Here is a 111,042-nt window from a genome sequence, read left to right on the forward strand (position 1 = left end):
TTCGGCCGGCGACAGTAGTTGAGCGGCGCGGACCATTGCGCGTTCGGCGACTTGGAGGTCGGCGACCGGGACCATCGCGGTGGTGGGGATTCGTTCCAGAGCGGTGACGATCGCCTCCGCCTGGCCGGGATGCAGCACTAGGTGCCTGGCAACAGCAGAGCCTGGGGTCACGGCCTCGGGCGTGAGGGAGGCATCGGCGGGGTCCGCCGGATCAGTGGTGCTCGGTGCGGTTACCTGGAGGGCCGCCTCGACCTCGGGGTACTTCGGCAATGCGGTGGCCAGGCGGAGGTCGCGGCGGACCTCGGTGGGATCCAGGCGGTGCCGTAGCGCGATGAGCTGGACGGTGTCTCGGGCACCCACATCGGCGGCGTGACCGTTGGCGTCCAGGGCAGCCAGGAGCTGCAGGCGGTAGGTCTGCAGGTGGGCGATCTGGGCTTGGACAGCGTCGAGCGCCGACAGCATCTCGCTGCCGCTCATCGACCAGATCGGTCGCTCGTCGCAAAGGCCCATGGAGAACAGTCTCCAGGAGAGCACCGACAGTTCCGGGCCGGAAAGCGCTTATCTATAAGAGAAATCGGGTCGATGTCCGGAAGCGGTCAGCTGGCCTTGGTTCGTGTTTCGCCAGCTCGTCCGGCGCAGTACTGCCGTGGCACTGGTGGGTCTTGGTGACGCCCGGAACCGTGCTGAAAAACATTCGGCCGCACCGCCCAAGCGGCCCGTTCTGGAGGAGCGCGGTATGCGATCTTTCGTCGAGCGTCCCCGCGCGTTCGCCGTACTGGTGGCTGGTACGGCGCTCGCGTTCAGTCCGCTCGGTGTCAGGCCAGCGCGAAGTTGCCGGGTCGCGGCCAAGCGGGCGCGTGGGCTGGCTCCGGCGCCCGGCACGCTGGCCGCGGCGAGTGTGCCGGTCTACATCCACGTCATGCGCAGCAGCACGGTGCCGGTGACGTGACGGCCACGCAGATCAGCCAGCAGATCGCCGAGCTGAACCAGAACCTCGCCGGTGGCGAGTCCAGTGCGGCGGCGAACACCGGGTCACCTCGGCATCGCCACGTTCCCCTGGGACTGTGCGAGCAACCCGAGCATCGACGGGATCCGGGTGCAGTACAGCTCGCTGCCCGGCGGCTCGTCGACGAACTTCAACCTCGGCAAGACCGCGACCCACGAGGCCGGGCACTGGTTCGGGCTGTACCACACCTTCCAGGGCGGCTGCACGAGCACGAACGACTCCGTCGCCGACACTCCCGCTCAGGGCAGCGCGAGCAGCGGCTGCCCGACCGGCCGGGACTCCTGCTCGCTGCCCGGCCTGGACCCGATCCACAACTACATGGACTACTCCTACGACTCCTGCTACAACCAGTTCACGCCGGGCCAGAGCACCCGGATCAGCAACCTGTGGACGGCGTACCGGGCCTGACGAAATCCAGTCCCCGGGCTGGCAGGGAGTGGCCGCGGCCGGAAGTGCGCGTGACTCCGGGACCGAGTTGTGTCTAGAGTGCCGCCGATGCGTGTGCTCCTGACGGCGTGCGCGACCACCGTGATGCTGGTGGCCGGGCCGCTCACAGCGACCGCCGCCGATCTGGACTCGCGGAGTCCGGTCGGCGGTGTCCGCATGACCGCGGACTCGACGGTCGTCGCCGCCGGGGCGACACCGCCGGCGGTGCAGGCCGCCGCCTTCGTCGTCGCGGACATCGACACCGGCACGGTGCTGGCCGCCAAGGCTCCGCACGCGAAGCTGCGGCCGGCGAGCACGTTGAAGACGCTCACCGCGCTGGTCCTGCTGCCGCGGCTGAACAAGAAGGACATCGTCGTCGGGTCGGACCGGGACGCCGGCATCATCGGCAGCAAGGTCGGCGTGTACCCGGGCCTGCGGTACTCGGTGGACCTGCTGTTCCAGGGCATGTTCCTGGCCTCGGGCAACGACGCCGTGCACGCCCTGGCCGAGCACGACCAGGGCGGCATCCCCGCGACCATCGACCGGATGAACAAGTTGGCCGCGGAGATCGGCGCGCTCGACACGCACGTGACGGATCCGACCGGGCTCGACGCGGACGGGCAGGTGTCCAGCGCGTACGACCTGGCGCTGTTCGCGCGGGCGGGGCTGGCCCGGCCGGACTTCGCGAAGTACGCGGCGACGAAGTACACGAACTTCCCGCTCGCGAAGGCGGGCACGTACCAGGTCGCGAACCAGAACAAACTGCTGTTCAACTACGACGGCGCGCTCGGGATCAAGACCGGCTACACGACCTTGGCCCGCAACACGTTCATCGGCGCCGCGCGCCGCAACGGCCACACGCTGGTCGTCACGCTGATGAATTCCCCCCACGGCATCACCGAGGACGCCACCAAGCTGCTCGACTGGTCCTTCCGCAACTACACGGCGCTCACCCCGGTCGGCACCCTGGTCAAACCGGCCGTGACCAAGACCGGGCCCAACGTGTCGAAGAAGTCAGCCGCCGGTACGCCGCTGCCGAAGCGCAGCCGCACCGTGCTGGCGCCCGGCCAGGCCGTCCAGTCCCTGGTCTTCCGGATCCCCGCCTGGGCGTACGCCGCGCCGCTGTTCCTGCTGCTGGCGCTGTTCCTGCGCCGCCCCAGAGCGCTGCGCGTGCACAGCCGCAAGAACAGCAGCCGGGCCAGACGCCACTGACGAGGCCCAACCGCCGGACGTCAACGGCGCAGCGAACGGGTCGCCCGGCTCAGCTGCACGGCGATGGCTGTCGCCGTCACGCTAGCGGCGCAGCGACCGCGCGGCTCGGCCCAGCTGCACGGCGATGGCTGTCGCCGTCACGCTAGCGGCGCAGCGACCGCGCGGCTCGGCCCAACTGGACCGTGATGGCCGTCGCGGTGACGCCGAGCAGCGCGCCCGCGGCCACGGCGACCGTGTCGGCCTTCCGCGCCGGGATCGGCACGACCTTGAACTTCTTACCGGGCGGACCGGGCAGCAGACCGTTCTCGTCGGGCTCGGGGTTGGTCGAGCCGTTGCTCCGGCGGCGGTACACCGGCTGCTCGGTCTCGAACGGCATCGCGGCCCGCGCGGCTTCCTCGGCCTCGCCGGTGTGCCAGCGGTAGTCGAGCGTGGCTTCCTTGGTCCAGGCCGCGATCAGCATGATCACCCGGGTCATCAGGTAGATCCAGACCAGCAACGCCAGCGGCAGCGCCAGTGCGCCGTACGCCGCGTTGCTGCCGATCACGTTGTTGACGTACACGCTGCCGAGCTGCTGGGCGGCGTAGAAGACGATGCCTCCGGCCAGCGCCGCGATCAGCGCGACCTTGCGGGGCAGGATGATCCGCGGCATCGCGGTCTGCAGGTACAGGAACAGCACCGCGCCGGCCGCGATGCCGACCACGACGCCGATCGCGTCCAGGCCCCAGTTCGCCAGCCAGGTGCCGTCCAGGTCGACCCAGCCGACGATGTTCTCCGACAGGCTGGTCAGCAACGAGGAGGCGGCGGTGGCCAGGACGCCGATCAGGCCGAGGCCGATCAGCGCGCCCAGGTCGATCAGCTTCAGCTTCACCGCGTTGCCTGGCTGATCGTCCAGCTCGTGCATCGACCGGATCGAGGCGCGCAACGAGTCGATCCAGCCCAGGCCGGTGAGCAGCAGCGAGACCGCGGAAATCAGTCCGATGGTGCCGGCGTTCGCGATCAGCGCGTCGATGTCGATCTTGTCGCCGATGCCGGGCAGGTTCGTCGCGAGCGCCTTTTTCATCACGTCGATCGCCGACGGCGGCAGCAACGCGCCGACGACGGCCGCGGCCAGCACGATCAGCGGGAACATCGACAGGAAGCCGAAAAAGCTCGTTGCCCCGGCCAACCGGTTGCCGCGCCGGTCGCCGTACCGTTTCCAGGCTCGCCACAGCTGCGTGCGGCTGAACCGCGCCCAGATCGCCTTGCCCCGTTCCTTCACGCCCATGGCTCTCCTGTACCCCGACCGCGAGCTCGTAGCGCCCGCCCGAGGCATCAGCCTGGCAGGTGGATCAGCCCTTCAGCGGGAAGGCGCGCTGCGGACGCCAGACACCGTCGGCGCCGTGCTCGTACCGGCTGAACGCGGAGACGTCGAAGGAGCAGTCGTAGTCCGCGAGCGTGTCGTAGGCGCGGTCCAGGGACTCCTTGTCGAGGTCGTGCGCCACCGTGACGTGCGGGTGGTAGGGGAACCGCAGCTGGACGTCCAGCGGACCGGAGCGGACCTGTGACTGCAGCACCTCACACGACGAGATGCCCTCGGCCAGCGTGACGAACACCACCGGCGAGATCGGCCGGAACGTCGCGGTGCCGCGCAGGCGGATCCGGAAGCTCGGGAACCGCGCGGCCAGCTCGAGCAGGTGCTCGTCGATCCGCGGCAGGTCCTCGTCGGCCACCTCGGTCGGCGGCAGCAGCGTCACGTGCGTCGGGATCGAGGAGGCCATCGGGTCGCCGAAGTCGGCCCGGTACTTCTGCAGCTCCGAGCCGTAGGGTTCGGCGATCGGAATCGCGACACCGATCGTCGCCATCCGCGCCTACCGTCCCGGCGCCGGGACGGTCCGGTACGCCGGGGCACCGGGCAGGCGAACCTGCGGGAACGACCCGGCCGGGCACCCCGAGGGGCCACCTGCCGGCACACGGGTGAGGTCGAGGACGGCTGCTGACATACCCCGATTCTGCCAGCGACCCCGACCGGTTCCGCACCCGGGACGGTGTCGGATTGCTCATAGGAACAAAACTATGACCCCGTGGAGCCTGGCCGGGAGCAGGCCGGTCCGGAGCCCTGCGGCGTCGTAGGGTCGCGGGTATGACTTCTCGGCACGCTGTGATCGTCCCTGGTGGGGAGTACGGGCCGCAGGCTCCGTTGCTGATGTTCGCGGGCCAAGCCGCTGAGCGGCGAGGAGCAGCCGTACGGCCGGTGGACTGGCAGCGGCGGGAGGACGCCGTGGCGTTGTCCGAGGCGGAGCTCGAGGCCTGGGTGATCGGACAGGTGTCGCCGCATCTCCCGGTGGGAGTGGCAGGGTCGGGACTGTTGTTCGTGGGGAAGTCGCTGGGCACCCACGCGGCGGCGCTGGCGGCCGAGCGGGGACATCCGGCGGTGTGGCTGACGCCGTTGCTGCAGTACCGGCAGGTCGTCGAGGCGCTGGAGCGATCCCGCGCGCCGTTCCTGCTAGTGGGCGGGACCGAAGACCGGCTGTGGGACGGCGACGTCGCGCGGCGGTTGACGCCGCACGTGCTGGAGGTGGAGGGAGCCGACCACGGGATGTTCGTCCCGGGCCGGCTCGCCGCGTCCGCCGCGGTGCTGGGTCAGGTCGCTACCGCTGTCGAGAACTTTCTCGACGAGGTCGTCTGGGTCTAGGCCGTGGTGGCGGGGTCGCCGTCGACGGCGGCCTTCAGCTTCGGGACCAGCTGGTCCAGCACGATCGGCAGGCTGAGCACCGAGACGAAGCTGGTGGCGCCGTACAGCGGGTCGTCGTAGTTCTCCTCGACGAAGACGTCGCGGCCCTGGGTGCGCACCGGCAGGTTCTTGTAGAGCGGATCGTTCTGAAGCTTGCTGGTGCCGCCCTTGGTGGGGAACCAGACCAGCGCCTGCTGGTCGAGCAGCTTGATCCGCTCCGCGCTGATGTTGGCGCCGAACTTGTCGCCGATCTGGGCGTCCAGGCCGCTGGGCAGGCTGAAGCCCAGATCGGTCAGCAGCCGCGAGCGCGGGTCCTGGCTGCCGTAGACGAAGTAGCCCTCGTACGGCGTCGCCATCAGCGCCGGCTTGCCCTGGAACTCCGGGTGCTCGGCGCGGACCGTGGCGAACCGCTGCTCGATGCCCTTCACCAGCTCGTCGGCCTGCTTCGGCTTGCCGACCGCCTGGCCGACCGTGCGGGCGACCTCCTGCCAGCTCACCCCGTAGTCCGGTACGCCGGCCGGCTGCGCCACGGTCGGCGCGATCGCGCTGAGCTTCTGGTAGTCGGCGGCCGTGATGCCGGAGTACAGCCCCACGATCAGGTCCGGCCGCAGCGCGGCGATCTGCTCGAACTGGATCCCGTCCTTGTCCTTCAGCACCGTCGGCAGCGCCCGGTCGCCGAGCTTGTCCTTGGCCCACGGGAACAGCGCGCCGGGCTTCTCCCCGAACCACTCGGTCGTGCCCACCGGTACGACGTCCAGCGCGAGCAGCGCGTCCTGCTCGACCAGGCCGACCGAGACGACGCGCTGCGGCGCCTGCTTGATCTCGGCGGTGCCGAACTTGTTCTCGATCGACACCGGGAACGCCCCGGTCTCGGAGCCGGCCGATCCGCCACCGGCGGCGGGTTCGGTGGAGTCGCCGGAGCCGCAGGCGGTGAGGGCGAACAACGGGACGGCGACCGCCAGTGCGAGCGGCCGGAGGAGGGAGCGCATCGGGACCTCACAGGGAAGGGCAGAGAACTTAGGTTGCCCTTACCTTACGAGGCGGCTCAGTCGCGGTGGTACTTGGTGACCTTCTCGTCCTGCTTGACCCGGTCGGCCGCCGCCTGGATCCGCGCGGTCCACTCGTCCGCCCGGAACGCTCCGGCCAGGAACTGCCCGGTCAGCTGCCCGGCTGCCTTGCCCAGCTCCGGGTACCAGTCCGCGAAGTACCACCCGATCGCCTGGTCCCCCGCCGCGGTCAGCAGGTCCCGCGCCGACCGGAGCGCCGTACCGAGCTCCTGTCCGTCAGCAGCCCCTCGTACGACGGTCAGCCGGTTCGTCTGTCTGGTCACCTGCCCGGCGACCTCCTTGGACAGCATCGCCCGCAGGTACTCGACTCCGCCCGGCTCGTTCGGCCCCTTGGCCGGCACCAGCAGCGGCGCGGTCGGCGTCACGTGCACCCCGCGCGGCAACGCCGGCGACCCGTCCAGCGGCGGCAGCCCGAACATCGTCAGCCCGAAGCCGTCCGGGATCACCGGCTTCATCTCGTTCTCCAGCCAGTTCCCGCACGGCAGCAGCCCGGCCTTGGACTGGATCAGCCGGGTCTGCGAGCCGGTGTGGTCGAGCTCGGCGCTGCCGGTCGCGATCAGCCCGCGCCGCGCCAGTTCCCCGAACGCCGTGATCGCCCGGGTGACGCTCGGGTCCTTCCAGGCGCCGTCCTCGAGATTGTCGATCCGCTTGGCGACGTCGTGCCCGCCGGTTTTCACCGCGAGCGTCATCACCGCCTCGAAGACGTAGTACGGATGCACTCCGGCGTACGTGAACGGGCCGAGGCCGGCCGCCTTCATCTCCGCGCCCAGCGCGAGCAGCTCGGGCCAGGTCCGGGGCACGTCCCAGTCGCGCTGCTGGAAGAGCCGGGCGGAGTACCAGAGGCCGTAGACGTCGACCAGGTAGTTCAGCGAGCGCAGCGTGCCGTCGTACCGGCCGGAGTCGAGCAGGCCGGGCAGGACGACGTCCTTGACGGGTGCGTCCTTGTTCTCCCAGGAGGGGGCGTTGAGCAACGGCCCGAGATCGGTCAGGTGCCCGTCGGCGACCAGCCGGCTCACGGTGAGCGCCTTGGCGCCGGTGTTCAGTACGACGTCCGGCGGGCTGCCCGCGGCGAACCGCGACTGCAGCAGATCGCGCAGTTGCTTCGTCGGCGTCACGGTGACCGCCGCCTGCGCGTGCTTGGCCCGGTACTGCGGGGCGCCGAAGCCGCCGAACTCCTCGGAGACGACGACTTCCAGCGGCCGGTCCGCGACGACGCCGAACGGGTTGTCCTTGGTCCGCGCCGGGCCTGCGGGTTTTTCGTCGTCGGAACAACCGGCAAGCAGGGCGCTCGCCAGAGCGCCCTGCAGAACCGTACGCCGCTTCAGCACGCCCGCAGGCTAGCTGATCGAGGCGGTCGTCACTTCAGCGTCGCGCCGGTCAGGCCCGCCTGGACCTGGCGGTAGAAGATCAGGTAGACGACAACCACCGGCACCATCGCGATGGTCAGCGCCGCGAACAGCGTGCCCCAGTCGTTCTCGTACCGCTGACTGCCGAGCAGTGTCGCGATGCCCTGCGACAGCACCGGCTTCTCCGGGGACAGGAACGACGGCAGCACGAACTGGTTCCACTGGCCGAGCACGTTGAAGATGCCGACGCTGATCAGGCCGGGCTTGGCCATCGGCAGCATCACCCGGAAGAACGTGGTCGCGTGCCCGGCGCCGTCGACCAGCGCGGCCTCGGCGATCGAGGTCGGCAGGGTCCGGAAGAACGCGTGCATGAAAAACACCGTGAACGGCAGCGAGTAGGCGATGTAGACCAGGATCAGGCCCTGGTACGTCGACACCATGCCGAAGCCCTTGACCACGAAGAACAGCGGCACGATCGCCAGGAAGGTCGGGAACATCATCCCGGCCGCGAACAGGTAGTAGATGAACCGGTTGCCCGGGAACTCGTAGCGGGCCAGCACGTAGGCCACCATCGAGCCGAACAGCATGGTGCCGAACACGCCGCCGACGACCACCACACCACTGTTCAGCAGGTAGTCGCCGACGCCCTTGTCCCAGGCCTTGGAGAAGTTGCTGAACAGCAGCTCCTTGGGCAACGCCCACGGGTTGTCACCGAAGATCTCGCCGGTGCTCTTCAGCGACGCGATCAGCGACCAGACGAACGGTACGACGACCAGGATGCTCCAGGCGATCAGCACCGTGTGCGAGAAGACGTTGACCGGGCTGAACGACCGGTCGCTCGACCCGGCCGGCGTGATCTTCGGGGCCGGCTCGGAGCGGGTGCCCTCGACATCGATCTGCAAAGTCATCTCAGGCCCCTCAGTATTCGATCCGGTCGCGGCGGGTGGCCCGCAGCATCACGGCGGCGATCAGCAGCGTCAGGAAGAACAGCACGACACCCATCGCCGAGGCGTAGCCGGCCCGGCCGTACTGGAACCCGTTGTCGGCGATCTGCAGACCCATCACCTGGGTGGAGTTGTCCGGTCCACCCGGCCCGGCCGTCATCACCGCGACCAGGGCGTAGGCGTCCAGCGCCAGGATGGCCAGGTAGACCCAGGCCGTCTGGATGGTGTCCCACAGCAACGGCAGGGTGATCCGGGAGAAGGTCGCGAACCGGCCGGCGCCGTCGATGATCGCGGCCTCGAAGATGTCCTTCGGAATGCCGGACATCGCCGCGTTGAACAGCACCAGGTAGAACCCGACGCTGCCCCAGATCAGCACCCACATCACGCAGTACAGCGCGATCTTGGGACTGGCCAGGTACTGCGAGGTGCCCAGCCCCAGCTTGTTCGTGACGCTGTTCAGCAGGCCGGTGTCGGTCGAGGTCATCACCACCGACCAGATCACCGCGATGACCGGGACCGACAGCACCTGGGGCAGGAAGAAGGCCAGCTTGTAGAAGCCGTTCCCCCGCACCCCCTGCACCCCCGCGCTGTTCGCCTTCCCGCCGACGTTCAGCAGGTAGGCGAAGACCAGCGCGAGGAAGATGGTGAACAGCGGCACGCCGATCAGCAGGATCACGTTGTGCCCGAGCGCCTGGCGGAACACCGCGTCGCGCGCCAGGGTCTGGAAGTTCTCCAGTCCGACGAACTCGAACTTCGGTGAAATGCCGGTCCAGTCGGTCAGCGAGTAGTAGAACGCCTGGACGAACGGTGAGATCACGAAGATCGCATACAACGCCAGTGGCAACGCGAGGAAGCTCGCGACGAAACGATAACTGCCGTGCCGCATCTCTCTCCTTCAGAGCAGGGGGCGGAGGGAACTCGGCTCAGCTGCGAGTCTGCTTCTTGGTCTTGGGGTCCTTGGCGGTGTCGTCGGCGACCTTCTGCGCGCGGTTGCAGAACTCGTCGGCGGTGACCCGGGCGGCCGCCAGCTCGCCATACACGTTACGGATCGGCTTGTCCATCGTCGAGTACCAGGTGGCGAAGTAGGTCACCCAGTTGTTCGTGCCGCCGCTGGTGAGCAGCGCGCTGGCCGAGGCCGCACCGGGGCTGAGCTTCTTGCCCTCGGCCGCGCCCTTGACCACCGTCGGCGACCCGGTCATCTCGGTGAACTTGCCCGCGGCCTCCTTCGACAGCATGATCCGCAGGTACTCCAGACCGCCGGCGCGGTTCTTGGCCTTGCTCGGCACGATGAAGTTCTCACCGGCGCTGATCTCGGTGCAGTCGACCGGCAGCTTCGCGCCGTCCAGCAGCGGGGTGAAGGTCGCGGTGGTCTCGAAGTCCTTCGGCGCCACCGGCTTCTGCTCGTTCTCCAGCCACGAACCGCTGGGGATGAAGGCCGCCTTGCCCTGGTTCCAGGCCGTCTGGGACTGGATGTGGTCCAGGCCCTCGGTGCCCTGCATCATGTAGCCCTTGCCCTTGAGCTCGAGCAGCGCCTCGGCGGCGAGCTTGATCGAGGGGTGCTTCCAGGCGTTCGGCTCGAGCGAGTCGATCGCCTTGATGACTTCCTGGCCACCGTGCTTGACGGCCATGTCCAGCAGGATCTGGCCGATGTAGTACGGGTGCTTGCCCTGGTGGGCCAGCGGCGCGATGCCGGCCTTCTTGATCTCCTCGCACAGCGCGAGGAACTCGGTCCAGGTCTTGGCCGGCTGCCAGCCCTTCTCGGCGAACAGCTTCTTGTTGTACCAGAGCGCATACACGGTCAGGACGTAGTCCAGGACCAGCGGCTTGCCCTCGAGCATCGCGGCCTCGAGCGTGATCGGCTCGACGGTGTCGCGGACCTTCTTGTTCGGGTCGTCGATCGACGGCGCGTCGAACAGCTCGGTCAGGTCGGCCAGCTGGCCGGTGCTGGCCAGCGTCGACATCGGCAGCAGCGAGGCGCCGGAGTTGTCGATCACGTCCGGCGGGTTGCCGCCGTTGAAGCGCGGCTGCAGCTGCGGGGTGATGTCGGTGATACCGGCGTGCTTGATCTCCGCGGCCGGGAACTTCTTCTTGTACAGCTCCTCGTGCGCCTTGGCGTAGTCGTCGCCGTAGCCGCCCTTGAAGATCACGACGTCCAGCGGGTCGGCCTCTTTGACCCCGAACGGGTTCTCGTTCGTCTTTTCCGCGCCGCCGCCGCCGCTGCCCGCGTCGTCCTCGCTACCACCACTGGCGCAGGCCGCCAGCGTGCTGCCGCCGGCCGCCATCAGGGTGCCGACCGCCGCGCGCTGCAGGAACAGCCGCCGCGACAGGTTGTTGGGAGTGGTCATGGTCCCGCCTTCCGAGAGTGTTTCAGGCAGTACGACGGATCCGGCCGGCGTACTTTGCTTCCAGGGCGTGGTTGTGGTCGTCGCCGCCGGGAATGTTCGCGGACAGGTAGACCGGAGGTGTCTGGCCGGCTTCGCTGAACCGGCGCAGAACCTCTGCGACCAGCATCTGCGCGATCAGCGCGGCGGTGATGGACGACACGGCGCAGACTTTGCCGAATCCCGGCATGTCGAGCACCGAGTCGCCGTACGGCGCGTGGTTGTCGAGCACCACGTCGGCGAAGTCGATCAGCTTCTTGCCCGACGGGTGACGGGAGTCGACCCCGGCGGTGTGCTGCAGCGAGGTGATCGCGATCAGCGGGTGGCCGTGCTCCTTGACGACGCTCGCCAGTTCGACGATCGAGCCGTTGACGCCGGAGTTGGACGCGATCACGAACACGTCGTGCTCCTGCGCGGCGCTCAGCTCGTACAGCCGGCGCGAGATCGAGGGGTCGCGCTCGAGCTCTCCACTGCGCAGCAGTTCGACCGGCTCGCCGCCGATCAGCACCAGGTCGCGCAGCGCGAGCCGGTTGGTCGCGATCAGGCCGCCGGCGCGGCCGGCGATCTCCATCGCCAGCGCCTCGGAGTGTCCGGACCCGAAGGCCTGGATCACGCCGTTGTTGCGCAGCGAGGTGACGAACAGTTCGGCGGCGTCCTGGATCGGACCGTCGATCTGCTCGGTGACAGCGGCCAGGATGGGCGTCAGGGTGTGAACATACGACTGCGCACTGACGCCACCGGGGTTCGTTCCACTCCCCGCGTGCGCGCCCGTGCTGCCGTCCGTCGTACTGGCCATCACAGGGCCCACCCCTCGACTAATGTGTTCGCCGCGACACTCCTGGTGCCGACAAGTGCGCAAGTTTGCGGTTTGCTGGACAGAACTTTTCTCACCTGGCAGCTAAAGTCAAGGCTCATTCCACTCTTCCCTCCAGATCGGGACCGTTGCGTGACCTTGCACGTTATTGTCCATTTACGGCTCTGATTGAGCAGTTTGGAGCACCGCCTATGTCCCTCGATCGCGCCCTCGCGGAACCACAGGACGCAGTGGTCCTGCGACCTGACACCACACTGGTCCTGGGCGGCGACCTCGGCGGGACCTCCACCCGGATCGTGATCGCGGACATGGAAGGCAAGGTAGTCGGTCGCGGGGCGGCCGCGGGCGGAAATCCGACCAGCCACCCCGCGAGTGCCGCGGCGAACTTCGGGCAGGCCGTCCGGCAAGCGCTCACCGGACTGGATCCGGCCGCGGTCAGGTCCGCCGTGATCGGCGCGGCCGGCGGGTCGGCGCTGACCAAACCCGAGGTCGCGGCCCAGTTCGACGCCGCCTGGTCGGGTGCCGGACTGATTTGCAAGCCCGGCTACATCGGCGACCTGGAGGTCGCCTTCGCCTCCGGTACGCCGGAGGCGGACGGCGCCGTGCTGATCGCGGGCACCGGGAGCGCGGCCGGCCTGGTCCGCGATCACCGGCTGGTCCGGACCGCCGACGGGCACGGCTGGCTGCTCGGCGACGACGGCTCGGGCTTCTGGCTGGGCCGCGAAGCGATGCGCAGTGTGTTGCGCGCACTCGACCTGGGCGAGCCGATCGGTGGCCTCGGCGAGGCCGTCGTCCAGGCCGTGCTGCCCGATCGCCAGGAAGGTCTTGTCGCCGAGCGTGAGGGCTACGACCGGCTGCGTGACGACCTGATTCGCACCGTGAACTCACGTCCGCCGGTCCTGCTGGCCGAACTGGCCCGGACGGTGGTGGCGGCCTACGACCGCGACGACGAGACGGCGCAGGCGCTGGTGAAACGCGCAGCCGAACTGCTCACAGAAACCGTCGGCCGGCTGCGGACAACGTCGGACAACGGTCCGCTGGTGCTCGCCGGGAGTGTCGCGGGCGAGTCGTCGCCGGTGGGCCGGTTGCTGCGGCAGAGCATCCGGGACCACTTCCACGGTGAGGTGCTGACCGCCCGGGACGGGGTCGGCGGCGCCACCTGGCTCGCGCTCGGCGCCCTCGACCCGGCCCTGGCCACCCGCGACAACCACGCCCGCCTGGTCGCGCCGCCGGTCTGAGCGCCACCTTCCGATGGAATGATGCCGGGCGTGACCGCACTCACCCGCGAGGCGACCCGGGTCGTCCCCCGACGCTGTGCGCAGTGGCTGCTCGACCTGCTGGCCGTGATGGTGGTGTCCGTGCTGGTCGCCGTCGCCACGCTGATCGTGGTCGTCAAGGCGGGCGGCCACGGCCGGTGGGTCCTGTACGTCGCCGTCGGCACCTACATCGGCTCGATCATCGTGCTCCAGGCGGTGAACGAGCTCCTGCTCCCCCGGCGTACCGGCGGCCGGACGCTCGGCATGGCGGCGCTCGGCCTGCGTGTCGTGACGATGGAAGGCACCCTGCCGAGCTGGAAGCAGTTCTTCGTCCGGTACCTGCTCTGGGTCGTGGACGGCCTGTTCTGGGGACTGGCCGGCCTCGTGGTGATGTGCAGTACGCCGTACCGGCAGCGGGTCGGGGACCTGGTGGCGCGAACCGTCGTGGTCCGGGCCCGGCGCGGGTCAGCCGACGAGGCGGTTCTCCCAGGCCCAGACGGCGAGCTCGGTGCGGTTGCGCAGTCCGAGCTTGCGCTGGGCGCTGGCCAGGTGCGACTTGACGGTCGAGAGTGACAGCGTCAGTTCCTCGGTGATCTCGCTGTTCATCCGGCCGCGCGCCACCGCGCGGACGACGTCGGCCTCCCGTTCGGTCAGTGGGTGGGCCGCAGCAGCCACCGGCGCGGCCGCCTGGGTGAACCGTTCGAGCAGCCGGGCGGTGACCGACGGCGAGACCATCGACTCCCCGTCGGCGGCGGCGCGGACCGCCTCGACCAGCAGCCGCGGCCCGGCGTCCTTGACCAGGAATCCGCACGCCCCGGCGCGTAGCGCGGCGTACACGTTCTCGTCGACGTCGTAGGTGGTCACGACGACCACCCGCAGCGGGTCGGCGACGCCGGGACCGGCCAGCAGCCTGGTCGCCTGCAGGCCGTCGATCAGCGGCATCCGGACGTCCATCAGGATGACGTCGGGACGCAGCTCGCGGGCCAGCCGGACGGCTTCCTCGCCGTCGGCGGCCTCGGCGATCACCTCGACGTCGGGCTCGGCGTCGAGGATCAGCCGGAAGCCGGTCCGGACCATCGCCTGGTCGTCGGCCAGCAGGACCCGTACGGGCACGCTCGTCTCCTTCACCGGAACAACTGCTCGGGGGCCGGGTCGACCGGCAGCGTGGCGTGCACCCGCCAGCGGCGGCCGTCGGTGGCACCGGACGACAACGTACCGCCCACGGCCTGCGCCCGTTCGGCCATGCCCACCAGCCCGTACCCGTCGCCGCGGACGGCATCCGCCGCCACGTCGTTGCCGACCTCGAGCTCCAGCGCGGCGGTGAACCCCTTGCGCCGAAGCCGCGCCGACACCGTGATCGGCGTCCCCGGTACGGCGTACCGGCGGGCGTTGGTGACCGCCTCCAGCACGATCCGGTGTGCCGCGACGACCAGGGCCCTGGGCAACGACAGCTGCCCGAGCTCGGCCGGTGCGGTCAGCTCGACCCGCGGATCGTTGCCGCAGGCCTCTTCGAGCTCGGTGAGCAGGGTCAGCTCGGCGAGCAGGCTCGGCTCGGTGCCGGCCGTCTCGCCGGCGTTCTCGGTCCGCAGCATGCCGACGAGGCGCCGCATCGCGCTCAGCGCCTCCCCACCAGCTCGCTCCATCTCGGTGTAGACACCGGCGTCCTCCTCGCGGCGCGCGGCGGCGACCCGAGCACCTTGGGCGAGCACGACGATGCCGGTGACGTGATGGGCGACGAAGTCGTGCAGTTCCCGTGCCAGCGCGAGCCGCTCGGACTCGCGCGCCTTGGCCAGCTGCGCGTCGTACCGGCTGTCGGCGTCGCGCAGGATCAGACCGGTCGCCACGCTGCCACCCCAGAGCAGTGCGGCGGGCACGGCCAGCAGAGCCCAGGACGAGTCGAACCCGAAGCGCAGGGGCGCGGCCACCGTCGTGGCGACGCCGACGAGCACCACCAGCGGTGCGACGGACCGCACCGGACGTTGGTGGCAGACAGCTCCGCACAGAAGAGCCAGTGCGAGCGCCTCCGTCAGCGCTGACTGCGCCTGCACCGGCGTACCGGCGAGTGCGGCCAGTCCGCTCCCTGCGCTGACCACCAGCGACGCTGCGGCGACCACCACGGTCAGCAGCTCGACCCGGCCGAAGCGGCGGCGCAGTACGGCGATGGCTGCGGCACCGATCCCGATCGCGGGTGTGATTCCCGACAGGGGAACGGCCAGCAGGCCGTCCGAGGGCGGCGACGGGTGCAGCAGGGTGATCGTCTGGTCGGCCGCTGTCAGCAGAGCGAGCGCGACGATCTCCGCCACCAGCGGCGCGCGACGGTGGCGCGAGGAGGGCCGCGAAGTCGTCATGGTCCCAGCATGCCAACCCGGCGGCTCCCGCACGTCGGCCCGACGGCTGGTCTTGGCCCCTGGCCAAAAGGACGAGGTGGGGCGAGTGATCCGGCCGTTCGGCCGTGCCGAGGCGGTGACCTGCGCACCTACGTTCGACGTACCGCTCCATTCATCGTGAGGAAAGGCCGAGTATGAAACGCCTTCGAGCAGGACTCGCCGTCGCGACGTCGATCTCGTTGCTCGCCGTAGTGATTCCGCAAATCTCCGCCAGTGCCACCGGACCGGATCTGTCCCGGTACACCGGGCAGAAGCTCGCCTGGGGTGCCTGCCCGTTCGAGGCCGAGGTGCCCACGCAGTGCGCGCAGCTGACGGTTCCCCGGGACTGGGCGCATCCCGAGGCCGGCAAGGACCTGAAGGTGTCGGTCAGCCGGGTGGCCGCGACCGGGCCCAAGGACAAGTACCAGGGCATCGTGCTGACCAACCCGGGTGGGCCGGGCGGTCAGGGCACCGGGCTGGCCGCCGACCTGGCCAAGCTGCAGCCCTCGCTGAACGCCCAGTACGACGTCCTCGGCATGGATCCGCGGGGAACCGGCCAGCAGGGTGCGAAGGGGCAGGCCGGGCTCGGCATCACCTGCCAGGTGCCGACCGGCCGGCTGCCCCAGGGACCGCTCGATGCCCGCGACCGGTCGCGGGCGAGCATCGCCGCGCACCAGCAGGTCCCGAAGGTGGTGGCCGAGGCCTGCCAGAGCGTGGCGGAGGCGCCGTACATCACCACCTGGCAGACCAGCCATGACATGGACCTGCTCCGGCAGTTGCTGGGGGCAACTAAACTGAACTACGTCGGCTACTCCTACGGCACCTGGCTGGGCGCCAAGTACGCCTCGTTGTTCCCGGACAACGCCGGCCGGATGGTGCTCGACTCGAGCGTCGACTTCCAGGGCCGGCTGCAGGCCGACTTCGAGGACTTCCCCCGGATGGGCCAGCGGCACGCCGAGGACGTTTATCTGCCCTGGCTGAATCGCACCCTGCCCGACGTGTTCGGCAGCACGCCGCAGCAGGCCGCGGCGGCGATCGAGGATGGCCGGGGCAAGGCGGTCAAGCTCGGGATCGACCCGGACTCCTACGACTCGCTGCTGATCGGCAACGGCAGCACGCTCAGCTGGGTGGTCGCCGCCCTGGTGCTGTCGATGGTGATCGAGGGCGACCAGGCCGGGACGCAGAAGCTGGCCGCGCTGCCGGCCGGGCTGCGGGCGCAAGCGGATGCGGTGTCGCGGCAACGATTCGGCGTACCGGTGGCGAATCTGACCACCGCCGCGGTGACGAAGGCGAACCTCGGCCAGGCCGAGCCGGACTACGAGCAGCTACCGATCACGCGGTTCGCCGTGGCCTGTGGCGACCAGCCGACGAAGTCGACGCGCTGGTACAAGACGTTGAGCGACCTGCAGGGCCCGAAGTACCCGTTGTTCGGCTGGCAGTATGGCCTCGGCGAGGTCTGCGGGCCGTGGTCGGACGAGCCCGAGCAGACGTTGCCCGAGCTGCCGAAGGCCGTCCGGGACAACATGCTGGTGGTGCAGGGCGAGTTCGACCCGCAGACGTCGTACGAGCAGGCGATGAACGGCGTGCGGAAGGCGCGTGGCGTCGATGTGCTCCGAGTGGACGACGCGGCCTTCCACGGGCAGTACGGAATGCAAGGCAATCCGTGCGTGGACGGTGTGGTCAACACCTATCTGCTGTACGGGTCGAAGAGCGACAACAGCCTGTGCCCGTCGGTGCCGTTGCCGGGTGAGACCAAGGTGTACCCGGTCCGCGGGCCGGTCGACCGGCACCTCGGTGACCACCGGTCCGCCCGGGCCGGCGCTCTGACCTCGGTCGACAACCAGCTGCGGCTCGAGCTGTCCGACCGGATCTCGGTCCTCAACCGCCCGCTCGGCCAGTAGCGGCGAAGCGGGAGCCGGCCCTCAGCGGCCGGCTCCCGCGCTGCCGTCAGTCGTCCACCGCGATCGGGCGCAGCTCGACGGCGAAGAACTGCGCCTCGGGGATGGACGCGGCGATGTCCTCGGCGCGTTCAGGCGTGGCGACGTCGACGACGAAGACACCGGCGAGCTGCTCCTTCGACTCCGAGTACGGGCCGTCCGTCGTGGCCCGGACGCCGTCGCGGACCCGCACGACCTTGGTCCGCGACGGCGCCTCGAGCGGTTCGGCCATCACCAGCTCGCCGCTCGCGGACAGCTCGGCGAGCAGCCCTTCCAGCTGGGCGGTCAGCGCCTTGCGCGCCTTCGCGGACAGCGCGCGGCCTTGCTCGGTGTGCAGGAACGAGGGATGACCCCAGGTGATCGGATTGCTGTGAATGAGCAGCATGTATTTCATGGCCGGTCCTTTCGGTGAACGGATCCTCGCAGCACAGGTCGGAGGCCGTGCACGGACCTCGACATTCCGGCCGAAATGCCGAGCTCGTCGAATCCTCGGCGCGCCGCCGCGGTTCCGCGCCGGTGATCGCCCGGGGTGGCGTCAGGCGTTGTAGCCGCCGTGGGCGTCGAGCACGGCGCCGGTGACGTAGCTCGCGGTGGGGCCGGCGAGGAAGCCGATGGCGGCGGCGATCTCGTCGGGGTGGCCCATGCGCTGAATGGACAGGCTGGCGAGCAGCGGCTTCAGTACCTCGAGATCCGGATTCATGCCGGTCTCCATCAGCCCGGCCTCGACGACGTTCGCGGTGATGCCGCGCGGACCGAGGTCGCGGGCGACGCCGAGGGTGTAGCGCTCGATGCCGGACTTGGTCGCGGCGTAGTCGGCCAGACCGGGGACGCCGACGCGGGAGCCGAGCCCGGAGCTGATGGTGATGATCCGGCCGTTGTCGCGCAGCACCTTGACCGCGGCCCGGACGACGGCGATCACGCCGAGGTAGTTGACCGCGTGCATCCGGTCGAGGGCCGCGGTGTCCACGTCCGGGTCGTCGACGGTCCGGCCCTGTTCGACCCCGATCGCCGCGTTGTTCACCAAGATGTCGAGTCCGCCGTACGCCGCGACGACCTGGTCGATCAGCGCCGGCGCCGAGCTGGTGTCGGCGTGGTCGACCTGGAACGCGACGGCCTTGGCCCCGAGCGCCTGCACCTCGTCGACCACGGTTCGGGCCTGATCCACGGAACGTACGTAGGTGAACGCGACGTCCGCGCCCTGCCCGGCCAGCAACCGGACCGTCGAGGCACCCAGCCCCCGGGATCCTCCGGTGACCAGCGCAACCTTGCCCGCCAATGCCTTGCTCATCGAGACCTCCTCAATCGTAACGATTATGGTTACATCCAGATCAACGTAACACATTTGATTACGACGCCAACTGCCGTAGCCTGGCGACCGTGAGCGCGAACAGCAGGCTGACCATCGCGGCGCACACGCTGGCCTGGATCGGCCTGTACCAGCGCCAGGGCCACGAGGTCGCCACCTCGGAACAGATCGCGGGCAGCGCGAACACGAACCCGGTCGTGATCCGCCGCCTGCTCGGGGAACTGCGCGAGGCCGGGCTGGTCGAGTCACGCCGCGGCGCCGGCGCCGGCTGGTCACTGACCCGCGACCTCGCCTCGATGACCCTGCTCGACGTCTACGACGCGATCGAACCGGGACCGCTGTTCGCCTTGCACCGGGCCAGTCCCGACGAAGGATGCGTGATCGGCCACGGCATCCAGCCCGCATTGCAAGACGTGTACGCCGGCATCGAGTGCACCGTGCGGACCGAGCTGAGCAAAACCACGCTCGAAGACGTCCTGCAGGCGGTGCTCGCGGTCCCCCGCTAACCGGCGACGTGGCCGAACACGACCGGTTCAGGAAGGTTCGATCCAGGATCAGGACCTGGGTCCGAGTTCCCCGCTACGTCAGGCCGTCGTCCACGACGGCTGAGCGGTGGGGTGGATCCACGCGTTCCAGTTCCGTCCAGCCGGTCCAGCCTCGTTGGCGCAGGAGGTCGATCAGGCGGCGGGCGGGTGGGACGGTGTCGAAGGCGAGGGTGTCCATCAGGGTCACCAGGGGCGGGTCGAGGTCGGTGTCGTTGACGTAGTGGTCGCCCTGGGCGTCGGCCAGTTGGGTGAGGTACGCGGACAGGTCGTCGGCCAGCTCGACCAGCTTCGGGTCGTCAGGGCTGCGGTCGAGGGCGTGGCCGAGGATTCGGAAGAAGTCGAGCAGCTGCGGGTCGGCGAGCTGTTGCTGCTTGCGGGCTGCCAATCGCGCGATGTGGTGCGGTAACTGGGCGGCCAGGAGGATCCAGCCGTCGCGCTCGGTCCGGATGATTCGCTCGTCGACGGCGAGCTCCCGCAGGCGGTCCAGATAGTCGACCACCTCCGCCGGCAGCGCGAGGTGGTCGCCGGCGGCCAGGCGGGCGATCTGCTCCCGGTGGCGCTCGCGTTGCTCGATCTCGGCGCGCAGCCGGCGGTCGATGTCCGCCACCGCCGCGGCGAACTCCTCCTCGCCGGCCTGCAGAAGCTCGCGGACCCGCGCCAGCGGGACTCCGGCCTCGGCGAGCGTACGGATCTTGATCAGCTCGATCACCGCCGCGGCGTCGTACCGCCGATAGCCGGAATGGTCGCGTTCCGGCTCCGGCAGCAGGCCCTTGGCGTGATAGTGCCGCACGGCGCGGATCGTCACCCCGGCGTACGACGCCAGCTCACCGATGGTCAGCACCGGACCAGTCTCCTACGGCGTGGACGCTGTGCGGACGAGGTCGGCGATCTGCCGTGCCCGCCGCGAAAGACCGGAATCGCGACGCGATCGTGGCGGATCGTCCAGGTGGTCGTCATGGCCTCATGCTGGATGGTTGACCCAGCGTCAGGGTCAATTTGTACGGCGAATGTCGAGCCGCGGGCCGTCGCTGCGACGTACCGTCCGAAGAGCACCGACATCGGAGGACGTGAAGTGATGGACCAGGCCGACCTGCGGTTGCCCGACGGCCGCACGCTGCGGGTGTACGACACCCACCCGGGCGACGACCGCCGCGTCCCGGTCTTCTGGCATCACGGCACACCCAATCTCGGCCGGCCGCCGGAGCCGTTGTTCGAGGCGTCCGAGTGGCTCGGGCTGCGCTGGATCTCCTTCGACCGTCCCGGGTACGGCGGCTCGACGGCCGCGCCCGGCCGGACGGTCAGCTCGGTCGCGCGGGACGTCGAGTACGTCGCCGACACGCTCGGCCTCGAAGGGTTCACCGTGATGGGCCACTCCGGCGGCGGCACGTACGCGCTCGGCTGCGCGGCCACGCTCGGCGACCGGGTGCAGGCGGTGGTCAGCCTGGCCGGGATCGCGCCGTACGGCGTACCGGGGCTGGACTGGTTCGCCGGGATGATCCCGTCCGGGGTGACCGCGTTGCAGGCGGCCCGAGCCGGGCGCGCGGCGCGGACGGCGCTGGAGCGGTCCGATGTCGAATACGACCCGGAGTTCGCACCGGTCGACCTGAAGCTGTTCGACGGTCCCTGGTCCTGGCTGGGTGAGGTGGCCGGGCCGGTGGCGCTCGAGGCCGGCCCGTACGGGCAGATCGACGACGACGTGTCCTACCTGCTGCCGTGGCGCTGCGATCCCGCCGAGACCACCGCGCCGGCCCTGCTCCTGCACGGCGGTCTGGACCGGATCATCCCGCCGAGCCACGCCCGCTGGCTCGCCGCACACATCCCGGCCGCCGAGCTGACGGAGTACGCCGGGGACAGCCACATCTCCATCCTCGGCCACGCCGAGTCCGCCCTGGACTGGCTGCGCGACCGCGCCGACGGGCCCACGGCGTACCCGATCTGAGCCGCATGTCCTCCAGGCCGGGCGGGTACCGGGTTCCGGATGAGGCGAGACGAGCTGGTGGCGGGGAGATACCGGGTGGGGGATCCGCTCGGTCGCGGCGGCATGGGCGAGGTGTTCCAGGCGACCGACGAACTGCTCGGCCGGCAGGTCGCGCTCAAGCTGCTGCTGCCCACTCGACGTGATCCGGAGATGGCCGCGCGGTTCCACCGGGAGGCCCGGGCCGCGGCGGCGCTGTCCGACCCGCACGTGGTCGCGGCGTACGACTTCGGCTCGTACGACGGCGGCTTCTTCCTGGTGATGGAACTGGTCGCCGGCCGGACCGTCGCGGAGGAGTTGCGGCTGTGCGGCCCGTTCGACGCCGGTCGCGCGCTGTCGGTGATCAAGCAGAGCGCGGCCGGACTGGCTGCCGCGCACGTCAGGGACATCGTGCATCGCGACGTGAAACCGCAGAACCTGCTGATCACACCCGACGGCACCGTCAAGGTCACCGATTTCGGCATCGCCCGATTCCTCACCGACACCACGACCACGGTGACCGCGAACGGCCAGATCCTCGGCACGAGCTACTTCCTCGCGCCGGAACGTGCCCGCGGTGAGCCCGCGGGCAAGGCGTCCGACGTCTACGCGCTGGGCTGCGTGCTCTATCAGCTCGTCACCGGGCATCCGCCGTTCCAGGGCGACCAGCCGGCCGGGGTGATGTACCAGCACGTGACGACCGAGCCCACGCCGCCGAGCGACCTGCGCCCTGAGCTGGGCGGCGAGTTCGAGCGGCTGCTGATGAGCATGCTGGCGAAGAACCCGGCCGACCGGCCGACCGCGGCTCAGATCGCCTCCGGTACGACGATCCAGCCGGTGGTCACCGGTGAGCTGGTCGTTCCGTCGTCGCGCGGGTGGTCGCGGCGCAGACTCGTCGGAGCCGTCGCCGCGCTGGGCATCGTCGCCGCCACGTCGGCCGGCGTCGTACTGAGCAACCGCGACGAGCGCCTCCCGGAGACGAACTACCTGACCCCGCCGACGACCCCGCGCACGACGCCGGTGACACCGCCGCCCTCGTCGATACCCACGCCGACCCGTCCGCCGAGCACCCCGCCGACTGATGACCGGCGGGTCAGCACGACCAGCAAGCCGGTGGCCGAACCGTCCAAGCCGCCCACGAAAACGGCTGGGGAAGGCAAGTCGGTCAAGCCGGGCAGGCCCGACAACCCCGGCGTCCCCGGCAACGGCAAGTCGAAGGGCAAGAGCCCGAACAAGAAGCCCTGACCAATCCCAAGCAACTGCTTGACATCAAGTCGTTTCGCGCTGCATATTCCAAGCATGTCTTTGGAATCTGATCCCCGCCGGCGCCGGTTGCTGGACGAGCCACTGGCCATCCGGGCCCTGGCGCATCCTGTCCGGCTGGACCTCCAGGCTCTGCTCGGCAAGGAAGGGCCGTTGACCGCGGCGGACGCGGCCCGCCGGCTCGGCATCAGCCAGGCGCTCGCGTCGCACCACCTGCGGCAGCTCGCGAAGTACGACTTCGTCGAGCCGGCGCCGGGCAAGGACAACCGCGAGCGGCCGTGGCGACTGGTGTCCACCTCACAGTCGTGGCGCAGCGCGCGGCTGACCAACGAGGGCGCGGCGGCCGCGGACGTGCTCGAGCAACTGATCGCCGAACGCGCGCTGACCAACTTGGCCGACTGGCAGCAGCGCCGCCGCAACGAGCCCGCCGTGCTGGTCGAGAACTCCGGGATCGGGCACACCGCCGTCTACCTCACCGGCGAGGAACTGGCCGAGCTGGAGGAGCAGATCAGCGCGCTGCTGCAGCGGTACGTCGACGAGCGGCCGATCGACGACAAGGCCGCCCGGCCGGCGGGCAGCCGGCTGGTCGACATCACCCGGATCGTCAGCGTGCTGCCGGAGGAGACCGTGCCGCCGCAGCCCGCGCCGCCTGAGACCGGGCCCTCCGAGGACGACCGATGAAGGACTTGTGGGCGGTGCTGGTCAGGCGCCGCGACTACCGGTTGGTGCTGAGCGCCGGACTGATCTCACTGACCGGTGACTGGATCCTGCGCACCGGACTCGCCTTCCACGTCTACACGGTGACGGGTTCGACGCTGGCATCCGGCGGGTTACTGCTGGCGTCGTTCGTGCCCATGGTGGTGCTCGGCTCGCTGGCGGGCGTGTTCGTGGACCGGTGGGACCGGCGGCGGACGATGATCGTGGTCAACCTGCTGCACGCGATCGTGCTGCTGCCGCTGCTCGCCGTCCGGGACGAGAGCGGGCTGTGGCTGATCTACGTGATCGTACTGGCGCAGAGTTGTCTGCAGCAGTTCTTCCGCCCGGCGGAGCAATCACTGGTGCCGCACCTGGTGGATCCGCAGCAACTGATCACCGCGAACGCGTTGAACAGCCAGAGCAACGACATCGCACGACTGGTGGGTGCCGCTCTCGGTGGAGTGCTGGCGGCCACGGGCGGGATGCCCCTGCTGGCCGCGGTCGACGCGGCGACCTACCTGCTGGCGATGGCGCTGCTGCTCGGAGTGAAGCACCGCGCTATGGCCGTGGTGCGTGAGCGGACCAAGGGCGCGGTACGACGGTTGCGCGCCGAATGGATCGACGGGTTGCGGATCTGCGTGGGCGGGCGGGCGATGCGGATCGTGTTCGTGTTCGGACTGGTGACCGGCGTCGGCGAGGGAGCGATGAGCACGTTGTTCGCGCCGTTCGTCAGCGAGGAGCTCGGCGGCGACGCGACGGCGTACGGGTTGATCGTGTCGGCGCAGGCGGTCGGCGGGATCGTCGGCGGCCTGGCCGCCGCCGCGATCGGCGCCCGCTTCGCGGCGGCTCGCCTGTGGGGCGCCGGTGCCGTGCTGTTCGGCCTGATCGATCTCGCGCTGTTCTGTTATCCCTTGGTCTACGACGGTCTGATGCCGGCGTACGTGTTGATGATCGCGGTGGGACTGCCGGGGGCGCTCGTGGTGGCGGGATCGATGACGGTGATCCAGCGGCTGACCGACGACGCGTCCCGCGGGCGGGTCTTCGGCGCGCTGTTCGCCGCCGAAGGCCTCGCCGTCCTGCTCGGCATCGTCGCCGCCGGCCTGCTCGGCGAGGTGGTCGGCATCATCCCGGTCCTCGTCGTGCAGGGCCTCGGCTTCACCGCCGGCGGCCTGGTGGTCCTTGCCCGAAGCAACCTTCTGGAGAAGAACCCGGCCCTGGTCAGCTAGCCGGCGTCTCCTCGGCAGCCACCCGGTGGACCCGGACGCGGGCCACCCGGCGGCCGTCCATCTCGGTGACGGTGATGTTGTAGCCGTCGACGTTGCCCTCGTCGCCGACGGACGGGACCCGGCCGAGCTGGGCGGCCAGGAAGCCCGCGACCGTCTCGTACGGGCCGTCGGGCAGCTCGACGCCGGTCTCGTCGGCGAAGTCGTCGAGGTTGAGCAGGCCGTCGACCTCGACGTCGCCGCTGCGCAGCCGGGTCGTCTCGCCGGCGTCCTCGTCGTACTCGTCCTTGATGTCGCCGATCAGCTCCTCGACCAGGTCCTCGAGCGTGACGATGCCGGCCGTACCGCCGTACTCGTCGAGCACGATCGCCAGGTGGGTCGAGCGCCGGCGCATCTCGGTCAGCGTCGGCAGCAGCTTCGCGGTGTCGGGCAGCATCAGCACCTCGCGCGCCAGGTCGCCGACCCGGACCGACCGCGTCGCGACCGCCGGGTCGAACAGGTCGCGCACGTGCACGAACCCGACGATGTCGTCGGCCGAGCCGTTCATCACCGGGTAGCGCGAGTGCGGCCGCTCGGCGGCGAACTTCACCGCCTTGTACGCCGGCATCTCGGCGTCGACGAAGTCCACCTCGGTGCGCGGCAGCATCAGCTCGCGCAGCTGCCGGCCGCCGGCCTCGAAGACGTCGTCGACGATCCGGCGCTCCTCCTCACCGAGCGACTCGTGGGCGGAGACGAGGTCACGCAGCTCCTCGTCGCTCATCACCTCACGGTTCGCGTTCGGGTCGCCGCCGAGCGCGCGGACGACCAGGTCGGTGGACCTGGACAGCAGCCAGATCACCGGCCGGACCGCGGAGGCGATCCGGTCGACCAGCGGCGCCAGGCCGAGCGCGTACAGCTCTGCCCGCTGCAGCGCGAGCCGCTTGGCCGCGAGCTCGCCGATCACGATCGACACATACGAGATCGCCACGGTGATCAGCACCAGGGCGGCGGTGTCCGCGAGGGACTCCGGCAGGCCGAGGTCCTGCAGGTGCGGCGACAGCCCGTCGGCCAGCGTCGCGCCACCGAAGGCGGCCGACAGGAAGCCCATCAGCGTGACGCCGATCTGCACCGCGGACAGGAAGCGGTTGGGGTTCGCGGCGACCCGGGCGACGGTCTCGCCGCGCCGGCCGCGGGTGGCGATCGACTTCAGCTGGCTCTCCCGCAGGGAGACCAGCGCCATCTCGGCCGCGGCGAACACCCCGCCGATGAGCACGAAGACGAAGATCAGGACGATGTTGAGCAGGGTCTCGTTCATGAGCTGGGAGTTCCTAGCGTCCTCTCCGGCACGGGAGAGGACGCGGAAGTAGGGCGACGTCCATCGATCAAGAGTACCGGCGACGGGTCGTCTCCTGCATGTTCAATTCTGTTGGTTTATGATGATTCGCATGACAACACGTGGCGCGCGGCGGGCGGACACCAAGCTGTCCGACGGCCGGGACCTGATCTACTACGACCCGGCCGACGCGCCGGTCCGCGTTCCGCTGGCCGACACCCGCGGCCTGGCCGCTCCGAAGCCCGCCGTCGACATGCGCACCGATCCGCTCACCGGCGACGTGATCACCTTCGCGACCCACCGCAACACCCGGACCTACCTGCCGCCGGCCGACCAGTGCCCGCTGGACGCCAGTACGCCGGGCAACCCGACCGAGATCCCCGACCACGACTACAACGTCGCGGTCTTCGCGAACCGGTTCCCGTCGTTCGCCGGTCCCGGCCGGACCGAGGTGGTCTGCTTCACCAGCGACCACAACAAGTCGTTCACCGACCTGTCCCAGGGCCAGGCCCGGCTGGTCGTCGAGGCCTGGGCGGACCGGGTCGCCGAGCTGAGCGCCCGGCCGGACGTCGAGTACGTGTTCCCGTTCGAGAACCGCGGCCGCGAGATCGGCGTCACCCTGAGCCACCCGCACGGCCAGATCTACGCCTACCCGTTCGTCCCGCCGCGGATGCGCACGCTGATGGCCCGCGCCCGCGAGCACTTCGAGGCCACCGGCGGCAACCTGTTCGCCGACATCCTGGCCGCCGAGCGTAAGGCGGCCATCCGGGTCGTCGCCGAGAACGAGACCTGGACGGCGTTCGTGCCCGAGGCCGCGCGCTGGCCGGTCGAGGTCCACCTCTACCCGCACCGCCAGGTCGCCGACATCAGCGAGCTGACGGACGCCGAGCGCGACGACTTCGTCCAGCTGTACCTCGACGTACTGCGCCGCTTCGACAGCCTGTACGACGAGCCGCTGCCCTACATCGCCGCCTGGCACGCCGCGCCGGTCCGGACCGACCGCGAGCTCGGCTACCTGCACCTGGAACTGCTGTCGATCCGCCGGGCCGCCGACAAGATCAAGTACCTGGCCGGTTCCGAGTCCGGCATGGGCGCTTTCATCTCCGACACCCGCCCGGAAGACGTAGCCGAAACCCTCCGTAAGGTCACCTCGTGACTACCTTCGAAGAGGTCTTCGGGACGGCACCCGACGGTGCTTGGCGAGCCCCCGGCCGGGTCAACCTGATCGGTGAGCACACCGACTACAACGACGGCCTGGTGCTGCCGATCGCCCTGCCGAACCGGATCGTCGTCACCGCGTCGGCGCGCGACGACGGCATCGTCGCGGTCTCGTCGAACGGGCAGAACGGCGTGATCGAGTTCGCCCTGGACTCCCTCGAGCCGGGCTCGGTCGGCGACTGGGCGACGTACCCGGCGGGCATGGCCTGGGTGCTGCGTGAGGCCGGCTACGAGATCGGCGGCGCGAACCTGCTGGTCGACTCCGATCTGCCGACCGGCGCCGGGCTCTCGTCCTCGGCCGCGCTGCTGTGCGCGACCGGCGTCGCCCTGCTCGGGCTGCGCGACCTCGAGGTCGACCCGGCCGAGGTCGCGCGCCTGGCGCAGAAGGCGGAGAACCAGTACGTCGGAGCGCCGGTCGGACTGATGGACCAGATGGCGTCGATGTGCTGCACCGCGGGTCACGCGCTGTACTTCGACATCCGCGCGATGGCGACCGAGCAGATCCCGTTCGACCCCGAGGCCGACGGGCTAACCCTGCTGGTGATCGACGTGAAGGCGCCGCACCGGCACGTCGACGGCGAGTACGCCGCGCGCCGGAAGAGCTGCGAGCGGGCCGCCGCCGAGCTCGGCGTACCGGCGTTGCGTTCGATCACCATGGACGGTCTGGACGAGGCACTCGCCAAGCTCTCCGACGACGTCGACCGTCGGCGCGTGCGGCACGTGGTGACCGAGATCGACCGGGTCGAGCAGGCTGTCGCGTTGATGCGCGCCGGCCGGCTGCGGGACGTCGGCGCACTGTTCACCGCGTCGCACGTGTCGATGCGCGACGACTTCGAGATCACCGTGCCGGAACTGGACGTCGCCGTCGACACCGCACTGGCCGCGGGCGCGGTCGGCGCGCGGATGACCGGCGGCGGGTTCGGCGGCTGCATCATCGCGCTGGTCGAGACCGCCAAGGCGGACCAGACGTTCGCCGCGATCGAGAGGGCTTTCGGCGAGCACGGCTTCCGCGCCCCGACGTCCCTCGCGGCGACGCCGTCGCCGGGCGCCTCGAAGCTCGACTAGCTCGAAAGACCTGACCGGGCGTCGGCTAGACGCCGGCCAGGACCAGTTCGCAGCCGGTGTCGCGCATCGACTTGCGCGCCGCCGGGGCCAGGCCGGTGTCGGTCACAACGACGTCCAGGTCGCTCCAGGTCGCGAACGTGCTCAGGCCGACCGTGCCCCACTTGGTGTGGTCGGCCACCAGCACGACCTCGCGGCTGGCCGCGATGAACGACCGATTGGTCTCGGCCTCCATCAGGTTCGGCGTACTGAGACCGTGCTCGGCGTCCACGCCGTGCGCGCCGAGGAAGAGCATGTCCAGGTGCAGCGACTGCAGGGCCGCGGTCGCGATCGGGCCGACCAGCGCGTCCGACGGCGTCCGGATGCCGCCGATCAGCACCACAGTGCGGTCGGAGCGCGCGTTGCCGTGGAACACGTCGGCGATCCGGGCCGAGTTCGTCACCACAGTGAGGTTCTCGACGCGGAGCAGTTGCCGGGCCAGCGCGTACGTCGTCGTCCCGGCGCCGATGCCGATCGCGCTGTCGGGCTGGACCCGCCGGGCGGCCTCGGTGGCGATCGCCTGCTTGGCGGCCGATTCCTGGGTGAGCTTGGCGTCGAAGCCGGGCTCGTGCGCGCTGCGCAGACCGACCGACGTCGCGCCGCCGTGCACCTTGTGCAGCAGGCCGCTGGAGTCCAGCGCGTCCAGGTCGCGGCGGATCGTCATGTCCGAGACCCCGAACCGGTCGACCAGCTCGGCGACCGTGACGGCACCCCGGCTGTTGACCTCGGCAACGATCGTGGCCTGCCGCTGGGCAGCCAGCTGACCGCCGCGGCCGCGGGTCGGTTCGGCGTTTCCGGCTGCGTTCACAGGGTCAGACTACGGTCTGTGCCGCCGCCGCGCAGTGCGGAACTGTTGGTTCCCGTGCGTCCAGGGCGAAATCGCGTTGCCGCGTAGTGCTTGCGCGCGTCACGCTTCGGACATGCGATTCCCCGACGACGTCCCGGTGCTCACCGACAGCCTGGTCACCCTGCGCGCGCACACCGCGGCCGACATCGACCCGGCGTACGAGACCTGCCAGGACCCGGAGATGCAGCGCTGGACCACCATCCCGGTGCCCTACCTGCACGAGCACGCGGTCGACTACCTGACCCGGCAGATCCCGGCCCGGTGGCAGGACGGCAGCTCGTTCGCCTGGGCGATCGAGTACGACGGCCGCTACGCCGGCACGGTCGATCTGCGTGACTCCGAGGGCGGCGTCGGCGAGATCGGCTTCGCGGTGTCGCCGTGGGCCCGTGGGCACGGCGTGATGACGCGCGCGGTCAAGCTCGTCGTACGGCACGCCTTCGACGACCTCGGCTGGCGCCGGGTGACCTGGCGCGCGTACGTCGGCAACTGGGCGTCCCGGCGGGTCGCGTGGAAGGCCGGCTTCCGGTCGCTGGTCACGCTGCCCGACGGCGGCCTGCAGCGTGGGGTCCGACGCGACGAGTGGGTCGCGTCGGTTGCCCGCGACGACGAGCTCGAACCGCAGGGCAACTGGTGGACGGTGCCGGTGATCGAGGGCAAGGGCATCCGGCTGCGCGCGTTGGCGGCCAAGGACGCCGAGCGGGTGATGGCGGCGTGCAACGACGCCCGGACGCAGCACTGGCTGGCCGGCCTGCCGTCGCCGTACGGGCTGGAGGACGCGGAAGCGTTCATCGACGGCCGGCTGGAGCTGCTGGCCAGTGGCGAAGGCGTCTCCTGGGCGATCGCCGACGCGGAGACCGACGAACTGCTGGGCAACATCAGCGTCTTCGACCTGAACAACCGGATCGACAAGACGATGGCGGAGGTCGGCTACTGGGCGCACCCCGACGCCCGCGGCCGGGGCGTGATGGCCGCGGCGGCCGGGCTCGCGATCCGGCACGCGTTCACACCGCTCGACGACGCCGGCCTCGGCCGGCGCCGGCTCGTCCTGTACGCCGCGGCCGGCAACACCGCGTCGGCGCGCGTGGCCGAGGTCAACGGCTTCACCCGGACCGGGCTGGACCGCGCCGCCGCCCCGCTGCGCGACGGCGTCTACGACGACCTGGTCTGCTTCGACCTGCTCGCCACGGAGTACACGCCCTAGCCGAAACCGGTGGAAAACGCGGGAAACGGGCGAGTCGTCCACAGTGTGAGGCGGGAATGTTCGAAGGGCGACACCAGTTCCCCTCGCCGTTCGGCCCCGCGGCTGCTTGAATCGACAGGTGAGAGATCGTGAGGAGCTCGTCCGCCGCTGGCAGGCGGGATGGTCGGTGTCGCGGGGCTGGACCAAAGTCGAGGACGACAACGACGGGATCCTGATCGTGCGCGCGGGCGAGGACAACCGCGCCATGGAGTACGTCGTACTGGATGCGGACGACAAACCGGAGCGGGTCGAACGCGCGGCCGAGCTGGCGATGGCGGCCGGTGGTGGCCGGGGAGCCGGCTGGATCACGCTGGCCACCGACGACCGTGAGGCCCGGGTCGAGCAATTCGAGGAGCTCGGGCTGGAGGTGCAGCGCGAGCAGGACTGGTTGATGACCATCCAGCTGTCGGAGCAACCCGCGCTGCAGCTCAACGACCGGTACGCGCTGCACACCGAACTGGAGTCCGACCTGATCGTCACCCGCGCCACGCTGCACGGTGGCGTGGTGTCGAGCGGCCGGATGGCGGTGGTCGGCGAGGACGCGGTCGCCGACCGGATCGAGACCGATCCGGCCCACCGGCGACGCGGGCTCGGCAGCGCCGTGATGGCGTCACTGGTCGAGACCGCGGCCGCGCAGGGCGCCAAACGCGGCATCCTGATCGCCTCGATCGACGGCCTGCGGCTCTACCGCAGCCTGGGCTGGAAGGTCGTCGCGGACATCGTCATCGCGCGCTGCTGATTGTGGACCAGGCCTGAACACCGTTACGTCAAAGGTCTGTGAAGGCCGTTCGACCTTTGTCACAAGGGCTCGTCGGTGCCGGCCATCTCCGCTACGGTCCCTCGGGTGTCCAACACCCAGTACGACGAGAACCCTGGCCACGGTGGCCGTCGCCGCGCGCAACGACGCGGGGTGGCCGGTCCGATCTTCGCGGCCCTGGTGGTTCTGGGCCTGCTCGCGGGTGGCGGTTGGTACCTCACCCGCGATGGCGACAGCGCTGCCCCGGCGAGCCAGGACGCGCCGCTGACCGTCGCGACCGACGACGTCTCGACGCCACCGACCGAGGCGCCGGTGACGACACCCACGCCGGCGCCGACCGTCACTCCGAGCGCGACACCGAAGCCGTCGGCGACCCCGAGCCGTACGCCGTCCAGGACTCCGCGGGCCACGCCGACGCCGACCCGGTCGACCACCGCACCGAGCCGCGGCGCGTCCCGCACCCCGAAGCCGTCGACGAAGCCGTCCCCGAGGCCCAGCCACACCAGTACGCCGAAGCCGACCACGACCGCGCCGCCGCCGAGCGGCGGTTCGATGGAAACGCAGGTGCTGCAGCTCACCAACGCCGAGCGCCAGAAGGCCGGCTGTGGACCGCTGAAGCCGAACAGCGCCCTGACCCGGGCGGCCGAGGCGCACGCCGCGGACATGGTCGACAACCACTACTTCGACCACACCAGCCAGGACGGCCGCAGCCCGTTCGACCGGATGAAGGCGGCCGGTTTCCGCGGCGGCGCGATGGCCGAGAACATCGCCGTCGGCTACCGCTCGGCGGCGGCGGTCGTCGAGGGCTGGATGAACAGCGAAGGCCACCGCAAGAACATGCTCAACTGCGACTACACGATGCTCGGTGTCGGCTACGACAGCGGGCAGGTCAAGCCCGACTGGGGCAACGGCAGCTGGGTGCAGAACTTCGGTGCCTGAATTCCAACCTTCAGGGTGCGTTAAGACCGGACATGTTCCTGTAACAGTGGCCCCGCCGATCGACTAGGGTCGCTGTTCGGCAACCAGGGGGGCCTGGCCACGACGCGGTTCGACGAACGACTCGGTACGAACGAACGAAGAGGATTTCGCCCACCCATGACGGACTCGCCAACCCCTGGGCGACACCGGAGCAGAAGAGCGGCGCGCAAGCGCAGCCGGGGCCTGGTCGGCCCGGTCGTCAGCGCCCTGTCGGTGTTGCTGGCCATCGGCCCCGTGGTGTACCTGATGACGAACCGCGACGGCTCGGACGTCGCCGACGACCGGACCGAGGTCCTGAACGTCTCCGAGGACAACGCCGGTCCGGCCGCGGTCGACGGCACCTCCGCGCCGGCCAAGCCCGGCAAGCCGCTGGTCACCGTCACCAAGACCCTGCCGAACGGCGTCACCACCACGATCAGCCCGACCGGTACGCCGGCGCTGGGTTCGGCCGAGTCGACCAACACCACGACGACGACGGCCGGCACCGCGCCGACCACCGTGTTGACCACCACTCCGGGTGGAGTCACCACTGTGACGGTCCGCCCGAGCCACGTACCGACGGTTGCCGGTGACACCAAAACCGTGAAGCCGAAGCCGTCGACCAGCAAGCCGACCACCACGACCCCGCCGCCGACGACGACCGAACCGACGCCGGACGACCCGCCGCCGCCCCCGGCGGGCGGCGGTGGCACCAGCGCGATCGAGCGCGACGTCCTCGAGCTGACCAACGCGGCCCGGCGCAACCAGGGCTGCCGTGCGCTCCAGCTGGACGACAGCCTGGTCGAGGCAGCCGGCCGGCACGCGTCGGACATGGTGCGCCGGCAGTACATGGACCACACGAACCCCGACGGCCAGGGCCCGGGCGACCGGATCGCGGCGGCCGGCTTCCGCGGCAGCGGCTGGGGCGAGAACATCGCGGCCGGCTACGACTCCGCCCAGCGGGTGTTCAACGCCTGGATGAAAAGCGACGGGCACCGCGCGAACATCCTGAACTGCAAGTTCAACCGGATCGGTATCGGCTACGACCCGGGCCAGGTCAAGTCGCAGTGGGGCCCGGGCAGCTGGGTCCAGGACTTCGGCCGGGTCAGCAGCTGACCCGGCCCGGCTTGTCGAGCGCGACACGCTGTTCCGACTTTGTCAGGACAATGTCTTGTCGCCGCTCCACCGTCGGCCCGGCACAGTTTGTCGGACCACGACAGCCGCCGGCCGGTTCGCCGGTGATCCCACCGGGTAGATCCGTTCTTGCCATCCACTGAGCGCCGCCGTCCCGGCGCCGCGGTGAGACGAATGAGGCACGTCTTTGGGGCGACCGTGAAGGGAACACGCAAGTCAATGTCAGAGCCCGGAGCCACCGCTCGGCGCCGGCGCAGCAGAAGGGCCGCCCCGCAACCGTCGCGGGTACGCCGTCCGCTGATCGCCATCGCATCCGTGATCCTGGTGATCACCCCGATCTCCTGGATCCTGCTGCACGAACCGCAGAGCGACCAGGCCGACGCGTCGGTCCCGTACGTCACCCGCGACGACGACACCTACATCACGGCGTCGACCGAACCAGCCGTCGACACCACCGAAGCCCCGCCGACCGCCGTACCGTCGACGCCGCCGACGCCGGGAGTCACGCCCAGCGCCACTCCGGGCGCGACGACGACACCGACACCCGGCCAGTCGCCGACTCCGGGCCAGTCCCCTGGTACGACGCACCCGACGGTCGCGCCGACCAGCGAGCCGACGGCCACGCCGACGACGACGGCGACGACGCGTACGCCGCCGCCGCAGACGGAGACGCAGCAGCCAAGGCCGAGCCAGACGCCGACGAGGACGCCCACGGGCGAGCCGACTACGACGACGTCGACGCCGCCGCCGGACCCCGGTGACCAGAGCCCCGCCGAAGAAACGCTGTTCAACTACATCAACAACGCACGCCAGGAACGCGGCTGTGCGCCCCTGCGCAACAACAGCAGTCTCGACGACGGCGCCGGCAACGAGGCCGAGCAACGCGCCAAGAGCGGCGACGCCTCAGGGACCGGCCAGTCCAAGGCCGCGGCGGTCGGCGAGGACATGAGCGCCAGGGCTGCCTACGACAGGCTGCGGTCGGACAAGGCGAGCGTCATCTTCAACTGTGGCCTGGAGGAGCTCGGCGTCGGGCGGGGCGACTACGAGTACTGCAGCGTTCAGATCATCGGCTGCCTCGACCGCGACACTCGCGTCGGATGGGTCGTCGACTTCGACTAGTACCGCCCCGGCTACCCACCGCCACCCCCGCGACCGATTCCGGATGTCGAGGCGCTGTCCCGGGTGCGGAGTGGGACGATGGTCACCAGGCGCTCAGGTCCTCGCGGGTCGGCCCGAGCTTCCACCTAGTCAGCGGGAGGCCGGATGTACGGGGAGCGCGACGATCTCGAACCGGCCCGGCCCGCGCTGTTCGGGATTCCGCCGGACGCGCTGGCCGACGAGCGTCCGGACCAGCGTCCCGGTGAGGCCAAGCGGATGGGCCTGAGCCGGCACACCGAAGAAGGCGCCGTACTGGCCTTCGCCTCCTCGCTGGACCGGGCCAAGCCGGGGCATCGGATGGTGGCCTGGCTGCTGCTGGTGATGTTCAGCGCGCCGGCGCTCTACACCCTCATCACGCTGCTGTAGCGATCTGCTTCTGCAGGTTCTCGTCGAGCGCGGCGAGGAACTGCTCGGTGGTCAGCCACTCCTGCTCCGGCCCGATCAACCGCGCCAGATCCTTGGTCATCTGGCCCTGCTCGACGGTCCGCACGCAGACCTGCTCCAGCGTCTCGGCGAAGGCGATCACATCCGGCGTACCGTCGAGCTTGCCGCGGTGCTTCAGCCCACCGGTCCAGGCGAAGATCGACGCGATCGGGTTGGTGGAGGTCGGTTCGCCGCGCTGGTGGCGACGGTAGTGCCGCGTCACCGTGCCGTGGGCCGCCTCGGCCTCGACCGTCTTGCCGTCCGGCGTCATCAGCACCGACGTCATCAGGCCGAGTGAGCCGAAGCCCTGCGCGACCGTGTCGGACTGCACGTCGCCGTCGTAGTTCTTGCACGCCCAGACGTACCCGCCCTCCCACTTCAGCGCCGACGCGACCATGTCGTCGATCAGCCGGTGCTCGTAGGTCAGCCCGCGCCGCTCGAACTCGGCCTGGAACTCGCGCTCGTAGACGGCCTGGAAGATGTCTTTGAAGGCACCGTCGTACGCCTTGAGCACGGTGTTCTTGGTGGACAGGTAGACCGGGTAGTCGCGCTGCAGCCCGTACGCGAACGACGCGCGGGCGAAGTCCTCGATCGACCGGGTGAAGTTGTACATGCCGAGCGCGACGCCGCCGTCGGGGCCGTAGTTCGCGACGACGTGCTGGATCGGCTCGGAGCCGTCGGCGGGCGTGAACGTGATGGTCAGCTCGCCGGCGCCGGGCACGGTGAAGTTGGTCGCCTTGTACTGGTCGCCGTGCGCGTGCCGGCCGATCACGATCGGCTTGGTCCAGCCCGGTACCAGCCGCGGCACGTTGTTGATGATGATCGGTTCGCGGAACACGACTCCGCCCAGGATGTTGCGGATCGTGCCGTTCGGCGAGGCCCACATCCGCCGCAGCCCGAACTCCTCGACGCGCGCCTGATCCGGCGTGATCGTCGCGCACTTCACCCCGGCACCGTGGCGTTTGATCGCCTCGGCGGCGTCGACGGTCACCTGGTCGCCGGTCGCGTCGCGGTGCTCGAGGCCGAGGTCGTAGTACTCGAGTTCGAGCTCCAGGTACGGGTGGATCAGCCGGTCCTTCACGAATCGCCAGATGATCCGGGTCATTTCGTCGCCGTCCAGCTCGACGAGCGGTCCGGCCACCTTGATGCGCGCCATGCGGTGCCCCTCACTGGTATCTTGATGTCAAGACATCTGTCTTGATGTCAAGATAACCTGGTCGCGGCGGGTTGTCACGCGTGGGGCTTCAGGCCGGCGCTGGAGCGAGGTGCTTGGCCGGCGTACCGAAGTCCTGGCGGTGGCGTTGCGGCGTGGTGCCGAGCAGCTGATGGAAGTGGTGGCGCAGCGCCGCGCTGCTACCGAAGCCGCTGGCGGTGGCGACGCGTTCGATCGGGTGATCGGTGGTTTCCAGCAGGAGCCGCGCACGGTCGACCCGCTGGCGGAGCAACCACGCCTGACCGCTCATCCCGGTGCGCGCCCGGAACTGCCGGGTGAACGTGCGCCGGGACAGCGCGACCGCCGCCGCCCACTCGTCCAGCGACACCGGCTGGTCGAGTCGCTCCCTGGCCCACACCATCGCCTTCTCGATCACGTCGTCGCTCGGGTCCGGCGCCACCGGGACGGGGATGTACTGCGCCTGCGAACCGCTGCGGTGCGGCGCGACCACGATCCGCCGCGCGAGCCGCTGGGCAACCTCGACGCCGTGGTGGGAACGGACCAGATGCAGGCAGCAGTCCAGCGACGACGCCGTGCCCGCGGACGTGACGACGTCGCCGTGGTCGGACCAGAGCACGTCCGCGCGGACCCGGATCCCGTCGTGCCGGCTCTGCAGATCGTCGGCCCAGTACCAGTGCGTCACGACCTCCCGGCCGTCGGCGATCCCACTGGCGGCGACGAGGTACGCGCCGAGGCAGAGCCCGACGACGGTGGCGCCGCGCCGGTGCGCCGCGCGGATCGCGTCGAGCAGCTGCTCGGACGCCGGGAGGTGCGGCTCCCAGCTCGGGAGGATCACGACGTCCGCAGTCTCCAGTACGGCGAGATCGCGGTCGACGTGCAGATCGAAGCCGGCGTTGGTCCTGAGCCGGCCGGGGTGCTCGGCGAACACCTGCACGTCGTACCGCCCCTCGCCCCAGTCGGCGAAGACCAGGCAGGGCACGGAGAGGTGGAACGGGCTCATCCCGTCGAAGGCGAGCACCGCGATCGTCCGCATGGCCCGATCTTAAGCAACCATGGCTCGCGGGCCAATGGTGAACCGGGCCGTCCGGGCGCAGGATCGGGACATGAAGCTCACCCACATCGGCGGTCCGACCGCCGTTCTCGACCTCGGCGGCCTGCGCCTGCTCACCGACCCGGCGTTCGACTCACCGCGCGACTACCAGCTCCCCGGCCGGGTGATGACCAAGCTCACCGGCCCCGCACTCCAGCCCGAGGACCTCGGCCCGATCGACGCCGTCCTGCTTTCGCACGACCAGCACAAGGACAATCTGGACGACGCCGGCCGCGCCCTGCTCACGTCGATCCCGGTCACGCTGTCGACCCCCGACGCCGCCGAACGCATCCCCGGCGTACATGGCCTGGCGCCTTGGGAGTCCACCGAACTGCCGCGCCCAGACGGCAACACCCTCACCGTCACCGCCCTCCCCGCCCAGCACGGCCCCGAAGGCTGCGAGCCGGTCACCGGCGTCGTCACCGGTTTCCTGTTGTCGGCCGACGATCTCCCCACCGTCTACATCTCCGGCGACAACGCCTCGGTCGCCCTGGTCGCCGACATCGCCCACCGCACCACCACCGGCACCATCCCCGGCATCAAGGCCCGACCCATCGACATCGCCCTCCTCTTCGCCGGCGCCGCCCGCACTCCCCTGTTCGACGGCCAGCCCCTCACCCTCACCTCCGAGTCCGCCGCCGAAGCCACCCGCCTGCTCACCCCCGCCACCATCGTCCCCGTGCACACCGAAGGCTGGGCCCACTTCACCGAAGGCCCCGACCACCTCGCCAAAACCTTCACCACCGAAGGCCTGGCCGACCGCCTCCGCCTGCCCACCCACGGCGTACCTCTTGAGCTGTAGACCCTGCGATCGCCCAGAATGCGCGGGTGGAACGGTCCGTCGAAGAATCCTGGAACCTCATCACCGGTTGGCTCGAGCAGCATCTGCCGGCCGCCCACCAAGCGCTCGAGCCGCCTGCCTCGCCGGCCGCCGTCGAGGCGGTCCGCGAGGCGGTGGGTCGCCCGCTACCGCCCGATCTGCTGGCCTGGCTCAACCTCAGCGACGGCATCAAGCAAGCGACCGTCTTCGGCAATCTGCTCCCGCCGTTCTACAGTCCGCTCGCCTGCGAGCACATGCTCAGTCGGTACCGGATGATGCGCCACGTCTACGCGGACATGCCGGCCGAGGACGCCGACAAGCCGGCCGGTTCCTACTCCTTCGTCTGGCTCGACTCGTTCGTGCCGCTGGCTGCGTCCGGCACCGATGTGGACCTCTTCGTCGATCTGCGCGACGGCGACCTCCACGGTTGCATTGACGAGCTCGACGCGACCGAGGGCAGCTCCGGACCGCTCTGGCCGAGTACGGCGGTGATGCTGTCGCAGGTCGCCGACGCGTTCGTGCTCGGGAAGCCGATCGAGCAGGTGTACCGCTCGGGCGACACCGACGAGTACCTGCCGTGCGTCGAGGACGGGCGGCTCAGCTGGCAACCACCGGCAGATCGTTGCCTCTAGCAACAGCTGGTGGCGCGACCGAGGCTACCGACTCACAGGGGCCGGGTCAGGCCCTTCGGGCAACCATTCAGCCACCGTGAAAGAGTCGCCGACCGCGACGACCCCAGGCTCCAGCACCGCCGCCTTCATTCCGAAGCTGACGCCGCCGCCGTAATCGGGCTGGCGCCGATAGGTCGCCAGCGTGCGGGTCGGTTCCGGGCCGCTCTTCTCGCCGGTTGCCTGGTTCACGGTCGGCACCGCGCAGCGGATCGCTCGCGCGGCGTACCCGATCCGCACCGCACCGGCCGCAGCGCGCAGGACCCGGTCCTCGGTGTGCGGCTCGGTCCAGCCCGACACGACGAGGTTCGGCCGGAAGCGGTTCATCGGGATCGCCTCGCCACCGTTCTCCAAGATCCGCGCGTTCAGCTCGTCGAGCGACGCCAGCGACGTGATCAGCAGCGCGTGCGCGTCCCCGAACCCGGTCTGCCCGGGATGCACGCCCCACCCCGGCCGCTCGTGCTCCGGCGTGACCCGGACCAGCGAGGCCGGTCGTCCGAGCCGCTCGGTGAACCACGCGTCCGCCGCCGGGTCCTGCACCACCGCGTCGCCGAACCACTTGCCGAACAGGCTCACGTCGCGGCGCTTCCCGTCGTACGCGACCTCGATCTCCAGCGTCTCGGACCCGCCGTCGGACAGCCGCAGGCCGTCGCCGTCGAGCACCTCGACCCGCAGCGGCGCCATCGCCGGCAGGCTGCGCTGGCTGTAGAACGCGCCGTCGGGACCGACGAGCATGAAGCTCCGGTCGTGCTTCAACCCGGTCGCGCCCACCTCGGCACGGTCGACCGACACTCCGGCCAGGCCCTTCACCGGGTAGTACGTCAGTGCGGAAACTTTTGCATCGGCCACCCGCGCAACACTAGCTGGACCGGTGACGCGGCCTGCCGGTTTCACGGTCAACCTGACGCCGAATTGTTCACTTCCCGAAGGTTCCCGACGGCGCCGCGGGCGACACGAACGACTCCTCGTCGGTGAGCGGTTCGGCCTTGCCGGCCAGCTCCCGCAGCGCCAGCACCTCGTACGGCGGTTGCGCCTGCCGGCCGACCGCGGTGAGATCCGGCACGGGCTGCCGCGAGGCCACCAGGACGACGTTGCCGAACGCTTTGCCGCGCAGCACTTTGCGCTCCGCCAGCACCACGCCCTCGCCGAACGCCTCCCGCGCCGTCGCCGCCACGCGCCGGACGAAGCCCAGCCCCGCCGACCCGTCGATCAGGTTCTGCACGAGCACCCCGCCGGGCCGCAGCACCCGCGCGCACTCGGCCGCGAACTCCCGGGTGACCAGGTTCTCCGGGACCGCCTCGCGCACGAACGCGTCGACGATCAGCAAGTCGACCGAGTCGTCGTACACGGCGTCGATCCCGGCCCGGCCGGTGACCGGGCGGACCTTGATCCCGGACCGTTTCGGCAGCGGCAGCGTCTCCCGGACGAACTCGGTCAGGTCCTCGTCCGGCTCCAGCACGATCTGCCGCGACCGCGGCCGGGTCACCGCGACGTACCGGGCCAGCGAGAGCCCGGCGCCGCCGACGTGCAGCACCGACACCGGCTGCCGCCGCGGCGCGACCGCGTCGACGACGTCGCCGATCCGGCGCATGTACTCGAACCCGAGCCGCGTCGGGTCGGCCAGATCCACCTGCGACTGCAGCGACCCGTCCACCCGCAGCACGAACGTCCCGTCCGCCGCGGCCTCGACGGTCGCCGTCCCGGACCCGACCTTGCGCTCCATCCCGACATCCTTGCACTGCCGGGACGGAGCGAACTTCCACCACTCACCAACCAGCTGCGACCGGCGCAGTGCGCGCTCGAACACGTCGCCGCGGCGACCGCACCCAGGGATTGGTGAGTGGTGCAGGTCCGGCCGGCATCAGGCCAGGCCGGTGGGTCAGCGCGACTCGGCCGCCGCGGCCACCGCGATGTCGGCGTTGTCGGAGAACAACCCGTCGATCCCGGCCTTACGGAACGCCGCGATCTCGCCGAACAGGTCACCGGAGTCGGCCGCCACGGCCGAGCTGCGGAAGTTCACCGGCAGGAAGGAGTTCTCCACCCGGAACGTGTACGGGTGCACCACCAACCCGGCCCGGTGCGCGTCGCGGACCAGCGCGGTCGGCGTGCCCAGCTTGCCCGTCGCGTCGACCGGGATGACCTGGTCCTTGGCCGGCCCGACACCGTCGGCGTACGTGGCGACCTCCTGCAGTCCCCGCGCGCTGACCACGTCGGCGTAGGTGCGCTTGTCCCCCGCCGCGACGAAGTCGTACGGCGCGCCCGAGGAACTGGTCAGCTGGACCAGCGGGACGCGCAGCTGCTTGTCGAGCGCCTTCAGGTTCGCCACCTCGAACGACTGCACGTAGACCTTGGCGCCGGCCTGGTTCAGCCCGTTGCGGTTCAGCACCTTGACCAGCTCCGGCTCCAGCGCCAGGCCCTGCCGCTGGAAGTACGTCGGGTGCTTGGTCTCCGGGTAGATCCCGATCGGCCGGTTCAGCTCGCGCGACAGCCGCTTGGTCAGGTCGATGACCTCCTGCAGCGTGGGGACCTGGTACCGGCCGTTGAACACCGTGTTGTGCTGCCGGACGGCGGGAATCCGCTCGGTCGCCCGCAGCGTCTTCAGCTCCTGCAGCGTGAAGTCCTCGGTGAACCAGCCGGTCACCGCGACGCCGTCCAGGGACTTGGTCTTCTTCCGGTTCGCGAACTCCGGGTGCTGGGCGACGTCCGTCGTCCCGCCGATCTCCGGCTCGTGCCGGGTGACCAGCACGTGGTCCTTGGTGGTGACCAAGTCCGGCTCGACGAAGTCGGCGCCCATCCGCGCCGCCAGCTCGTACGCCGCCAGCGTGTGCTCGGGCCGGTAGCCCGACGCGCCCCGGTGCCCGACCACGACGAAGTCGTCGCGCCGCCGCGCGTCGGAGCCCGGCACCGCCGCGGACTTCGACGCGGACTCGACGACGGCGGACGGCGTACCGGCCTCGGCGGACCGATCGACCGAAGGGCCGCCACTGATCTGCGGCGCGACCAGCGCCGCACCGACGGTCAGCGCCGAGGCGCCGACCGCGACGAACTGCCGGGACAGCTTCATACGGGTTCTCCTCACGAGTCAGGGACTGCGCACACCATCGAGCCGCCCGGAAACGTCCGGGCGGCTCTGCCGGGTCCGGCCGGCGTCCACCGGGTGAACGCCTCGCCGGACAGAGGTGGCAGGAATCACCGGCCCCACCGTCGCCAGCGGGCGCGGGGGTTGCTAGCGTCCGAAGTAGTCAGCCAGTCGAGTTCTCCAAGGAGCGTGTCGTGAGCACTACCCCCGTGAAGGTGGCCGTCACCGGCGCCGCCGGCCAGATCGGTTACAGCCTGCTGTTCCGGATCGCGAGCGGTGCGCTGCTGGGCCCGGACACCCCGGTCGAGCTGCGGCTGCTGGAGATCACCCCGGCGCTGAAGGCGCTCGAGGGGGTCGTGATGGAACTCGAGGACAGTGCGTTCCCGACGCTGGCCGGCGTCGAGATCGGCGACGACCCGAACGCCATCTTCGACGGCGCGAACGTCGCCCTGCTGGTCGGCGCCCGGCCGCGGACCAAGGGCATGGAGCGCGGCGACCTGCTCGAGGCCAACGGCGCGATCTTCACCGGCCAGGGCAAGGCGCTCAACGACCACGCCGCCGACGACATCCGGATCACCGTCACCGGCAACCCGGCCAACACCAACGCGCTGATCGCCAAGTCGAACGCGCCGGACATCCCGGCCGAGCGGTTCTCCGCGCTGACCCGGCTGGACCACAACCGGGCGCTCGCGCAGCTGGCCAAGAAGACCGGCACGCACGTGAACGACCTGAAGAAGCTGACCATCTGGGGCAACCACTCGGCCACCCAGTACCCGGACATCTTCCACGCCGAGGTGGCCGGCAAGAACGCGGCCGAGGTCGTCAACGACCAGGCCTGGCTGGAGAACGACTTCATCCCGACCGTGCAGAAGCGCGGCGCGGCGATCATCGAGGCCCGCGGCGCCTCCTCGGCCGCCTCGGCCGCGGCCGCCACGATCGACCACACCCGCGACTGGCTGCGCGGCTCGGCCGACGGCGACTGGCTGTCGATGGCGGTCGTGTCCGACGGTTCGTACGGCGTACCGGAGGGCCTGATCTCGTCGTTCCCGGTGACCACCAAGGACGGCAACTGGGAGATCGTCCAGGGCCTGGAGATCAACGACTTCTCCCGCGCCCGGATCGACGCCAGCACCACCGAGCTCGGCGAGGAGCGCGACGCGGTCAAGGCCCTCGGCCTGATCGGCTGACGCACCGCCTTTCGTTCGCGTCCGAAGAACCGTGCGCTGTAGCGCACGGTTCTTCGGACGCACGTGTTTTCAGCGCAGGCGGTAGGCGTTCAGCACGGTCTGGGTGGCGGTGTTGCCGTCCTGGTCGACGACCCGGGACTTCAGCGAGACCAGCTTCGCCCCGGCCGGCGTCGTGAAGACCACCTTGTACTTGTTCTTCCCGGCCGGCAGCACACTCGCCCGCTGCCAGGTCTTGCCGCCGTCACCCGACACCTGGACGACGACCGACTCAACCCGGGTGACCTTCGCGCCAGGCGCGCTCGTGACGGTGAGGTCCAGGACGCTGATCGGCAGCCGCTTGACCGCGTTCCACTCGTCCACTCGCGGCGTGAACCGCACGGTCTTCAACGGCAGCAGCTCCTTGTCCTCACCGGTGTCCTGCGAGCTGAAGGTCCAGACGCCTTCCATCCGGTTCGCGAGCTGCAGCATCGGCCGGGTCTGCACGATCTCCAACCGGTACGCCGCCTTGGCGGCCGGCACATTCTCCAGCCAGAGCTGACCGGGCACGGTCGACTGGTCGAGCAGCTTGCCGTCCCGGAAGACCTTCGTGCCGCTGCCTGGCCCGACTTCGTCCGACTGGCCGTCGTGGCCGTCGCCGTCACCGTTCGGGAACAGGAAGAAGTCCATCGAGTTGCCCTGGCGGTAGACGCCGCCACCGCCCGCGTCCATCGTGGCGACCGCCGCGCCCCAGCGTTCGCCGTACGGCAAACCCGGCCGGAACGTTTTGCCGGTGTACGACAGCGAGAGCGGGAAGAGGTAGTACTCACCGTCGGCGACGAACGTGTTCACCTGTGCGGCCCAGGTGACGTCCTTGGCGTCGACGAAGTGCGTGACCCGGCGCGGTACGTCGTACGAGATCGGCCGGCCCGACGAGCTCGCGTACATCGACGCAAAGGTGCCGAAGCGCTCGTCGAACACTTTCTGACCGGCGTGGTCGGCGACGTACTGCGTCGTCAGCTTCGCGAGCTCGTGGTCGTGCACTGTCCGCTGGTAGCCGGTGAAGTAGCTGCCGGTCCGGCCCTGGAGCAGGTCGTAGGTGTACGGCGTGTTGTGGAAGTCGCCGTTGCGGCCCGGCACACCCCAGCGGGAGCTGACGAACGACGCCATCTCACCCTTGGCCACCGACGGTCCCATCGAGGCGACGAAGATCCGGTCGAGCGCGTCGGCGGAGGTGGAGTTGCCGTGGACGTACTCGCCGATCGGCCGCTCATAACCCACGTCGACCCGGGCCAGGCGCGCGTCGGACCGCGGCACGGTGATCCGCAGCGGACCGGCCTTTCGCGCGTCGACCGCGACGGTTGTCGCACGGTCGACCACCAGCTTCGGCCAGACCAGCTGGTACACGCGTTGCCCGGCGGCCGTCAGGTTGCCGTCGACGAAGTACTCGCCCTTCGGCAGCCGCAACCGCGCGGTGCCCTGGGCGTCGGTCAGCACCTCGACGAATCGGTTGCCGGTGAGGCCGACCATCGTCGTGTAGTTCGCGCCGGTGCCCTTGCCGTCCGGGCCGAGGTGCTTGACGGTGACGTCGTAGCTCTCGACCTCCTTCTCGGCGGCCAGCGGGACGCTCAGGCTGCTGCCTGCGCCGGTCGCGACCAGGCGGCCGGCGTACTGGCCGTCGGTGCCCTGGTGACGGGTGTCGGAGGTGACAGCGACGGAGGCGGTGCCACCGGCGGGCACCGTGACGCTCTGCGCGCCGAGCTTCATCGCGGTCGCGGGGGCCGGCTTGCCGTCCGGACCGGTTGCGGTGAGCCGCAACTGGAGGGTGACGGCCGTCTTGCCGAGGTTGCGGAAGGTGACCTGCTCGGTGACCGGCTTGTCGTCGGCGTGCGGCCACAGCGCCGTGCCGAACGAGACGCTTCCCGGTGTTGCCATGAGCAACTGAGTGATGCCCTTGGCGATGTCGACCCGTCCCGCACCCTGCTGCTGGACGGTCTGTCCGTCGACGATCTTCGCCGAGGCCATCACTGCGGGCTTGAGTTCCCTGGCCTTCCAGCCCGGGTGCTGCTGAGCGAGCAGCGCGGCGGCGCCCGCGACGTGCGGCGTCGCCATCGACGTACCGGACAGCGTCAGGTACTGCGGGCCGACGGGATCACCGATCACGGCGTCCTTCGCCTTGGCCGCCACGATGTCCACGCCGGGCCCGGTGACGTCGGGCTTGATCGCGCCGTCGCCGACGCGTGGGCCGCGGCTCGAGAACTCGGCGAGCTGGTCGGACTTGTCCACCGCGCCGACGGTCAGCGCCGCATCCGCGCTGCCCGGCGAGGAGATCGACCCGTCGCCCGGACCTTCATTGCCGGCAGCAACGACGAAGAGTGTGCCGGTCTGCGCGGTGAGCCGGTTGATCGCCGCCTCGATCGGGTCGACCTCCGGGGTGTCCGGACCGCCGATGCTGAAGTTGACCACCGCGGCCTTCTGCTCCACCGCGGCCCACTGCAGCCCGGCGAGCATCGCCGAGTCCGGGCAACCGCCGCCACGGTCGCAGACCTTGCCGTCGAGCAGCGTCGCGTCCGGTGCGACGCCCTTGTACTTGCCGCCGGACGCGGCGCCCGAGCCGGCCACCGTCGACGCGACGTGCGTGCCGTGGCCGAACTGATCGCCCGCCGGGTCGGTGGTGAAGTTCTTCGTCGCCCCGATCCGGCCCTTGACGTCAGGGTGGAACGGGTCGATCCCGGTGTCCAGTACGGCGATCTTGACGCCTTTGCCGGTGAAGCCCGCCTGCCAGGCCTTCGGTGCACCGATCTGCGGAACCGACTTGTCCAGCAGCACCTTGCGCTTGCCGTCCAGCCAGACCTGGTCGATCCCCGCCGCGTCGCGGCTCGTGCGCAGGAACTGCCCGGCCGCCTTCTTGTCCACCGTGACGGCGGTCGCGCCGATCGCCGGCAGCTGACGCCGGACCGTTGCGCCCGGCAACGGTGTTGTCGTCGCGCGCCCCTTGGCCGAGACGATCAGCGGGATCGTCGCCGACCGCTGGTCGTCGTACCCCAGCTCCAGCAGGCCGCTCACGTCGAACAACCGCCGGTCGAGCTTGCCCGACGTCACCGCCGAGCTGACGTCGAGCGGAAGCACCGACAGCCGGCCGTGCGACCGCTGCAGCTTGAACACCACCTTGTCCCGGCCGGGCCCCGGGTCGACCGTCACCCGCTTGAGGTCCCCGCCGTGCAGCACCACCTTGTCGCCGGTCACCAGCGTGACCGTGCGGTCCTTGCCCGGCTGACTGGTGGCCAAGGGCAACGCCCGCTGATCCGGCTCGCTGACCGCCCGCGCCCCCGGACCGTCGATCAACCCGATCGCCAGCGCCCCGGCCACGACGCCGGTTGTGATCGTCAACCATCTCTTACTGGGTTCCATCTCCGCTCTCCCCTCCGTCACCGCTCGGTGACCACACGAGTACGACGCGTGAGAAGGAGGAAAAGATGGTTCGCCCTGGGCGGTGTGCCTTTTCGGTCAGCCGTTCGGGACGATCAGGCCGAGCAGCAGGATCGCGGCACCGACACCGAGCAGCAGCGCGGTGTCGAACATGCGGCCCCGGACGTGCAGCAGCCCGGCCACGTCGTCACTCAGGACGGCGCGGAGCAGGCCGGCGAGCAGCACGCTGCCGGAGAAGATCAGGATGCCGTTGCGCCAGTTGTAGAACGTCAGCACGATCAGCCCGGCCAGCCCGCACAAGGTGCACAGCGCCAGCGGCCACTCGCTGCGTCGCTCGGTGGCGGCCACCATCAGCCGGCCGTGCCGGTCCCGGCGAGCGACGCCTCGGCCGCCTCGACGACGTTCGTCAGCAGCATCGCCCGCGTCATCGGGCCGATCCCGCCCGGCATCGGCGCGATCCACGCCGCGGCCTCGCGGGCGGCCGGGTCGATGTCGCCGACGATCTTGCCCTCGGCGCTGCGGCTGGTGCCGACGTCGAGCAGTACGGCGCCCGGCTTGACCATGTCGGCGGTGATCAGACCGGCCGACCCGGCGGCGGCGATCACGATGTCGCCGGTCCGGACCACGGCGGCCAGGTCCTTGGTACCGGTGTGGCACTGGGTGACGGTCGCGTTCTCGGACTTGCGGGTGAACAGCAGACCCATCGGCCGCCCGGCGGTGACGCCACGGCCGACCACGACCACGTGCGCGCCGGCGATCGGGACGTCGTACCGGCGGAGGATCTCGACGCAGCCCTTCGGGGTGCACGGCAACGGCCCGTCCTGGCCGAGCACGAGCTTGCCGAGGCTGACCGGGTGCAGACCGTCGGCGTCCTTGGCCGGGTCGATCAGCCCGAGGATCTCGTTGGTGTCGACGTGCTTGGGCAGCGGCAACTGCACGATGAAGCCGGTGCAGGCCGGGTTCTCGTTCAGCTCCCGTACCTTCGCGGCGATCTCGTCCTGCGTGGTCTCGGCCGGGAGCTCGATCTCGATCGAGGCGATGCCCACCGCCGCGCAGTCGCGGTGCTTGCCCGCGACGTAGGCCCGGCTGCCCGGATCGTCGCCGACCAGGATCGTGCCCAGCCCGGGCACGACGCCCTGCTCCGCGAGCTTGGCCACCCGGACCTTGAGCTCGTCCTTGATCGCCGCCGCCGTCGCCTTGCCGTCCAGAATCTGAGCCGTCACAAGACAGGAGTCTGCCACGGGCACCGGCGCCCGGTCCGCACCGCCCCGACCCGCCCGGGTCCGTGACCTGCCCCACAAACCTGACCGATCGGTTGGAAACTGGCCGATCGGTCAGGCATAGTCGCTGACATGGCAGAAAGCACCCCCGCCCGCGAGCGCACCCGGCGGGAGATCGTGCAGCAGGCGATGACCCTGTTCGCCAACGACGGCTACAACGCGACCTCGCTGCAGGACATCGCGACCGCGGCCGGCTGCTCGAAGGCGACCGTGCTCTACCACTTCAACGGCAAGGCCGCGGTGCTCGCCGCCGTGCTGGCGCCTTCCCAGCAGGCGCTGAAGGACCTGGTCGCCGAGGCCGACGCGCTGCCGCCCGAACAGCGGCAGGAGGCCGCGATCGTGGGGTTCGCCCGGCTCGCGGTCGAGTTCCGTGGGCTGATCGCGGTACTGCAGGACGTGCTGATGGTCCTGGACGAAATGCCCGAGTTCGACGAACTGGTGGCCGACGGCATCAAGCTCACCGAGCTGATGGCCGGCCAGGGTGCCGACCGGCTCGAGCTGGACATCGCCAAGTTCGCCGTCAACGGACTGCTCGGCGAGTGCCGTCACCCCGGCGAGCGGACCGACGCCGAACTGCTCGACCTCTGCGAGACCGCCATGCGCCGCCTGCTCACCCCGCTCCGTCCACAGTCCGGCAGCTGAAAACGCCGGATTCCGCACCGATCCCCCGCCCGACCGGCCGATCCGAACGGACGTACTCCTGATGGCCAACCTGCTCTACCGGCTCGGCCGGTTCTCCTACCAGCGCCGCCGCCTGGTCGCGGCGATCTGGACGTTCCTGCTGGTTCTGCTCGGCGTCGGTGCGCTGACCCTGGGCGGCCAGACCTCGAACACGTTCTCCATCCCGGGCACCGAGTCGCAGCGCGCGCTCGACGCCCTGGCCAAGGACCTGCCGGCCGCCAGCGGCGCGTCGGCGAGCGTCGTGGTCAAGGCGCCGGCCGGCAAGACGCTGATGGACCCCGTGGTGAAGGCCGCGGTCGGTGTCGCGGTCGGCAAGGTCGCCGAGGTCCCGGACGTGACCGGCGCCGTCGATCCCTACACCGCCAGGGCGATCAGCCCGGACGGTACGACGGGACTGATCCAGGTCCAGTTCGGCCAGGCCGCGGACCAGCTCTCCGAGGACACCACCACGGCGTACGACGGACTGAGCTCGCTCAGCTCGGGTGATCTGCGGGTCGTTCCCGGCGGCGCCGTGGTCGGCGGACCGCCGGAGATCCGCAGCACCGAGATCATCGGCGTCGCGATCGCGGCCGTCGTCCTGGTCGTCACCTTCGGCTCGCTGGTCGCCGCCGGCATGACGTTGCTGACGGCCCTGATCGGCGTTCTGGCCGGGATGGCCGGGCTGTTCCTGGTCACCGCGTTCACGGAGGTCTCCTCGACCGCGCCGATCCTGGCGCTGATGCTCGGCCTCGCGGTCGGCATCGACTACGCGTTGTTCCTCAGCTCCCGGCACCGCACGCAACTGGCGGAGGGAATGGACCCGGAGGAGTCGGTCGCGCGAGCGACGGCGACCGCGGGATCGGCCGTCCTGTTCGCGGGTGCGACCGTCGTGATCGCGCTGGCCGGGCTGAGCCTGGTCGGGGTTCCGTTCCTGACCGCGATGGGTCTGGCCGCGGCGGCGACCGTGCTCACCGCCGTACTGGTCGCGCTGACGCTGCTGCCGGCCATGCTCGGCTTCCTCGGCCAGCGGGTGCTGCCGCGCAAGTTGCGCAACCACGGCGCGCACGCCGCCGTCGAGCCGGCGGCGGCCAAGGAGGGCTTCGGCTTCCGCTGGGCCCGGCTGGTGACCCGCTTCCGCATCCCGATCGTTGCCCTCGGCATCCTTGGGCTCGGCGCGCTGGCGTTGCCGGTGCAGGACATGCGGCTGGCGATGCCGGACGGCGCGACCGCACCGGAGAACTCGAACCAGCGGATCGCGTACGACCTGTCCGCGGCCGCCTTCGGCCCGGGCTCGAACGGGCCGCTCGTGGTGGTCGTGAAGACGCCGAGCGCCCAGCAGTCCGAGGCGCTGGTCGGCCAGGTGCTCGGTCTGACGAAGAACTTCAAGGACATCGTCGCGGCCCAGCCCGGACCGGCCAGCCAGGACGGCGCGACCCGGCTGATCAGCGTGATCCCGGCCAGTGGCCCGGCCAGCGAGCAGACCGCCGACCTGGTCGGTGACCTGCGCGACTCCCTCAAGCCGCTGTCGCAGAACGGTGCCGACGTGTCGATCACCGGCAACACCGCGATCGGGGTGGACGTCTCACAGAAGCTGACCGACGCGCTTCCGACGTACCTGCTGGTCGTGATCGGGTTGTCGTTCCTGCTGCTCCTGCTGGCGTTCCGCTCGATCCTGGTGCCGCTGAAGGCGACGCTGGGCTTCCTGCTGACGATCGGCGCGACGTTCGGCATCACCGTCGGGGTCTTCCAGCTCGGCTGGGGCGCGGCGCTGTTCGGCGTGGACTCGCCCGGACCGCTGGTCAGCTTCCTGCCGATCATCATGATGGGCATCCTGTTCGGCCTGGCGATGGACTACGAGGTGTTCATCGTGTCCCGGGTTCGCGAGGAGTTCGTGCACGGCAAGCACGCCACCGAGGCCACCATCGCCGGCGTCGGGCACGGCGCCCGGGTGGTGACCGCGGCCGCGCTGATCATGGCGGCGGTGTTCGCGGGCTTCATCCTGGTGCACGACCCGATCATCAAGACGATCGGCTTCGGGCTGACGATCGGCGTCCTGATCGACGCGTTCGTGGTCCGGATGACGATCGTCCCGGCGGTGCTGTCGCTGCTCGGCGACCGCGCGTGGTGGTTCCCGAAGTGGCTGGACAAGATCACCCCGAAGGTCGACATCGAGGGCGAGTCGCTGCGCGTCGACGAGGCGAACAAGCCGAAGGGCCTGGTCAGCGTCGACTGACTGCGCGGGCCGGGCGGGTGGCACCTGCCCGGCCCCGGAATGCTCGTGGTCTTGCCGCGGTTGAGCCGGATAGTTTATTCTTTAACTACCTGCTCAGCGAGGAGACCTCACATGCCCGCCGTGACCGTCAGCGACATCACCGTGCTGCCCCGCGTCCACCAGCCGGACCCGGCCGTCTCCCGCGAGCGCGCGGTCCGGTCGGTGACGTCGGCGCCGACCGGCTACGAGGGCGAGGGGTTCCCCGTCCGCCGGGCCTTCGCGGGGGTGGACCTGCGCGACCTCGACCCGTTCATCCACATGGATCAGATGGGTGAGGTGGAGTACGCACCGGGCGAGCCGAAGGGCACCCCGTGGCACCCGCACCGCGGCTTCGAGACCGTCACCTACATGCTCGACGGGATCATGGAGCACCAGGACTCGCAGGGCAACGGCGGCGTGATCACCAACGGCGACACCCAGTGGATGACCGCCGGCAGTGGGCTGCTGCACATCGAGACCCCGCCGGAGCACCTGGTGGTCAGCGGCGGCCTGTTCCACGGCATCCAGCTCTGGGTGAACCTGCCGCGCGCGCAGAAGTGGGCCGCGCCGCGCTACCAGGACATCCGCGGCGGCGACTCGGCCCTGCTGTCCACGCCGGACGGCGGCGCGCTGATCCGGGTCATCGCGGGTTCGGTCGACGGGTACGACGGACCCGGCTCGACGCACACCCCGATCACGCTGGTGCACGCGACCGTGAGCCCCGGCGCGGAGATGGTCCTGCCCTGGCAGGCGGACTACAACGCACTCGTCTACGTGCTGGCCGGTCAGGGCACGGTCGGCGCCGAGCGTCGCCCGTTCCGTAAGGGCCAGCTGGCGGTCTTCGGCCCCGGTGACACGATCCGGACCCAGGCTTCGACGTCGCAGCCGCTGGCGGAGCCGAACCTCGACGTCCTGGTGTTGGGCGGCCGCCCGATCCGCGAGCCGGTCGCGATGGCCGGGCCGTTCGTGATGAACACCCGCGCCGAGGTCGTGCAGGCCTTCGAGGACTTCCAGGCCGGCAAGCTCGGCACGATTCCCGCGGTGCACGGTGCGCCGACCGAGTTGCGGGAATCCAACTAACCCTCAGGATAGAAAACGAAGATCGTGCAGCCAGTGGCTGTTTGAGGGACGTGGGACGACCCGGCCGGACAGTGGATGAAACTGCCGGCCGGGTAGTCCCGTACGCCGTCGTTGAAGACGCCGTCGACGACGTACACCTCCTCGGGGCCCGGCTCGTGCACGTCGACGCCCTGCCAGGTCGAGCCGGGATCCATCTGCAGCACGTGCGCGGACGCGCCGGCCGGGCTCGTCCACAACGAGCGCAGGCGGATGCCGGGGAACAGCTCGCGGGTCGGTGCGTCGTTCAGTGAGGTCCACTCGAAGTCCATGTCTCCAGCCTGGCCAGCGCGGACCGCACGGAGAAGTGTCGGGAAAGTCGTCATCAGGTACTTTTCTGCCATGGCACCGCATCGGGTCGTCGCCCTCGTGAAGGCGCCGCAGTCCACGTTCGAACTCGGCTGCGCCGCCTCGGTCTTCCGCGGGGACGACTACAGCTTCGGCGTGTGTGCCGAAACCCCCGGCGAGGTCGAGACCACCAACGGGTACGCGATGCTGGTGCCGTCCGGCCTGCGCGCGCTCGACCGGGCCGACACGGTTGTCGTCCCTGGCTGGCTGCCGATCGAGGAACCGCCATCAGCTGCCGTCGTACGGGCACTGCTGCGAGCGCATCGGCGTGGGGCACGGCTGGTCAGCATCTGCTCGGGCTCGTTCGCCTTGGCCGCAACGGGTTTGCTCGACGGGCGGGCCGCGACGACGCACTGGGCGTACAGCGCCGAGCTGCAGCGGCGGTTCCCCGGCGTACGGGTTGATCCGGACGTGCTCTACATCGACCACGGCGACATCGCGACCAGCGCCGGCTCGGGCACCGGACTCGATCTGTGCCTGCATCTGGTCCGCAACGACCACGGCGCCGCGTACGCCGCCCGCGTGGCCCGCCGGATGGTGATGCCACCGCAGCGCGAGGGCGGGCAGGTCCAGTACCGCGTCGAAACCACCCCGTCAACGGATTCCCTGGCCCCGGTCCTCGACTGGGCCACCGAGCGCCTGGCCGAACCGATCACGGTCGACGACCTCGCCGCCCGTGCCGCGATGTCCCCACGCACCCTCACCCGCCGCTTCGCCGAACAACTCGGCACCACCCCCGGCCAGTGGATCCTCGCCCGCCGCATCGCCCGCACCCGCGAACTGCTGGAGACCACCGACCTGCCCGTCGACACCATCGCCACCCAGGTCGGCCTGTCCTCCGCCGTCAACCTCCGCCGCCGCTTCCACGCCGCCGTCCGCACGACCCCGAGCGCCTACCGGCGGGCGTTCCGGTCCAGCCGCGGCTGACGCCCAATCGTTCAGAAGTTGTCGAGTGCGATGAAGTGGGGGATGCGCTCGTCGTCCGGGTCGGCGCCGTAGGTCTTGGCGAACTCGCGGGCGGCGGGTGGGCCGCCGTACTGGGGGTTCAGGGTGCCGGAGAGGCTTTGCGTCATCACGGCGATGTCGACGTACGGGTCGCCGAGGCCGAGGCGGCTGAGGTCGAGTACGCCGGTGAACCGCAGCGTCTCCGGGTCGACGAAGACGTTCGGCAGGCAGTAGTCGCCGTGGGTGACGACCGTCGCCTCGCCGGGGAACGGCGAGGTGAACGGGCAGGTCGTCAGCGTGTGGAGTTCGCGCAGGCCCTCGGCGACGGCTCGCAGTACGGCGGGGCGCTGCTCGGCCGGCCAGGGTTGTGAGGCGTCGCGACCCTGGAGTTCGGTGGTCAGCATCCAGTTGTTGCCTCGGTCAACCACCTCGGGGCAGCCGAAGCCGGTCGCGCTGAGCCAGGCGACGCGGTCGGCTTCGTCGTCGACGCCCTGACCGGCCTTGTAGTACAGGGTTTCCCGGGCCCGCTCGAGGCGGACGACGGTTGCGCCGGAACAGCCGAGGTCGATCGGTCGGGCGCTGTGCGCGTTGAAGCGAGCGGCCAGGGTTTCGACGTCCACTCGCGACATCGTACGAGCGAAGGCGGACCTCCACCACCGACTAACCTTCGGCTCCGCGCCGGCGCCAGGCTGGGCGGGCGTCCCGCGCGGAGGCTTGATCGGTGGTGGAGGTCGGAGATCAGCGCAGCGTGCGGTGCAGCGCCTTGATCAGTTCGCCGTCGGCGGTGTCGCCGTCCAGCGACCAGATCATCGCGCCGCCGAGGTGACGCTGGTTGATGTAGTTCGCCTTGCGCTTCATCTCGGTCGGGTCGTCCCAGGTCCAGAACGTCGTCCCGTCGAACAGCCAGGCGAAGCCGGCCTTCTCGTCACGGTGCACGGTGAACTGGGACAGCTGTGCCTTCAGCAGCCGGTAGTCCTCATAACCGGCCTCGTACGTCGCCGGGGCGGGGCCGGTCGCCGGCTGGAAGAGGCCGTTGTTCTGGTTCGTCACGCCGGTCCAGCCGCGGCTGTAGAACGGGACGCCCATCACCAGCTTGTTCCGTGGCGCGCCGCGGGTCAGATACGCGTCGATCGTCACCTGCGAGCTGAACTCGGCCGCCGACGGATCACCGGCCGGACCGTCGATCGCCGACTGCTGGTTGGTCACCGGGTCCCAGGCGCCGTGGTAGTCGTAACCCTGGGTGGTGGCGAAGGTCAGGTTCTGAAGATCTTGCCGACCTCGAACCCGTTGTCGATCTGCGCCGGCGCGGCCGGCAGGAACGCCGACAGCGTGTAGCGCCCACGGAACGGCCAGGACATCCGGTCGAGCTGCTTGCGGTACTCACGGACCAGCGCGGTGAAGTTCTGCTTGTCCTCCGGGCGAATCACGTTGCCCGGGGCACCTTCACTGCCCGGCCACTCCCAGTCCAGGTCGATACCGTCGAAGACACCCTTCGCCGCGCCGGCCGGTGCACCCGGGAGGTTGCCCTTGATCCACAGATCCAGGCAGGACTTCACGTGCGCGGCCCGGCTCGCCGGCGTGAGCGCGGCGTTCGAGAAGTACTTCGAGCCGGTCCAGCCGCCCAGCGAGATGCTGACCCGCAGCTTCGGGTACTTCTGCCTCAACTGCTTGAGCTGGTTGAGGTTGCCGGCCAGCGGCTGCCCCTCGACATCAGCCTTGCCACTGACACTCTGCTCCGCCGTGAACGGCCGCTGATAGTCGGCCCAGGCGTCGCTGCTCACGCACTTGCCCTGCTCGTCCAGGAACCCGAACGCGTAGTTCAGATGGGTGAGCTTGCCGGCGGTGCCGTTCTTCACCAGGTCGCTCACCAGGAAGTTGCGGTCGTACCCACTCCACTGGGTGTAGTACCCCACCACACGCTTGCCGCTGCCGTGCGCCTCGGCAGGCACCGCGGTCAACCCCACCGGCGCCACCACGGCCAAGGCCGCGAGCACCACAAGACTCCGACGTTTCACAGACATTGAGCCCCCCAACGGGCGGTTTGGAGGGACAGATGCGGCTCACCCTAGGCCTCCCCACCCCTTTAGACAATGTCTCTACCGAAGTCGGATCGGCGATCTCACCCGAACCGAAGCTCGGCGATCGTCCCCAGATCGATCCCGTACCGGGCGTAGACCTTCGTCGTGTTCTCCCCGGTCAGCTGTTCCTCGCCGGTACCCAGCAGTCCCGCGACCTCGATCACGTGCGCGCGGGAGTCCCCTTCGATCTCCAGGTACGGCGGAATCAGCGGCCAGGTGTCGATCTCCAGCCGCGCCCCCGCCAGCTCGTAGCTCTCCCGCCGGTTCTCCTGATACGACTTCGCCTCGAAGCCGATCCGCCGCAGGAGTTCGTGGGTGGTCGCGAAGTCACTCACCACCACTTCGGTCTCGCTGGTCCCGTCGATCCCGTCGTGCGCGATCTCCTTCATGGTGAGGGTCGCCTGCCGGCCGTCGTCGCGCAGGCGGATCCAGCGTGAGGTGTCGCCCGCCTGTACGTCGTACACGAACCGCCGCATCAGGCTCTCACCGGCCGGTCGGCCGCCCGCCGCCACCATCCGATCCCGGATGCCGTCGGCGTCGATCTCCAGGACCTTGGCCTCGAACTCGATCGGCATCCGCGTCCTTTCGGTTCCGCTGCTCGAACCGCTGCCGGGCCGAGGTCGAGAGACGACCTCAGCCCGGCACTCACCGCATTCTTTTCTATTTTGTTCGACTTGACCCGTTTCGGCTCAGTGGAAGAAGTGCCGCGTCCCGGTGAAGTACATCGTGATGCCGGCCTTGCGGGCGGCCTCGATGGCGGCTTCGTCGCGGATCGAGCCGCCGGGCTGGACGACGGCGGTGACGCCGCCCTCGATCAGCACCTCCAGGCCGTCCGGGAACGGGAAGAACGCGTCGGAGGCGGCCACCGAGCCGACCGCGCGCTCGCCGGCGCGGGTGACGGCCAGGCGGCAGGAGTCGACGCGGTTGACCTGGCCCATGCCGACGCCGACCGACGCGCCCTGGGAGGCGAGCAGGATGGCGTTGGACTTGACCGCGCGGCAGGCCTTCCAGGCGAAGGCGAGGTCGGCGAGCACCTCGGGCGAGGCAGGGTCGCCGGCGGCCAGGGTCCAGGCGTTCGGGTCGTCGCCCTCGGCCTGGAAGCGGTCGCTGTGCTGCAGCAGCAGGCCGCCGCTGATCGGGCGCATCTCGACGGTCTCCGACGAGTCCCGCGCCGGAGCCACCAGCAGCCGGATGTTCTTCTTGGCCTGCAGGATCTCGACCGCACCGTCCTCGTAGGCCGGCGCGACCAGCACCTCGGTGAAGATCTCCGCGACCTGCTTGGCCATCTCGACGGTGACCGGCGCGTTGGTCGCGATCACCCCGCCGTACGCCGAGACCGGGTCGCACTCGTGCGCCCGGCGGTGCGCCTCGGCGATGTCGGCGCCGACCGCGATCCCGCACGGGTTGGCGTGCTTGATGATCGCCACCGCCGGCTCGGCGAAGTCGTACGCCGTCCGCCGGGCCGCGTCGGCGTCGACGTAGTTGTTGTACGACATCTCCTTGCCGTGCAGCTGCTCGGCCGACGCCAGGCCGCCGCGGCCGTTGACGTACAGCGCGGCCGGCTGGTGCGGGTTCTCGCCGTAGCGCAGCACGGCCTTCTTGTCCCAGGCGGCGCCGATCCAGGCCGGGAAGTTCGAGCCCTCGCTGGTGTCGGTGAGCACGTTGCCCATCCAGGAAGCGACGGCCACGTCGTACTCGGCGGTGTGCACGAACGCCGCCGCGGCGAGCCGCTGCCGCTCCTGCAGCGAGAAGCCGCCTTCCTCCAGCACGGTGTAGATGTCCGCGTACTGCGACGGCGAGGTCACCACCGCGACGTTGGCGTGGTTCTTCGCCGCGCCGCGCACCATCGACGGGCCCCCGATGTCGATCTGCTCGATGCACTCCTCGGTGGAGGCGCCGGAGGCGACCGTCTCGGTGAACGGGTACAGGTTGCTGACCAGCAGGTCGAACGGCTCGACCCGCATCTCGGCCAGCTGCTCGACGTGGTCGGGCTTGCGGACGTCGGCCAGCAGCCCGGCGTGCACCTTCGGGTGCAGGGTCTTGACCCGCCCGTCCAGGCACTCGGGGAAGCCGGTCAGCTCCTCCACCTTGGTCACCGGTACGCCGGCCGCGGCGATCCGGCTCGCGGTGGAACCGGTCGAGACGATCTGGACGCCGGCCTCGGACAGCGCCTTCGCGAGCTCCTCCAGACCGGTCTTGTCGTAGACGCTGATCAGCGCCCGGCGGATCGGCCTGCGGTCGGTGCTCACTTCAGTCGAACCTTTCGTCCGGTGATGGTCCAGCCGTGACGGACCAGGCGGCCGACCCACTCCACCAACTGGCGGCGTTCGACCTCCTTGATCCGCTCGGTCAGGGTTTCTTCGGTGTCGTCGTCCTCGACGCCTACGACGACCTGGCCGATGATCGGCCCGGTGTCGACGCCGCCGTCGACGAAGAACAGCGTCGCGCCGGCCACCTTCACGCCGTACTCGAGCGCGTCGCGGGGTCCGTGGATGCCGGGGAAGGCCGGCAGCAGCGCGTTGTGGGTGTTGATGTACCGGTCACCGAAAGCGGCCAGGAAGTCGTCGCCGACCAGCTTCAGGAACCCGGCCGAGACGACCAGATCAGGCTGGTACTGCGCGACCGACGCGGTCAGCGCCCGGTCCCATTCGGCCCGCTCGGCGTAGTCCTTGACCTTGTGCACGAACGTCGGAACACCCGCCGCCTCGGCCTTGTCCAGCCCGGCGATGCCGTCCCGGTCAGCGCCGACGGCGACCACCTGGGCGCCGTACGCCGGATCCTGGCAGGCGTCCAGCAGGGCCTGCAGGTTCGAACCCGAGCCGGAGACCAGCACGACGAGGCGTGCACGTCGTGAATCAGGCGCAGCGGAGGGTGGCGCAACCGGGTCTGTCACGCGCCAAACCTTATCGCCCGGGCACAGGGCTCCCATCGGCCGGGCGGCGAGCAGCCAGTACGCCGGCCGCGGCCGCTGCACCGATCGCCATCCCCGCGCCGAGCAGCCCGGCGGCCGGCAGCGCGCTCGCGACCCCGAACTCGGCCATCCGGCCCGGACCCGCCGAACCACCGGCCAGCAGCATCAGGATCAGCAGCCCGACGCTCGCCAGCAACGCCGACATCGCTCCGCGCAGGGCGAACGCGTCCCACCCCAGCGCGTCGGACTCCGGCGCGGCCATCCCGCGCCGTGCCACCACCAGCCCGGCGACGGCTCCGGCGAGCAACGGCACGATCGCGGTCAGCACCAACAGGTACGCCGGCGTCGCGCCGTCCGACGGTACGGCGGCCAGCAGCGGCAGGGCCGGCAGGTTGCCGACGTCGACCCCGGTCGGCGCGATCGACGTCCCGACGCCGAGCTGGAAGCCTGGTCCGGCCAGGAACGAGACGAAGTACAGCACCATGTTCGGCAGCAGGCCGAGGCAGATCGCGAACAGCACGACCGAGCCCACGACGCCGGTGTCGAGCAGCTCCAGCATCCCGGTCACGCGGGAGAACCGGACGGCCAGCAGTACGGCGTACAGGAGTGAAGCGACGGCGATGACCGTGAGCATCGCGGCGGCGGCCGCCGGCACGGTGTCGCGCAGCCCGCTGGGCGTCGCGTCCGCGATGTCCGCGGCGGCGCCGGACTCGACCAGGATCCCGGCCGTCCCGGCGACGGCCGCGAGGCAGGCGGCACCGAAAAAGGCCGACAGCGGCGAGATCTTCAGCCCGCCCTCGGAGGTGAGCAGCGCGATGATCAGCGCGCCCAGGCCGTAGGTGCCGGCGAACGCGGCGGCGGCGGTCAGCAGGTCCTTGGTCCGGTCGGCGGCGCTGATCCGGGCGGTGAACCGGCCCCCGCGGAACAGGCACCAGCCGAGAAAGGCGGTCAGGCCGAGCGGCGCGACCGAGATCGAGCTGCCGTCGAGGCTGACCCCGGCCTTGTGCGCGACCAGCCAGACCGAGGCGCCGGCCCGGACGGCGCCGGAGGCTCCGCCGAAGGTCGCGGCCAGCCAGCCGATCACGGCGACGGCGGCGCAGGCCAGCAGACCGGCGAGCAGGCAGGCACCGGCTCCGACCACGGCGGCGATCACCACCGGCCGCGGCGGGACGACGGGCGCGGGCTGGGCGGGCCCGGGCGCCTGGTGAGATCCGCCGTCACGGGCGCCCGGACGGCTCAGCATGTCGGTCATGTGGCTTCCATCGTCGCCCCGGCCCGGGGGACAGGTCGTTCTGACACGCCGGATGTGGAAGACTTCGCCGGGCTGACTCGGCGTGGCTGCTTGCCAGGCACCGGGTACATTCGGCGTGGACTCGGAAGGCACGCCCTCGGGGTGGAATCAGTCAGGAGGTCTGGAGTCATTGTCCGGTTCCCACCGTGCGCCCCGCGGCGGCGGTCGCGCCGCGGCCCGCGAGGCGCGACGGCAGCAGTCGCGCCGCCGGAACCAGATGATCGGCGCGGGCGCTGCTGTCCTGGTCCTGCTCGGCGGCGGCGGAATCGCCGCGGTGAACGCGTTCGGCGGTGACGACTCCCCCAGCGACTCCAAGGCCGGCAGCCCGGACGGCGCCAAGGACGGCGACAAGGACCAGCTGGCCGACGCCAAGGTCCTGATCGACGGCCCGGCGGCCAAGTCACTGAGCCCGACCGGCACCTGGGCGGTCGCCACGACGGCCGACGGCAGCAGCGCGCCGGACAAGTCGTTCGTCTGCCAGGTCCAGCGCTTCGCCGACCCGGCCGGCGTCCGGACCTGGGTGCGCACCTTCCGCAACGCCGCCACCAAGGACTCCGCGGTCCAGTACGTCGAGGTCTCCAACGACACCGCCGCGGCCGCCAAGTCGTACAGCACGATCACCACCTGGCTCAGCCAGTGCAACACCCCGCAGGTCCGCCTGGTCGCCAGCTACACCACCGAGGGCCTCGGCGAGCGCGGCGTGATCGCGGTCTTCGGCCAGCCCAACGGCAGCAAGTCGAGCAAGTTCCGCACGGTCAGCGTGACGACGGCCGGCCAGGCCACGATGGTGCTCGAGCACGACTCCACCGGCGGTACGCCGCCCAAGCCGGACGGCGTGCTGGCGACCGCGAGCGCGGGACTGAAGCGGATCTGCGCCGAGACCGGCGCGGACTGCGGCTCGGGCAGCCTGACGGCCAAGCCGGGCCTGCTGCCGACGCAGGAGGCCGCGGGGTTCATGGCGCCGATCGACCTGCCGGTGCTGCCGAGCATCGACAAGCCGTGGGTCAGCGTGCCCGGCGAGGTCCGCTCCGGGACGCTGTGCGAGAAGATCGACCTGAAGAAGGCCAAGGCGACCAAGTACAAGACCCAGACGTACGTCGTACCGGAGGCGCAGGCGCCGACCGAGTTCGGGATGGACGCCACGGTCGCCAAGTTCGCCTCGCCGTCGGCGGCGTCGGCGTTCGTCACCCAGATCCGCAAGAACGTCGACGGCTGCGCGAAGACCACCTCGACCGCGACGGTGAAGTCGACCGGCACGCTCGCGCTGAGCACGGTCAAGGGCGAGGCCTGGAAGGCCACCTACGACACCGGCGGCGGCAAGGTGTTCACGTTCCGGATCGGGATCGTCGGCTCCGGCGACCGGGCCGTCTACCTGCTCTACCCGGTGCTGAAGAACCTCGACATCACCGACAGCGCCTTCACCGAGATCCTCAGCCGCGCGGCCGAGCGGTCGGCGGCCTTCAAGTAGGACAACCGAAAAGACCGCGGTCCCGAGCCGGGACCGCGGTCTTTTTCGTTGGGCCGGGAATTACTTGTTCAGGCCCTGCATGATCTCGCGCATCAGGTTGGCGGTCTCGGTCGGCGTCTTGCCGACCTTCACGCCGACCGCCTCGAGCGCCTCCTGCTTGGCGGCCGCCGTACCGGACGAGCCGGACACGATCGCGCCCGCGTGGCCCATCGTCTTGCCCTCCGGCGCGGTGAAGCCCGCGACGTAACCGACGACCGGCTTGGTGACGTTGTCCTTGATGAACGCCGCCGCCCGCTCCTCGGCGTCGCCGCCGATCTCGCCGATCATCACGATCGCGTCGGTGTCGGGGTCGTCCTGGAACGCCTGCAGCGCGTCGATGTGGGTGGTACCGATGATCGGGTCACCACCGATGCCAATCGCGGTGGAGAAGCCGAAGTCCCGCAGCTCGTACATCATCTGGTACGTCAGCGTGCCGGACTTCGACACCAGGCCGATCCGGCCCTGGCCGGCGATGTCGGCCGGGATGATGCCGGCGTTGGACTCACCCGGCGTGATGATGCCGGGGCAGTTCGGGCCGATCACCCGGGTCTTGCCGGAGGCCTGCGCGGCGGCGAAGAACGCGGCGGTGTCGTGCACCGGCACGCCCTCGGTGATCACCACGACCAGCGGGATCTCGGCCTCGATCGCCTCGAGCACCGCGTCCTTGGTGAACTTCGGCGGGACGAAAACGACCGACACGTTCGCGCCGGTCTCCTTCATCGCGTCCGCGACGCCACCGAAGACCGGCACTGCCTTGCCGTCGAAGTCGACGCTCTCGCCGGCCTTGCGCGGGTTCACGCCGCCGACGATGTTGGTGCCGGAGGCAAGCATCCGGGTGGTGTGCTTGGTGCCCTCGGAGCCGGTCATGCCCTGGACGATGACCTTGCTGTCCTTGGTCAGGAAGATAGACATGTTCAGCGATCCCTTACTTCGCAGCCAGCTCGGCGGCCCGCTTGGCGGCGCCGTCCATCGTGTCGACCCGCTCCAGACCGGCCAGGCCGGCCTCGTCGAGGATGCGGCGGCCCTCGTCGGCGTTGTTGCCGTCCAGCCGGACGACCAGCGGCTTGTTCACGGCCTCACCGCGGCCGGCCAGCAGCTCGAACGCCTGGACGATGCCGTTGGCGACCGCGTCGCAGGCGGTGATGCCGCCGAAGACGTTGACGAACACGCTCTTCACCTGCGGGTCGGAGATGATGATCTCCAGGCCGTTGGCCATCACCTCGGCGGAGGCTCCGCCTCCGATGTCGAGGAAGTTCGCGGGCTTGACGCCGCCGAACTCCTCACCGGCGTACGCGACCACGTCGAGCGTGCTCATCACGAGCCCGGCGCCGTTGCCGATGATGCCGACCGAACCGTCGAGCTTGACGTAGTTCAGGCCCTTGGCCTTGGCGGCGGCCTCCAGCGGGTCCTCGGCCGAGGAGTCCTCGAACTCCGCGTGGTCGGGGTGGCGGAAGTCGGCGTTCTCGTCGAGCGTGACCTTGCCGTCCAGCGCCTCGACGTTGCCGTCCTTGAGCTTGACCAGCGGGTTCACCTCGACCAGCGAGGCGTCCTCCTCGATGAACACCCGGTACAGCTTGGCGATCTCGACCGCGGCGGCGTCCAGCACGTCGGCCGGGTAGCCGGCCTGCTCGGCGATCTCGCGCGCCTTGGCCTCGTCCACGCCGGTGGCCGGGTCGATAGAGATCTTGGCGACCGCGTCCGGGTTGGTGTGCGCGACCTCCTCGATCTCCATACCGCCGGCGGCCGACGCGATGCACAGGTAGTTGCGGTTGGCCCGGTCGATCAGGAACGAGAAGTAGTACTCCTCGCCGATCGCGGCCGCCGGAACGATGTTCAGCGTCTTGACGATGTGGCCCTTGATGTCCAGACCGAGGATCTCGCGCGCCTTCTCCTCCGCCTCGTCCGGCGAGGAGGCCAGCTTCACGCCACCGGCCTTGCCCCGGCCCCCGGTCTTCACCTGGGCCTTGACCACCACGGTGCCGCCGATCTTCTCGGCGGCGGCGCGGGCCTGTTCCGGCGTGGTGACGACCTCGCCGACCGTCGTCCGTACGCCGTGCTTGGCGAAGACCGTCTTCGCCTGGTATTCCATCAGATCCACGAGTGTGGTCCCTCTCTGCCTGTAACAAGTCGTCCGCGGCAGGCTGCGGTGCGTGAGTCAGGCACGGTCGCCGGCGCGTTCCGTCGGGCTGAGACTAGCCACCCCGGCGCGCGTGGCAACAGCCGGGGTACACGCTGAGACGACTGTCACAGCCAGGTTGCCCGGTCGTGAAAGGCTGGTCGCCATGACTGAAGGATCAACCAGACCAGCTGACGACTGGTGGCGTAGTGCCGTCGTCTACCAGGTGTACCCCCGCTCGTTCGCCGACGCCGACGGCGACGGGACCGGAGACGTGAACGGGATCCGGGCCCGGCTGCCCTACCTGGCCGAGCTCGGGGTGGACGCGATCTGGATCAGCCCGTGGTACCCCTCACCGCTGCTCGACGGCGGGTACGACGTGTCCGACTACCGCGACATCAACCCCGACTTCGGCACGCTGGCCGACGCCGACGCGCTGATCGCGGAGGCGCACGCGCTCGGGATCCGGATCCTGATCGACCTGGTGCCGAACCACTGCTCCTGGGAGCACCCGTGGTTCAAGGCCGCGCTGGCCGCGGGCAAGGGGTCGCCGGAGCGGGAGCGGTTCTGGTTCCGCGACGGCTTGGACGGTCTGCCGCCGACGAACTGGCCGGCCGCCTTCGGCGGAGGCGCCTGGCAGCAGATCGAGGACGGCCAGTGGTACCTGCACATGTTCGACATCTCCCAGCCGGACTGGAACTGGGACCACCCGGACGTGATCGCGGAGTTCGACGCGATCCTGCGGTTCTGGTTCGACCGTGGCATCGACGGGTTCCGGATCGACGTCGCGGACTCGATGGCCAAGGACGCGACGCTGCCCGACGTACCGCTGAAGGACGGTCAGCCGACCCGGGACAAGTACGTCGGCAACCCGTTCTACGACCAGCCGGGCGTGCACACGATCCACCAGCGCTGGCGCGCGATCGCCGACGAGTACGCCGACACCGCGCAGGGCCCGCGGGTCTTCGTCGCGGAGGCGTGGCTGTCGCCGGCTGAGCGGCTCGCGCAGTACGTGCGGCCGAACGAGCTGCACTCGGCGTTCAACTTCGACGTCCTGCGGTGCGCGTGGGACGCGAAGGAGCTGCGGCAGGTCATCGACTACACGACCGAGAGCCTGTGGGCCGTCGGGGCGCCGGCGACCTGGGTGCTGAGCAACCACGACACCATTCGCCACCGCACCCGCTACGGCCGGGACCAGCGCGACGCACTGGCCGGTGCCGGAGAGGTTCCGACCGACCTGGCGCTCGGCCTGCGCCGGGCGCGCGCGGCGGCGCTGCTGGAGCTGGCGCTGCCGGGTGGCGCGTACATCTACCAGGGCGACGAGCTGGGCCTGCCCGAGGTGGAGGACCTGCCGGAGGAGGTGCTGGACGACCCGACCTGGGAGCGGTCCGGACACACCGTCCGCGGCCGCGACGGCTGCCGCGTACCGATGCCGTGGAGCGGGAGCGAGCCGCCGTACGGGTTCGGTCCGGGCACTGGCCAGCCGTGGCTCCCGCAGCCGTCCGACTGGGCACCGCTGACCCCTGAGGCGCAGTCTGACGACCCGAACAGCCACCTGAACCTCTACAAGGCCGCTCTGAAGATCCGCCGCGAGCACGAGGCCCTGGGCGAAGGCCGGCTCAGCTGGGACGACGATGCCCCGGCCGGAGTCCTGTCCTTCACCCGCGACCCGGGCTTCCGCTGCGTGGTCAACCTCGGCTCCGCCCCGATCGACCTGCCGGCCGGCGAGATCCTGCTCGCCTCGGAGCCGCTGGTCGACGGTGAGCTTCCCGTCGACGCGACGGTGTGGCTGTCGATCTGACCTTGCCGAGAACGGCCAACGGCGCCCCGGGGATCCCGGGGCGCCGTTTGCCGTTCAGCGGTTGCGACGGTCGCGGTCCTCGCGATCGCGGCGGTCGCGTTCTTCCTGTTCGCGGCGGTCGCGTTCGTCCCGGTCCCGCCGTTCGGCCTCCTCGCGGGCCGCCCGGTCCTCCCGGTCGCGCCGTTTCTGCTCGTCGCCGTAGCTCACGTCATACCTCCAGCTGTCAGACCAGCGACGATACGCCGTCCCGGGTCACCGCTTTCACCACGACGTTCCCTGTCGCTACTTGACGCCACCGGCGGTCAGGCCGGCGACGATGCGGCGCTGGAAGATCAGTACGGCGATCACCAGCGGAATGGTGACAACCACACCGGCCGCCATCTGGCTGCCGAACGGTTGGTCCCGTCCGGACGCTCCGGTGAACTGCGAGATCACCACGTTGGCGGTCTGCAGCTCCTTCTTGTTGATCATGCTCAGCGCGATCAGGAACTCGTTCCAGGCCGCGATGAACGTGATGATCGCCGTGGTGAAAACACCCGGCGCCGCCAGCGGCAGGATCACTTTGTAGAACGCCTGGGCCGGCGTACAGCCGTCCACCATCGCCGCCTGCTCCAGTTCCCGCGGCATCTGCCGGAAGAACGTGGTCAGCGTCCACACCGCCAGCGGCAGCGCGAACGACAGGCTGGGCACGATCATCGCCTGGTAGGTGTTGATCCACTTGATGTCGATGAACAGCTTGAGCAGCGGGATCACCAGCGAGATGCCCGGGAACATCGACGTGGTGATGATGATCGCCAGCACCACGTTCTTGAACCGGAACTCCAGCCGGGCCAGCGTGTAGGCCGCCACCATGCCGATGATCAAGGTCAGGATCGTCACCGTCCCGGCGACCAGCAGGCTGTTCAGCAGCGCGCGGCCGAAGCCGGTACCCGGCTTGAAGACATCGGTGAAGTTGGTCAGCGACCACGTGGTCGGGATGATCGAGTTCTCGAACTGGTCGGTCGGCCGGCGCAGCGCCGAGACGACCATCCAATAGAACGGCGCCAGGCAGTAGAACACGATGATCGCCACACCCAGCAGCGGTGCGTACTTGCGCAGCGGGCCGGCCTCGGCCGCCTTGACGTCGATCTTGGCCGGAGCGTCGTTTGCCATCGCCATCAGACTCCACTCCCTACACCGCTCATGCCGGCTGCGGACCCCATCGCGACGCCCGGAGGCGCGCTGTCGCGGTCCTTGCCCTTCTTCGACTTCTTCTTCTGTACGGCGTCACCGAGCACGTCAGCGCCCAGCAGTTTGACGAACACGAACGCGACCACCGCGACGTACAGGAACAACAGCGTCGCGTACGCGGCCGCCGGGCCGTAGCGCGTCTGATTCGCCTCCAGGTAGGCCAGGATCGACAGCGTCTCCACCGACTGCTTGTTCGGTCCGACCAGCACGAACGGCAGGTCGAAGATCCGCAGCGTGTCGAGGATGCGGAACAGCACGGCAACCAGCAGCGCCGGCTTGACCAGTGGCAGCGTGATCTTCAGGAAGGTCTGGAACGGACTGGCACCGTCGACCTTCGCGGCCTCGTACACCTCGTCCGGAATGGTCTGCAGGCCCGCGAGCACCAGCAGCCCGATGAACGGCGCGGTTTTCCAGGTGTCGGCGACGATCACCGACAGCACCGACTGCCAACCCTCGGTCGACCAGAGGATCTGGGTGCCGAGCAGCGCGTTGGCCGCGCCGTCGGCCTGGAAGATCCACTTCCACAGCAACGCCGACACCACGGTCGGGATCGCCCAGGGCACCAGAATGCTGGCGCGGACGATGCTGCGGCCCTTGAACGCCTTGTGCATCACCAGGGCCATCGCCACCCCGAGCACGGTCTCCAGGACCACGCACGTGACGGTGAAGAACGTGGTGTTGTAGAACGCGTTCCAGAAACGTTCCCCGGTCTCGCCGGAGAAGATCGCGGCGTAGTTGTCGAGACCGACGAACTCCGAGCCCTTGATGACGAACCCGGACTCGTCGATGCGCTGGCCGCTCGTGTACAACGACTCCCGCAACGCCGAGAGGATCGGGTACACGACGACCAGGACCAGGACGATCAGGGTCGGCGACAGCAACAGCGCGGCCAGCCGCCCGGTGCCCTCGTTGAACGTCGTCTTGCGGACCTTACCGGTCTGCGCCGGCGGTCGCTGCGCAACCGCGTTGGATGCACTCACCTCTGCCTCCTTCTCTCCACGGCCTCGCGGCGGTGGGGACAGGCCGGGGCCGGCACGCAGCGTTCGCTGCGTACCGGCCCCGCCGGTTCGATCATTGCGTGATGAGCGTGCTCAGCTTGGTCTGCAAGCCGGCCAGCGCATCCTTCGGAGGTGTCGTGCCGGTCAAGGCGCCGTAGGCGGCTTCCTGGATGGCGGTGGTGACATCGCCGTACTTGACCACCTTCGGCCGCGACTTCGCGGACTCGATCGAGGCCTTCAGCGGGGCGAGGTACGGGAACTGCTTGTTCAGCGCCGGGTCGTCGTACAGCGAGGCCCAGGTCGGGGCCTGCGACGTCTTCTCGACGTTGGCCTTCTGCCGCTCCTCGCTGGACATGAACTTGATGAAGTCGGCCGCGGTCGCCTTGTTCTTGGCGAACTCCGAGATCGCGTAGTTGTGCCCACCGAGAGTGGACACGCCCGCGCCCTTGAGACCCGGCAGCGGTGCGACGGCGAACTTGCCGGCGATCTTCGACGATCCGTCGGTCTTGTTCGCCAGTGCGTACACGTACGGCCAGTTGCGGTGGAACAGGAGGTTGCCCTCCTGGAAGGCACGCCGGCCGGGCTCTTCCTGGTAGGTGATCGCGGCCTTCGGGATCATTCCGGACTTGAAGCCGTCGACGAGGAAGTTCAGGCCCTCGAGCGCTTCCGGCGTGTCGACGTTCGGCTTGCCGTCCTCGCCGACCACGACACCACCGGCACCGTTGATCGCCTCGGAGAAGTTGACCGTGAGGCCCTCGTACTTCTCGAACTGGCCGGCGTAGCAGTTGATGTTCTTGGCCTCCGGCAGCGCCTTGACCTTGGCGCAGGCGTCCTTCATCTCGGCCCACGTCGTCGGCGGCTTCACACCGGCCTTGTCCAGCAGGTCCTTGCGGTAGTACAGCAGCCCACCGTCGGACGTCACCGGAACGGCGTACAGCTTGTCGCGGTACTTTCCGGTGTCAACGGTCGACGGCAGCAGCTTGCCGAGATCCGGGAACTGGTCCTCGGGCAGCTCGGTGACCCAGCGGTTCGCGGCGAACTCGGCGGTCCAGACCACGTCCAGGTTCAGCACGCTGAACGAGTCGGACTGGTTCTGCGCGTTCTGGATCATCTGCGCGCGCTGCTGGTCCGCGGACTCGGGCAACTCCGAGACCGTGACCTTCTCATCCGGATGCTGCGAGTTCCACGCGTTGACCTGGTTGGTCAGGTTGCCGGAAGTGTCCTTGCCGGTGGCAAACGTGATCGGCCCGCGCCCTTCGAGCGCTCCCCCGGCCGCACCGCCGCCGCCACCGCTGTCCCCGTCGTCACCGCCGCACGCGGACGCCAGCAGCACCAGGCCGCTGGTCACGGCCAGCGCGACCGCCCTGCGTGCGTGTGATCGTTCAAACCTCATCGTGTACCTGCCCTCTCCCGATGGGATCTCACTTGGTCCTGCGCGGGCCGTCCACAGTCCCCCACCACGCTGCGATCCGCCCTGTCCGGACAGTAACCGAGATCGGGGGCGATGTGTCCTGAGCCACACACCTCACCGACTGCCTGTTCGAGACAAACGCATGGCTGTATGCGACCGCGATTCGACAGCCCGCACAACCAGGTGTTTCTTAACGATTCGGTATTACCGATTAGTAACTTCTCTGAAACGACCGAACGGCTCCAGAACGACTGCGCTCGGTCGTCGTCACACTCCGGAGCGGATCGACGGCTCCGGATGCACCTCAGGCCGTGGCGGCCGAGGCGTCCCCGACGTTGCTGCGGACCCACTCGACGATCTCCGTGGTCGGAGCGCCGGGAGTGAAGATCCGCTGGACCCCGAGCTCGGCCAGCGCAGCCAGGTCGGCGTCGGGAATGATGCCGCCGCCGAACACGACGATGTCGTCGGCGCCGCGGGCGGTCAGCAGCTCGCGGACTTTCTTGAACAGCGTCATGTGCGCGCCGGACAGCACCGACAGACCGATCGCGTCGGCATCCTCGGCGATCGCGGTCTCGACGATCTGCTCCGGCGTCTGGTGCAACCCGGTGTAGATGACCTCCATACCGGCGTCGCGCAGCGCCCGGGCGACAATCTTCGCGCCCCGGTCGTGCCCGTCCAGGCCCGGCTTGGCGACGACGATGCGCAGGGTGCTGGTGGCAGACATGGATCGGCCTTTCAGTACTGGAGCGCCGCGTTGCGTCCAGATTCGCAGATTAGCCGAGGCGCACCTCACGGATAAGACACGAAGCCGTGTGTTCCCCGCCACGCGATCTGGGAACCGGTTACCGTGAAAGAGGTCGGACCAGTGGCGCGGGGGGTCTGATGCGAGTGAGGAGACGCCGATGAGTGCAGAGGCGGTCGAGCAGCCCGGAGAACCCGAGGCTGACCTCGCATCGAGCAGTGCGCGCGGCGGTCTGTGGGCCGCCCTGGACGGACTCCGGTACGGCGCCCGCTCGGCGCTGTCGCCGCGCGTCCTGCAGGGCGCGGCGGTCGAGATCGGATGGCTGACAACTCACCTGGCGATGTATCCACTCGGCCTGGTCGGCGGCGCCGGCAGCCGGGCCGACCGGCTCACCCTGGACGGTCTCACCCCGGCCCAGCGCGGCCTGCTCGTCGGCGACGTCCGGGCCGCCGGTACGCCGATCCTGCTGGCGCACGGGATCGTCGACAACCACACCGTGTTCGCGCTGATGCGCCGCAACCTGCTGCGTCGCGGGTTCAGCCGGATCCACACCTTCTCGTACTCACCGCTCACGCTCGACGTCCGGTCGACGGCCGAGCGGATGGCCGCCGAGGTCGAGGCGCTGTGCAGGGAATCCGGGTCCGATCAGATCCACATCATCGGTCACAGCCTCGGCGGACTGATCGCGCGCTACTACGTCCAGCGCCTCGGCGGCGACGAGCGCGTGCACACCTGCGTCACCCTCGGCACGCCGCACCAGGGCACGATCGCGGCGCGCCTGCTGCCCTGGCCGCTGGTGAAGCAGCTGCGGCCGGAGAGCGACCTGATGGACGAGCTGGCCGAGCCGGCGCCGGAGTGCCGGACCAAATTCGTCGCGTTCTACAGCGACGCCGACCAGCTGATCGTCCCGCAGCGCCGAGCCCGGGTCAGGCATCCCGACCTGATCGCCGAGAACGTCCGGCTGCGCGGCGTCGGGCACATGTCGCTGCCGTTCCACGGCGAGGTGGTGCACCGGATCACCGGCGTACTGGCGCATCTGGACGAACAGGTCGCCTGACGACGCGAAAGCAAACTTGCCGGATCTTTGTCAGCATCTCGGCCGGAAAGTCGTTGACCCGGCAGCTTCCCAGGCGGGCGAGCGGATGCACGTGCAGCGGCGCATGCAAAAGTTTCGTGAAGCCGGTCAGAAAAAGGGGGTGGCAGGGTTTGTCGCCTCGTGACCCATCCGTTATGGTGCTTGAGCCCGCCAGGGGAATAACCTTCCGGCGGGCAGACAGTGCCCCTCCCCTGTGACCGAAAGGCCACGTTGTGTCCCAGCACCGTGCCGCGGGCAACCGCGTCACGCCGAGCAACAGTGCTGCGCGCAAGACCGGCGCATCACGTCACAGTGCCAAGCACCGTGTAGCGCGGCGTAACACCCCAGGTAGTACCCAGATCGTCGGTCTCACCGCGGCTCTCGCCGCGGCAGCAGGAGCAGTCGGCTTCAGCCACAGCTCTCTGGCGTCGCCGACCCAGGCGAACTCCGCGGTCAACATCGCCGCCCTGTCGGGCAGCAGCCAGCTCTCCGAGGTCACCACGGCCCGGATCGAGCGGCGTCAGCTCGCCACCCGTGACTCCTCCCGGGTCGAGCTCAGCAGCACCGAAGCCACCAAGAAGCAGGCCGCGGCCGACCGGCTGTCCAAGGCCCGCGCCGCCAAGCTCGACGCCACCCGCGCGCTGACCGCCAAGCGCGCCTCCGCCCTCGCCGCCGCCAAGGCCGCCGCGGCCGCTGCCGAGCAGAAGGCCCGCGAGTCGGCCACCCGCTGCGAGATGATCATCAGCGACTACCGCATCACCGCCACCTTCGGGCAGGGCGGCAGCCGCTGGGCCGCGAACCACACCGGCACCGACTTCGCCGCCCCGATCGGCACCCCGATCCGCTCGGTGATGAAGGGCGAAGTGATCTTCGCCGACTGGGCCGGCCCCTACGGGCGCCAGGTCAAGGTGCGCCACGACAACGGCACCGAGACCTGGTACAACCACATGTCCAAGTTCAGCGTCGAGGTCGGCGAGACCGTGTACGCCGGCGACCAGGTCGGCGCGGTCGGCGTGACCGGCAACACCACCGGCCCGCACCTGCACTTCGAGGTCCACCCCGACGGCGGCCCCGCGATCAACCCGATGCCGTGGCTGCGTGAGGTCTGCGGTCTCAACCCCTGATCTTCGGTTGTCCCCTGTGCCCACTGGTCTTGTGCCCATGGCTCCGGCCCGGAAAACGGGTCACCTGACGATCGGCGGACCGCTTGGGCCCGCCGGCCTGCGTCCGGCGGCTCGCGAGGCCCTGTGCTCCTCCAGTGCCCGCGCGTCGGCATGTAGGCCGCGGCCGGACGGCGTACCGGCGGGTGGCACCATGTGCCGGTGACTAGTGCAGGCGAGAGCTATCGCGCGACCGCCGAGGCCGCCTGGTTGTGGGCGATGCGGCAGGTCCGGTGGGCCGACGACGGGCCATGGTTTCCGGAATCGCTGGTGGCCGACGTCGAGGCCGACGTCCCGGACGATCGCGACAGCATGCACAGCGGGATCGGCGGGCTGGCGCACACGCTCGCGGAGATCCGGCTGGCCCGGCCGTGGACCGCGCTGGAGAACGACCTGGCCGACGCGGCGGCCGAGCGGTTGATCCGCGAGATCCCGCAGTTGTCGGATGTGTCGTTCTTCGACGGGCTGGTCAGCACGATCGGTGCGCTGGTCGCGCTCGGGCGGCTGGACGGCGTACGGGCTGCTGTGGAGCGGTTGCAGGAGCTGGCCACGGACGACGGGTGGCCGCAGACGTTCGCGATGCCGCCGCGGTACCTGACGGACGCCCGGCTCAACGACCTGACGCTCGGTACGGCGGGGGTGCTGCTCGGCGGCGTGTGGGCCGCGCGGCACGGGGTGGACGGCGGTCTCGACCTGGCCGAGCAGGCGGCGAAGGTCTTGCTGGCGGAGGCCGAGCCGACCGAGGTGGGCGTGACCTGGCCGTTCGTGCCGGAGCGGTTCCGGACCCAGCCGGGGACCGAGATGCCGAACCTGTCGCACGGCGTCGCCGGGATCGTCGCCACGCTGGCCGCGGCGGGCGTCGCGCTGGACCGGCCGGAGTGGGTCGCGCTCGGGGTGCGCGGAGCCGAGCATCTGGTGTCGATCGGGGTCACGGACGGGCGCGGATTCGTCGTACCGCGGTACATCCCGTCGGGCATCAACGACGAGGACGACTTCACCTACACGTGGTGCCACGGGGCGGCGGGGACGTCACTGGCCTTCGCCGCGCTGGATGCCGCGGGGGCTCCGCCGATCGCGGGGGTCGCGGCGAGCGACTGGCGCCGGCGATGCCTGCACAGCGTCCGTACGTCGGGGTTACCGGCGCGGCTGCGCCCGGGGTTCTGGGACAACGACGGGCGCTGCTGCGGTACGGCGGGGGTGGGCGACATCTTCCTCGACTCCTGGCACCGGACCGGCGACGAGGACGATCTGGAGTTCGCGCGGGTGCTGGCGGACACGCTGGTCGAGCGCGCGATCGAGGACGAGTCGGGCACGTACTGGCGTTTCCTCGAGCACCGGAACGAGGAGCCGCTGCTGCCGCCGAGGGTCGGCTGGATGCAGGGGGCCGCGGGGATCGCGGCGTTCCTGTTCCACGCGGCGCGGGTGGTGGAGCAGGGGCGTGCGGCGGAGCCGCAGTCACGGATGGACACGTGGTGGGCGTCGGCCTGAGGGCCGACCCGCCGACGTGCACCACCGACCAAGCGCCTCGTCACCCGCCTCGTCCGGCGCGCGCACGCCTGAGCGACCAGCCGCCAGGGAGGTTGGTCGGTGCTGCACGTCGACGACAGACACCCAAGCGACGCGGACGGCCTGACACGGGTGTCCCACCACACCTGAACCGCGGACCTGCAGCACTCACCAACGCCCTTGCGACTCGCTTTGCCGGCGCGGCGCACGCCAGGACCAACAGTCCCCAGCGAAATTGGTGAGTGCTGCAGGTCCGCGGTTCAGGTTGACCGACCGGACGCCGGATCGGCGCGGCCGGGTCGGCGAGGATCAGCGGCGCCAGACCTCGGCGGTGGTGAGGAAGGCGGACGACCCAGGGCGGTCCGGGGAGCCGTCGACCTGGACGCAGCCCGGCACGGAGGCGCCGCCGATCGAGACCGTCGCCGAGCGGACCGGGGCGATCACCAGGCTCAGGCTGTGCACGCCCTCGGCGAGCTGGAAGGTGTCGGTCGCGAACAGCCGCCGGTCGAGTACGCCGCCCATCTCGATCTGGATGTCGGCCGCCTTCGCGCTCAGGCCGTCGGCGAGGTTCATCGACACCTGGACGAGGTCCCGCTCGACCGCCGGCTCGTGCCACGGCAGGCCCTGCACCTCGAGGAACGACCGGACGAAGTACCGCTCCAGCCAGGACGCGAGGTCGACGTCCTCCGACACCACCCGGACGATCCCGTCGAACCACAGCACCACCGCCGTACCGGAGCCGCGGACCGACCAGTCGACCATCCAGATCGAGGCGTACGCCGTGACGCGGCCGTTGTCGTCGAACAGCCTGAGGCCAGGGTTGGCTCCCGCCAGGATGATCCGGCGGTGCGAGCTGTCGACTGCCTTGGGCATGGGAGGACCTGTCGTCCGGGGAGGGCCGAAGACCCAGAGTGACCCACGCCGGGGCCAGAACGCAACGCGAATGCCCAATCCGAGCCGGTGACATGGGACGATCGCTGCTTTCCGACGGCTGTGCGCAGCCAGACAGGTGGGTCCGATGCAGGCCGACGGTCCGGTCCAGTGGACGGCGACGCTGCGTGACGAGGGGCGGCTGGTGCTGCGCCCGCTGCGCGGTCGCCTGTCCCTCATGCTCTTCGTTGCCGCTGGCATCCTTCTGCTCAACGGCACCAGAACCGTTGGGGTGCTGTCCGGCGGCGGCACCTGGGGATGGAACGAGGTGTTCCGCGCAGTGCTGGCGGTGTTCGCGGCGGGGGCGCTGGTGGTCCTGCTCAACAACCTGCGCACCGGTCGCTGGACGGTGGTCGTCGACGAGGACGGCGTCGCGGTCGGCCGCCGGCGGCTGCCCTGGGCGGAGATCGCGAACGTTCGCTCGACGAAGGACCAGGTGTCGGTGAACCCGTACTCCGGGGAAGAACTCCGCATCACCAACTACACGCTGACCGATCCAACGGCGTTCGCGGACTGGCTGAACCGCCAGCTCGCCGCCCGCCGCTGACGCGGGCCCGCGCCGGGGCGCGCCCGCCGAGCGGCGTACTAGATCTTCTCCACCGGCGCGTACCGCAGCAGCAGGCGCTTGACGCCTTCGGAGCCGAAGTCGATGTCGGCCTGGGCCTGCTGGCCCTCGCCGCGGACGACGACGACCGTGCCCATGCCGAAGCTGTCGTGCACCACCCGGTCGCCCGGGTTCAGGCTGATCACCGGCTTGTCCGACGCGGACGACGTCCGGCGGGCCGGCTCGTACCGGCTCGGGATGCCGCTGCCGGTGCTCGTCCCGGTGCCCGACCAGCGGGTGATCGCCGACTCGTCGCGGCGCCAGTCGAGCAGCTCCGGCGGGATCTCCTCCAGAAACCGCGACGGCGGGTTGTGCTGCGGCGCCCCGTACGCCGAACGCACCGCCGCCCGGGAGATCGCCAGCCGCTGCCGCGCCCGGGTGATCCCGACGTACGCGAGCCGCCGCTCCTCCTCCAGCTCCTTGAGGTCGGTCAGCGACCGGGAGTGCGGGAAGACGCCGTCCTCCATCCCGGTCAGGAACACCACCGGGAACTCCAGGCCCTTGGCCGTGTGCAGCGTCATCAGCGTGACCACACCGCCGTCGTCGGCGGCGTCCGGGATCTGGTCGGCGTCGGCGACCAGCGCGACGCGCTCCAGGAACGCCTGCAGGTCGGACGGTTCGGACGCCGCGGTGCGCTCCTCGACGAACTCCCGGGCGACCGAGATGAACTCGTCCAGGTTCTCCAGGCGGGTCTCGTCCTGCGGGTCCGGGGACTTCTGCAGTTCCTCGTAGTACCCGGAGCGGTGCAGTGCGACGTCCAGGATGTCGTCCGGCGGGGCGCCGGAGTCGACCATCGCGGTCAGCTCGTCGAGGATGTCCACGAAGGCCTGGACGGCGTTGACCGATCGCGACGCCATCGCCGGCGCGTCCTTCGCCCGCCGCATCGCCTGCGCGAACGAGATCCGGTCCCGCGCCGCCAGCGCCTCGATCGCCGCCTCGGCCCGGTCGCCGATGCCGCGCTTGGGCACGTTCATGATCCGGCGCAGCGAGACGGTGTCCTCGGGGTTGACCAGCACGCGCAGGTACGCGAGCGCGTCGCGGACCTCCTTGCGCTCGTAGAAGCGCACGCCGCCGACCACCTTGTACGGGTGGCCGGTGCGGATGAACACTTCCTCGAACACCCGCGACTGCGCGTTGGTCCGGTAGAACACCGCGACGTCGGACGGCTTCACCTTGTCGGTGTCGGCCAGCCGGTCGATCTCGTCGGCGACGAACTGCGCCTCGTCGTGCTCGTTGTCCGCGACGTACACCGCGATCTGCTCGCCCTGGCCCTGGTCGGACCACAGGTTCTTCGCCATCCGGCCCTCGTTGCGGCTGATCACCGCGTTCGCCGCGGTCAGGATGGTCTGGGTGGAGCGGTAGTTCTGCTCCAGCAGGATCGTCTCGGCGCCGACGAAGTCCTCCTCGAAGGCGAGGATGTTGCGGATCGTGGCGCCGCGGAAGGCGTAGATCGACTGGTCGGAGTCACCGACCACCATCAGCTCGGCCGGCGGCGCGGTCGGCCCGTTGCGGCCCGGCTCGTCCTCGCCGCACAGCTCACGGATCAGCGAGTACTGCGCGTGGTTGGTGTCCTGGTACTCGTCGACGAGCACGTGGCGGAACCTTCTGCGGTAGTACTCGCGGACCTCGGGGAAGGCCTGCAGCAGGTTGACCGTGGTCATCAGCAGGTCGTCGAAGTCCAGCGCGTTGGCCTGCGCGAGCCGCTCCTGGTAGATCCGGTAGCACTCGGCGTACTTCTCCTCCAGATGGTTCTCGGCTTTCGAGGCGGCCGACTCGTGGTCGACCAGCTCGTTCTTCTGGGTGGAGATCCAGTTCAGCACCGCGCGCGGGTTGTACTGCTTGACGTCCAGGTCGAGCTCGCGGCAGACCAGCGTCATCAGCCGGCGCGAGTCGGTGGCGTCGTAGATCGAGAACGTCGAGCTGATCCCGAACCGCTTGATGTCCCTTCTGAGGATCCGCACGCAGGAGGAGTGGAACGTCGAGACCCACATCAACTTCGCCCGCGGTCCCACCAGGTCGACGACCCGCTCCCGCATCTCCGCGGCCGCCTTGTTGGTGAACGTGATCGCCAGGACCGACCCCGGATGCGCATCCCGCGCCGCCAGCAGGTACGCGATCCGGCGCGTCAGCACCCGGGTCTTCCCCGACCCGGCGCCCGCCACCACCAGCAACGGCTTCCCCGCATGCACCACAGCAGCCCGCTGCTGCGGATTCAGCCCTTCCAGCAGCGCCTCAGGGTCGGCCTTCACCTTCCTGGGCTGCTCGAGCGGCACCGGAAGTTCGTCAGGAGAAAACAGCGTAGTCATCGCCCACCAGGGTAGGCGCTGCCACCGACAACCCCCGAACGGCGGTGCGCCCGCGGCTCCCGCGGGTTGTTGGCTGAGAGCAGAGTTGCTGGGAGCAGAAAAGCTGGGGTACGGCGTACCGGCGCGGTCATGGTGGGTGCATGGCTGAAGAGAACAAACCACCCATGTTCGGGGAACAGGCTCGGTTGCAGTTGTTGCGGCGGCGGGTCGTCGTGCTGGACGGAGTGCTGAACGACGACAACGGGACCCTGCTCGCGACGCAGATACTGACGCTGGCGGCGGAGGATCCGGGGACCGACATCGCGTTGTGGATCCACTCGCTGGGTGGGTCGGTGCCGTCGATGCTGGCGATCCGGGACGTGATGCGGCTGGTGCCGTGTGACGTGGCGACGGTGGCGTTGGGGCTGGCGTGCAGTGCGGGGCAGTTCCTGCTGTCGGCGGGGACGAAGGGCAAGCGGTACGCGCTGCCGCACGCGCGGGTGCTGATGCACCAGGGGTCGGCGGGGATCGGTGGGTCGGCGGTGGAGATCGAGATCCAGGCCAACGACCTGCGGCACATCCGCGACACCGTGCTCGGGCTGATCGCCGAAGACACCGGGCAGCCGGTGGAGACCGTGTACGAGGACTCGCTGCACGACCACTGGTACACCGCCCGCGAGGCGATCGAGTTCGGGTTCGTCGATCACCTGGTCGAGTCGTTCGACCAGGTCATGCCGGTACGGACGGAGGCCGCCCGATGAGCACCTACACGATTCCCAACGTGATCACCCAGAGTCCGCGCGGTGAGCGGATCATGGACGTCTACTCGCACCTGCTGTCCGAGCGCATCATCTACCTCGGCACCGGCATCGACGCCGGCGTCGCGAACGCGATGATCGCCCAGCTGCTGCACCTGGAGGCGGACAAGCCCGAGCAGCCGATCAACCTCTACATCAACTGCGAGGGCGGCGACATGACCGCGATGCTCGCGATCTACGACACCATGCAGTACATCAGTTCGCCGATCGCGACGTTCTGCATCGGCCAGGCGATCGCCGCCGGCGCGGTGCTGCTCGCGGCGGGCGAGCCCGGTCAGCGCGCCGTCGTGCCGCACGCTCGCGTCGTACTGCACCAGCCCGCGGCCCGCGGACAGGGCACCATCCCCGACCTCATCCTGCAGGCCGACGAGGTGGTTCGCGTCCGGGCCGAGGTCGAGGAGATCCTCGCCGCCCACACCGGCCAGACGGTCGAACGCCTGCGCCACGACACCGACCGCGACCACGTGCTCAGGGCCGAAGCGGCCCGCGACTACGGCATCGTCGACACGGTCATCCAGCACCGACGCACGCTCACCGCCTTCGCCGCCGCCCGCTGATCACCAGTACGCCGTACGCCGCTCAGGTGCCGCGTGGGGCGTACATGATCACGACGACGCCGACCAGGCAGATCGCCGCCCCGACCAGGTCCCACCGGTCGGGGCGGAAGCGGTCGACCAGCACGCCCCACGCGAGCGAACCGGCCACGAACACCCCGCCGTACGCGGCGAGGATGCGGCCGAAGTTCGGGTCGGGCTGAAAGGTCGCGACGAAGCCGTACGCGCCCAGCGCGAGCACCCCGCCGGCGATCCACCACAGCCCGCGGTGCTCACGCCAGCCCTGCCAGATCAGCCAGGCGCCGCCGATCTCGGCGACCGCGGCCAGTACGAACAGCGCGATCGAGCGAACGACCGTCATCGGCTACCGCCCAGGGCGATCCAGCCGTTCATCCGCGAACGTCCAGGACCAACGGGCAGTCGGGCGTCGCGACGCACGTCTCCAGGTCGTTGCAGCCCGCGTCCAGCGCGGCGCGGAGCGTCCCGGCGAGGATTGTCAGGTCGGCGATCTTGGCTTCCACGTCGGCCAGTTTCGCGTGGGTCGAGTCCCGCAGCCCGGCTCCCTCGCCGGGACGGTGCTGATGACGGGCGCTCGCCAGGAGATCCGCGATCTCGGCCAGCGTGAACCCGAGCCGCTGGGCGGCCTTGATCGTGCGCAGGGTGGTGACGGCCTGCTCGGGATAGACCCGGTGCCCGCCGAGCGTGCGCTCGGGTTCGTCGAGCAGGCCGCGCCGTTCGTAGTACCGCAGTGTCTGCAGGTTGACTCCCGCCGCGGCCGCGACCTGCCCGGACCGAAGGCTCATCGCGGCAGCCGCTCGGCAAAAGCATCGAGTACGGCGGTCTGCGCAGCCGGAACCGTGACGCCGAGCCGAAGCCCCGAGCCGGCGGACGTCACCGTGAACGCGAAGAACGAGCAGCAACTCGTCTCCCGCGCGATCAAGTCGTCCAGCTCCGGACGGGCGTCGAGCCCCAGCTCCAACTCGATCGCCGTGGGACCGGTACGCCGTACGGAACGCAGCGTGCGCGCGAAGAGCCGGTCGAACTCGGCCACCCGCAGCGGCTGCTCAGCGGTCGGCAAGGTGCAGGCGTCGGGAACCCAGGATGTGCTCATGTCTCGACGGTAAACCTGTACCCAAGTACCGGATACAACCCCTCAGCGCGCAAGCCGTGCGGCTGGGGTCGGCCTGCGACAGCCTCTGGTCCGCTGCCGACGACGGGAATACCGTCGAGAGATGAGCGAGGGGAACACCGACCGGGTGTACGTGGAGGTCCTTCCCGCGCCGGGTGGTGACCGGCAGATCCGTGGGGGCGACAAACGCGTTCTGGAATTGCTCGAGCAGCGCGCTGCCGACATCCGGGACGCGATGACGTCGGGTGCGCAGACCGTCGCGAACGGCCTGCGCGAGTTGACGTCACCCGAAGGCTGGCAGATCGGTGAGGTCTCGGCGGCCTTCGGGGTGAGCCTCACTGCCGAGGGCGGGATGGTGATCACCAAGGCGGGGGTGGGAGCGACCCTCGAGATCACTGTGAGCTTCGTGCGACAGGTCGAGTGAGATGGCCGGCACCGGCAGGATCGTCGCTGCCGGCGAGACCGTCGGGTTCGGCTTTCCGCTCACGCCACGGGTGGCGATCACGGCGGCGCACGTCGTGCACGGCCTCCGCGCGGAGGACCTGGCATTCGTCCCCCACGGCGCACCCGAGGTTCCGGTCGACGGCGTCGACGTCAGTACGGATCTCGACGTCGCGGCACTGCGTCTCGCGGCCGACGTACCGGCGTACCACCGGTGGACGGAGCCGAGGAAGAAGGCGTCCTGGAGCGCCGACGCCAGGTGGCTGGCGAACGATCCCCTGCTCGTCGGCGACATCACCGTGCCGCGGCGAGCGATCCGGCTGCGGGACGGGCGCGTCGACGTCGAAGCGATTCAGCTGGAAGTCAGCCAGAAGGGAATCGGGGACTTCTCCGGGTACTCCGGTTGTCCGGTGGTCGACGACCAGGACCAGGTGATCGGCGTCCTGGTCGAGCAGCTGGAGACTCGCTTCGACGCCGGCGATCCTTGGGCGCGCAAGCCGGCCGCCGATGTGCTCTACGCGATCCCGGTCAGCGACGTCGTCGAGCATTTCGATCTGGCGTCCCAGCCGGCTCAGCATGCGGACGACGATGCTGTGGTCAGCCGACTGCGAGGCGTGGCTGAGATGACGTGGGCCGCCGAATCGAACTCGACGCCGTGGATCGAGCAGTTCCGCTTCGCCAACGACGCCCCGGGGTCCGTCGTCGAGAACGTGGCATTCAGTCCGGACGGCGGTCTGCTGGCGACAACAGGCAACGACCGCAAGCTGCGGCTCTGGAGCTTGGCGGACGACGATCTGGTGGCGGAACCGCTGCCCTTGGCCGACCGCATCACCCAGGTCCGATTCAGCGCCGATGGCACGCGTCTGGTCACCGCGAGCGGCAAGCAGGCGGCCGTCTGGTCGGTGCCGGAGCTCGGCCGCGTGGTGGACCCGTGCGAGCTGGAGTACGACGTCCGGGACATCGCGATCAGCCCGGACGGGCGACTGGTCGCGGTGGCCGGCGGCCGCGGGACCTCCCTCATCCGGGACGTCGAGAACGGGACAAGTACGCAGCTCGATGCCTACGTGTCCCGTCTGGACTTCAGCCCGGACGGTCGCCGCTTCGCCGCCTTCTCCCACTCCACCGGAATCAGGTTGTGGCGACTGGTCCGCGGTGAGCTGCGGCGAGGTCTGCCGGTGGAGCCCCCTGGCGCGGAAGGCGTGAGCCAGTTGAGGTTCAGCCAGTCCGGGCGGTGGCTGATCACGGTCGCCGAGGAGAAACCCGGCGATCCGCTCCGCTTGACGAAGCCGCGCCGGGTCTGGGTCCACGAGGCACATGCCGGCCGGCGGATCGGCTCGATCGGGCACGACGACGAGGTGAACCAGGTCGTCACCAGTTCCGACGACGAACTCCTCGCAAGCGTGAGCTCGGACCACACCGCCCGGGTCTGGCGGATCGGGAGCGCGGCCGAGCCGGCGGTGATCCCGCAAGGCACCATGGCCCACGGCATCGGCTTGGCTCCGGACGGATCGTTCGTCGCGGTGGCGACGTGGCACGAGGACGCGACGATCTGGCCGCTGCGCGACGAGTCCGGACCGGACGTGCTGCCGCATGACGACGTGGTGCGAGCCATCGCGGTCAGCCGGGACAACTTGGTCGCGACCGCGGTCCGCAGTACGGCCACGGTGTGGCGCCGATCGCGGTAGTCGGTGCATCGGCCGACGGGCGGGCAGGACGACGAGCTCGCGACAGGGCGCGATGACCTCCGCGACTCCCTGTCCGCGGCCGCCTTCACCCACCTCTCCGCCGGCCGCGGAGACTAAAGGGTTTGCGGCACCGTCGAGCAGCGGGGAGGCTCCTCGCATGACGATCGACTACGAGGTGGTGGGCGCCGGGGACCCGGTGCTGCTGGTGCATGCTGGGGTCGCGGACGCGCGGATGTGGGCGGCCCAGGTGGCGGACCTGCGACGGGACCATCAGGTGATCACCGTCGATCTGCGCGGGTACGGACGGACGCCGCTGGCGGCGGGCGCCAAGTACTCCGACGCGGGGGACGTGCTCGAGGTGCTCGACGAGCTCGGGCTGGAGCAGATCGCGGTCGTCGGAGCCTCGTACGGCGGGAACGTCGTGCTGCAGGCGGTCAGCCGGGCGCCGGAGCGGTTCAGCCGGGTGGTGCTGCTGGCCCCGCCGGTGGACGGGATCGAGCCGACCGACGACCTGCGCGCCTTGTGGGACGGGGAGAACGAGCTGCTCGAGAAGGGCGACATCGACGGCGCGACCGCGCTCAACGTGCGGACCTGGCTCGGGCCCGAGGCCGGCGACGAGGCGCGGGAGCTGCTGCACACCATGCAGAAGCGCGCGTTCGAGCTGCAACTCGCGGCCGGCGACGTGGACAACGAGGAGTACGACGTGACGCCGGAGCGGATCACCGTGCCGGTCAAGTTGTTCGTCGGCGCGCACGATCTGGAGTTCTTCCGTCTCGGCGCCCGGCACCTGGCCGGGCAGCTGAGCGACGTCGAGTTCACCGAGCTGCCGTGGGCCGGTCACCTGCCGACCCTGGAGCGCCGGGCCGAAGGTGTCGCCCTCGTCCGCAACGCACTGACCGACTGACGCCGGCCCAGAACGGCGCCACCAACAAGCACAGCGGGCCCCGGACCATCCCGGTCCAGGGCCCGCTGTACGTCGTACCGGAAGCTCAGTCCGCGAGCGCACCCATCGGGTCCCACGCGGGCAGCACGATCGGGGTCTCGTCGAAGGCCGCCTGCAGCTCGGCCGGCAGCGCCGACTTGCGGACCGCGATCTCGAACACGTGCTCGCCGAACCACGAGTCGTTCATCGTCCAGAAGCCGTTGTCGGCCTTCTCGTCGCCCCAGCTGTTCTCGACCCGCCAGCGCCGCGGCTGCCCGTCGACCACGTCGACACCGGTGAACAGCATCGCGTGCGTCATCAGCGTCTCGTGGTGCAGCAGCCGCTCGGCCTTGTCGAGCGTGAACTCGGTGTCGTAGACGGCCTCGTAGTCGTACAGCTTGGCGTCCCAGTAGCCGAGGTCGGCCGACATCTGCTTGCCGACGTCACAGCCGAACCAGACCGGCTCGCCGCCGACGATCGCGTCCTGGGCGAGCTTCTTCATCAGGTCCATCTCGACGTTCAGGTAGACCACCGGCGGCGCGTCGATCACGTTGCCGAGGTAGTCGACGGTGAAGGTCTTGCCGGTCGGGCTGGACTCGCGCGGGTCGTGCACGATGCAGACGTAGTCGTCGACCGGCAGCGTCACGTACGCCGCGGCGAACTCGGCCGGCGTCGTCCAGCCGTCGCGGTGGAAGGTCTTCTCGCTGTCCTTCCACTGCCACAGGAACTTCTGCGGCGGCGTGCCGAGGTGGATGCTCAGCACCCGGTGGATGGTGGTCAGCAGCTCGGCCTTGCGGGCGCGCTGGGCCTCGACGCCGTCGAGCTTGCGCAGGTCGCGAGCACCCTGGCGGAGCAGCTTGCGCAGGGTGTCGTTCAGCTGGGCGGTCGACGACGAGCTCTCGGTCTCCGGCATCGCCGTCTTCGGCACCAGGCCGTGCTTGCGGACCAGCGCGACGAACATGTTCCACTGGCCGCCGTCACCGATCGGGTCGGACAGCAGGTGCGCCACGGTCCGGTCGTCGACGTCGCGGTCGGTGGTCTCGATGACCGCCTCGAGGAAGAAGTTGGCGCGCTCGAACTTGTCCCAGAACAACAGGTAGTTCTGGGAGAACTCGAAGTCCTTCACGCCGAGCTTCCCGGCGGCGCCGACCCGGAGCAGGTTCAGGCCCGCGAACAGCCAGCACCGGCCGCTCTTCTTCTGGTTGGTCACCTTCCAGTCGTCCAGCAGGTTCGACACCGAGTGGTCGAGCGAGGTGACGACCTGGCGATCCAGGGCGATCTTGGTGACCGGCGTTTCCGTGACGGCGTTCTGCATCACCCGGTACTGCGGGTTCGACGCGAACTCCTTCTCGAAGAGCGCCAGCTGTTCGGCAGTGAGATTCCGCTCCATAGCAGTCGACGGTATAACAGTGGCGAAGCCGTCCGCTTCCCGGCGGAGTGGCGCATGTGTGCCCTGTCGTGAACCCGCCAGCCACCCGGTACGGCGTACTGCTTTCCGCCCGCCGGATCAGGGTGTCAGGAAGCGGCGCGGATCGCCCGAGGCACTGGCCGTCGAGGCCAGCCACGCGTTGAAGCCGACGGGGTCGCGGCGTTCGAGCTCGTCCAGGTAGAGCTCGCGCAGGCGTATCAGCGGGAGGGCTCCCCACGAGGACGTCGTCCTGAGCTGCTGCCCGCTGAGGATCCACGCGCTGCAGAGCTCGGCGGTCGTCAACTGCCGGACGCGGTCGACGTCTGCCTTGGGTTGGTCCAGCGGACTCGAGCCCCAGCCGAGGCGCTTCGCCTGGGCGAGGACCAGGCGAAGAACCGGCGGCGAGGTCAGGCCGAGCAGCAACGCCACGAGCAGCCCCGCGAAGCCGAGCAACGAGCACAGCCCACCGACGGCGACCACGCCGAGCGCGACCAGGTAGCCGTCCCGGACCGACCGCGAGAACCGGCTTTTCCGGCCGCCCGCCGTACCGTCCTGATCCTCGCGCGCGCACCACAACACCGTCGACGCGACGAACCCGCCGACCAGCGGCAGCCCGACCAGCGCCGACGTCGTCCACAACATCGCGGCCGCGACCAGTCCGACCAGTCCCACGGCGGCGACGAAGCATCTCCAGACCAGCAGTCCCATCTCCGACCGCCTCCCACCTCAGCTCACTGAGGCCGGGAGGTACCCCACCGGCGCCGGTGTATGTCCGGCGCGAGGGGTGGGGTCAGCCGCGGGACCGCGATCACTCGATCAGCCCGAGCTGGTAGGCCTTCACCAACCGGCGCGGCACCCGCAGCTGCCGTCCGTTCACGGTGATCGGCACCAGGTCCACCGGCGCCGCCTTCCACTGCGCCCGGCGGCTGCGGGTGTTGGAGCGGGACATCTTGCGCTTCGGCACAGCCATGGTTCCTCCTGAGAACGATCCGGCTATGCTAATTGAAAACGATGTTCAACATCAACGGAGGTCCGCATGGCCCGCCGACCGGCGCCGACCCGCAAGCCCCGGCAGAATCCGCTCGACCGCGACGGCATCACCGTCGTCGACTACAAGGACACCGCGCTGCTGCGCGGCTTCATCTCCGACCGCGGCAAGATCCGGTCGCGCCGGGTCACCGGATTGAGCGTGCAGCAGCACAAGCAGATCGCGCGCGCGATCAAGAACGCGCGCGAGATGGCCCTGCTCCCGTACACCTCCAGCGCCCGGTAGGCGCGCACAGGTTCAGTGCCAGAAGACCGCGATGATCGCGTTCAGCAGGGTGAGGCCGCCGATGGCCATCAGCATGCCGCGGGTGATCGACGGGCGGCGGCGCCACAGGAACAGCAGGACGGTGATCACCAGGACGACGACGAGCTTCACGCCGATCTTGGTGTTGTCGACGGTGAAGTCGTCGTCCTTGACGCCGGAGGCCAGGCCGACCAGCAGCACGCCGGTGACCAGCTGGGTCAGCGCGCCGTGCAGCATCGCGTTGTTGACGACCGGCTCCTTGGCCTTCAGCTGGGTGAAGAACCCGCCGAACAGCGCGGCGAAACCGACCAGGTGCAGCAGGGTGAGTACGTCGTGCAGGAAATCCATGCCCACACCCTAGAGATCCCCGGCCGGCGACTCGCCGGACCGGGGCGGACTCGCCGGACCGGGTCAGACCAGGCGGCGGTCCGTGGCCCAGCGGGTGAGTTCGTGCCGGTTGGACAGCTGCAGCTTGCGCAGCACCGAGGAGACGTGGGTCTCGACGGTCTTCACCGAGATGAACAGCTCGCGGGCCACTTCCTTGTACGCGTAGCCGCGCGCGATCAGCCGCAGTACCTCGCGCTCGCGCTGGGACAGCCGGTCCAGGTCCTCGTCCACCGCCGCGATGTCGATCGCCCCGGAGAACGCGTCCAGCACGAAGCCGGCCAGCCGCGGCGAGAACACCGCGTCGCCGTCGGCGACCCGGCCGATCGCGTCGACCAGCTCGGTCCCGCTGATGTTCTTGGTGACGTAGCCGCGGGCGCCGGCCCGGATCACGCCGATCACGTCCTCGGCCGCGTCCGACACCGACAGCGCCAGGAACTTGATCTCCGGGTGCCGCTGGTGCACCTGCTTCATCACCTCGGTGCCACCACCGCCGGGCAGGTGGACGTCGAGCAGGACCACGTCCGGCTCGGTCGCCACGATCGCCTTCACCGCGCTGTCGACGTCGGCACCCTCGCCGACGATCTCCACCGCCGCGCCGATCTCGCTGCGCACCCCGGCCCGGAACATGTCGTGGTCGTCGACGACGACCACTCGCCGCCGGCCGCTCTCACTCAGGCTCATCTGTCCATCTCCAGTCGCACTTCGGTGCCTGTCTCCGGGCTCGACCGCACCGTCGCGCGGCCGCCGTGCCGTTCCATCCTGCCCATCACACTGTGCCGCAGTCCCAGCCGGTCCTCCGGTACGCCGTCGGTGTCGAAGCCCTTGCCGCGGTCCCGGACGAAGATCTCGGCCCGGTCCCCGTCCACCTCGACGAACACGTCGATCTTGTCCGCGCCGGAGTGCTTGGCCGCGTTCACCATCGACTCCCGCGCCGCCCGGACCATCGCCGACAGCTCCTCGGTCAGATCGCAGTCGCCGACCGTGACCACCTCGACCGGTACGCCGTGGGAGTCCTCCACCTCGGCCGCCGCGCGTTTGGCCGCGCCGGCCAGGGTCTGGTCGGTCTTGTCGTCCTCGTCGTACAGCCACGACCGCAGCTCGCGCTCCTGGGACCGGGCCAGCCGGGTCACCGCGCGGGGATCGGAGGCCTGCTTCTGGATCAGCGCCAGCGTCTGCAGCACCGAGTCGTGCAGGTGCGCGGCCATGTCGGCGCGTTCCTGGGAGCGGATCCGCTCGCTGCGCTCGGCGTTCAGGTCGCGGCTCAGCCGGTGCACCCACGGGCCGGCGATGACGCCGAGGCCGACCACCGCGAGCAGCAGCGCGACCAGCACGTCGCCGACCTGGGACAGCCGGCCGTTCTGCACCAGGAACACGGTGACCGCGGTGCCGAGCAGGATCACCCCGACCACGACCCGGACGATCGACTTGATCCCGCCCTTGCCGAGCAGGTTGCCGAGCGTCGGCGCCTTGTTGGTCCAGGCCGCCTTCTGGGTCTCGTCGGCCTGCCGCCAGATCAGCGCGAGCCCGGTGCCGGCGAAGACCAGCGGCCAGAACATCTTGCCCGCGATGCCCAGTCCGGCGGCCTGCAGGAGCAGCAGTACGCCGGCGGCGACGACCACGAGCGCGATCACCTGACCGCGGTTCTTCTCGCGGCGGCGGGATCTGGCTTCGCTGACCGGCGGCGGGACGTGGTCGGACCGCATGTTCTGCCGGGTCGCCGCGGCGAGCCCCGGCGCGGACGGCACAGTCGGAGCCGCGAGCGGCATCAGGAACCACAGCGCCGCGTAGATCAGCACGCCGAACCCGCCGAACACCGTCGCGCCGATGAACACCAGCCGGACGGCGACGTCCGACACGTTCAGATGGTCGGCGATACCACCCGCGACGCCGCTGACGACGCGTCCGTCCGACCGCCGGTAGGCCCGCCGTACCGGCGGTGCTTCACTCGCCGGCGGCCCGTACGGCGGCGGCGTGCCAGGCCCGTACGGCGGCCCTGCCGGGCCAGGCCCGTAGCCCGCCGCTCCCGGCCCGTACGCCGTACCGAATCCTCCCGGACCAGTCGACGTACCGAAGGAGCCCGCCTGCCCGGGCCCGAAATGCCCCGCATCGGCGTGCCCGCCGTGCATCCCAGCGGCGGCGCCGATGGGCTGGTCGCTGCCGTAGCCGGGCTGGTTCTGGCCGTGCGGCGGCGCGGAGGGAGCCCCGGAGTCCGGGGATCCGCCCGTCGGCGCGGCAGCGGCTGGTTGGCTCATCCCCACGATCGTCACATGCGGACCGGGCCGACACCAGCAGGCTTGTCCCCGGCCGCCACCTCAACGACGGGCCCACGCGCTCAGGGTCGGGTCGGGGACAACCCGGAGCCGCCCGCTCCCGGCGGCCTCAGGGCGGGGAGTTCCAGGGGTCGGCGCAGGGGGATCCCCGATGCCGCCGGCGGCCCGCGCGAGACACTATCGATGTCATGGAGCAGAACCCGAGCGGCTTCGATCGCAACCAGCTGCACAACGTGCAGAGCTGGCGCCGGAGCAGGAGCGACCGGATGGTGGCCGGCGTGTGCGGTGGCATGGCCCGCGCGCTGAACGTCGACCCGGTGCTGGTCCGCGTCGTGATGGCGGTCCTGGTCCTCAGCGGTCCGGGCATCCTGTTCTACGCGGCCGGCTGGATCCTGATGCCGGACGAGGGCTCCGACAAGGCACCCGTCGAGGGCCTGCTCGGCAACCGGGTCCCGACCAACCACCCGTGGCTGTGGCCGGTGGTGCTCGGCATCTGCGTGTTCGTCGCGATCGTGGTGATGTCGTCGTTCGACTCCGGCAAGCTGATCCCCGGGCCGCTGGTGGTGCTCGGGCTGCTCTGGCTGTTCGTGTTCCGCCGCAAGCCGAAGAACGGCTCCTCGCACTGGTCCCACACCGGCATGGGCATGCACGGCATGAACCTGCGCGGCCGTCCGCAGGACACCGGGCCGGCCGCACCGCAGCAGCCCGGCGCCACGGCGTACGGGACAGCGCCGTACGGGCCGACCACGCCGCAGACCTCCCAGTACGCCGGCCAGCCGGCTCCCCAGAACGGCCCGCCACCTCCCCCGGCGGGTCCGTCGTCCTCGGCCACCCGGCGACCTCAGGACCGCACCGTCGAATCGGTCCAGCCGGTGTGGACCGAGGACGACCCCCTGGGCCTGTACGTCGACGAGCCGCCCGCCGCGCCGGCCGCGACGCGGGTCAGCGAACCGCCGGTCAAGGGCGTGCGCGGGGTGAAGTCGGCCGTGGTCGCGCTGACCGGGCTCGCGATCGGCATCGCCTGGCTGGCCGGCGTGGCCACGCCCGCGATCCTCGCGATCGGGGTGGCCACGCTCGGCGCCGGGATGCTGATCGGCGGATTCGTCGGCCGGACCATGGCGCTGCTCCCGCTCGGCATCCTGCTGGCCGCGGGGGTCGCGGTCAGCACGGTCTTCCCGAACATGCCGCGCGACTTCAAGGACGTGAACGTGGTCGCGACGCCGGACCAGCCGGTCACCTCGACCAGCAACAACTACACGTTCGACGCCGGCGCGGTGAAACTCGACCTGACCAAGACCACGTTCGCGCCCGGCGCGAAGATCACCGTCGACGGTGGCGTCGGTGAGGTCGTGCTGAAGGTGCCGGCCGACGTCGACCTCAGCGGTACGCTGAGCGCGCAGACCGGCGAGGTGATCGGCCTGGCGCAGCGCGAAGGCGGGCACGACGCGAAGGTCACGCTGAACGACCTCGGCGCCGACGGCAAGGCCGGACCGGGCAAGCTCGCGATCGACGTACAGCTCAAGCTCGGCAGCATCACGGTGGAGCGCGGATGAGGAAAACGAAGGCGGACGTGCCCGGGGTCATCACCGGCACCGTGCTGACCGGCGCCGCGACCATCTACCTGCTCAACGACCAGGGCCTGGTGAAGACCGACGACCTCGGCCTCACCGCCGCGATCCTCCTGGTCGTCGCCGGGGCGGTCGGCCTGGGCGCCTCGCGCCGCAGCTGACCCCGTACGCCGAAGCCCGCTCCGGCTCGCCGAGCCGGTAATTCGGTTGCTGCGGTTGTTAGGTTTCGCGAATGGCCGCCCACCGCAATCTCTTGCCGCGAACCACGCCGGCCGCCGCGGGCGTTTCCTCGCGCGCGATCGTCAAGCTGCTGGACGAGCTCGCCGCGGAAGGGGTCGAGTGCCATTCGCTGATGATCGTGCGGCGCGGGCAGGTCGTTGCTGAAGGGTGGTGGGCGCCGTACTCCGCTGATCGCCCGCATCTCGTCTACTCGTTGACCAAGTCGTTCAGCTCGGTCGCTGTCGGGCTTGCGGTGGCCGATGGGCTGCTGTCGTTGGACGACCGGGTGGTCGACGTACTGCCTGACCATCTGCCCGCCGACCTGCCCGACCAGGCGCGGCGGCTCACCGTTCAGCACCTCCTGACCATGACGGCCGGGCACGCGACCGACAGCCTCGCCGGAGCGTGGGAACTCGAGCCCGGCGACCTGATCAAGGGGTTCCTCCGCGGACCGTTCGAGTACGCCGAGGGAACGCGGCACACCTACGACAACTCGACCACCTTCGTGCTGGCACGCATGGTCGAGCGGGTCACCGGTCGCGGTCTGCCGGAGCTGCTCGACGAGCGGCTCTTCCACCCGATGGGCATCCACACCGTGGAGTGGGACCGCGTGGCCAGCGGTGCTGCGTTCGGGTTTCACGGCCTGCATCTCACGACGGAAGCCGTCGCCGCGTTCGGCGAACTGCTGTTGCGCGGCGGCCGGTGGGGTGATCGCCGGCTCGTGCCGCGCGAGTGGCTGGAGCTCGCGACGCGAAGGCACATCGAGACCCTGCCCCTGCCGAACTGGAGGCCGAACCCCGACTTCCTCTGGGGGTACGGCTACCAGTTCTGGATGTCGCGGCACGGCTTTCACGGTCACGGCGCCTACGGCCAGTACTGCGTGGTCGTCCCGTCGCACGATGTGGTGATCGCGATGACCGCCTCCAACGAACAGGAGAGCGCGCTGCCCGGTCTGTTGTGGGACTGCGTACTGCCCGGTCTGGATCACCCGGACAGCGCCCAGGATGACGAGGTGCTCGCGGAGAGGCTGAGGCAATTGTCCTTCAAGCCGGTCAAGGGATCGGCCGACCGTCATGGTCGCGTCACCGCCAAGATCGGCGCGGACTCCGCACTGCCCGACGGTACGGCGGTGAGCCTCGATCCGGTGGACGGCGGTTGGTTGCTGCGGCTCGGCACTTCGATCGAGCTCCCGGTCGGCCACGGGCAATGGCGGGAGAGTTCGCCGCTCGGCCGCCCGATGGTCGCGGCCGGTGGCTGGCAGGGTGAGCGGTTCATTGCCGAGTTGTTCGTCATCACCTCCCCGCATCGGGTCCGCCTGGTGATCGCGGCCGGCGAAGCGACCGCGAGGTGGAACACCGAACCCCTGACCACTCAGAACCTCGAGCTGCATCTGCGGGCACCGTTGATGACCAGGCCCGACGTTTCGTAGGTGCGCCGGTTAATCGGCTGCGCCCCGCCGCGCGATCGGTCTAGGCTTCGGGGCGTGTCCACCCCCGAGGCCGACAGAGGCTAGCCACCGACCGCTCGGTGGCTGCGCTGCTTCGATCCACAGCCTGTCCGGGCCGTCGGCGATGACTTTCCTCGCGCGGCGGTGACGTCTGCTGCTCCGCCGCGTCCATCGCTCTCGTGGTGCGGAGTCCTCGATGCCTTTCCTGCTGTACCTGCTCGCCCTGGCCGTGTTCGCCCAGGCGACCTCGGAGTTCATGCTGTCCGGCCTGACCCCGGAGATCGCCACCGATCTCGGCGTCTCGATCCCGACCGCCGGCTGGCTCACCTCGGCGTTCGCGCTCGGCATGGTCGTCGGTGCGCCGGCGATCGCCGTATTCGGCCGCCGCTGGCCCCGGCGTACGACGTTGCTGTCGGCACTGACCGTCTTCCTGCTCGCTCACGTCGTCGGTGCGCTCTCCGATGACTTCACCGTTCTGCTGATCACCCGGCTGATCGCCGCGCTTTCCAACGCGGGCTTTCTCGCCGTCGCGCTCGCCACCGCGACCACGCTGGTCTCCGCCGACGCCAAGGGCCGCGCGACCGCGGTCCTGCTGGCCGGTACGACGCTCGCCTGCATCGCCGGCGTACCGGCCGGGGCTTGGCTCGGGCAACACTTCGGCTGGCGTTCGGCGTTCTGGGCGGTCGCGCTGATCTGCTTGCCCGCTTTGCTCGCCATCCTGCGATCGCTTCCCCGCGCGGGCACCAGCCAGCCGCCCGTCACGCGACTCCGGCCGACGCGGCGCCTGGTCCTCCTGCTGGTTCTCGGGGCATTGGTGAACGGGGCAACTTTCTGCACCTTCACCTATCTGGCGCCGATCCTGACCGGCGTCACCGGGCTCGATCGCTCCTGGATCCCTGCCCTGCTGGCCCTCTTCGGCCTCGGTTCGTTCGCCGGTGTGACCCTCGCCGGCCGGTACGCCGACCGGCGCGCGCAGGGCGTACTGGCTGCTGCGGGGTGCGCGTTGCTGCTCGGATGGTGTGTCTTCGCCGCGACAGCTCAGCTCGCGGGGTTCGCGATCGCGCTGGTCTTTCTGCAAGGCCTGCTGTCGTTCGCGGTCGGGTCGGCGCTGATCTCGCTCGCGCTGTACGCCGCTGCCGAGTCGCCTGTCCTGGCGGGCGGTCTGGCCACCGCGGCGCTCAACATGGGCGCCGTACTGGGTCCGCTGGCGGGTGGCGTCGGCATCGAGTCGGCGGGCGATCGAGCGCCGCTGTGGTGCAGTGCGGCGCTGGCCGCGGCCGCGCTCGCGGTGGCTGCTGTCGCGCGCGCTATGGCGCGATCGAGGCAGGGCGAACCCGCCGTGCGGTGAGCGGCGCGACGCGGACCGGTCCGGCGTACGGTGAACCGGCGCAACGCCGACCGGTCCGGCGTACGCGGGCGGCTTCGGCTAGTCTGGTGGACCGCTCGGCACGGCCGGACTCCGGCCGACGGGCACCGGAGGGACCCGAGTGCAGCGGGTCCCGTTGAGGGGCACGGGAGTTTCCAATGGTGCGCGGCACCGTGAAGTGGTTCAACGCCGACAAGGGTTACGGGTTCCTGGCGGTCGAGGGACAGGACGACGTGTTCGTCCACTGGAGCCGGATCGTCTCCGACGGCTACAAGACGCTCGAGGACGGGCAGCAGGTCGAGTTCGAGGTCGTCGACGGCCCGAAGGGCCGCGAGGCCGACGCGGTCACCCCGGTCTGACAAGCACGTCGCAGCGTCCGAAGACCCGAGGCCAATCGCCTCGGGTTCTTCGGACGCAAGCTGGGAGACGCTGCTGGATCGCCTGTCGAAGCACACCTGACTTGCCGTGGGTTTCGAACTTCGGTAACGTGCCCCACCCCTAGCGACGAATTCCGAGAGCTGGAGGGTGGGGTCCGATCCCACCGAGTTCTTGGAGTTGCTCGTGTTACGGCATCACGATTTCCGGCTGCTGCTCGCCGGACAGACCACCAGCCAGTTGGGCGCCCAGGTCAGCGGCGTCGCCATCCCGCTGCTGGCGGTTCTCACCCTCGACGCCTCACCCTTCGAGCTGGGCCTGCTCAGCGCGTCGAGCACCCTCGCCTTCGCCCTGATCGGCCTGCCCGCCGGCGCCTGGGTCGACCGCTGGCGGCGCCGTCCGGTGCTGGTCGCCTCGGACCTGATCCGATGCTTGCTCCTGGCAACCATCCCGGTCGCCGCCTGGGCCGGCGTACTCACCGTCGCGCAGCTGATCGTGGTCAGCCTGCTGACCGGTTTCGCGCGGGTGTTCTTCGACGTCGGCTACCAGAGCTACCTGCCGACAGTGGTCGGCAAGGACCAGGTGCTGGCCGGAAACTCCAGTCTGGAAGCGATCCGCGCGTCCGGCCAGGTGGTCGGACCGGGTCTCGGCGGCTGGCTCGTCGCGCTGATCGGCGCGGCGAACGTCGTACTGGTTCAGGCCGTGACGTTCGCCGTCTCGGCCGTCTGCCTGCTCGGCATCCGTACGCCGGAAGCCGCACCCCGGCGTACGAAGGACTCGATGCGGGTGCAGATCCGCGAAGGACTGTCGTTCGTCTGGCGGAGCCGCACGCTGGCCGCGCTGGTCCTGACCAGCGCGCTCGGCAACTTCGCCTTCGCCCTCGCCTCGGCCGTGACGATGATCTTCCTGATCCGCGACCTGGGCCTGACGCCCACGCTGGTCGGCCTGATCCTGGCCGGCGGCTCGCTGACCGTGGTGCTCGGCGCGGCGACGACTCCCCGGCTGGCCCGGCGGTTCGGGTCGGCGCGGATCATCTGGCTGGCGCCGCTCGTCGCCGGTCCGTTCGGTGCGCTGGCGCCGCTCACCAGCGCGGAGTGGCCGGTGTGGTTGGTCGCGCTGGTCATCGTGGTCGGCACCGGCGCCGGCGAGTTCGGGCAGATCGTCTACTCCATCACGTCGGTCAGCCTGCGGCAGCGGCTGTGCCCGGACCACCTGCTCGGCCGGGTGAACGCGACCACGCGGTTCGCGATCATGGCGTTGTTCCCGCTCGGCGGGCTGCTCGGCGGCGTCCTGGGTGAGTACGCCGGTCCGCGCGCGACCTTGACGATCGCGCTCGGGTTGCTGGCCGCGTCGCCGCTGCCGGCGTACTTGGCGCTGCGGGGCGTCAGGGACGTCGAGCAGGTGGCCGGATAATCGTCACCCCGGCCGGCGTACCGGTGGTCAGCTCGTCGAGAGCCGCCGGTACGTCGTCCAGGGTGATCGTGCGCGTGATCAGGTCCTGCGGCCGCAGTACGCCGGACGCGACCAGGTCGAGCATCTCGGGGTAGGTGTGCGCGGCCATGCCGTGGCTGCCGAGCCACTGGAGTTCCTGGCCGATCAGGCGGGACACGTCGAGCTGCACACCGGACGGCAGCAGCCCGACCTGCAGATGTCTCCCCCGCGGACGCAAGACGGCGAGTGCCTGCTGGACGATCGCGTTGGACCCCAACGCGTCCATCGTCACGCGGGCGCCGCCGCCGGTCAGGTCTCGAATCTCCTCGACCGCCGTCGCTCCAGCCTGAACAGTGTCCGCGGCACCGTACTTCCGGGCCAGTTCCAGCGCCGCCGGATTGGTGTCCACGGCAACGACCCGGGCACCGAGCGCGGCCGCGATCATCACCGCCGACAACCCCACGCCCCCGCACCCGAATACCACGACGTCCTCCCCGGCCCGCACCTTGCCCACCTGGTGCACCGCGCGGAACGAGGTCGCGAACCGGCACCCGAGCCCCGCCGCCGTGTCGAAACTCATCTCGTCCGGCAACCGCACCAGATTCACCGGCGCGAACGGCAGGGCGACGTACTCCGCGAACGATCCCCAGTAGTTGAACCCCGGCTGCAGCTGATTCGGGCAGACCTGATGGTTGCCCTCCCGGCACTGCTCGCACTCCCCACACGCGGCAATGAACGGCGTCGTCACCCGATCGCCGATCTCCCACCCGGTCACCCCGTCGCCGATCGCCGCGATCGTCCCCGCCAACTCGTGCCCCGGCACGTGCGGCAACACGATGTCCGAGTCGTGCCCCTGCCACCCGTGCCAGTCACTGCGACACAACCCGGTCGCCTCGACCTTCAGCACCACCCCACCGGCAGAAACCTCCGGCTCCGCGACGTTCTGCACCGCAGGCAGCACTCCGAACCGCTCGACCACAATCGCTCGCATGCCGCCCATCCTCAGCCACGCGGCCGGTCACCGCCAGCCGCCCTGGGCTCGTTGTCGGGCGGCCGGCAGGAGCTGAGCGGTCAGCCGACCGGCTGGCGCTGGTAGCTGCGGGCCACCTCGACGCCGAGGACCTGAGGGCTGCCGGCCGGTTCGGGGCCGAGGGCCTTGGCAAGGGCCGGGCCGAGGCGTTCGGTGAAGAACCTGTCCGCGTGAGCCTTCGACTCCCACAGGGTGATCACCCGCAGGCCTTCGGACGACGTACCGACGTAGCGGGCTTCCAGGCCGTCGGGTTCCGGGCCCAGGTGGTCCATCACCTGGTCGAACTGCTCGATCGATCCGAACGGCGGGGTGGCGACTGCGATCCACTGCATGGCTGTCTCCTTCGCTGGTGCGGCCGGTGTTGGCCGTACCAGCAACGCTAGGAAGGCGGGCCCGCCACGGAATCCGCCGAACGACTCATTTCCTTACTCAGGTGCGCGCGCTCCAGGCGGCGATCTGGCTGCGGGTGGTGAAGCCGAGCTTCGTGAGGATGTGCTGGACATGGTTCTGCGCGGTGCGCTCGGACAGCACCAGCCGCTCGGCGATCTGCCGGTTCGTCAGCCCCTCGGCCACCAGCGCGGCGACCTCCGCCTCGCGGGGGCTGAGACCTCCCGGCGCGTCACCGGCGACCAGCAACGCGGCGGTGCGATCGGCGTACTCGGTCATGCCGAGGGATCTGACGAGCCGGTCGGCGTCCTGCGCGACAGCCGATGCGCGGTGGCGGTCTCCCGGGCCGTTCCGCGTGCGCAGCGCGACCGCGAGGTGGTACTCGGCTTCGGCGACGAACCCGGGAGCACCGGCGCTCTCGGCCTGCCGAACGGCCACCGTCAAGTCGTCGACGGCCGGGTCGAGGCGTCCGAGCACGGCCGCGGCCCGTCCGAGGGCGAGCTCGACCGGCCCCATGTACGCCACCCCGTTGCCGACCGCGTGCTCGCCGCGGAACGGTTCGAGCCGCTCGACCAGTACGGCGAGGTCGTCGTGCCGCCCGAGCCCGGCACACGCCAGCGCGGCGTACACGTAGCCGGGCAGGACGAAAAACGCCGGCAGCGACCAGGTCTCGATCGGTCCGGCCCGCCGGTACGACGCCGCGGCCTCGTCCGGCAGACCCAGGCACAATTGCAAGTAGGCCCGGGACAGCTGGGCCATCGTGGCGAACCGCGGCGGCGGGTCGAACGCCTGCCGCGCGAAAGCCGCCGCGTCCTCGGACACCCCGACGTGACCCGCGAGGGCGGTCAGCAAGGCGAAGTACGCGCCCGACGCCGGCGCGGGCTCGACCACCCGCATCCGGTCGAATCCCCGGCGCGCGATCGCATGCGCGTCGGCGTACCGGCCGCGGGCCTGGGCCAGGCAGGCCGCGACGCGATCGTGGTGCCAGGCGCCGACCGGGCCACCGAGCCGTTCGACCGCGACCCGCAACGCGGGAAGCTCCTCGACGGCCGTCGCCAGCCGGCCGCTCTCGATCAGCGCGTCGAGTCGCCAGAGCCAACCCCACATCGCCGCCCGGGCACTGTCGGTCCGCCGGGCGAGCGACAGCATCTCGGCCGCCAGCTCCAGCCGTTCGGCGCGCCCGGCCGGACCTGGGCAGGCCTCTTGCCGGGCCCGCAGCGCGTCCGTCAGGGCGAGGTCGTCGTGCGAGGCACGCGCCAGGCCGAGCGCTTCGGCGCTGAGCACGTCGAGCCGCTCCTGCTCGCCGTCGTAGAAGGCCAAATGGCTGCGTTGGGCCAGGAGCCGGGCCCTGAGGGCGTCGTCCTGCGGGGTCGCGAGCGCTTCCTCGCACAGTCTCTTGGCCGTCGCGTTGATCGCCGGATCGGGAACGGCTTCCAGCACCAGCGCGGCCTCGGCCTGCTGCTCCGGGGCCTGCGCCGCCTCGGCCGCAGCGGCCGCCGCCGTCACGCACGCCTGCAGGTCGCCCGCCAGGTACGCCGCCCGCCCGAGCGCCGCCTGGATCGCGGATCTCTCCGCCGCCGGCAAAGGTGTCGTCGCCAACGCCTCCCGGTAGAGCCGAGCACCTTGCTCGTACGCGAGGCGCCGTACCGCGTCGTCCGCGGCCCGCACCAGCCACCGCCGCGCCGTTTCACCTTCGCCGTAGGCCGCCAACTCGGCGCGGTGCCGGGCGATGTCGGCGAGATGCTCGGACAGGTCGGCCGCGAACTCGGCCTCCAGCACCTCGGCCACGCGCCGGTGCAGGGCGCACAGGTCAGCGGTTGCGAGTGACGCCTCGACCGCATCGCGGGTGAGCGCGTGGACGAAGCGGTGCTCCCCGCCGGCGCCGACGCGATCCACGAGCCCCGACGCCACGGCTTCGTCGATCAGCGGCAGACACTGTTCGACCGGCCGGCCGAGCACGGCCGCCACAAGGCCGGCGCGGAAGTCGCGGCCGATGATCGCCGCTGCCTGCACCAGTCGGCGGCAGTCCGGGCTGGTCCGCTCCAGCCGCGCGCCGACGATGTCGAGCACGCTGCGCGGCGGCCGGTCCGGGCGCCACGAGCCGTCGGCCATCGCGCGGGCCACCTCGCGGACGAACAGCGGGTTCCCGCCGGTGATCTCGTGCACCCGTCGCGCCTGCTCGTCCGTTGCCGTTGGCAACTGCAGACGCACTTCTGTCGGATCCAAACCCCGCAGGACAAGGCGTTCCACCGACGGCGCGCGGAGCAACTCCGGCATCACCCGCGCCGTCACCGGCTCGAAGTCGCGCAGCGTCGCGAGCACGAGAACGCGCAGGGAGGTCACCTGGTCGGCGAGATGCCGCAGGACCAGGAGCGAGCCCTCGTCGGCCCGGTGCACATCATCGAGTACGACGACCAGTCCGTTCTCACCCGCTGCCCGCGCCACGGCCTGAACGACGTCCTCGAGCAGCTTGAACCGGTCCTCGGTCTCCGCAGCAGTCAACGCGTCGGCACCGACCGAACGAAGCACCTGCCGCCACGGCCAGTACGCCGGCGCACCTTGGGTCTCGACGCACCGCCCCCACGCCACCGTGGCTCCCGCCGCCAGCGCCACTCCCGCCACTTCCTGCGCCAGCCGGGTCTTTCCGATCCCGGCCTCACCACTGCACAGCACCAGCCGGCCGGCGCCGTCGCGCGCCTGGTCCACCCAGCCGCGGAGCAACCCGAGCTCATGCCTCCGCCCGACGATCCCGTCGCCCTGTACCGGCGTACTCACCCGACCAGCATCACCCACCACCGCCACTACGGGAAGCACCACTGAAGGTGACGGCTCTGGGAGACGACTGCCCAGCGGCCACCAAAACTACACTCAGCTGTTCGAGCGAGTTCGAGGAAGGAGTGCCGGGTCTTGCCTTCTGAACCGGTCACCACGAGAGAGGACGTGCTCGCTGCGGCGGTCAGGTCACTCGGTTTCCTCGAACAGTCCGGACGCGGACCCGCACAACGAACAGGCCACAGCAGCATGACGACGCTGGTCTATCCACTGGGCGAGACGTTCGCCGAACTGGAGCTCGACTGGAGGGAGCAAGCCGTTTTCGTCCTGGTCGGTCGGTGCCGAGACGGCAGGATTCCGGACGGCTACTACGTCGACTCCTACGGGACGGTCGTCCGGCATCATCTGGGGGCGGTGCTGGATCACGGCGATCCCGCCGACCAGGCCGTCTCCGCCCGACTCCGCGAAGTCGTCAAGCTCAGCGGGCCGGAGGCAATGATTCGGCAGATCGACGCGTTCAGCGACGCACTTCGGGCCGTCCACGCCCGGCTGCCGGCGCTCCTCACAACCTGCCGCCCCGACCGTGAGTCGCTCGACCAGCCGGCCGCAGGTGTACCTCCCCAGGCGTGCGCCGACTCGATCGACCCGCGCCGGCAGAAGTTGGTCGGTGGTGCACGTCGCCCCACGACGCGTGTTGCCTTGCCCAGGGACCGGTTCACACGCAGGCTGGTGCCTCCGTCGAAGTTCACAGACCGTCAAGGGGGCGCGCGGTGGCATACCGTGAGGTCGCGGGCGAAGGTCTCCGAACCTGGTGGGACGACCAGCCGGTCGTGCTGATCACCAATCACCGCGACAGCTTCGGCGTCGTGGAGCTGTCCTGGGCTACCGAGCCGGTGCGCGACGGCTGGGTGCCACGGCGGACGCGGGTCCGCTTCGACGGGGTCGCCGAGTACCGCTGGAGATACTGGGACGCCGAAGAGCGCGCCGCCGTACCGGAGGAGGGCGGCCTGCAACTGGGCGAGCTCGTGGATTCCGAACGGATGCGGACCCTGGCGGAGCAGGAATTTCGGGACGACCTACGGCATTTCCGCATCGCGTTCGACGAGCACGGGATCTACGACGTGATCTGCCTGAGCATCCACATCGAGTACGAACCAGGCCGTGAGGGCTGGGCTTCGCGTCGTACCGACGGAGTGGCGCTGTTCCGAGCGGCCGGACCTGCCGACTTCGAGGCGATCGGCAGGCTCTACCACCAGCTGCACCCGGACGAGCCGGTGCTGTCCGACCGCTCGGGCTTCGAGCGCATCCTCGCGTCCGAGCATTTCCGGCTCTGTGTGCTCGAGGTCGACGGGGAAGTGATCGGCACGACGTACCTGAACCTGGTCCCGAACCTCACCCGCGGCAGCAAACCGTACGCCGTGATCGAGAACGTGGTGGTCGACGAGAGCCGGCGCGGGACCGGGCTGGGCAAGCAGCTGATGGCCGGCACGTTGCAGGCCGCTTGGGACGCCGGCTGTTACAAGGCGATGCTGATGACCGGCTCGAAGCGCGAGTCGACGCACGCGTTCTACCGGGCCTGCGGGTTCTCCCCCGACGCGAAGCAGGCGTACGTCGCGCGGCCGCCGGCCTAGGAACGGCAACACCCCTCGGCCGAAGCCGAGGGGTGTCACCGAGAAGCTGGTTCAGCAGCCGCCCGCGACGGCGGGGATGATCGAGACCTGGCCGCCGTCCTTGATCGACGTCTGGAGGCCCTCGGCGAAGCGGACGTCGTCGTTGTCGACGTACACGTTGACGAAACGCCGCAGTTCGCCGGACTCGTCCAGGACCCGGCCCTTGATGCCGGGGTACGACGTGTCGAGCGACTCCAGCACCTCGATCAGCGTGCTGCCTTCGACGGAGACCTCGGAGGCACCCTGGGTGTAGGGGCGCAGGATGGTCGGGACGCGGACACTGACACTCACTGCAGACCTGCCTTCACGAAGGCGTCGTACGACGCGGGAATGGTCACCTTCGGGCCGACCCGGTCGGCCACCGCGTCGAGCGTCTTCAGCCCGTCGCCGGAGTTGATGATCACCGTCTCGGCCTCGGGGTCGAGCTGCCCGGTCGCGATCAGCTTCTTCAGCGTCGCGACGGTCACCCCGCCCGCGGTCTCGGCGAAGACGCCCTCGGTGCGGGCCAGCAGCTGGATGCCCTCGACGACCTCTTCGTCGCTGACGTCCTCGATCGCGCCACCGGTCCGCCGGGCGACGTCGAGCACGTACGGCCCGTCGGCCGGGTTGCCGATCGCCAGCGACTTCGCGATGGTGTCGGGCTTGACCGGCTTGACCACGTCGTGGCCGTCCCGGAACGCCTGCGCGACGGGTGAGCACCCGGTCGCCTGCGCGCCGTAGATCTTGTAGTCGGTGGCGTCGACCAGGCCGAGCTTGCCCAGCTCGGTGAAGCCCTTGTCGATCTTGGTCAGCTGCGAGCCGGACGCGACCGGGATCACGACCTGCTGCGGGATCCGCCAGCCGAGCTGCTCGGCGATCTCGAAGGCCAGCGTCTTGCTGCCCTCGGAGTAGTACGGCCGCACGTTCACGTTGACGAACGCCCAGCCCTCCTCCTCGCCGGCGATCTCCGAGGCCAGCTTGTTCACGTCGTCGTAGTTGCCGTCGACGGCGACCAGCGTGCCGCCGTACACGGCGGTGGTGATGATCTTGGGGCGCTCGAGGTCCTTCGGGATGAACACGACCGAGCGGATGCCGGCCCGGGCGGCGGCCGCGGCGACGGCGTTGGCCAGGTTGCCGGTCGACGGGCAGGCGAAGACCTTCAGGCCGAGCTCACGGGTGGCGCTCAGGGCGGAGGCCACGACGCGGTCCTTGAACGAGTGCGTCGGGTTGCCCGAGTCGTCCTTCACCCAGAGCTTGCGCAGCCCGAGCTCGCGGGCCAGGTTCTGCGCGTCGATCAGCCGGGTGTAGCCCGGCTCGGTGTTCGGGAAGCTGGCCACGTCGACGGGGACGGGCAGCAGCGGCTGGTAGCGCCAGATGTTCTTGGGGCCGGCCTCGATCTGTTCGCGGGTGATGGTCGGGTACTCGTACCCGACCTCCAGCGGACCGAAGCACTCCATACAGGCGTAGAACGGGCCGAGCGGCGACGTCGCCCCACACGCCCGGCAGCTCAGATGCGTACCGTTGCCGAAGGCACCTGCACGGATGGTGTGGGTGGCGGTCTGGCTCATGGAGAGGTTCCTCCTCATCTTCCCCGGCACCGGATCTCGGCGTGGGACGGATTTGGCACCGGTCCACCGCGAGCGCCCCAGGACGGGGCCTCCACGGGGAGGGTTGCCGGGACTTCAACGGGCCGTTTCCCTCAGTCCCTCTGGATGAGCAGGTTCGAGGTTACCCAATCGGGTCCATATTGTGTCTCGTCATCCCAGCATCCGAGACGTCGGATCTCAGTCCGGCGCGACCCTCCGGGCTCGAGTTGCGAGCCGGCGAACCTCAGTTCCCCCGGCGTTCCCGGAAGGTCCGCCGGTACGCCGACGGTGAGGTCTTCAGGCTCTTGGCGAAGTGGTGGCGAAACGTCACCGGGGTCGCGAACCCGGCCGCCACCGCGATCTGTTCGACCGGCGCGTCCCCGGTCTCCAGCATCGCCAGCGCGGCCTGGATCCGCTGGGCGATCAGCCACTTCGCGGGCGTCGTCCCGGTCGCCCGGGTGAAGTGCCGCAGATAGGTGCGCGGCGACAGCCCGGCCTCCCGCGCCAGATCCGGTACGCCGATCGGCTCGGCCAGGTGCTCCAGCGCCCAGCCGAGACTGCGCGCGACCGGCGCGTCGCCGTCGCTCGGCTTCGGCGGCATCGGCGCCTCGATGTACTGCGCCTGGCCGCCCGACCGGTACGGCTGGATCACCATCCTGCGGGCGACCGCGTTCGCGACGGCGGCGCCGAAGTCCTTGCGCACCAGGTGCATCGCCAGGTCCAGGCCGGCCGCGCAGCCGGCGCTGGTCAGGATGTCCCCCTCGTCGACGTAGAGCGGCTCGGGGTCGACGTCGATCGCCGGGTAGCGCTCGCGCAGCTGCTCGGCGTACCGCCAGTGGGTGGTCGCGCGGCGGCCGTCGAGCAGTCCGGCGGCGGCCAGCGCGAAGGCGCCGGAGCAGATCGACACGACCCGGGCGCCGCGGTCGTGCGCGTGCCGGAGGGCCTCGACGAGCTGCGGAGAGATCGGCGCGGTCGGGGCGACGACGCTCGGGACGACCACGGTGTCCGCGGCGGCGAAGTCGTCGAGGCCGTGCGGGGTGGTCATCGTCGCGCCGCCGAGGACGCGGATCGGGTCGGGGGTCTCGGTGCAGACCTTCAGGTCGTACCAGGGCTGGTCGATGTCGGGCCAGGCGAGGCCGAACACCTCGATCACGATCCCGGCCTCGAACGCGGTCATGCCGTCGTAGGCGAGCACGGAGACGGTGGGAGCCATGTCGAAATCTTAGCGGTCGGTGTCTTCTGTGCCACTTCTGCTGCGGGGATTGCGCCCGGAGGATGGAGGCATGTTCGAGAAGCTGAAGGAGTTCGCCGCCGGGATCCACGCCGCCGCGGCGGTCCGGCACGGGGTCGAGCCGCCGATCGGCGCCCGGCAACCGCGCCGTGCTCAGCCCGCGCGCGCAGTCAGCTCGCGCGCTCGCGGCGACGCTCCAGCATTCGCATCAACGGCGTCGCCGCGACGCCGTGCACCACAACGCTGAGCACGACCGTGAAGCCGACGGTCGCCCACAGCCAGGGCAGGTCGTCGGCGAAGTCGGCACCGGCGTACGCGAGGTAGTAGATCGAGCCCACGCCGCGGACGCCGAAGGCCGCCGTCACCCAGCGCTCCGAGCGACGCATCGGAGTGCGCTGCAGGCTCAGCCAGGCGGTCACCGGCCGGAGAACCAGGATCAGCGCGCCGCCGATCAGGATGCCGGTCAGGTCGAGCGGCTTGAGCAGACCGCCGGTGATCGCGACGCCGAGCAGCAGCAGGATCCCCCAGGTCAGGATGTGCTCGAGCTGCTCGAGGAAGCTGTGCAGTTCCTCGTGGTAGTCGTGGCCGCGTTCCGCCGCGCGCAGGGCCAGCGCGGCGACGAAGACAGCCAAGAAGCCGTAGCCGTGCAGCACCTCGGCCAGTCCGTACACGCCGAGCGTCATCGCCAGCGCGAGCACCGGCTCGCGTGAGTCGGCCAGCCGGAGACTGGGCAGCGGCGCCGAGAACGCCATCCGCCCGAGCAGCCAACCCGCTGCGGCGCCGATGACGACGCCGATCACCGTCTTGCCGATCAGGTCCCAGAGCACCCACTCCAGCGCCCAGTCACCCATCGCGCCCTTGGTCGCGGCGAACACCGCCAGGTAGACCAGCGGAAACGCCAGCCCGTCGTTCAGCCCCGCCTCGGAGGTCAGCGCGAACCGGACCTCGTCGTCCTCCTCCGGCTCGGCGCCCTCACCGGTCGTCGGACCTTGCACCTGTACGTCGGACGCGAGCACCGGGTCGGTCGGCGCGAGCACCGCGGCGACCAGCAGAGCCACCGCCGGAGCCAGCCCCAGCAACCAGCCGAGTCCCGCGACCGCGGCCACACACGCCGGCATCGCGACGAACAGCAGCCGCCACGTCACCTTCCACCGATGCCAGCCGATCGGCCGGTCGATCGCCAGCCCGACACCCATCAGCGCGACCAGGATCGTCAGCTCGGCCAGGTGCTCGGTCAGCTTCGGCTCGGCGATCGGGTTCAGCTTGCTCCGATCCACCACGAACCCGAGCAGCAAACCAGCGCCGAGAAACGCGATCGGCGCCGACACGGCGTACTTCTTGAGCAGCCGGGGCAGCACGGCCCCCAGCAACAGGGCGAGCCCCGCGACCAGGTAGAGCCCGTCCCCATCGATCCGCATGATGGGAACCCAGTGCCCACCCCACGGCGTGAAATCCCTCCCACACCGCGTGACCCCGGGCACGTACTGGGGTCAGCGCAGGCGGTGGGTCGCGCCGGGAGTGTGCGTGGGGAGGGACTTGCGCGGGCCGTAGCGGGGGTGGCCGGGGCCGGCCAGCTCGAGCAGGCGCTGAACGCGGAAGCGGTGGCCTCGGTACGGCTCGATCAGTTCGGCGGTGCCTTCGTCGTCGAGCTCCTCGCCGGTCAGCGCGTACGAGACGTTGCGGGAGACGTGGTAGTCGGCGAAGGAGAACGCGTCGGCGTCGCCGTGGGCCCGTTGGCGGACCTCGGCGGCGGTCCAGACCCCGACGCCGGGCAGCGAGCGCAGGCGTCGTTCGATCTCGGCGGAGTCGGTCAGCTCGAGGGTGCGTTCGAGGGCCTTCGCGCGGGTGGCGGCGGTGACGACGACGCGCGAGCGACGGCCTTCGACGCCGGCGCGCAACCACTGCCAGGACGGGATCAGCCGCCACTGCTCCGGCGTCGGCGGGACCATCATCACCCGGCCGTCGGGCGGAGCCGGGCCGGGTGCCGGTTCGCCGTACTCGCGCAGCAGCAGGCGCCAGGCGCGGAACGCCTCCTTGCCGGTGACGACCTGCTCGATGCCGGCCGCGGCCATCGCCTCGAAGACCGCCCGGGTCCGCGGCACCCGGAAGTGCGGGAACCGCCGCGCCGCGTCGACCAGTGGGCGATGCTCCGGCAGCGGCTCGAAACCGTCCCAGGAGTCAGCCTCCCCGAGCAGCTCCGGCACGCCGTCCAGCGCCCACGAGGCCCCCGGACCCCACGCCTCGGCCTCCACCTCCGCCACCGCCGCGTACGGCGTCAACCGCAGCAGCACCGGCCCATCCGGAGTCCGCGTGGCGCGCCACACCGTCCGCCGCCCGGGGTCCAGTACGTACGCCGGATCGCCCGGCCCCTTCCGCAGCCCACCGATCAGCAGGTGCGGATCCACCGGACGCCCGGGCCGCCAGCGTCGTACCACCGAACTCACGGCACCCATCCTGACGCATCCCGCCGACAGAACCGCGGGCGCTGGGCGATACTGGGCCATGACCGGCGCGCAGAAACTCAAGCTGGTGGTGAACTTCGTCAACCTGTCCACCCTGGCCGGGTTCGCGGCCGGCCTGATCGGGCGGGCGCGGTTCAGCCGCGGCCCGCGCGGCCTGTTCCTGGCGACGGGCTACCGGCTCGGCTTCCCCGCCGCCGGCGCGTTCACGATCGGCAACGTCGTACTCACCCGCAGGGACCGCGCCTACCTCGACGCCCGCCCGCTGCTGGTCGAGCACGAGGAACGCCACTCCTGGCAGTACTTCTGGCTGATCGGCCTGCCGCTGCTGCCCCTGTACGTCGTGGGCGCGGCCTGGTCCTGGATCCGCACCGGCTGTCCCGCCTCGCGCAACCCGTTCGAGCGCCTGGCCGGGCTCGCCGACGGCAACTACGTCGAGCGGCCGGTCCAGCCGTTCGGCCGGACCCTCCAGCAGACCTTTCGCCGCCGCTGACCGGAGCAGCTCGAGCTACGACGCGACACCCGACGTGCGGGACGTCGCCGAACGGACGCGCTACGCCCGGGCGGCGATCGCGTCCGCGAGCGCGGTCAGCACCGTGACGACTCCGATCGGATCGTCCACGACGATGTCCGCCGCGTCCACCAGCTCGGTGGCACCAGAGGACCGGGCAGCCACCAGGACCGCACGCAACCCCTCGGCGCGCAGGGCGTCGAGGGCGCCGAAGGCGGCGAGGTCGCCCAGGTCGTCTCCGGCGTACAGCACCGCACGGGCGCCGGTCGTCTCGACCAACCGTCGCATCGCGACACCCTTGTCGATGCCGGGCGGACGCAGTTCGAGCACCAGGTTGCCCGGCTCCAGCCGCAGCTCAACGGACTCGGCCAGCTGGGTCAGTGGAGCGCGCAGAGCCTCCAGCGCGCCCGCCGGGTCGGCCAGCCGCCGGGTGTGAACGGCCAGCGAGCTCTCCTTGTCCTCGACGAACGCGTCGGGAACCCCGGCTGCCTGCAGCACGGACGGCAACTGCTCGCGCGCCGCGGCGACTCCGCTCGGCACCGGATCGCTGGTGACAGCGCCAGTGGCCGCCTCCCACCGCTCCAGCCCGTAGTGCCCCAGTACGACAAGTTGCCCGAGCCCCGGGTGACCGGTGACGCCGGACAGCTCGGTCGCGACCAGTGCCGGGCGGCCGGTGACGATGGCGACCTGGTCGACCGAGCGAGCCAGCCGGGCCAGCGCGTCCAGCGCGCCGTCGGCGGGGCGCGACATCGCCGGGTCCTCGACCAGCGGCGAGAGCACCCCGTCGAAGTCCGACGCGATCACCGCGCGGGCCGGATCGGCGACGATCGCCTCCCAGCCCTCCCGCCCCGCGGCGGTCTCGAGAACAGGCGTGCTCATCCGGGGTATTCCGAGGTGAGGATGACGGTGAGCCGGTCCTTCTTCATGTTGTCCAGCGCGCCCTTGATCCGCGGGATGCCCAGGTCCTGGGCGAGCTGGGCGGCCTCGGCCTGCATCCCGGCCGGGTAGTAGACGGTGCTGGTGACGATCTTGCCGCGCCAGTTGTCCGCGCCGGTCACGCTCCAGCCGGCCTGCTCGGCGCGGCTGCCGACGGCCTGAGCCAGTCCCTTGCGGGTGGTGTTGTTGTAGATCTCCACCGCGGGCCGCTCGGACGGCGGCACGTTCACGGTCGGCTTCGGTACGCCGGTGGGCTCAGTGGTCGGCCCCGTGGTCGGCTCGGTCGTCGGCTCCGTGCTCGCCGACGTCGGCGGCGCCACCGGAGTCGTCGCCTCGGGCGTCGGCTGCGCGGTCGGCTCGGAGCTGGGCGTAGCACTCGGCGTCGCGCGGACGGTCGGCGTCGCACTGGGCGTCGTACTCGGCGTCTGCGCGACCGGCTTGCCCTCGTCGGCGACGCTGTCGTTGCCGCGGGTGCCGAACAGCACCAGCAGGCCACCGACGATCGCCACGACGGCCAGCACGGCCACGAGGGAGGACAGAACCTGTCCCCGTTCGTCCCTGCGGTTCAAGGCCTAGACCTCGATCCCCAAGCGACGGGCGGAGCGGGCGCGTTGACGCGCGGCGCGCAACCGGCGCAGCCGCTTGACCAGCAGCGGGTCGTGGGCGAGGGCCTCCGGCCGGTCGATCAGCGCGTTGAGGACCTGGTAGTAGCGGGTGGCCGACATCTGGAACTGGTCACGGATCGCCTGTTCCTTGGCGCCGGCGTACTTCCACCAGTGCCGTTCGAAGCCGAGGATCGCGCCGTCCCGCTCGGAGAGCCCGGCGACGGCCGGCGGCGCCGCTTCGGGGCCGGAAGAGCTCGCGTTCGCGCTGTCCATCTGCTGGTGACTCCCGTGCGGTCGGTGATCGTCCGTCCGCGCTCCACTCTACGGGCTGAACAACAGCGATGTCATTCACCCGGCAGCGAACCGGCCGTGTCGTTTGCGGTCCTTTCCGGACCTTTCCGAAGGCTCGCGCGCCGCCGCCGCGCAGGCCCGACTCTGGCAGGATCGTGGAGGTGAGCTCACCTCGACAGGGCTCCGGTGCGCTCTTGCCGGACCCGCGACCCGCCATCGTTTCGGTCGAAGAGCTGCAGGCCAGGATCCGTGAGGTCGATCCACTCGTGGGTGCCGTCTGTACGCCGAATCCCGCCGCGCTGTCCGACGCTGCCCGGCTGGACACGGAGCGTGAGGACGGGCGCACACGCGGTCCGCTGCACGGCGTACCGGTGCTGGTGAAGGACAACATCGACACCGCCGACCTGGCCACCACCGCCGGGTCGCTGGCGCTCGCCGACCAGCCGCCTCCGCCGAACGACGCCGTCCTGGTCCGTCGGCTGCGTGAGGCCGGCTGCGTGATCCTGGGCAAGACCAACCTGAGCGAGTGGGCCAACTTCCGCGGCTACGCCTCGTCGTCCGGCTGGAGCGCGTACGGCGGACTGACGCGCAACCCGTACGCCCTGAACCGGTCCGCCGGTGGTTCGTCGAGCGGTTCGGGCGCGGCGGTCGCGGCGGGGCTGGCCGACCTCGCGATCGGCACCGAGACCAACGGCTCGATCGTCTGCCCGGCCTCGCTCAACGGCATCGTCGGGCTGAAGCCCACCGTCGGCCTGGTCCCGCAGCAGGGCATCGTGCCGATCTCCCACTCCCAGGACACCGCCGGACCGATGACCCGGACGGTCGCCCAGTCCGCCGCGCTGCTGACCGTGCTCACCGGTGGCGGCACCGACTACCTGGAGGCCTGCCGCGGCACGGACCTCAGCGACGTCCGGATCGGCGTACCGCGGGGGCCGCTGTGGGGCTACTCACCCGGGCTCGACCAGGCCACCGAGACGGCGCTGGAGGTCCTCAGCCGCTGCGGCGCGACCCTGGTCGACCACCTGTCGCTGCCGACGCCTACCGACGACGAGCAGCTGCAGGTGCCGCTGCACGAGTTGAAGGTCGGCCTGGCCAAGTACCTGGAGACCCGCAAGGAAGGGGCCCCGCGGACACTGGCCGACCTGATCGCGTTCAACCGGACGCACCCGGCCGAGGAACTGACCTGGTTCGGCCAGGAGCTGTTCGAGCGGGCTGAGGCGACCGACGGGCTGGACTCGCCGATCTACCTGGCCGCCCGCCTGTCCGCACTGCGGACCGGCCGTGACGGGATCGACACGGTACTGCGGGACAATCAGCTCGACGCCCTGGTCAGCCCGTCGTACTCGCCGGCCTGGACGATCGACCTGGTCAACGGCGACCACGTGCTCGGCAGCTCGTCCTCGCACGCCGCGCTGGCGGGCTATCCGCTGCTCTCGGTGCCGTCGGGAACCGTCGCCGGTCTGCCGGTCGGCATCGTGTTCGGCGGCACCGCCGGAAGTGACGCCACCCTCATTCGCTTGGCCCACGCCTTCGAGACCGCGAGAATCGAGGCCGACGGCCCGTTCCCGACCCCGGAGTTCAGACAGTGGGTATAGACCAGGTCCGTTGGGGTGTGGTTGCTACTGGCAACATCTCGACGCAGTTCACCAGAGACCTCGCCGAGCTGGACGACGCGGTCGCGACCGCCGTCGCGTCCCGATCGCTGGACAGCGCGCACAAGTTCGCCGACACCTTCGGCATCGAGCACCGCTACGACGACTACCGGCAACTGATCGAGTCGGGCACCGTCGACGTGCTCTACATCGGCACGCCGCACCCCCAGCACTACGGGATCGCCCGGGCCGCGCTGCAGGCCGGCGTCGCCGTCCTGTGCGAGAAGCCGGTCACGCTGACCGCCCGGCAGGCCCGGGACCTGGTCGCCGTCGCCCGCGAGCACAACACGTTGTTCGCCGAGGCGATGTGGATGCGGACCAACCCGGTCGTGCAGGCGATGTTCGCCGACCTGGCCAAGGGCGTGATCGGCGAGCCGATGGAGGCGCTGGCCGACTTCGGCTTCCACAAGCCGCAACTGCCCGCGCGCCTGCTCGATCCCGCGCTCGGCGGCGGCGCGCTGATGGACGGCGGCATCTACCCGATGACGTTCGTGCACATGGCGCTCGGCCGGCCCGACGAGGTCAAGGCGGTCGGCGCGCTGACCGACGACGGCGTCGACCTGAACGTCGCGATGGCCTGGCGCTACGACTCCGGCGCCGTCGCCGCCCTGACCTGCGGTCTGCGGTCGCAGAATCCGTGGACCGCCTCGGTGAGCGGACCCGAGGGCAGTTTGTTGCTGCCGAACCGCTTTCACCACCCCGAGTACTACGTGCGCAGTACGGCGGCCGGCCAGGAGCGGGTCGACGTCGCGGTGCATGGACTTGGGTACCACTATGAAGCAGCCGAGGTGATGCGCGCCTTGCGAGCCGGGCAGATCGAGTGCCCGGCCCTTCCGCATGCCGCGACGATCGAGATCCTCGAACTGCTCGACGAGACGCGCAGACAGATCGGGGTCTCCTACCCCGGCGACGACGAATACCTGGGTGGATAACAGCAGATGCCGAGCGGACGCAGTTCCTTCGTGGTGGTGGCCAACCGGCTGCCGGTCGACCGGGTCGAGATGCCCGACGGCAGTACGACGTGGCGGCGCAGCCCGGGGGGTCTGGTCACCGCCCTGGCACCGGTGATGCAGCGCCACCGCGGCGCCTGGATCGGCTGGACCGGCGGCAAGGACGAGAAGGTCGACCCGTTCGACTCCGACGGCATGCACCTGGTCCCGGTCACGCTGTCGGGCGAGGACGTCGAGCTGTACTACGAGGGCTTCTCGAACGCGACGCTGTGGCCGCTCTACCACGACGTGATCGTGCCGCCGGAGTTCCACCGGGAGTGGTGGGAGGCCTACGTCGCGGTGAACCGGCGGTTCGCCGAGGCGGCCGCGGACGCCGCCGACGACAACGCGGTGGTCTGGGTGCACGACTACCAGCTCCAGCTGGTCCCGGCGATGCTGCGCCGGCTGCGGCCCGACGTACGGATCGGGTTCTTCCTGCACATCCCGTTCCCGCCGACCGAGCTGTTCGCGCAGATGCCGTGGCGGCGGCAGATCCTGGACGGCCTGATGGGCGCCGACCTGGTCGGCTTCCAGCGGCCGGGCGCCGCGTCGAACTTCGCCCGGCTGGCCCGCAACCGGATGGGCCTGCGCACCCGCGGCGACCGGATCCACCTGCCCGACGACCGGATCGTGCGGGCCAAGGCGTTCCCGATCTCGATCGACGTCGGCGAGCTGGAGCAGATCGCCCGCCAGCCGGAGACCGAGGCCCGGGCCCGGGAGATGCGCGCCGAGGTCGGCAACCCCGCGCACATCCTGCTCGGCGTGGACCGGCTGGACTACACCAAGGGCATCAGGCAACGACTGCGTGCTTTCGGTGAGCTGCTGGACGAGAAGCGCGTCTCGGTCGACGACGCGGTCTTCATCCAGGTGGCGACGCCGTCGCGCGAGCGGGTCGAGCAGTACCGCGTGCTGCGCGACGAGATCGAGCTGCTGGTCGGGCGGATCAACGGCGAGCACGGCCGGATCGGGACGCCGGCGATCAACTACCTGCACACGTCGTACTCGCGCACCGAGATGGCCGCGCTGTTCCGGGCCGCCGACGTCGCCGTGGTGACCCCGCTGCGCGACGGCATGAACCTGGTCGCCAAGGAGTACGTCGCCTGCCGGTACGACGACACCGGCGCGCTGGTGCTGAGCGAGTTCGCCGGAGCGGCCGACGAGTTCCGGCAGGCGTTCCTGGTCAACCCGCACGACATCAACGGCATGAAGGACACCATCGTCGACGCGATGAACACCGACGACCGCCAGCTCGGCCGCCGGATGAAGGCGATGCGCAAGCACCTGGCCGCCCACGACGTGAACGTCTGGGCCGCCTCGTTCCTCGAGGCACTGCATGCCGCCGACTGACGGCCGGGACGACGCCGCG

110 protein-coding genes, 2 pseudogenes and 1 riboswitch (1 of these 113 only partly in view) are annotated in these 111,042 nt (G+C 70.2%); of the genes and pseudogenes, 52 read left to right on the forward strand and 60 right to left on the reverse strand.

Going from position 1 to position 111,042, the window contains the following annotated elements:
- Window positions 1-510, reverse strand: a pseudogene (locus BWI15_RS01390) (hypothetical protein); the annotation flags it as partial.
- 226 nt (window positions 511-736) lie between these two features.
- On the opposite strand from BWI15_RS01390, the gene BWI15_RS39975 reads away from it, so the two are divergent.
- From BWI15_RS39975 to BWI15_RS01400, 3 genes are all read left to right on the forward strand, one after another.
- A complete protein-coding gene (locus BWI15_RS39975) occupies window positions 737-949 on the forward strand; it encodes a hypothetical protein (RefSeq protein ID WP_237771079.1) in 213 nt (70 codons plus the stop codon).
- A 51-nt stretch (window positions 950-1,000) separates the two neighbouring features.
- Window positions 1,001-1,414 (forward strand): zinc metalloprotease, encoded by a 414-nt coding sequence (locus BWI15_RS39980; protein WP_237771080.1) that lies wholly within the window; start codon window positions 1,001-1,003, stop codon window positions 1,412-1,414.
- Between the two features lie 87 nt (window positions 1,415-1,501).
- On the forward strand, window positions 1,502-2,644 hold the full coding sequence (locus tag BWI15_RS01400) for a D-alanyl-D-alanine carboxypeptidase family protein (protein WP_077012420.1): 1,143 nt from the start codon (window positions 1,502-1,504) through the stop codon (window positions 2,642-2,644).
- Between the two features lie 142 nt (window positions 2,645-2,786).
- Here BWI15_RS01400 and BWI15_RS01405 read toward each other — a convergent pair whose 3' ends face one another.
- A complete protein-coding gene (locus BWI15_RS01405; RefSeq protein ID WP_077012421.1) occupies window positions 2,787-3,908 on the reverse strand; it encodes a YihY/virulence factor BrkB family protein in 1,122 nt (373 codons plus the stop codon).
- A gap of 64 nt (window positions 3,909-3,972) precedes the next feature.
- Window positions 3,973-4,485: a 2'-5' RNA ligase family protein gene (locus BWI15_RS01410; RefSeq protein ID WP_077012422.1), complete on the reverse strand. Its 513-nt coding sequence runs from the start codon at window positions 4,483-4,485 to the stop codon at window positions 3,973-3,975.
- 278 nt (window positions 4,486-4,763) lie between these two features.
- Here BWI15_RS01410 and BWI15_RS01415 point away from each other — a divergent pair, with 278 nt between their 5' ends.
- Window positions 4,764-5,315 carry an alpha/beta hydrolase gene (locus BWI15_RS01415; protein ID WP_077012423.1) on the forward strand — a complete coding sequence of 184 codons (552 nt, stop codon included), beginning with the start codon at window positions 4,764-4,766 and terminating at the stop codon, window positions 5,313-5,315.
- On the opposite strand, the gene BWI15_RS01420 is transcribed toward BWI15_RS01415, so the two are convergent.
- From BWI15_RS01420 to BWI15_RS01445, 6 genes are read right to left on the reverse strand one after another with little or no spacing between them, the layout of a single operon-like run.
- Complete coding sequence (locus BWI15_RS01420; protein WP_077012424.1) at window positions 5,312-6,343, reverse strand: iron-siderophore ABC transporter substrate-binding protein; 1,032 nt, start codon at window positions 6,341-6,343, stop codon at window positions 5,312-5,314. The two genes, BWI15_RS01415 and BWI15_RS01420, sit on opposite strands and share 4 nt — an antisense overlap.
- Before the next feature lie 56 nt (window positions 6,344-6,399).
- Window positions 6,400-7,749 carry an N-acetylglucosamine/diacetylchitobiose ABC transporter substrate-binding protein gene (gene ngcE / locus BWI15_RS01425; RefSeq protein ID WP_077012425.1) on the reverse strand — a complete coding sequence of 450 codons (1,350 nt, stop codon included), beginning with the start codon at window positions 7,747-7,749 and terminating at the stop codon, window positions 6,400-6,402.
- 29 nt (window positions 7,750-7,778) lie between these two features.
- Window positions 7,779-8,675 carry a carbohydrate ABC transporter permease gene (locus tag BWI15_RS01430; RefSeq protein WP_077012426.1) on the reverse strand — a complete coding sequence of 299 codons (897 nt, stop codon included), beginning with the start codon at window positions 8,673-8,675 and terminating at the stop codon, window positions 7,779-7,781.
- A 10-nt stretch (window positions 8,676-8,685) separates the two neighbouring features.
- Window positions 8,686-9,597, reverse strand: a complete 912-nt coding sequence (locus tag BWI15_RS01435) for a carbohydrate ABC transporter permease (RefSeq protein ID WP_077012427.1) — start codon at window positions 9,595-9,597, stop codon at window positions 8,686-8,688.
- Window positions 9,598-9,634: 37 nt separating this feature from the next.
- Entirely contained in the window at window positions 9,635-11,056 is a 1,422-nt protein-coding gene (gene ngcE / locus BWI15_RS01440) for an N-acetylglucosamine/diacetylchitobiose ABC transporter substrate-binding protein (RefSeq protein ID WP_077012428.1), read from the reverse strand.
- Between the two features lie 22 nt (window positions 11,057-11,078).
- Window positions 11,079-11,888 carry a sugar isomerase domain-containing protein gene (locus tag BWI15_RS01445; RefSeq protein WP_077012429.1) on the reverse strand — a complete coding sequence of 270 codons (810 nt, stop codon included), beginning with the start codon at window positions 11,886-11,888 and terminating at the stop codon, window positions 11,079-11,081.
- A 209-nt stretch (window positions 11,889-12,097) separates the two neighbouring features.
- On the opposite strand from BWI15_RS01445, the gene BWI15_RS01450 reads away from it, so the two are divergent.
- A complete protein-coding gene (locus BWI15_RS01450; protein ID WP_077012430.1) occupies window positions 12,098-13,144 on the forward strand; it encodes an N-acetylglucosamine kinase in 1,047 nt (348 codons plus the stop codon).
- A gap of 30 nt (window positions 13,145-13,174) precedes the next feature.
- Window positions 13,175-13,735 carry an RDD family protein gene (locus BWI15_RS01455; protein WP_077012431.1) on the forward strand — a complete coding sequence of 187 codons (561 nt, stop codon included), beginning with the start codon at window positions 13,175-13,177 and terminating at the stop codon, window positions 13,733-13,735.
- Here BWI15_RS01455 and BWI15_RS01460 read toward each other — a convergent pair.
- Together BWI15_RS01460 and BWI15_RS01465 are read right to left on the reverse strand one after the other, a co-directional pair.
- Window positions 13,628-14,275 carry a response regulator gene (locus BWI15_RS01460; RefSeq protein ID WP_077012432.1) on the reverse strand — a complete coding sequence of 216 codons (648 nt, stop codon included), beginning with the start codon at window positions 14,273-14,275 and terminating at the stop codon, window positions 13,628-13,630. The genes BWI15_RS01455 and BWI15_RS01460 overlap by 108 nt on opposite strands.
- An 11-nt stretch (window positions 14,276-14,286) precedes the next feature.
- A complete protein-coding gene (locus BWI15_RS01465) occupies window positions 14,287-15,510 on the reverse strand; it encodes a sensor histidine kinase (protein ID WP_077012433.1) in 1,224 nt (407 codons plus the stop codon).
- A gap of 173 nt (window positions 15,511-15,683) precedes the next feature.
- Here BWI15_RS01465 and BWI15_RS01470 point away from each other — a divergent pair, with 173 nt between their 5' ends.
- Complete coding sequence (locus tag BWI15_RS01470) at window positions 15,684-17,429, forward strand: alpha/beta fold hydrolase (RefSeq protein WP_077012434.1); 1,746 nt, start codon at window positions 15,684-15,686, stop codon at window positions 17,427-17,429.
- Window positions 17,430-17,475: 46 nt separating this feature from the next.
- Here the strand turns inward: BWI15_RS01470 and BWI15_RS01475 are convergent, their stop codons facing one another.
- Both BWI15_RS01475 and BWI15_RS01480 read right to left on the reverse strand, forming a co-directional pair.
- On the reverse strand, window positions 17,476-17,859 hold the full coding sequence (locus tag BWI15_RS01475; RefSeq protein ID WP_077012435.1) for a YciI family protein: 384 nt from the start codon (window positions 17,857-17,859) through the stop codon (window positions 17,476-17,478).
- A gap of 141 nt (window positions 17,860-18,000) precedes the next feature.
- Entirely contained in the window at window positions 18,001-18,753 is a 753-nt protein-coding gene (locus tag BWI15_RS01480) for an SDR family NAD(P)-dependent oxidoreductase (protein WP_077012436.1), read from the reverse strand.
- 89 nt (window positions 18,754-18,842) lie between these two features.
- Between BWI15_RS01480 and BWI15_RS01485 the strand changes: the two genes are divergently transcribed.
- Window positions 18,843-19,277, forward strand: a complete 435-nt coding sequence (locus BWI15_RS01485; protein WP_077012437.1) for an Rrf2 family transcriptional regulator — start codon at window positions 18,843-18,845, stop codon at window positions 19,275-19,277.
- Window positions 19,278-19,350: 73 nt separating this feature from the next.
- Here the strand turns inward: BWI15_RS01485 and BWI15_RS01490 are convergent, their stop codons facing one another.
- On the reverse strand, window positions 19,351-20,157 hold the full coding sequence (locus BWI15_RS01490; RefSeq protein ID WP_077012438.1) for a MerR family transcriptional regulator: 807 nt from the start codon (window positions 20,155-20,157) through the stop codon (window positions 19,351-19,353).
- Window positions 20,158-20,391: 234 nt separating this feature from the next.
- On the opposite strand from BWI15_RS01490, the gene BWI15_RS01495 reads away from it, so the two are divergent.
- From BWI15_RS01495 to BWI15_RS01510, 4 genes are read left to right on the forward strand one after another with little or no spacing between them, the layout of a single operon-like run.
- Window positions 20,392-21,255, forward strand: coding sequence for an alpha/beta fold hydrolase (locus BWI15_RS01495; RefSeq protein WP_077012439.1), 864 nt, complete (start codon window positions 20,392-20,394; stop codon window positions 21,253-21,255).
- Window positions 21,256-21,294: 39 nt separating this feature from the next.
- Entirely contained in the window at window positions 21,295-22,515 is a 1,221-nt protein-coding gene (locus BWI15_RS01500) for a serine/threonine-protein kinase (RefSeq protein WP_077012440.1), read from the forward strand.
- 54 nt (window positions 22,516-22,569) lie between these two features.
- Window positions 22,570-23,214: an ArsR/SmtB family transcription factor gene (locus BWI15_RS01505; RefSeq protein WP_077012441.1), complete on the forward strand. Its 645-nt coding sequence runs from the start codon at window positions 22,570-22,572 to the stop codon at window positions 23,212-23,214.
- On the forward strand, window positions 23,211-24,455 hold the full coding sequence (locus BWI15_RS01510; RefSeq protein WP_077012442.1) for an MFS transporter: 1,245 nt from the start codon (window positions 23,211-23,213) through the stop codon (window positions 24,453-24,455). The genes BWI15_RS01505 and BWI15_RS01510 overlap by 4 nt, the downstream gene beginning before the upstream one ends.
- Here the strand turns inward: BWI15_RS01510 and BWI15_RS01515 are convergent.
- Entirely contained in the window at window positions 24,448-25,746 is a 1,299-nt protein-coding gene (locus BWI15_RS01515) for a hemolysin family protein (protein ID WP_077012443.1), read from the reverse strand. The two genes, BWI15_RS01510 and BWI15_RS01515, sit on opposite strands and share 8 nt — an antisense overlap.
- Before the next feature lie 130 nt (window positions 25,747-25,876).
- On the opposite strand from BWI15_RS01515, the gene galT reads away from it, so the two are divergent.
- Together galT and galK are read left to right on the forward strand one after the other, a co-directional pair.
- Window positions 25,877-26,920 (forward strand): galactose-1-phosphate uridylyltransferase, encoded by a 1,044-nt coding sequence (gene galT / locus BWI15_RS01520; protein WP_077012444.1) that lies wholly within the window; start codon window positions 25,877-25,879, stop codon window positions 26,918-26,920.
- On the forward strand, window positions 26,917-28,047 hold the full coding sequence (gene galK, locus BWI15_RS01525) for a galactokinase (protein ID WP_077012445.1): 1,131 nt from the start codon (window positions 26,917-26,919) through the stop codon (window positions 28,045-28,047). Before galT ends, galK begins: the two co-directional genes overlap by 4 nt.
- A gap of 25 nt (window positions 28,048-28,072) precedes the next feature.
- On the opposite strand, the gene BWI15_RS01530 is transcribed toward galK, so the two are convergent.
- Window positions 28,073-28,891 carry a DeoR/GlpR family DNA-binding transcription regulator gene (locus BWI15_RS01530; protein WP_077012446.1) on the reverse strand — a complete coding sequence of 273 codons (819 nt, stop codon included), beginning with the start codon at window positions 28,889-28,891 and terminating at the stop codon, window positions 28,073-28,075.
- 112 nt (window positions 28,892-29,003) lie between these two features.
- Between BWI15_RS01530 and BWI15_RS01535 the strand changes: the two genes are divergently transcribed.
- The 6 genes from BWI15_RS01535 (at window position 29,004) to BWI15_RS01560 (ending at window position 34,542) form a co-directional block, all read left to right on the forward strand.
- A complete protein-coding gene (locus BWI15_RS01535; RefSeq protein WP_077012447.1) occupies window positions 29,004-30,131 on the forward strand; it encodes a GNAT family N-acetyltransferase in 1,128 nt (375 codons plus the stop codon).
- Between the two features lie 118 nt (window positions 30,132-30,249).
- Window positions 30,250-30,909, forward strand: a complete 660-nt coding sequence (locus tag BWI15_RS01540) for a GNAT family N-acetyltransferase (RefSeq protein ID WP_077012448.1) — start codon at window positions 30,250-30,252, stop codon at window positions 30,907-30,909.
- A 105-nt stretch (window positions 30,910-31,014) separates the two neighbouring features.
- Window positions 31,015-31,866: a CAP domain-containing protein gene (locus tag BWI15_RS01545; RefSeq protein ID WP_077012449.1), complete on the forward strand. Its 852-nt coding sequence runs from the start codon at window positions 31,015-31,017 to the stop codon at window positions 31,864-31,866.
- A 156-nt stretch (window positions 31,867-32,022) separates the two neighbouring features.
- Window positions 32,023-33,000 (forward strand): CAP domain-containing protein, encoded by a 978-nt coding sequence (locus BWI15_RS01550; protein WP_077012450.1) that lies wholly within the window; start codon window positions 32,023-32,025, stop codon window positions 32,998-33,000.
- A 237-nt stretch (window positions 33,001-33,237) separates the two neighbouring features.
- A complete protein-coding gene (locus BWI15_RS01555) occupies window positions 33,238-34,137 on the forward strand; it encodes a CAP domain-containing protein (RefSeq protein WP_077012451.1) in 900 nt (299 codons plus the stop codon).
- 144 nt (window positions 34,138-34,281) lie between these two features.
- On the forward strand, window positions 34,282-34,542 hold the full coding sequence (locus BWI15_RS01560) for a hypothetical protein (RefSeq protein ID WP_077012452.1): 261 nt from the start codon (window positions 34,282-34,284) through the stop codon (window positions 34,540-34,542).
- Here the strand turns inward: BWI15_RS01560 and BWI15_RS01565 are convergent.
- Entirely contained in the window at window positions 34,529-35,755 is a 1,227-nt protein-coding gene (locus BWI15_RS01565; protein ID WP_077012453.1) for an NADP-dependent isocitrate dehydrogenase, read from the reverse strand. The two genes, BWI15_RS01560 and BWI15_RS01565, sit on opposite strands and share 14 nt — an antisense overlap.
- A gap of 88 nt (window positions 35,756-35,843) precedes the next feature.
- Window positions 35,844-36,806, reverse strand: coding sequence for a GlxA family transcriptional regulator (locus tag BWI15_RS01570; protein ID WP_077012454.1), 963 nt, complete (start codon window positions 36,804-36,806; stop codon window positions 35,844-35,846).
- Window positions 36,807-36,876: 70 nt separating this feature from the next.
- On the opposite strand from BWI15_RS01570, the gene BWI15_RS01575 reads away from it, so the two are divergent.
- Window positions 36,877-37,665, forward strand: coding sequence for an MBL fold metallo-hydrolase (locus BWI15_RS01575; RefSeq protein WP_077012455.1), 789 nt, complete (start codon window positions 36,877-36,879; stop codon window positions 37,663-37,665).
- 26 nt (window positions 37,666-37,691) lie between these two features.
- Complete coding sequence (locus BWI15_RS01580) at window positions 37,692-38,315, forward strand: SMI1/KNR4 family protein (protein ID WP_077012456.1); 624 nt, start codon at window positions 37,692-37,694, stop codon at window positions 38,313-38,315.
- 24 nt (window positions 38,316-38,339) lie between these two features.
- Here BWI15_RS01580 and BWI15_RS01585 read toward each other — a convergent pair whose 3' ends face one another.
- The 3 genes from BWI15_RS01585 to BWI15_RS01595 all read right to left on the reverse strand — a co-directional run bounded on the left by BWI15_RS01585 (window position 38,340) and on the right by BWI15_RS01595 (window position 41,415).
- Entirely contained in the window at window positions 38,340-39,200 is an 861-nt protein-coding gene (locus tag BWI15_RS01585; RefSeq protein ID WP_077012457.1) for an MOSC domain-containing protein, read from the reverse strand.
- Between the two features lie 67 nt (window positions 39,201-39,267).
- Complete coding sequence (locus BWI15_RS01590; RefSeq protein WP_077012623.1) at window positions 39,268-40,074, reverse strand: spermidine synthase; 807 nt, start codon at window positions 40,072-40,074, stop codon at window positions 39,268-39,270.
- 156 nt (window positions 40,075-40,230) lie between these two features.
- The gene (locus tag BWI15_RS01595) at window positions 40,231-41,415 is read right to left on the reverse strand and encodes a glycerophosphodiester phosphodiesterase (RefSeq protein ID WP_077012458.1); all 1,185 of its coding nucleotides are present in this window, start codon (window positions 41,413-41,415) and stop codon (window positions 40,231-40,233) included.
- A 209-nt stretch (window positions 41,416-41,624) separates the two neighbouring features.
- Between BWI15_RS01595 and BWI15_RS01600 the strand changes: the two genes are divergently transcribed.
- Window positions 41,625-42,617, forward strand: a complete 993-nt coding sequence (locus tag BWI15_RS01600; RefSeq protein ID WP_077012459.1) for a malate dehydrogenase — start codon at window positions 41,625-41,627, stop codon at window positions 42,615-42,617.
- Window positions 42,618-42,686: 69 nt separating this feature from the next.
- Here BWI15_RS01600 and BWI15_RS01605 read toward each other — a convergent pair whose 3' ends face one another.
- The 3 genes from BWI15_RS01605 to BWI15_RS01615 all read right to left on the reverse strand — a co-directional run bounded on the left by BWI15_RS01605 (window position 42,687) and on the right by BWI15_RS01615 (window position 47,245).
- Entirely contained in the window at window positions 42,687-45,983 is a 3,297-nt protein-coding gene (locus BWI15_RS01605; protein WP_168197248.1) for a S8 family serine peptidase, read from the reverse strand.
- Between the two features lie 117 nt (window positions 45,984-46,100).
- Window positions 46,101-46,373 (reverse strand): DUF3017 domain-containing protein, encoded by a 273-nt coding sequence (locus BWI15_RS01610; protein WP_077012461.1) that lies wholly within the window; start codon window positions 46,371-46,373, stop codon window positions 46,101-46,103.
- The gene (locus BWI15_RS01615) at window positions 46,373-47,245 is read right to left on the reverse strand and encodes a bifunctional methylenetetrahydrofolate dehydrogenase/methenyltetrahydrofolate cyclohydrolase (protein WP_077012462.1); all 873 of its coding nucleotides are present in this window, start codon (window positions 47,243-47,245) and stop codon (window positions 46,373-46,375) included. The genes BWI15_RS01610 and BWI15_RS01615 overlap by 1 nt, the downstream gene beginning before the upstream one ends.
- A 129-nt stretch (window positions 47,246-47,374) precedes the next feature.
- On the opposite strand from BWI15_RS01615, the gene BWI15_RS01620 reads away from it, so the two are divergent.
- From BWI15_RS01620 to BWI15_RS01630, 3 genes are all read left to right on the forward strand, one after another.
- A complete protein-coding gene (locus BWI15_RS01620) occupies window positions 47,375-47,944 on the forward strand; it encodes a TetR/AcrR family transcriptional regulator (protein WP_077012463.1) in 570 nt (189 codons plus the stop codon).
- 61 nt (window positions 47,945-48,005) lie between these two features.
- Complete coding sequence (locus BWI15_RS01625; RefSeq protein ID WP_077012464.1) at window positions 48,006-50,195, forward strand: MMPL family transporter; 2,190 nt, start codon at window positions 48,006-48,008, stop codon at window positions 50,193-50,195.
- A 111-nt stretch (window positions 50,196-50,306) separates the two neighbouring features.
- Window positions 50,307-51,293, forward strand: coding sequence for a pirin family protein (locus BWI15_RS01630; RefSeq protein ID WP_077012465.1), 987 nt, complete (start codon window positions 50,307-50,309; stop codon window positions 51,291-51,293).
- Here BWI15_RS01630 and BWI15_RS01635 read toward each other — a convergent pair.
- Entirely contained in the window at window positions 51,290-51,601 is a 312-nt protein-coding gene (locus BWI15_RS01635) for a cupin domain-containing protein (protein ID WP_077012466.1), read from the reverse strand. The genes BWI15_RS01630 and BWI15_RS01635 overlap by 4 nt on opposite strands.
- Before the next feature lie 70 nt (window positions 51,602-51,671).
- Here BWI15_RS01635 and BWI15_RS01640 point away from each other — a divergent pair, with 70 nt between their 5' ends.
- Window positions 51,672-52,604: a helix-turn-helix domain-containing protein gene (locus BWI15_RS01640; protein ID WP_077012467.1), complete on the forward strand. Its 933-nt coding sequence runs from the start codon at window positions 51,672-51,674 to the stop codon at window positions 52,602-52,604.
- Between the two features lie 11 nt (window positions 52,605-52,615).
- On the opposite strand, the gene BWI15_RS01645 is transcribed toward BWI15_RS01640, so the two are convergent.
- From BWI15_RS01645 to BWI15_RS01670, 6 genes and pseudogenes are all read right to left on the reverse strand, one after another.
- Window positions 52,616-53,242 (reverse strand): phosphotransferase, encoded by a 627-nt coding sequence (locus tag BWI15_RS01645; protein ID WP_077012468.1) that lies wholly within the window; start codon window positions 53,240-53,242, stop codon window positions 52,616-52,618.
- Window positions 53,243-53,360: 118 nt separating this feature from the next.
- Window positions 53,361-54,643: pseudogene (locus BWI15_RS01650) on the reverse strand (glycoside hydrolase family 18 protein).
- A 98-nt stretch (window positions 54,644-54,741) separates the two neighbouring features.
- Window positions 54,742-55,275, reverse strand: coding sequence for a class IV adenylate cyclase (locus tag BWI15_RS01655; RefSeq protein WP_077012469.1), 534 nt, complete (start codon window positions 55,273-55,275; stop codon window positions 54,742-54,744).
- A 114-nt stretch (window positions 55,276-55,389) separates the two neighbouring features.
- Window positions 55,390-56,949 (reverse strand): bifunctional phosphoribosylaminoimidazolecarboxamide formyltransferase/IMP cyclohydrolase, encoded by a 1,560-nt coding sequence (gene purH, locus BWI15_RS01660; protein WP_077012470.1) that lies wholly within the window; start codon window positions 56,947-56,949, stop codon window positions 55,390-55,392.
- Window positions 56,946-57,593, reverse strand: coding sequence for a phosphoribosylglycinamide formyltransferase (gene purN / locus BWI15_RS01665; protein WP_077012624.1), 648 nt, complete (start codon window positions 57,591-57,593; stop codon window positions 56,946-56,948). The genes purH and purN overlap by 4 nt, the downstream gene beginning before the upstream one ends.
- A gap of 10 nt (window positions 57,594-57,603) precedes the next feature.
- Window positions 57,604-58,863 (reverse strand): cell division protein PerM, encoded by a 1,260-nt coding sequence (locus BWI15_RS01670; RefSeq protein WP_077012471.1) that lies wholly within the window; start codon window positions 58,861-58,863, stop codon window positions 57,604-57,606.
- A 169-nt stretch (window positions 58,864-59,032) separates the two neighbouring features.
- Between BWI15_RS01670 and BWI15_RS01675 the strand changes: the two genes are divergently transcribed.
- On the forward strand, window positions 59,033-60,370 hold the full coding sequence (locus BWI15_RS01675; protein ID WP_237771081.1) for a hypothetical protein: 1,338 nt from the start codon (window positions 59,033-59,035) through the stop codon (window positions 60,368-60,370).
- A gap of 60 nt (window positions 60,371-60,430) precedes the next feature.
- On the opposite strand, the gene sucD is transcribed toward BWI15_RS01675, so the two are convergent.
- Together sucD and sucC are read right to left on the reverse strand one after the other, a co-directional pair.
- Window positions 60,431-61,321 carry a succinate--CoA ligase subunit alpha gene (gene sucD / locus BWI15_RS01680; RefSeq protein ID WP_077012473.1) on the reverse strand — a complete coding sequence of 297 codons (891 nt, stop codon included), beginning with the start codon at window positions 61,319-61,321 and terminating at the stop codon, window positions 60,431-60,433.
- 13 nt (window positions 61,322-61,334) lie between these two features.
- The gene (gene sucC, locus BWI15_RS01685) at window positions 61,335-62,507 is read right to left on the reverse strand and encodes an ADP-forming succinate--CoA ligase subunit beta (RefSeq protein WP_077012474.1); all 1,173 of its coding nucleotides are present in this window, start codon (window positions 62,505-62,507) and stop codon (window positions 61,335-61,337) included.
- A 184-nt stretch (window positions 62,508-62,691) separates the two neighbouring features.
- Here sucC and BWI15_RS01690 point away from each other — a divergent pair, with 184 nt between their 5' ends.
- Window positions 62,692-64,326, forward strand: coding sequence for a glycoside hydrolase family 13 protein (locus BWI15_RS01690; protein WP_077012475.1), 1,635 nt, complete (start codon window positions 62,692-62,694; stop codon window positions 64,324-64,326).
- A 54-nt stretch (window positions 64,327-64,380) separates the two neighbouring features.
- On the opposite strand, the gene BWI15_RS39195 is transcribed toward BWI15_RS01690, so the two are convergent.
- The 5 genes from BWI15_RS39195 to BWI15_RS01710 all read right to left on the reverse strand — a co-directional run bounded on the left by BWI15_RS39195 (window position 64,381) and on the right by BWI15_RS01710 (window position 68,689).
- Window positions 64,381-64,533, reverse strand: coding sequence for a hypothetical protein (locus BWI15_RS39195; RefSeq protein WP_168197249.1), 153 nt, complete (start codon window positions 64,531-64,533; stop codon window positions 64,381-64,383).
- 75 nt (window positions 64,534-64,608) lie between these two features.
- On the reverse strand, window positions 64,609-65,478 hold the full coding sequence (locus BWI15_RS01695) for a carbohydrate ABC transporter permease (RefSeq protein WP_077012625.1): 870 nt from the start codon (window positions 65,476-65,478) through the stop codon (window positions 64,609-64,611).
- Between the two features lie 5 nt (window positions 65,479-65,483).
- Window positions 65,484-66,536 (reverse strand): carbohydrate ABC transporter permease, encoded by a 1,053-nt coding sequence (locus BWI15_RS01700; RefSeq protein WP_077012476.1) that lies wholly within the window; start codon window positions 66,534-66,536, stop codon window positions 65,484-65,486.
- 91 nt (window positions 66,537-66,627) lie between these two features.
- Entirely contained in the window at window positions 66,628-67,947 is a 1,320-nt protein-coding gene (locus BWI15_RS01705; RefSeq protein ID WP_077012477.1) for an ABC transporter substrate-binding protein, read from the reverse strand.
- Window positions 67,948-68,269: 322 nt separating this feature from the next.
- A complete protein-coding gene (locus BWI15_RS01710; RefSeq protein WP_077012478.1) occupies window positions 68,270-68,689 on the reverse strand; it encodes a cobalamin B12-binding domain-containing protein in 420 nt (139 codons plus the stop codon).
- Between the two features lie 178 nt (window positions 68,690-68,867).
- Between BWI15_RS01710 and BWI15_RS01715 the strand changes: the two genes are divergently transcribed.
- From BWI15_RS01715 to BWI15_RS01725, 3 genes are all read left to right on the forward strand, one after another.
- Window positions 68,868-69,764 carry an esterase/lipase family protein gene (locus BWI15_RS01715; RefSeq protein WP_077012479.1) on the forward strand — a complete coding sequence of 299 codons (897 nt, stop codon included), beginning with the start codon at window positions 68,868-68,870 and terminating at the stop codon, window positions 69,762-69,764.
- Window positions 69,765-70,015: 251 nt separating this feature from the next.
- Window positions 70,016-70,906 (forward strand): M23 family metallopeptidase, encoded by an 891-nt coding sequence (locus tag BWI15_RS01720; RefSeq protein WP_237771082.1) that lies wholly within the window; start codon window positions 70,016-70,018, stop codon window positions 70,904-70,906.
- Window positions 70,907-71,104: 198 nt separating this feature from the next.
- Window positions 71,105-72,430 carry a lanthionine synthetase LanC family protein gene (locus BWI15_RS01725; protein WP_077012627.1) on the forward strand — a complete coding sequence of 442 codons (1,326 nt, stop codon included), beginning with the start codon at window positions 71,105-71,107 and terminating at the stop codon, window positions 72,428-72,430.
- A 327-nt stretch (window positions 72,431-72,757) separates the two neighbouring features.
- Here BWI15_RS01725 and BWI15_RS01730 read toward each other — a convergent pair whose 3' ends face one another.
- A complete protein-coding gene (locus BWI15_RS01730) occupies window positions 72,758-73,321 on the reverse strand; it encodes a hypothetical protein (protein ID WP_077012480.1) in 564 nt (187 codons plus the stop codon).
- A gap of 145 nt (window positions 73,322-73,466) precedes the next feature.
- On the opposite strand from BWI15_RS01730, the gene BWI15_RS01735 reads away from it, so the two are divergent.
- Entirely contained in the window at window positions 73,467-73,925 is a 459-nt protein-coding gene (locus BWI15_RS01735) for a hypothetical protein (RefSeq protein WP_077012481.1), read from the forward strand.
- Between the two features lie 38 nt (window positions 73,926-73,963).
- Here BWI15_RS01735 and pcrA read toward each other — a convergent pair whose 3' ends face one another.
- Entirely contained in the window at window positions 73,964-76,288 is a 2,325-nt protein-coding gene (gene pcrA / locus BWI15_RS01740) for a DNA helicase PcrA (RefSeq protein WP_077012482.1), read from the reverse strand.
- 140 nt (window positions 76,289-76,428) lie between these two features.
- Here pcrA and BWI15_RS01745 point away from each other — a divergent pair, with 140 nt between their 5' ends.
- The gene (locus BWI15_RS01745; protein ID WP_077012483.1) at window positions 76,429-77,028 is read left to right on the forward strand and encodes a ClpP family protease; all 600 of its coding nucleotides are present in this window, start codon (window positions 76,429-76,431) and stop codon (window positions 77,026-77,028) included.
- Window positions 77,025-77,642, forward strand: a complete 618-nt coding sequence (locus BWI15_RS01750; protein WP_077012484.1) for a ClpP family protease — start codon at window positions 77,025-77,027, stop codon at window positions 77,640-77,642. Before BWI15_RS01745 ends, BWI15_RS01750 begins: the two co-directional genes overlap by 4 nt.
- A 22-nt stretch (window positions 77,643-77,664) precedes the next feature.
- On the opposite strand, the gene BWI15_RS01755 is transcribed toward BWI15_RS01750, so the two are convergent.
- From BWI15_RS01755 to BWI15_RS01765, 3 genes are read right to left on the reverse strand one after another with little or no spacing between them, the layout of a single operon-like run.
- Window positions 77,665-78,000: a YnfA family protein gene (locus BWI15_RS01755; protein WP_077012485.1), complete on the reverse strand. Its 336-nt coding sequence runs from the start codon at window positions 77,998-78,000 to the stop codon at window positions 77,665-77,667.
- A gap of 28 nt (window positions 78,001-78,028) precedes the next feature.
- A complete protein-coding gene (locus tag BWI15_RS01760) occupies window positions 78,029-78,442 on the reverse strand; it encodes a MerR family transcriptional regulator (RefSeq protein WP_077012486.1) in 414 nt (137 codons plus the stop codon).
- Window positions 78,439-78,750, reverse strand: coding sequence for a hypothetical protein (locus BWI15_RS01765; RefSeq protein WP_077012487.1), 312 nt, complete (start codon window positions 78,748-78,750; stop codon window positions 78,439-78,441). The genes BWI15_RS01760 and BWI15_RS01765 overlap by 4 nt, the downstream gene beginning before the upstream one ends.
- Window positions 78,751-78,871: 121 nt before the next feature.
- Here BWI15_RS01765 and BWI15_RS01770 point away from each other — a divergent pair, with 121 nt between their 5' ends.
- From BWI15_RS01770 to BWI15_RS01780, 3 genes are all read left to right on the forward strand, one after another.
- Entirely contained in the window at window positions 78,872-79,192 is a 321-nt protein-coding gene (locus tag BWI15_RS01770) for a CU044_2847 family protein (RefSeq protein ID WP_077012488.1), read from the forward strand.
- A gap of 1 nt (window position 79,193) precedes the next feature.
- Complete coding sequence (locus BWI15_RS01775) at window positions 79,194-80,894, forward strand: hypothetical protein (protein WP_077012489.1); 1,701 nt, start codon at window positions 79,194-79,196, stop codon at window positions 80,892-80,894.
- Window positions 80,895-81,051: 157 nt separating this feature from the next.
- A complete protein-coding gene (locus tag BWI15_RS01780) occupies window positions 81,052-81,798 on the forward strand; it encodes an alpha/beta fold hydrolase (protein WP_077012490.1) in 747 nt (248 codons plus the stop codon).
- Window positions 81,799-81,883: 85 nt separating this feature from the next.
- Here the strand turns inward: BWI15_RS01780 and BWI15_RS01785 are convergent, their stop codons facing one another.
- The 3 genes from BWI15_RS01785 to rpmF all read right to left on the reverse strand — a co-directional run bounded on the left by BWI15_RS01785 (window position 81,884) and on the right by rpmF (window position 84,194).
- On the reverse strand, window positions 81,884-83,206 hold the full coding sequence (locus BWI15_RS01785) for an aminopeptidase C (RefSeq protein WP_077012491.1): 1,323 nt from the start codon (window positions 83,204-83,206) through the stop codon (window positions 81,884-81,886).
- 117 nt (window positions 83,207-83,323) lie between these two features.
- Entirely contained in the window at window positions 83,324-83,932 is a 609-nt protein-coding gene (locus BWI15_RS01790; protein ID WP_077012492.1) for a hypothetical protein, read from the reverse strand.
- Window positions 83,933-84,032: 100 nt separating this feature from the next.
- Window positions 84,033-84,194 carry a 50S ribosomal protein L32 gene (gene rpmF, locus BWI15_RS01795; protein WP_077012493.1) on the reverse strand — a complete coding sequence of 54 codons (162 nt, stop codon included), beginning with the start codon at window positions 84,192-84,194 and terminating at the stop codon, window positions 84,033-84,035.
- A 66-nt stretch (window positions 84,195-84,260) separates the two neighbouring features.
- On the opposite strand from rpmF, the gene rpsR reads away from it, so the two are divergent.
- On the forward strand, window positions 84,261-84,497 hold the full coding sequence (gene rpsR, locus BWI15_RS01800; RefSeq protein ID WP_077012494.1) for a 30S ribosomal protein S18: 237 nt from the start codon (window positions 84,261-84,263) through the stop codon (window positions 84,495-84,497).
- Window positions 84,498-84,509: 12 nt separating this feature from the next.
- On the opposite strand, the gene BWI15_RS01805 is transcribed toward rpsR, so the two are convergent.
- The 3 genes from BWI15_RS01805 to BWI15_RS01815 form a co-directional block, all read right to left on the reverse strand.
- Window positions 84,510-84,863: a hypothetical protein gene (locus BWI15_RS01805; RefSeq protein WP_077012495.1), complete on the reverse strand. Its 354-nt coding sequence runs from the start codon at window positions 84,861-84,863 to the stop codon at window positions 84,510-84,512.
- 63 nt (window positions 84,864-84,926) lie between these two features.
- Window positions 84,927-85,583 carry a response regulator gene (locus BWI15_RS01810; RefSeq protein ID WP_077012496.1) on the reverse strand — a complete coding sequence of 219 codons (657 nt, stop codon included), beginning with the start codon at window positions 85,581-85,583 and terminating at the stop codon, window positions 84,927-84,929.
- Complete coding sequence (locus BWI15_RS01815) at window positions 85,580-87,154, reverse strand: ATP-binding protein (RefSeq protein WP_077012497.1); 1,575 nt, start codon at window positions 87,152-87,154, stop codon at window positions 85,580-85,582. Before BWI15_RS01815 ends, BWI15_RS01810 begins: the two co-directional genes overlap by 4 nt.
- A gap of 206 nt (window positions 87,155-87,360) precedes the next feature.
- On the opposite strand from BWI15_RS01815, the gene BWI15_RS01820 reads away from it, so the two are divergent.
- From BWI15_RS01820 to BWI15_RS01845, 6 genes are all read left to right on the forward strand, one after another.
- Window positions 87,361-88,725, forward strand: a complete 1,365-nt coding sequence (locus BWI15_RS01820; RefSeq protein WP_077012498.1) for a PspC domain-containing protein — start codon at window positions 87,361-87,363, stop codon at window positions 88,723-88,725.
- The gene (locus BWI15_RS01825; protein ID WP_077012499.1) at window positions 88,722-88,901 is read left to right on the forward strand and encodes a hypothetical protein; all 180 of its coding nucleotides are present in this window, start codon (window positions 88,722-88,724) and stop codon (window positions 88,899-88,901) included. The genes BWI15_RS01820 and BWI15_RS01825 overlap by 4 nt, the downstream gene beginning before the upstream one ends.
- Before the next feature lie 71 nt (window positions 88,902-88,972).
- A complete protein-coding gene (locus BWI15_RS01830) occupies window positions 88,973-90,388 on the forward strand; it encodes a serine hydrolase domain-containing protein (protein WP_077012500.1) in 1,416 nt (471 codons plus the stop codon).
- A 214-nt stretch (window positions 90,389-90,602) separates the two neighbouring features.
- The gene (locus BWI15_RS01835) at window positions 90,603-91,754 is read left to right on the forward strand and encodes a Cmx/CmrA family chloramphenicol efflux MFS transporter (protein ID WP_077012501.1); all 1,152 of its coding nucleotides are present in this window, start codon (window positions 90,603-90,605) and stop codon (window positions 91,752-91,754) included.
- A 176-nt stretch (window positions 91,755-91,930) separates the two neighbouring features.
- Window positions 91,931-92,131: a cold shock domain-containing protein gene (locus tag BWI15_RS01840; protein ID WP_077012502.1), complete on the forward strand. Its 201-nt coding sequence runs from the start codon at window positions 91,931-91,933 to the stop codon at window positions 92,129-92,131.
- A 202-nt stretch (window positions 92,132-92,333) separates the two neighbouring features.
- Window positions 92,334-93,560 carry an MFS transporter gene (locus BWI15_RS01845; protein ID WP_237771083.1) on the forward strand — a complete coding sequence of 409 codons (1,227 nt, stop codon included), beginning with the start codon at window positions 92,334-92,336 and terminating at the stop codon, window positions 93,558-93,560.
- On the opposite strand, the gene BWI15_RS01850 is transcribed toward BWI15_RS01845, so the two are convergent.
- The 3 genes from BWI15_RS01850 to BWI15_RS01860 form a co-directional block, all read right to left on the reverse strand.
- Complete coding sequence (locus BWI15_RS01850) at window positions 93,532-94,569, reverse strand: zinc-dependent alcohol dehydrogenase family protein (protein WP_077012503.1); 1,038 nt, start codon at window positions 94,567-94,569, stop codon at window positions 93,532-93,534. The two genes, BWI15_RS01845 and BWI15_RS01850, sit on opposite strands and share 29 nt — an antisense overlap.
- Before the next feature lie 80 nt (window positions 94,570-94,649).
- Window positions 94,650-94,940: a hypothetical protein gene (locus BWI15_RS01855; protein WP_077012504.1), complete on the reverse strand. Its 291-nt coding sequence runs from the start codon at window positions 94,938-94,940 to the stop codon at window positions 94,650-94,652.
- A gap of 97 nt (window positions 94,941-95,037) precedes the next feature.
- Entirely contained in the window at window positions 95,038-97,770 is a 2,733-nt protein-coding gene (locus BWI15_RS01860; protein WP_202817544.1) for an ATP-binding protein, read from the reverse strand.
- A 246-nt stretch (window positions 97,771-98,016) separates the two neighbouring features.
- Between BWI15_RS01860 and BWI15_RS01865 the strand changes: the two genes are divergently transcribed.
- Complete coding sequence (locus BWI15_RS01865; RefSeq protein WP_077012505.1) at window positions 98,017-98,604, forward strand: hypothetical protein; 588 nt, start codon at window positions 98,017-98,019, stop codon at window positions 98,602-98,604.
- A complete protein-coding gene (locus BWI15_RS39985; RefSeq protein WP_237771084.1) occupies window positions 98,538-99,398 on the forward strand; it encodes a GNAT family N-acetyltransferase in 861 nt (286 codons plus the stop codon). The genes BWI15_RS01865 and BWI15_RS39985 overlap by 67 nt, the downstream gene beginning before the upstream one ends.
- 51 nt (window positions 99,399-99,449) lie before the next feature.
- Here the strand turns inward: BWI15_RS39985 and BWI15_RS01875 are convergent, their stop codons facing one another.
- From BWI15_RS01875 to BWI15_RS01895, 5 genes are all read right to left on the reverse strand, one after another.
- Window positions 99,450-99,728 carry a ubiquitin-like small modifier protein 1 gene (locus tag BWI15_RS01875; protein WP_077012506.1) on the reverse strand — a complete coding sequence of 93 codons (279 nt, stop codon included), beginning with the start codon at window positions 99,726-99,728 and terminating at the stop codon, window positions 99,450-99,452.
- Complete coding sequence (gene thrC, locus BWI15_RS01880; RefSeq protein ID WP_077012507.1) at window positions 99,725-100,984, reverse strand: threonine synthase; 1,260 nt, start codon at window positions 100,982-100,984, stop codon at window positions 99,725-99,727. Before thrC ends, BWI15_RS01875 begins: the two co-directional genes overlap by 4 nt.
- Before the next feature lie 11 nt (window positions 100,985-100,995).
- Window positions 100,996-101,135: riboswitch (SAM riboswitch) on the reverse strand.
- 111 nt (window positions 101,136-101,246) lie between these two features.
- The gene (locus BWI15_RS01885; RefSeq protein WP_077012508.1) at window positions 101,247-102,215 is read right to left on the reverse strand and encodes a helix-turn-helix domain-containing protein; all 969 of its coding nucleotides are present in this window, start codon (window positions 102,213-102,215) and stop codon (window positions 101,247-101,249) included.
- Window positions 102,216-102,403: 188 nt separating this feature from the next.
- Window positions 102,404-103,651: a cation:proton antiporter gene (locus BWI15_RS01890; protein ID WP_077012509.1), complete on the reverse strand. Its 1,248-nt coding sequence runs from the start codon at window positions 103,649-103,651 to the stop codon at window positions 102,404-102,406.
- Window positions 103,652-103,723: 72 nt separating this feature from the next.
- A complete protein-coding gene (locus BWI15_RS01895) occupies window positions 103,724-104,686 on the reverse strand; it encodes a DNA-3-methyladenine glycosylase family protein (RefSeq protein WP_077012510.1) in 963 nt (320 codons plus the stop codon).
- Between the two features lie 49 nt (window positions 104,687-104,735).
- Between BWI15_RS01895 and BWI15_RS01900 the strand changes: the two genes are divergently transcribed.
- Window positions 104,736-105,185 carry a hypothetical protein gene (locus tag BWI15_RS01900; RefSeq protein ID WP_077012511.1) on the forward strand — a complete coding sequence of 150 codons (450 nt, stop codon included), beginning with the start codon at window positions 104,736-104,738 and terminating at the stop codon, window positions 105,183-105,185.
- A 60-nt stretch (window positions 105,186-105,245) separates the two neighbouring features.
- On the opposite strand, the gene otsB is transcribed toward BWI15_RS01900, so the two are convergent.
- The 3 genes from otsB to BWI15_RS01915 are packed head-to-tail and all read right to left on the reverse strand — an operon-like array spanning window position 105,246 to window position 107,017.
- Window positions 105,246-106,082 carry a trehalose-phosphatase gene (gene otsB / locus BWI15_RS01905; RefSeq protein WP_077012512.1) on the reverse strand — a complete coding sequence of 279 codons (837 nt, stop codon included), beginning with the start codon at window positions 106,080-106,082 and terminating at the stop codon, window positions 105,246-105,248.
- Window positions 106,079-106,660 carry a LytR C-terminal domain-containing protein gene (locus BWI15_RS01910; protein ID WP_237771085.1) on the reverse strand — a complete coding sequence of 194 codons (582 nt, stop codon included), beginning with the start codon at window positions 106,658-106,660 and terminating at the stop codon, window positions 106,079-106,081. Before BWI15_RS01910 ends, otsB begins: the two co-directional genes overlap by 4 nt.
- Before the next feature lie 51 nt (window positions 106,661-106,711).
- On the reverse strand, window positions 106,712-107,017 hold the full coding sequence (locus tag BWI15_RS01915; protein WP_077012514.1) for a DUF3263 domain-containing protein: 306 nt from the start codon (window positions 107,015-107,017) through the stop codon (window positions 106,712-106,714).
- Between the two features lie 179 nt (window positions 107,018-107,196).
- On the opposite strand from BWI15_RS01915, the gene BWI15_RS01920 reads away from it, so the two are divergent.
- The 4 genes in view from BWI15_RS01920 to BWI15_RS01935 are tightly spaced (at most 17 nt apart) and all read left to right on the forward strand, a layout consistent with a single transcriptional unit that may run on beyond the window.
- Window positions 107,197-108,630 (forward strand): amidase, encoded by a 1,434-nt coding sequence (locus BWI15_RS01920; protein WP_077012515.1) that lies wholly within the window; start codon window positions 107,197-107,199, stop codon window positions 108,628-108,630.
- A 17-nt stretch (window positions 108,631-108,647) separates the two neighbouring features.
- Window positions 108,648-109,619, forward strand: a complete 972-nt coding sequence (locus BWI15_RS01925) for a Gfo/Idh/MocA family protein (protein ID WP_237771086.1) — start codon at window positions 108,648-108,650, stop codon at window positions 109,617-109,619.
- Window positions 109,620-109,625: 6 nt separating this feature from the next.
- A complete protein-coding gene (locus BWI15_RS01930; RefSeq protein WP_077012517.1) occupies window positions 109,626-111,023 on the forward strand; it encodes an alpha,alpha-trehalose-phosphate synthase (UDP-forming) in 1,398 nt (465 codons plus the stop codon).
- Window positions 111,010-111,042, forward strand: partial view of an FGGY family carbohydrate kinase gene (locus BWI15_RS01935; protein WP_237771087.1) — the start only. 1,605 nt of this gene lie beyond the right edge of the window; the window shows 33 of its 1,638 coding nt (coding positions 1-33); the start codon lies at window positions 111,010-111,012; its stop codon lies off the right edge, out of view. Before BWI15_RS01930 ends, BWI15_RS01935 begins: the two co-directional genes overlap by 14 nt.

The sequence above is a fragment of the Kribbella sp. ALI-6-A genome, from assembly GCF_001984195.1.
Classification (GTDB): domain Bacteria; phylum Actinomycetota; class Actinomycetes; order Propionibacteriales; family Kribbellaceae; genus Kribbella.

What these genes read in the sequence shown, in the direction of transcription:
- BWI15_RS39975 (WP_237771079.1), top strand. Translation starts at nt 737, where the DNA reads ATGCGATCTTTCGTCGAGCGTCCCCGCGCGTTCGCCGTACTGGTGGCT.
- BWI15_RS01400 (WP_077012420.1), top strand. Translation starts at nt 1,502, where the DNA reads ATGCGTGTGCTCCTGACGGCGTGCGCGACCACCGTGATGCTGGTGGCC.
- BWI15_RS01405 (WP_077012421.1), bottom strand. Translation starts at nt 3,908, where the DNA reads ATGGGCGTGAAGGAACGGGGCAAGGCGATCTGGGCGCGGTTCAGCCGC.
- BWI15_RS01410 (WP_077012422.1), bottom strand. Translation starts at nt 4,485, where the DNA reads ATGGCGACGATCGGTGTCGCGATTCCGATCGCCGAACCCTACGGCTCG.
- BWI15_RS01415 (WP_077012423.1), top strand. Translation starts at nt 4,764, where the DNA reads ATGACTTCTCGGCACGCTGTGATCGTCCCTGGTGGGGAGTACGGGCCG.
- BWI15_RS01420 (WP_077012424.1), bottom strand. Translation starts at nt 6,343, where the DNA reads ATGCGCTCCCTCCTCCGGCCGCTCGCACTGGCGGTCGCCGTCCCGTTG.
- BWI15_RS01430 (WP_077012426.1), bottom strand. Translation starts at nt 8,675, where the DNA reads ATGACTTTGCAGATCGATGTCGAGGGCACCCGCTCCGAGCCGGCCCCG.
- BWI15_RS01435 (WP_077012427.1), bottom strand. Translation starts at nt 9,597, where the DNA reads ATGCGGCACGGCAGTTATCGTTTCGTCGCGAGCTTCCTCGCGTTGCCA.
- ngcE (WP_077012428.1), bottom strand. Translation starts at nt 11,056, where the DNA reads ATGACCACTCCCAACAACCTGTCGCGGCGGCTGTTCCTGCAGCGCGCG.
- BWI15_RS01445 (WP_077012429.1), bottom strand. Translation starts at nt 11,888, where the DNA reads ATGGCCAGTACGACGGACGGCAGCACGGGCGCGCACGCGGGGAGTGGA.
- BWI15_RS01450 (WP_077012430.1), top strand. Translation starts at nt 12,098, where the DNA reads ATGTCCCTCGATCGCGCCCTCGCGGAACCACAGGACGCAGTGGTCCTG.
- BWI15_RS01465 (WP_077012433.1), bottom strand. Translation starts at nt 15,510, where the DNA reads ATGACGACTTCGCGGCCCTCCTCGCGCCACCGTCGCGCGCCGCTGGTG.
- BWI15_RS01470 (WP_077012434.1), top strand. Translation starts at nt 15,684, where the DNA reads ATGAAACGCCTTCGAGCAGGACTCGCCGTCGCGACGTCGATCTCGTTG.
- BWI15_RS01475 (WP_077012435.1), bottom strand. Translation starts at nt 17,859, where the DNA reads ATGAAATACATGCTGCTCATTCACAGCAATCCGATCACCTGGGGTCAT.
- BWI15_RS01480 (WP_077012436.1), bottom strand. Translation starts at nt 18,753, where the DNA reads ATGAGCAAGGCATTGGCGGGCAAGGTTGCGCTGGTCACCGGAGGATCC.
- BWI15_RS01495 (WP_077012439.1), top strand. Translation starts at nt 20,392, where the DNA reads ATGGACCAGGCCGACCTGCGGTTGCCCGACGGCCGCACGCTGCGGGTG.
- BWI15_RS01500 (WP_077012440.1), top strand. Translation starts at nt 21,295, where the DNA reads ATGAGGCGAGACGAGCTGGTGGCGGGGAGATACCGGGTGGGGGATCCG.
- BWI15_RS01505 (WP_077012441.1), top strand. Translation starts at nt 22,570, where the DNA reads ATGTCTTTGGAATCTGATCCCCGCCGGCGCCGGTTGCTGGACGAGCCA.
- BWI15_RS01510 (WP_077012442.1), top strand. Translation starts at nt 23,211, where the DNA reads ATGAAGGACTTGTGGGCGGTGCTGGTCAGGCGCCGCGACTACCGGTTG.
- BWI15_RS01515 (WP_077012443.1), bottom strand. Translation starts at nt 25,746, where the DNA reads ATGAACGAGACCCTGCTCAACATCGTCCTGATCTTCGTCTTCGTGCTC.
- galT (WP_077012444.1), top strand. Translation starts at nt 25,877, where the DNA reads ATGACAACACGTGGCGCGCGGCGGGCGGACACCAAGCTGTCCGACGGC.
- BWI15_RS01535 (WP_077012447.1), top strand. Translation starts at nt 29,004, where the DNA reads ATGCGATTCCCCGACGACGTCCCGGTGCTCACCGACAGCCTGGTCACC.
- BWI15_RS01550 (WP_077012450.1), top strand. Translation starts at nt 32,023, where the DNA reads ATGACGGACTCGCCAACCCCTGGGCGACACCGGAGCAGAAGAGCGGCG.
- BWI15_RS01555 (WP_077012451.1), top strand. Translation starts at nt 33,238, where the DNA reads ATGTCAGAGCCCGGAGCCACCGCTCGGCGCCGGCGCAGCAGAAGGGCC.
- BWI15_RS01560 (WP_077012452.1), top strand. Translation starts at nt 34,282, where the DNA reads ATGTACGGGGAGCGCGACGATCTCGAACCGGCCCGGCCCGCGCTGTTC.
- BWI15_RS01565 (WP_077012453.1), bottom strand. Translation starts at nt 35,755, where the DNA reads ATGGCGCGCATCAAGGTGGCCGGACCGCTCGTCGAGCTGGACGGCGAC.
- BWI15_RS01570 (WP_077012454.1), bottom strand. Translation starts at nt 36,806, where the DNA reads ATGCGGACGATCGCGGTGCTCGCCTTCGACGGGATGAGCCCGTTCCAC.
- BWI15_RS01575 (WP_077012455.1), top strand. Translation starts at nt 36,877, where the DNA reads ATGAAGCTCACCCACATCGGCGGTCCGACCGCCGTTCTCGACCTCGGC.
- BWI15_RS01590 (WP_077012623.1), bottom strand. Translation starts at nt 40,074, where the DNA reads ATGGAGCGCAAGGTCGGGTCCGGGACGGCGACCGTCGAGGCCGCGGCG.
- BWI15_RS01595 (WP_077012458.1), bottom strand. Translation starts at nt 41,415, where the DNA reads ATGAAGCTGTCCCGGCAGTTCGTCGCGGTCGGCGCCTCGGCGCTGACC.
- BWI15_RS01610 (WP_077012461.1), bottom strand. Translation starts at nt 46,373, where the DNA reads ATGGTGGCCGCCACCGAGCGACGCAGCGAGTGGCCGCTGGCGCTGTGC.
- BWI15_RS01620 (WP_077012463.1), top strand. Translation starts at nt 47,375, where the DNA reads ATGGCAGAAAGCACCCCCGCCCGCGAGCGCACCCGGCGGGAGATCGTG.
- BWI15_RS01625 (WP_077012464.1), top strand. Translation starts at nt 48,006, where the DNA reads ATGGCCAACCTGCTCTACCGGCTCGGCCGGTTCTCCTACCAGCGCCGC.
- BWI15_RS01630 (WP_077012465.1), top strand. Translation starts at nt 50,307, where the DNA reads ATGCCCGCCGTGACCGTCAGCGACATCACCGTGCTGCCCCGCGTCCAC.
- BWI15_RS01635 (WP_077012466.1), bottom strand. Translation starts at nt 51,601, where the DNA reads ATGGACTTCGAGTGGACCTCACTGAACGACGCACCGACCCGCGAGCTG.
- BWI15_RS01640 (WP_077012467.1), top strand. Translation starts at nt 51,672, where the DNA reads ATGGCACCGCATCGGGTCGTCGCCCTCGTGAAGGCGCCGCAGTCCACG.
- BWI15_RS01655 (WP_077012469.1), bottom strand. Translation starts at nt 55,275, where the DNA reads ATGCCGATCGAGTTCGAGGCCAAGGTCCTGGAGATCGACGCCGACGGC.
- BWI15_RS01670 (WP_077012471.1), bottom strand. Translation starts at nt 58,863, where the DNA reads ATGACCGACATGCTGAGCCGTCCGGGCGCCCGTGACGGCGGATCTCAC.
- sucD (WP_077012473.1), bottom strand. Translation starts at nt 61,321, where the DNA reads ATGTCTATCTTCCTGACCAAGGACAGCAAGGTCATCGTCCAGGGCATG.
- BWI15_RS01690 (WP_077012475.1), top strand. Translation starts at nt 62,692, where the DNA reads ATGACTGAAGGATCAACCAGACCAGCTGACGACTGGTGGCGTAGTGCC.
- BWI15_RS01695 (WP_077012625.1), bottom strand. Translation starts at nt 65,478, where the DNA reads ATGGCAAACGACGCTCCGGCCAAGATCGACGTCAAGGCGGCCGAGGCC.
- BWI15_RS01705 (WP_077012477.1), bottom strand. Translation starts at nt 67,947, where the DNA reads ATGAGGTTTGAACGATCACACGCACGCAGGGCGGTCGCGCTGGCCGTG.
- BWI15_RS01710 (WP_077012478.1), bottom strand. Translation starts at nt 68,689, where the DNA reads ATGTCTGCCACCAGCACCCTGCGCATCGTCGTCGCCAAGCCGGGCCTG.
- BWI15_RS01715 (WP_077012479.1), top strand. Translation starts at nt 68,868, where the DNA reads ATGAGTGCAGAGGCGGTCGAGCAGCCCGGAGAACCCGAGGCTGACCTC.
- BWI15_RS01730 (WP_077012480.1), bottom strand. Translation starts at nt 73,321, where the DNA reads ATGCCCAAGGCAGTCGACAGCTCGCACCGCCGGATCATCCTGGCGGGA.
- BWI15_RS01735 (WP_077012481.1), top strand. Translation starts at nt 73,467, where the DNA reads ATGCAGGCCGACGGTCCGGTCCAGTGGACGGCGACGCTGCGTGACGAG.
- pcrA (WP_077012482.1), bottom strand. Translation starts at nt 76,288, where the DNA reads ATGACTACGCTGTTTTCTCCTGACGAACTTCCGGTGCCGCTCGAGCAG.
- BWI15_RS01745 (WP_077012483.1), top strand. Translation starts at nt 76,429, where the DNA reads ATGGCTGAAGAGAACAAACCACCCATGTTCGGGGAACAGGCTCGGTTG.
- BWI15_RS01750 (WP_077012484.1), top strand. Translation starts at nt 77,025, where the DNA reads ATGAGCACCTACACGATTCCCAACGTGATCACCCAGAGTCCGCGCGGT.
- BWI15_RS01755 (WP_077012485.1), bottom strand. Translation starts at nt 78,000, where the DNA reads ATGACGGTCGTTCGCTCGATCGCGCTGTTCGTACTGGCCGCGGTCGCC.
- BWI15_RS01760 (WP_077012486.1), bottom strand. Translation starts at nt 78,442, where the DNA reads ATGAGCCTTCGGTCCGGGCAGGTCGCGGCCGCGGCGGGAGTCAACCTG.
- BWI15_RS01765 (WP_077012487.1), bottom strand. Translation starts at nt 78,750, where the DNA reads ATGAGCACATCCTGGGTTCCCGACGCCTGCACCTTGCCGACCGCTGAG.
- BWI15_RS01770 (WP_077012488.1), top strand. Translation starts at nt 78,872, where the DNA reads ATGAGCGAGGGGAACACCGACCGGGTGTACGTGGAGGTCCTTCCCGCG.
- BWI15_RS01775 (WP_077012489.1), top strand. Translation starts at nt 79,194, where the DNA reads ATGGCCGGCACCGGCAGGATCGTCGCTGCCGGCGAGACCGTCGGGTTC.
- BWI15_RS01780 (WP_077012490.1), top strand. Translation starts at nt 81,052, where the DNA reads ATGACGATCGACTACGAGGTGGTGGGCGCCGGGGACCCGGTGCTGCTG.
- BWI15_RS01785 (WP_077012491.1), bottom strand. Translation starts at nt 83,206, where the DNA reads ATGGAGCGGAATCTCACTGCCGAACAGCTGGCGCTCTTCGAGAAGGAG.
- BWI15_RS01790 (WP_077012492.1), bottom strand. Translation starts at nt 83,932, where the DNA reads ATGGGACTGCTGGTCTGGAGATGCTTCGTCGCCGCCGTGGGACTGGTC.
- rpmF (WP_077012493.1), bottom strand. Translation starts at nt 84,194, where the DNA reads ATGGCTGTGCCGAAGCGCAAGATGTCCCGCTCCAACACCCGCAGCCGC.
- rpsR (WP_077012494.1), top strand. Translation starts at nt 84,261, where the DNA reads ATGGCCCGCCGACCGGCGCCGACCCGCAAGCCCCGGCAGAATCCGCTC.
- BWI15_RS01805 (WP_077012495.1), bottom strand. Translation starts at nt 84,863, where the DNA reads ATGGATTTCCTGCACGACGTACTCACCCTGCTGCACCTGGTCGGTTTC.
- BWI15_RS01810 (WP_077012496.1), bottom strand. Translation starts at nt 85,583, where the DNA reads ATGAGCCTGAGTGAGAGCGGCCGGCGGCGAGTGGTCGTCGTCGACGAC.
- BWI15_RS01815 (WP_077012497.1), bottom strand. Translation starts at nt 87,154, where the DNA reads ATGAGCCAACCAGCCGCTGCCGCGCCGACGGGCGGATCCCCGGACTCC.
- BWI15_RS01820 (WP_077012498.1), top strand. Translation starts at nt 87,361, where the DNA reads ATGGAGCAGAACCCGAGCGGCTTCGATCGCAACCAGCTGCACAACGTG.
- BWI15_RS01825 (WP_077012499.1), top strand. Translation starts at nt 88,722, where the DNA reads ATGAGGAAAACGAAGGCGGACGTGCCCGGGGTCATCACCGGCACCGTG.
- BWI15_RS01830 (WP_077012500.1), top strand. Translation starts at nt 88,973, where the DNA reads ATGGCCGCCCACCGCAATCTCTTGCCGCGAACCACGCCGGCCGCCGCG.
- BWI15_RS01835 (WP_077012501.1), top strand. Translation starts at nt 90,603, where the DNA reads ATGCCTTTCCTGCTGTACCTGCTCGCCCTGGCCGTGTTCGCCCAGGCG.
- BWI15_RS01840 (WP_077012502.1), top strand. Translation starts at nt 91,931, where the DNA reads ATGGTGCGCGGCACCGTGAAGTGGTTCAACGCCGACAAGGGTTACGGG.
- BWI15_RS01850 (WP_077012503.1), bottom strand. Translation starts at nt 94,569, where the DNA reads ATGCGAGCGATTGTGGTCGAGCGGTTCGGAGTGCTGCCTGCGGTGCAG.
- BWI15_RS01855 (WP_077012504.1), bottom strand. Translation starts at nt 94,940, where the DNA reads ATGCAGTGGATCGCAGTCGCCACCCCGCCGTTCGGATCGATCGAGCAG.
- BWI15_RS01865 (WP_077012505.1), top strand. Translation starts at nt 98,017, where the DNA reads ATGACGACGCTGGTCTATCCACTGGGCGAGACGTTCGCCGAACTGGAG.
- thrC (WP_077012507.1), bottom strand. Translation starts at nt 100,984, where the DNA reads ATGAGCCAGACCGCCACCCACACCATCCGTGCAGGTGCCTTCGGCAAC.
- BWI15_RS01885 (WP_077012508.1), bottom strand. Translation starts at nt 102,215, where the DNA reads ATGGCTCCCACCGTCTCCGTGCTCGCCTACGACGGCATGACCGCGTTC.
- BWI15_RS01890 (WP_077012509.1), bottom strand. Translation starts at nt 103,651, where the DNA reads ATGCGGATCGATGGGGACGGGCTCTACCTGGTCGCGGGGCTCGCCCTG.
- BWI15_RS01895 (WP_077012510.1), bottom strand. Translation starts at nt 104,686, where the DNA reads ATGGGTGCCGTGAGTTCGGTGGTACGACGCTGGCGGCCCGGGCGTCCG.
- BWI15_RS01900 (WP_077012511.1), top strand. Translation starts at nt 104,736, where the DNA reads ATGACCGGCGCGCAGAAACTCAAGCTGGTGGTGAACTTCGTCAACCTG.
- otsB (WP_077012512.1), bottom strand. Translation starts at nt 106,082, where the DNA reads ATGAGCACGCCTGTTCTCGAGACCGCCGCGGGGCGGGAGGGCTGGGAG.
- BWI15_RS01915 (WP_077012514.1), bottom strand. Translation starts at nt 107,017, where the DNA reads ATGGACAGCGCGAACGCGAGCTCTTCCGGCCCCGAAGCGGCGCCGCCG.
- BWI15_RS01930 (WP_077012517.1), top strand. Translation starts at nt 109,626, where the DNA reads ATGCCGAGCGGACGCAGTTCCTTCGTGGTGGTGGCCAACCGGCTGCCG.